This window comes from Solibacillus sp. FSL W7-1464 (assembly GCF_038004425.1).
Classification (GTDB): domain Bacteria; phylum Bacillota; class Bacilli; order Bacillales_A; family Planococcaceae; genus Solibacillus.
The window spans coordinates 3,809,537-3,924,879 of sequence record NZ_JBBORC010000001.1; the positions used below are offsets into that span (position 1 = coordinate 3,809,537).

Annotated in this window: 109 protein-coding genes, 2 pseudogenes and 1 other annotated feature (1 of these 112 cut by a window edge); of the genes and pseudogenes, 29 read left to right on the forward strand and 82 right to left on the reverse strand. The window is 38.3% G+C overall.

All coding sequences use genetic code 11. From position 1 onward, the window contains the following. The 8 genes from MKZ25_RS19065 to MKZ25_RS19100 all read right to left on the reverse strand — a co-directional run. Positions 1-230, reverse strand: partial view of an NYN domain-containing protein gene (locus tag MKZ25_RS19065; RefSeq protein WP_008407006.1) — the start only. It extends 283 nt beyond the left edge of the window; 230 of the gene's 513 nt are visible here — the first part of the coding sequence; its start codon is at positions 228-230; its stop codon lies off the left edge, out of view. A gap of 4 nt (positions 231-234) precedes the next feature. After that, on the reverse strand, positions 235-1,098 hold the full coding sequence (gene rlmB / locus MKZ25_RS19070; protein ID WP_340802843.1) for a 23S rRNA (guanosine(2251)-2'-O)-methyltransferase RlmB: 864 nt from the start codon (positions 1,096-1,098) through the stop codon (positions 235-237). Positions 1,099-1,100: 2 nt separating this feature from the next. Beyond that, complete coding sequence (locus tag MKZ25_RS19075; RefSeq protein WP_340802844.1) at positions 1,101-1,514, reverse strand: Mini-ribonuclease 3; 414 nt, start codon at positions 1,512-1,514, stop codon at positions 1,101-1,103. After that, positions 1,515-2,918 carry a cysteine--tRNA ligase gene (gene cysS, locus MKZ25_RS19080; protein ID WP_340802845.1) on the reverse strand — a complete coding sequence of 468 codons (1,404 nt, stop codon included), beginning with the start codon at positions 2,916-2,918 and terminating at the stop codon, positions 1,515-1,517. 86 nt (positions 2,919-3,004) lie between these two features. Next, positions 3,005-3,226: a binding site (T-box leader), on the reverse strand. Between the two features lie 99 nt (positions 3,227-3,325). Continuing rightward, complete coding sequence (gene gltX / locus MKZ25_RS19085) at positions 3,326-4,786, reverse strand: glutamate--tRNA ligase (RefSeq protein ID WP_340802846.1); 1,461 nt, start codon at positions 4,784-4,786, stop codon at positions 3,326-3,328. 253 nt (positions 4,787-5,039) lie between these two features. Then, positions 5,040-5,516 (reverse strand): 2-C-methyl-D-erythritol 2,4-cyclodiphosphate synthase, encoded by a 477-nt coding sequence (ispF, locus tag MKZ25_RS19090; RefSeq protein WP_251690903.1) that lies wholly within the window; start codon positions 5,514-5,516, stop codon positions 5,040-5,042. A gap of 121 nt (positions 5,517-5,637) precedes the next feature. Then, positions 5,638-6,318 carry a 2-C-methyl-D-erythritol 4-phosphate cytidylyltransferase gene (gene ispD, locus MKZ25_RS19095; protein ID WP_340802847.1) on the reverse strand — a complete coding sequence of 227 codons (681 nt, stop codon included), beginning with the start codon at positions 6,316-6,318 and terminating at the stop codon, positions 5,638-5,640. 13 nt (positions 6,319-6,331) lie between these two features. After that, positions 6,332-7,405 carry a PIN/TRAM domain-containing protein gene (locus MKZ25_RS19100; protein ID WP_340802848.1) on the reverse strand — a complete coding sequence of 358 codons (1,074 nt, stop codon included), beginning with the start codon at positions 7,403-7,405 and terminating at the stop codon, positions 6,332-6,334. Between the two features lie 284 nt (positions 7,406-7,689). On the opposite strand from MKZ25_RS19100, the gene MKZ25_RS19105 reads away from it, so the two are divergent. Next, complete coding sequence (locus MKZ25_RS19105; protein ID WP_340802849.1) at positions 7,690-8,337, forward strand: acetate uptake transporter; 648 nt, start codon at positions 7,690-7,692, stop codon at positions 8,335-8,337. Between the two features lie 69 nt (positions 8,338-8,406). Here MKZ25_RS19105 and radA read toward each other — a convergent pair whose 3' ends face one another. The 7 genes from radA to MKZ25_RS19140 form a co-directional block, all read right to left on the reverse strand. Continuing rightward, a complete protein-coding gene (radA, locus tag MKZ25_RS19110; protein WP_340802850.1) occupies positions 8,407-9,780 on the reverse strand; it encodes a DNA repair protein RadA in 1,374 nt (457 codons plus the stop codon). Positions 9,781-10,007: 227 nt separating this feature from the next. Continuing rightward, entirely contained in the window at positions 10,008-12,452 is a 2,445-nt protein-coding gene (locus MKZ25_RS19115; RefSeq protein ID WP_340802851.1) for an ATP-dependent Clp protease ATP-binding subunit, read from the reverse strand. Beyond that, positions 12,449-13,546 (reverse strand): protein arginine kinase, encoded by a 1,098-nt coding sequence (locus MKZ25_RS19120; RefSeq protein ID WP_340802852.1) that lies wholly within the window; start codon positions 13,544-13,546, stop codon positions 12,449-12,451. The genes MKZ25_RS19115 and MKZ25_RS19120 overlap by 4 nt, the downstream gene beginning before the upstream one ends. Further along, positions 13,543-14,085: a UvrB/UvrC motif-containing protein gene (locus MKZ25_RS19125; RefSeq protein WP_340802853.1), complete on the reverse strand. Its 543-nt coding sequence runs from the start codon at positions 14,083-14,085 to the stop codon at positions 13,543-13,545. Before MKZ25_RS19125 ends, MKZ25_RS19120 begins: the two co-directional genes overlap by 4 nt. Positions 14,086-14,097: 12 nt before the next feature. Next, positions 14,098-14,562, reverse strand: coding sequence for a CtsR family transcriptional regulator (locus MKZ25_RS19130; RefSeq protein WP_340802854.1), 465 nt, complete (start codon positions 14,560-14,562; stop codon positions 14,098-14,100). 202 nt (positions 14,563-14,764) lie between these two features. Next, a complete protein-coding gene (locus tag MKZ25_RS19135; protein ID WP_340802855.1) occupies positions 14,765-15,070 on the reverse strand; it encodes a DUF4870 domain-containing protein in 306 nt (101 codons plus the stop codon). Between the two features lie 121 nt (positions 15,071-15,191). Next, positions 15,192-15,422 carry an acyltransferase gene (locus tag MKZ25_RS19140; RefSeq protein ID WP_340802856.1) on the reverse strand — a complete coding sequence of 77 codons (231 nt, stop codon included), beginning with the start codon at positions 15,420-15,422 and terminating at the stop codon, positions 15,192-15,194. A gap of 146 nt (positions 15,423-15,568) precedes the next feature. On the opposite strand from MKZ25_RS19140, the gene MKZ25_RS19145 reads away from it, so the two are divergent. After that, on the forward strand, positions 15,569-16,882 hold the full coding sequence (locus MKZ25_RS19145; RefSeq protein ID WP_340802857.1) for a globin-coupled sensor protein: 1,314 nt from the start codon (positions 15,569-15,571) through the stop codon (positions 16,880-16,882). Positions 16,883-17,208: 326 nt separating this feature from the next. On the opposite strand, the gene MKZ25_RS19150 is transcribed toward MKZ25_RS19145, so the two are convergent. The 5 genes from MKZ25_RS19150 to adh all read right to left on the reverse strand — a co-directional run bounded on the left by MKZ25_RS19150 (position 17,209) and on the right by adh (position 22,216). Further along, positions 17,209-17,697 carry an acyl-CoA thioesterase gene (locus MKZ25_RS19150; RefSeq protein ID WP_008407032.1) on the reverse strand — a complete coding sequence of 163 codons (489 nt, stop codon included), beginning with the start codon at positions 17,695-17,697 and terminating at the stop codon, positions 17,209-17,211. A gap of 64 nt (positions 17,698-17,761) precedes the next feature. After that, complete coding sequence (locus tag MKZ25_RS19155) at positions 17,762-19,192, reverse strand: aldehyde dehydrogenase family protein (protein ID WP_340802858.1); 1,431 nt, start codon at positions 19,190-19,192, stop codon at positions 17,762-17,764. Positions 19,193-19,223: 31 nt separating this feature from the next. After that, the gene (locus tag MKZ25_RS19160) at positions 19,224-20,198 is read right to left on the reverse strand and encodes a DUF4003 family protein (protein WP_340802859.1); all 975 of its coding nucleotides are present in this window, start codon (positions 20,196-20,198) and stop codon (positions 19,224-19,226) included. Between the two features lie 116 nt (positions 20,199-20,314). Then, the gene (locus tag MKZ25_RS19165; protein ID WP_340802860.1) at positions 20,315-20,671 is read right to left on the reverse strand and encodes a DUF779 domain-containing protein; all 357 of its coding nucleotides are present in this window, start codon (positions 20,669-20,671) and stop codon (positions 20,315-20,317) included. Between the two features lie 18 nt (positions 20,672-20,689). Next, the gene (gene adh, locus MKZ25_RS19170) at positions 20,690-22,216 is read right to left on the reverse strand and encodes an aldehyde dehydrogenase (protein WP_340802861.1); all 1,527 of its coding nucleotides are present in this window, start codon (positions 22,214-22,216) and stop codon (positions 20,690-20,692) included. A 353-nt stretch (positions 22,217-22,569) separates the two neighbouring features. On the opposite strand from adh, the gene rluF reads away from it, so the two are divergent. Next, the gene (gene rluF / locus MKZ25_RS19175; protein ID WP_340802862.1) at positions 22,570-23,274 is read left to right on the forward strand and encodes a 23S rRNA pseudouridine(2604) synthase RluF; all 705 of its coding nucleotides are present in this window, start codon (positions 22,570-22,572) and stop codon (positions 23,272-23,274) included. A 51-nt stretch (positions 23,275-23,325) separates the two neighbouring features. After that, entirely contained in the window at positions 23,326-24,051 is a 726-nt protein-coding gene (locus MKZ25_RS19180) for a DUF6904 family protein (RefSeq protein WP_340802863.1), read from the forward strand. Between the two features lie 68 nt (positions 24,052-24,119). Here MKZ25_RS19180 and MKZ25_RS19185 read toward each other — a convergent pair whose 3' ends face one another. From MKZ25_RS19185 to MKZ25_RS19220, 8 genes are all read right to left on the reverse strand, one after another. Beyond that, positions 24,120-24,827: an ABC transporter ATP-binding protein gene (locus MKZ25_RS19185; protein ID WP_340802864.1), complete on the reverse strand. Its 708-nt coding sequence runs from the start codon at positions 24,825-24,827 to the stop codon at positions 24,120-24,122. 1 nt (position 24,828) lies between these two features. Beyond that, positions 24,829-25,605 (reverse strand): ABC transporter ATP-binding protein, encoded by a 777-nt coding sequence (locus MKZ25_RS19190; protein WP_340802865.1) that lies wholly within the window; start codon positions 25,603-25,605, stop codon positions 24,829-24,831. Beyond that, positions 25,602-26,540 carry a branched-chain amino acid ABC transporter permease gene (locus MKZ25_RS19195; protein WP_340802866.1) on the reverse strand — a complete coding sequence of 313 codons (939 nt, stop codon included), beginning with the start codon at positions 26,538-26,540 and terminating at the stop codon, positions 25,602-25,604. The genes MKZ25_RS19190 and MKZ25_RS19195 overlap by 4 nt, the downstream gene beginning before the upstream one ends. Before the next feature lie 9 nt (positions 26,541-26,549). Further along, positions 26,550-27,425 (reverse strand): branched-chain amino acid ABC transporter permease, encoded by an 876-nt coding sequence (locus MKZ25_RS19200; protein ID WP_340802867.1) that lies wholly within the window; start codon positions 27,423-27,425, stop codon positions 26,550-26,552. A 77-nt stretch (positions 27,426-27,502) separates the two neighbouring features. Then, positions 27,503-28,714 carry an ABC transporter substrate-binding protein gene (locus MKZ25_RS19205; RefSeq protein ID WP_340802868.1) on the reverse strand — a complete coding sequence of 404 codons (1,212 nt, stop codon included), beginning with the start codon at positions 28,712-28,714 and terminating at the stop codon, positions 27,503-27,505. 244 nt (positions 28,715-28,958) lie between these two features. After that, positions 28,959-29,564 (reverse strand): class I SAM-dependent methyltransferase, encoded by a 606-nt coding sequence (locus MKZ25_RS19210; protein ID WP_340802869.1) that lies wholly within the window; start codon positions 29,562-29,564, stop codon positions 28,959-28,961. A gap of 45 nt (positions 29,565-29,609) precedes the next feature. Then, positions 29,610-30,089 carry a methylated-DNA--[protein]-cysteine S-methyltransferase gene (locus MKZ25_RS19215; RefSeq protein WP_340802870.1) on the reverse strand — a complete coding sequence of 160 codons (480 nt, stop codon included), beginning with the start codon at positions 30,087-30,089 and terminating at the stop codon, positions 29,610-29,612. Positions 30,090-30,190: 101 nt separating this feature from the next. After that, a complete protein-coding gene (locus MKZ25_RS19220; RefSeq protein WP_340802871.1) occupies positions 30,191-31,675 on the reverse strand; it encodes a malate:quinone oxidoreductase in 1,485 nt (494 codons plus the stop codon). A gap of 522 nt (positions 31,676-32,197) precedes the next feature. Between MKZ25_RS19220 and MKZ25_RS19225 the strand changes: the two genes are divergently transcribed. After that, a complete protein-coding gene (locus MKZ25_RS19225) occupies positions 32,198-33,046 on the forward strand; it encodes a DegV family protein (RefSeq protein WP_340802872.1) in 849 nt (282 codons plus the stop codon). Between the two features lie 267 nt (positions 33,047-33,313). On the opposite strand, the gene MKZ25_RS19230 is transcribed toward MKZ25_RS19225, so the two are convergent. Then, positions 33,314-33,571 (reverse strand): hypothetical protein, encoded by a 258-nt coding sequence (locus MKZ25_RS19230; RefSeq protein ID WP_340802873.1) that lies wholly within the window; start codon positions 33,569-33,571, stop codon positions 33,314-33,316. 99 nt (positions 33,572-33,670) lie between these two features. Between MKZ25_RS19230 and MKZ25_RS19235 the strand changes: the two genes are divergently transcribed. Continuing rightward, the gene (locus MKZ25_RS19235; protein WP_340802874.1) at positions 33,671-34,423 is read left to right on the forward strand and encodes a DUF2268 domain-containing protein; all 753 of its coding nucleotides are present in this window, start codon (positions 33,671-33,673) and stop codon (positions 34,421-34,423) included. A 25-nt stretch (positions 34,424-34,448) separates the two neighbouring features. Here MKZ25_RS19235 and MKZ25_RS19240 read toward each other — a convergent pair whose 3' ends face one another. The 8 genes and pseudogenes from MKZ25_RS19240 to MKZ25_RS19275 all read right to left on the reverse strand — a co-directional run bounded on the left by MKZ25_RS19240 (position 34,449) and on the right by MKZ25_RS19275 (position 41,625). Then, the gene (locus MKZ25_RS19240) at positions 34,449-35,090 is read right to left on the reverse strand and encodes a peptidylprolyl isomerase (RefSeq protein WP_340802875.1); all 642 of its coding nucleotides are present in this window, start codon (positions 35,088-35,090) and stop codon (positions 34,449-34,451) included. Between the two features lie 164 nt (positions 35,091-35,254). After that, positions 35,255-36,394: a zinc-dependent alcohol dehydrogenase gene (locus MKZ25_RS19245; RefSeq protein WP_340802876.1), complete on the reverse strand. Its 1,140-nt coding sequence runs from the start codon at positions 36,392-36,394 to the stop codon at positions 35,255-35,257. Positions 36,395-36,589: 195 nt separating this feature from the next. Next, the gene (locus MKZ25_RS19250) at positions 36,590-37,132 is read right to left on the reverse strand and encodes an isoprenylcysteine carboxyl methyltransferase family protein (protein ID WP_445326888.1); all 543 of its coding nucleotides are present in this window, start codon (positions 37,130-37,132) and stop codon (positions 36,590-36,592) included. A gap of 1 nt (position 37,133) precedes the next feature. Continuing rightward, a pseudogene (locus MKZ25_RS19255) lies at positions 37,134-38,215 on the reverse strand (type III polyketide synthase). Between the two features lie 172 nt (positions 38,216-38,387). Next, on the reverse strand, positions 38,388-38,729 hold the full coding sequence (locus MKZ25_RS19260) for a CotD family spore coat protein (RefSeq protein WP_340802878.1): 342 nt from the start codon (positions 38,727-38,729) through the stop codon (positions 38,388-38,390). A gap of 170 nt (positions 38,730-38,899) precedes the next feature. Beyond that, positions 38,900-39,634, reverse strand: a complete 735-nt coding sequence (locus MKZ25_RS19265) for an HAD-IIB family hydrolase (protein ID WP_340802879.1) — start codon at positions 39,632-39,634, stop codon at positions 38,900-38,902. Continuing rightward, positions 39,600-40,808, reverse strand: coding sequence for a glycosyltransferase (locus MKZ25_RS19270; RefSeq protein WP_340802880.1), 1,209 nt, complete (start codon positions 40,806-40,808; stop codon positions 39,600-39,602). Before MKZ25_RS19270 ends, MKZ25_RS19265 begins: the two co-directional genes overlap by 35 nt. 394 nt (positions 40,809-41,202) lie before the next feature. Beyond that, positions 41,203-41,625: an organic hydroperoxide resistance protein gene (locus MKZ25_RS19275; protein ID WP_340802882.1), complete on the reverse strand. Its 423-nt coding sequence runs from the start codon at positions 41,623-41,625 to the stop codon at positions 41,203-41,205. 356 nt (positions 41,626-41,981) lie between these two features. Here MKZ25_RS19275 and MKZ25_RS19280 point away from each other — a divergent pair, with 356 nt between their 5' ends. Continuing rightward, positions 41,982-42,569, forward strand: coding sequence for a hypothetical protein (locus MKZ25_RS19280; RefSeq protein ID WP_340802884.1), 588 nt, complete (start codon positions 41,982-41,984; stop codon positions 42,567-42,569). Positions 42,570-42,713: 144 nt separating this feature from the next. On the opposite strand, the gene MKZ25_RS19285 is transcribed toward MKZ25_RS19280, so the two are convergent. Beyond that, positions 42,714-42,938: a hypothetical protein gene (locus tag MKZ25_RS19285; protein ID WP_340802886.1), complete on the reverse strand. Its 225-nt coding sequence runs from the start codon at positions 42,936-42,938 to the stop codon at positions 42,714-42,716. A 349-nt stretch (positions 42,939-43,287) separates the two neighbouring features. On the opposite strand from MKZ25_RS19285, the gene MKZ25_RS19290 reads away from it, so the two are divergent. Together MKZ25_RS19290 and MKZ25_RS19295 are read left to right on the forward strand one after the other, a co-directional pair. After that, on the forward strand, positions 43,288-47,034 hold the full coding sequence (locus tag MKZ25_RS19290) for a S8 family serine peptidase (protein ID WP_340802888.1): 3,747 nt from the start codon (positions 43,288-43,290) through the stop codon (positions 47,032-47,034). A gap of 180 nt (positions 47,035-47,214) precedes the next feature. Next, the gene (locus tag MKZ25_RS19295) at positions 47,215-48,954 is read left to right on the forward strand and encodes an N-acetylglucosaminidase (protein ID WP_340802890.1); all 1,740 of its coding nucleotides are present in this window, start codon (positions 47,215-47,217) and stop codon (positions 48,952-48,954) included. Between the two features lie 61 nt (positions 48,955-49,015). Here MKZ25_RS19295 and MKZ25_RS19300 read toward each other — a convergent pair whose 3' ends face one another. Together MKZ25_RS19300 and MKZ25_RS19305 are read right to left on the reverse strand one after the other, a co-directional pair. Continuing rightward, on the reverse strand, positions 49,016-50,284 hold the full coding sequence (locus MKZ25_RS19300; protein ID WP_340802891.1) for an OFA family MFS transporter: 1,269 nt from the start codon (positions 50,282-50,284) through the stop codon (positions 49,016-49,018). Between the two features lie 320 nt (positions 50,285-50,604). Beyond that, positions 50,605-51,348 carry a DUF4230 domain-containing protein gene (locus MKZ25_RS19305; RefSeq protein WP_340802892.1) on the reverse strand — a complete coding sequence of 248 codons (744 nt, stop codon included), beginning with the start codon at positions 51,346-51,348 and terminating at the stop codon, positions 50,605-50,607. A gap of 228 nt (positions 51,349-51,576) precedes the next feature. On the opposite strand from MKZ25_RS19305, the gene MKZ25_RS19310 reads away from it, so the two are divergent. Then, a complete protein-coding gene (locus MKZ25_RS19310; RefSeq protein WP_340802893.1) occupies positions 51,577-52,230 on the forward strand; it encodes a TVP38/TMEM64 family protein in 654 nt (217 codons plus the stop codon). Positions 52,231-52,277: 47 nt separating this feature from the next. Here MKZ25_RS19310 and MKZ25_RS19315 read toward each other — a convergent pair whose 3' ends face one another. After that, complete coding sequence (locus MKZ25_RS19315) at positions 52,278-52,868, reverse strand: TetR/AcrR family transcriptional regulator (protein ID WP_340802894.1); 591 nt, start codon at positions 52,866-52,868, stop codon at positions 52,278-52,280. A gap of 130 nt (positions 52,869-52,998) precedes the next feature. On the opposite strand from MKZ25_RS19315, the gene MKZ25_RS19320 reads away from it, so the two are divergent. Then, positions 52,999-54,147 (forward strand): YhgE/Pip domain-containing protein, encoded by a 1,149-nt coding sequence (locus MKZ25_RS19320; protein WP_340802895.1) that lies wholly within the window; start codon positions 52,999-53,001, stop codon positions 54,145-54,147. 93 nt (positions 54,148-54,240) lie between these two features. Here the strand turns inward: MKZ25_RS19320 and MKZ25_RS19325 are convergent, their stop codons facing one another. The 6 genes from MKZ25_RS19325 to MKZ25_RS19350 form a co-directional block, all read right to left on the reverse strand. Beyond that, complete coding sequence (locus tag MKZ25_RS19325) at positions 54,241-55,908, reverse strand: sodium:solute symporter family protein (protein ID WP_340802896.1); 1,668 nt, start codon at positions 55,906-55,908, stop codon at positions 54,241-54,243. A 16-nt stretch (positions 55,909-55,924) separates the two neighbouring features. Continuing rightward, positions 55,925-56,227 (reverse strand): DUF4212 domain-containing protein, encoded by a 303-nt coding sequence (locus tag MKZ25_RS19330; RefSeq protein WP_340802897.1) that lies wholly within the window; start codon positions 56,225-56,227, stop codon positions 55,925-55,927. A gap of 718 nt (positions 56,228-56,945) precedes the next feature. After that, positions 56,946-58,742, reverse strand: coding sequence for a sulfatase-like hydrolase/transferase (locus MKZ25_RS19335; protein ID WP_340802898.1), 1,797 nt, complete (start codon positions 58,740-58,742; stop codon positions 56,946-56,948). A 289-nt stretch (positions 58,743-59,031) separates the two neighbouring features. Beyond that, a complete protein-coding gene (locus MKZ25_RS19340; protein ID WP_340802899.1) occupies positions 59,032-60,444 on the reverse strand; it encodes a PD-(D/E)XK nuclease family protein in 1,413 nt (470 codons plus the stop codon). Positions 60,445-60,837: 393 nt separating this feature from the next. Further along, positions 60,838-61,989 (reverse strand): ABC transporter permease, encoded by a 1,152-nt coding sequence (locus tag MKZ25_RS19345; protein ID WP_340802900.1) that lies wholly within the window; start codon positions 61,987-61,989, stop codon positions 60,838-60,840. After that, entirely contained in the window at positions 61,982-62,731 is a 750-nt protein-coding gene (locus MKZ25_RS19350) for an ATP-binding cassette domain-containing protein (protein WP_340802901.1), read from the reverse strand. Before MKZ25_RS19350 ends, MKZ25_RS19345 begins: the two co-directional genes overlap by 8 nt. Positions 62,732-62,893: 162 nt before the next feature. Here MKZ25_RS19350 and MKZ25_RS19355 point away from each other — a divergent pair, with 162 nt between their 5' ends. The 7 genes from MKZ25_RS19355 (at position 62,894) to hepT (ending at position 69,530) form a co-directional block, all read left to right on the forward strand. Continuing rightward, positions 62,894-63,592 carry a LytR/AlgR family response regulator transcription factor gene (locus MKZ25_RS19355; protein ID WP_340802902.1) on the forward strand — a complete coding sequence of 233 codons (699 nt, stop codon included), beginning with the start codon at positions 62,894-62,896 and terminating at the stop codon, positions 63,590-63,592. Between the two features lie 9 nt (positions 63,593-63,601). Next, positions 63,602-64,537: a sensor histidine kinase gene (locus MKZ25_RS19360; RefSeq protein WP_340802903.1), complete on the forward strand. Its 936-nt coding sequence runs from the start codon at positions 63,602-63,604 to the stop codon at positions 64,535-64,537. Between the two features lie 115 nt (positions 64,538-64,652). Then, on the forward strand, positions 64,653-65,117 hold the full coding sequence (locus tag MKZ25_RS19365) for a hypothetical protein (RefSeq protein ID WP_340802904.1): 465 nt from the start codon (positions 64,653-64,655) through the stop codon (positions 65,115-65,117). A gap of 389 nt (positions 65,118-65,506) precedes the next feature. Next, positions 65,507-66,907, forward strand: a complete 1,401-nt coding sequence (locus tag MKZ25_RS19370; RefSeq protein WP_340802906.1) for a VWA domain-containing protein — start codon at positions 65,507-65,509, stop codon at positions 66,905-66,907. 194 nt (positions 66,908-67,101) lie between these two features. Beyond that, positions 67,102-68,448, forward strand: coding sequence for an MFS transporter (locus MKZ25_RS19375; protein ID WP_340802907.1), 1,347 nt, complete (start codon positions 67,102-67,104; stop codon positions 68,446-68,448). A gap of 271 nt (positions 68,449-68,719) precedes the next feature. Continuing rightward, positions 68,720-69,130, forward strand: a complete 411-nt coding sequence (gene mntA / locus MKZ25_RS19380; protein WP_340802908.1) for a type VII toxin-antitoxin system MntA family adenylyltransferase antitoxin — start codon at positions 68,720-68,722, stop codon at positions 69,128-69,130. Next, positions 69,123-69,530 carry a type VII toxin-antitoxin system HepT family RNase toxin gene (gene hepT / locus MKZ25_RS19385; RefSeq protein WP_340803051.1) on the forward strand — a complete coding sequence of 136 codons (408 nt, stop codon included), beginning with the start codon at positions 69,123-69,125 and terminating at the stop codon, positions 69,528-69,530. The genes mntA and hepT overlap by 8 nt, the downstream gene beginning before the upstream one ends. Before the next feature lie 85 nt (positions 69,531-69,615). Here the strand turns inward: hepT and MKZ25_RS19390 are convergent. From MKZ25_RS19390 to MKZ25_RS19405, 4 genes and pseudogenes are all read right to left on the reverse strand, one after another. Next, positions 69,616-69,690, reverse strand: a pseudogene (locus MKZ25_RS19390) (Fic family protein); the annotation flags it as partial. 243 nt (positions 69,691-69,933) lie between these two features. Next, positions 69,934-70,737, reverse strand: coding sequence for a lincosamide nucleotidyltransferase Lnu(B) (locus MKZ25_RS19395; RefSeq protein ID WP_340770605.1), 804 nt, complete (start codon positions 70,735-70,737; stop codon positions 69,934-69,936). An 885-nt stretch (positions 70,738-71,622) separates the two neighbouring features. Beyond that, the gene (locus MKZ25_RS19400) at positions 71,623-72,621 is read right to left on the reverse strand and encodes a hypothetical protein (protein ID WP_340802909.1); all 999 of its coding nucleotides are present in this window, start codon (positions 72,619-72,621) and stop codon (positions 71,623-71,625) included. Positions 72,622-72,974: 353 nt separating this feature from the next. After that, positions 72,975-73,403: a helix-turn-helix domain-containing protein gene (locus tag MKZ25_RS19405; RefSeq protein WP_340733562.1), complete on the reverse strand. Its 429-nt coding sequence runs from the start codon at positions 73,401-73,403 to the stop codon at positions 72,975-72,977. Positions 73,404-73,528: 125 nt separating this feature from the next. Here MKZ25_RS19405 and MKZ25_RS19410 point away from each other — a divergent pair, with 125 nt between their 5' ends. The 4 genes from MKZ25_RS19410 (at position 73,529) to MKZ25_RS19425 (ending at position 77,955) form a co-directional block, all read left to right on the forward strand. Further along, on the forward strand, positions 73,529-74,194 hold the full coding sequence (locus tag MKZ25_RS19410; protein WP_340733564.1) for a hypothetical protein: 666 nt from the start codon (positions 73,529-73,531) through the stop codon (positions 74,192-74,194). A 329-nt stretch (positions 74,195-74,523) separates the two neighbouring features. Continuing rightward, a complete protein-coding gene (locus tag MKZ25_RS19415) occupies positions 74,524-74,697 on the forward strand; it encodes a hypothetical protein (protein WP_340770616.1) in 174 nt (57 codons plus the stop codon). 5 nt (positions 74,698-74,702) lie between these two features. Continuing rightward, on the forward strand, positions 74,703-76,172 hold the full coding sequence (locus MKZ25_RS19420; RefSeq protein ID WP_340770617.1) for a recombinase family protein: 1,470 nt from the start codon (positions 74,703-74,705) through the stop codon (positions 76,170-76,172). A gap of 67 nt (positions 76,173-76,239) precedes the next feature. Further along, a complete protein-coding gene (locus MKZ25_RS19425) occupies positions 76,240-77,955 on the forward strand; it encodes a recombinase family protein (protein WP_340802910.1) in 1,716 nt (571 codons plus the stop codon). Here MKZ25_RS19425 and rlmH read toward each other — a convergent pair. From rlmH to MKZ25_RS19495, 14 genes are all read right to left on the reverse strand, one after another. Further along, on the reverse strand, positions 77,896-78,375 hold the full coding sequence (gene rlmH / locus MKZ25_RS19430; RefSeq protein ID WP_087617907.1) for a 23S rRNA (pseudouridine(1915)-N(3))-methyltransferase RlmH: 480 nt from the start codon (positions 78,373-78,375) through the stop codon (positions 77,896-77,898). The genes MKZ25_RS19425 and rlmH overlap by 60 nt on opposite strands. A gap of 90 nt (positions 78,376-78,465) precedes the next feature. After that, positions 78,466-78,630, reverse strand: coding sequence for a CxxH/CxxC protein (locus MKZ25_RS19435; RefSeq protein WP_340802911.1), 165 nt, complete (start codon positions 78,628-78,630; stop codon positions 78,466-78,468). Between the two features lie 163 nt (positions 78,631-78,793). Beyond that, complete coding sequence (locus tag MKZ25_RS19440) at positions 78,794-80,086, reverse strand: S1C family serine protease (protein WP_340802912.1); 1,293 nt, start codon at positions 80,084-80,086, stop codon at positions 78,794-78,796. A 180-nt stretch (positions 80,087-80,266) separates the two neighbouring features. Then, positions 80,267-81,055 (reverse strand): MBL fold metallo-hydrolase, encoded by a 789-nt coding sequence (locus tag MKZ25_RS19445; protein ID WP_340802913.1) that lies wholly within the window; start codon positions 81,053-81,055, stop codon positions 80,267-80,269. Between the two features lie 14 nt (positions 81,056-81,069). After that, complete coding sequence (locus MKZ25_RS19450) at positions 81,070-81,903, reverse strand: two-component system regulatory protein YycI (protein WP_340802914.1); 834 nt, start codon at positions 81,901-81,903, stop codon at positions 81,070-81,072. After that, positions 81,890-83,218, reverse strand: a complete 1,329-nt coding sequence (locus MKZ25_RS19455) for a YycH family regulatory protein (protein ID WP_340802915.1) — start codon at positions 83,216-83,218, stop codon at positions 81,890-81,892. Before MKZ25_RS19455 ends, MKZ25_RS19450 begins: the two co-directional genes overlap by 14 nt. Continuing rightward, positions 83,215-85,053 carry a cell wall metabolism sensor histidine kinase WalK gene (walK, locus tag MKZ25_RS19460; protein ID WP_340802916.1) on the reverse strand — a complete coding sequence of 613 codons (1,839 nt, stop codon included), beginning with the start codon at positions 85,051-85,053 and terminating at the stop codon, positions 83,215-83,217. The genes MKZ25_RS19455 and walK overlap by 4 nt, the downstream gene beginning before the upstream one ends. A 5-nt stretch (positions 85,054-85,058) precedes the next feature. Then, positions 85,059-85,769: a response regulator YycF gene (gene yycF / locus MKZ25_RS19465; protein WP_340802917.1), complete on the reverse strand. Its 711-nt coding sequence runs from the start codon at positions 85,767-85,769 to the stop codon at positions 85,059-85,061. A 237-nt stretch (positions 85,770-86,006) separates the two neighbouring features. Then, a complete protein-coding gene (locus MKZ25_RS19470) occupies positions 86,007-87,476 on the reverse strand; it encodes a peptidoglycan DD-metalloendopeptidase family protein (RefSeq protein WP_340802918.1) in 1,470 nt (489 codons plus the stop codon). Positions 87,477-87,767: 291 nt separating this feature from the next. Continuing rightward, positions 87,768-89,054 (reverse strand): adenylosuccinate synthase, encoded by a 1,287-nt coding sequence (locus MKZ25_RS19475; protein ID WP_340802919.1) that lies wholly within the window; start codon positions 89,052-89,054, stop codon positions 87,768-87,770. A gap of 194 nt (positions 89,055-89,248) precedes the next feature. Continuing rightward, a complete protein-coding gene (gene dnaB / locus MKZ25_RS19480; RefSeq protein WP_340802920.1) occupies positions 89,249-90,601 on the reverse strand; it encodes a replicative DNA helicase in 1,353 nt (450 codons plus the stop codon). Positions 90,602-90,613: 12 nt separating this feature from the next. Further along, entirely contained in the window at positions 90,614-91,060 is a 447-nt protein-coding gene (rplI, locus tag MKZ25_RS19485; RefSeq protein WP_340716825.1) for a 50S ribosomal protein L9, read from the reverse strand. Beyond that, the gene (locus tag MKZ25_RS19490; protein ID WP_340802921.1) at positions 91,057-93,033 is read right to left on the reverse strand and encodes a DHH family phosphoesterase; all 1,977 of its coding nucleotides are present in this window, start codon (positions 93,031-93,033) and stop codon (positions 91,057-91,059) included. The genes rplI and MKZ25_RS19490 overlap by 4 nt, the downstream gene beginning before the upstream one ends. Positions 93,034-93,046: 13 nt before the next feature. Continuing rightward, positions 93,047-93,994: a YybS family protein gene (locus MKZ25_RS19495; RefSeq protein WP_340802922.1), complete on the reverse strand. Its 948-nt coding sequence runs from the start codon at positions 93,992-93,994 to the stop codon at positions 93,047-93,049. Between the two features lie 497 nt (positions 93,995-94,491). Between MKZ25_RS19495 and MKZ25_RS19500 the strand changes: the two genes are divergently transcribed. From MKZ25_RS19500 to rbsB, 6 genes are read left to right on the forward strand one after another with little or no spacing between them, the layout of a single operon-like run. Further along, on the forward strand, positions 94,492-95,478 hold the full coding sequence (locus MKZ25_RS19500; protein WP_340802923.1) for a LacI family DNA-binding transcriptional regulator: 987 nt from the start codon (positions 94,492-94,494) through the stop codon (positions 95,476-95,478). After that, complete coding sequence (gene rbsK / locus MKZ25_RS19505) at positions 95,475-96,353, forward strand: ribokinase (protein WP_340802924.1); 879 nt, start codon at positions 95,475-95,477, stop codon at positions 96,351-96,353. The genes MKZ25_RS19500 and rbsK overlap by 4 nt, the downstream gene beginning before the upstream one ends. Further along, on the forward strand, positions 96,350-96,739 hold the full coding sequence (rbsD, locus tag MKZ25_RS19510; RefSeq protein WP_340802925.1) for a D-ribose pyranase: 390 nt from the start codon (positions 96,350-96,352) through the stop codon (positions 96,737-96,739). Before rbsK ends, rbsD begins: the two co-directional genes overlap by 4 nt. A 15-nt stretch (positions 96,740-96,754) precedes the next feature. Beyond that, the gene (locus MKZ25_RS19515) at positions 96,755-98,251 is read left to right on the forward strand and encodes a sugar ABC transporter ATP-binding protein (protein ID WP_340802926.1); all 1,497 of its coding nucleotides are present in this window, start codon (positions 96,755-96,757) and stop codon (positions 98,249-98,251) included. Then, positions 98,238-99,179, forward strand: coding sequence for a ribose ABC transporter permease (rbsC, locus tag MKZ25_RS19520; RefSeq protein WP_340802927.1), 942 nt, complete (start codon positions 98,238-98,240; stop codon positions 99,177-99,179). Before MKZ25_RS19515 ends, rbsC begins: the two co-directional genes overlap by 14 nt. Positions 99,180-99,194: 15 nt before the next feature. Then, positions 99,195-100,133 carry a ribose ABC transporter substrate-binding protein RbsB gene (rbsB, locus tag MKZ25_RS19525; RefSeq protein WP_340802928.1) on the forward strand — a complete coding sequence of 313 codons (939 nt, stop codon included), beginning with the start codon at positions 99,195-99,197 and terminating at the stop codon, positions 100,131-100,133. Between the two features lie 154 nt (positions 100,134-100,287). Here rbsB and rpsR read toward each other — a convergent pair whose 3' ends face one another. The 6 genes from rpsR to MKZ25_RS19555 all read right to left on the reverse strand — a co-directional run bounded on the left by rpsR (position 100,288) and on the right by MKZ25_RS19555 (position 104,003). Beyond that, positions 100,288-100,527 carry a 30S ribosomal protein S18 gene (gene rpsR / locus MKZ25_RS19530; RefSeq protein ID WP_191701183.1) on the reverse strand — a complete coding sequence of 80 codons (240 nt, stop codon included), beginning with the start codon at positions 100,525-100,527 and terminating at the stop codon, positions 100,288-100,290. 41 nt (positions 100,528-100,568) lie between these two features. Continuing rightward, the gene (gene ssb, locus MKZ25_RS19535; RefSeq protein ID WP_014822353.1) at positions 100,569-101,126 is read right to left on the reverse strand and encodes a single-stranded DNA-binding protein; all 558 of its coding nucleotides are present in this window, start codon (positions 101,124-101,126) and stop codon (positions 100,569-100,571) included. Positions 101,127-101,164: 38 nt separating this feature from the next. Beyond that, complete coding sequence (rpsF, locus tag MKZ25_RS19540; protein WP_340716834.1) at positions 101,165-101,455, reverse strand: 30S ribosomal protein S6; 291 nt, start codon at positions 101,453-101,455, stop codon at positions 101,165-101,167. Positions 101,456-101,664: 209 nt separating this feature from the next. Continuing rightward, entirely contained in the window at positions 101,665-102,765 is a 1,101-nt protein-coding gene (ychF, locus tag MKZ25_RS19545; RefSeq protein WP_340802929.1) for a redox-regulated ATPase YchF, read from the reverse strand. Between the two features lie 128 nt (positions 102,766-102,893). Beyond that, on the reverse strand, positions 102,894-103,094 hold the full coding sequence (locus MKZ25_RS19550; RefSeq protein ID WP_008408362.1) for a DUF951 domain-containing protein: 201 nt from the start codon (positions 103,092-103,094) through the stop codon (positions 102,894-102,896). A gap of 3 nt (positions 103,095-103,097) precedes the next feature. Then, entirely contained in the window at positions 103,098-104,003 is a 906-nt protein-coding gene (locus MKZ25_RS19555) for a mechanosensitive ion channel family protein (protein ID WP_340802930.1), read from the reverse strand. A gap of 115 nt (positions 104,004-104,118) precedes the next feature. On the opposite strand from MKZ25_RS19555, the gene yyaC reads away from it, so the two are divergent. After that, positions 104,119-104,745 (forward strand): spore protease YyaC, encoded by a 627-nt coding sequence (yyaC, locus tag MKZ25_RS19560; RefSeq protein WP_008408365.1) that lies wholly within the window; start codon positions 104,119-104,121, stop codon positions 104,743-104,745. Here yyaC and MKZ25_RS19565 read toward each other — a convergent pair. From MKZ25_RS19565 to rpmH, 11 genes are all read right to left on the reverse strand, one after another. After that, positions 104,662-105,369 (reverse strand): DUF554 domain-containing protein, encoded by a 708-nt coding sequence (locus MKZ25_RS19565; RefSeq protein WP_340802931.1) that lies wholly within the window; start codon positions 105,367-105,369, stop codon positions 104,662-104,664. The genes yyaC and MKZ25_RS19565 overlap by 84 nt on opposite strands. 109 nt (positions 105,370-105,478) lie before the next feature. Beyond that, a complete protein-coding gene (locus tag MKZ25_RS19570; protein WP_340802932.1) occupies positions 105,479-106,324 on the reverse strand; it encodes a ParB/RepB/Spo0J family partition protein in 846 nt (281 codons plus the stop codon). Beyond that, entirely contained in the window at positions 106,317-107,078 is a 762-nt protein-coding gene (locus MKZ25_RS19575; protein WP_079523590.1) for a ParA family protein, read from the reverse strand. Before MKZ25_RS19575 ends, MKZ25_RS19570 begins: the two co-directional genes overlap by 8 nt. A gap of 219 nt (positions 107,079-107,297) precedes the next feature. Further along, positions 107,298-108,182, reverse strand: coding sequence for a nucleoid occlusion protein (gene noc, locus MKZ25_RS19580; RefSeq protein WP_340802933.1), 885 nt, complete (start codon positions 108,180-108,182; stop codon positions 107,298-107,300). Positions 108,183-108,431: 249 nt separating this feature from the next. Continuing rightward, on the reverse strand, positions 108,432-109,148 hold the full coding sequence (gene rsmG, locus MKZ25_RS19585; protein ID WP_340802934.1) for a 16S rRNA (guanine(527)-N(7))-methyltransferase RsmG: 717 nt from the start codon (positions 109,146-109,148) through the stop codon (positions 108,432-108,434). A gap of 61 nt (positions 109,149-109,209) precedes the next feature. Then, entirely contained in the window at positions 109,210-111,105 is a 1,896-nt protein-coding gene (mnmG, locus tag MKZ25_RS19590) for a tRNA uridine-5-carboxymethylaminomethyl(34) synthesis enzyme MnmG (RefSeq protein WP_340802935.1), read from the reverse strand. A 27-nt stretch (positions 111,106-111,132) separates the two neighbouring features. Continuing rightward, positions 111,133-112,518 carry a tRNA uridine-5-carboxymethylaminomethyl(34) synthesis GTPase MnmE gene (gene mnmE, locus MKZ25_RS19595; protein ID WP_340802936.1) on the reverse strand — a complete coding sequence of 462 codons (1,386 nt, stop codon included), beginning with the start codon at positions 112,516-112,518 and terminating at the stop codon, positions 111,133-111,135. A 174-nt stretch (positions 112,519-112,692) separates the two neighbouring features. After that, positions 112,693-113,457: an RNA-binding cell elongation regulator Jag/EloR gene (gene jag / locus MKZ25_RS19600; protein ID WP_340802937.1), complete on the reverse strand. Its 765-nt coding sequence runs from the start codon at positions 113,455-113,457 to the stop codon at positions 112,693-112,695. After that, positions 113,458-114,240 carry a membrane protein insertase YidC gene (gene yidC / locus MKZ25_RS19605; protein WP_340802938.1) on the reverse strand — a complete coding sequence of 261 codons (783 nt, stop codon included), beginning with the start codon at positions 114,238-114,240 and terminating at the stop codon, positions 113,458-113,460. A gap of 130 nt (positions 114,241-114,370) precedes the next feature. Beyond that, positions 114,371-114,712 (reverse strand): ribonuclease P protein component, encoded by a 342-nt coding sequence (gene rnpA, locus MKZ25_RS19610; RefSeq protein ID WP_339174583.1) that lies wholly within the window; start codon positions 114,710-114,712, stop codon positions 114,371-114,373. Between the two features lie 95 nt (positions 114,713-114,807). Beyond that, the gene (rpmH, locus tag MKZ25_RS19615) at positions 114,808-114,942 is read right to left on the reverse strand and encodes a 50S ribosomal protein L34 (RefSeq protein WP_340802939.1); all 135 of its coding nucleotides are present in this window, start codon (positions 114,940-114,942) and stop codon (positions 114,808-114,810) included. Positions 114,943-115,343: the final 401 nt, after the last annotated feature.

Genomic DNA, 115,343 nt, shown 5'->3' on the forward strand with positions numbered 1-115,343 from the left:
TTACGTGTATAAAGCACTTCCACGGCATGCTGAATATACAGTTGCTCAGTACCCGGGACAAGATGGGCATCAAATACAACGATAACGCGCCAGCCTGTATGTGCTTTATACTCCGCCATTCGTTCAATTAACCGATCACGTGCATCTTCAAAGTGAGGCTCGCGTAAAGGACGAAGCTCACTCCATGCACCGATCATGTTATAGCCGTCTACTAGCAATATGTTCTGCATGACCTCATCCGTTAGCTTCTTGTCGTTTGCGGTACACTTCATACATAAGTAATGCCGCAGCTACGGAAGCGTTCAATGATGTTACATGACCGACCATTGGTAAGTGATATAAGAAGTCACATTTATCTTTTAATAGACGGCTCATTCCCTTACCTTCACTACCAATAATTAACGCAAGCGGTAATGTTGCATCCATTTTACGATAATCTGCCGACCCTTTTGCATCTGTTCCGGCAATCCATACACCACGTTCTTTCAGCTCATCCACCGTTTGGGCTAAGTTGGTCACACGCACAACAGGTACATGCTCGATGGCACCTGTGGAAGCTTTAGCAACAACTGCTGTCAGACCGACTGCGCGACGCTTTGGAATGATGATTCCATGTGCACCGATTGCATCTGCTGTACGCATAATTGATCCTAGGTTATGCGGATCTTCCAGCTCGTCCAATATTAAAAAGAACGGGTCTTCGTTTTTGGCCTTCGCCGCGTTAAATAAATCATCCAGTTCTGCATAGTCATATGCCGCGACCGATGCCACGATTCCCTGATGATTTTCTGCCAGCTTATCGACTTTTTGCTTTGGTACAAACTGCACGAGGACACCTTGCTCTTTCGCCAAGTCCATTAACTCCTGTACACCTGTTTTCTTCACGCCTTCAGCAATCCATAATTTATTGATTTCACGGCCTGCGCGAAGTGCTTCAAGTACCGGGTTTTTCCCTGCAATCATTTCTCCCGTTACTTCTTCCTGGGCAGATTGCGGTTTATCTTGTTGCTTTTTCTCATGAGTTTTAAAAGTATCCGCTTTTTTATCGCGTCCTTTAAAATCTCTTGGTTTACGATTTTGCTGTCTTTTCTCTGCCATAGTTACACTCCTTTTACCTGTTCAACAATTTCGATTGCGTAATCGATTATTTCATTTGCGCGATGATGTTCTTTGCAAAGGAATAGGAAGCCTAAAACCGCTTCAAACCCTGAGCTATTACGGTATGTGCGTACATCTGTATTTTTCGGAACAGATCCTGATTTGGCATTGCGTCCTCTACGGAAAACAGCTTGCTCTTCTTCTGTTAAATAATTTTCTTCGATCATGCGATGTACAATATTGGACTGGGACTTGGCTGAAACGTATTTCGTCGCTTCTTTATGAAGTGTGTTAGGCTTCGCACGGCCCGACAATATTAAATGTTCCCGAATTCTTTGTTCCAGCACGGCGTCGCCCATATAGGCGAGCGCCAGTGCATTTAGCTGTATGACATCATGGGGTGTTAAATTTTGCATTTACTGTCCTCGTTTCCAGCGTGTACCTTGACGAGTATCTTCAAGTACGATATCCATGCCCAGCAGCTGGTCGCGGATTTCGTCCGAACGAGCGAAATCACGATTTTTTCGGGCTTGGTTACGTTCCTCGATCAGTGCCTCGATTTCTTCATCGAGTAAGCCTGCTTCCACTTTTATATGAATACCTAGTACATTCCCAATTGTATCAAACATCGTTAAAATTGCCTGTAATACTTCTTTATCCGTATTCGCTTCTTTTAAGTACACATTGGCAATATGGGAAAGTTCAAATAGTGCCGAAACCGCATTTGCTGTATTGAAGTCATCATTCATCGCATTTTCGAAATCAATTTTAATCTGGCTGATTTTTCCAAGCCATTGCTCACTGTTCTCCCCTAAACTTGCAGAAGATGAGAGACGGTGCTCCACATTCGTATAGGATGTGCGAATGCGGTCTAAACCATTTTTCGCTGCCTCCACCAAATCCTGAGCGAAGTTGATCGGATTACGGTAATGTACAGACAGCATAAAGAAACGCAATACTTGCGGGTCGATCTGCTGGCGGATATCATTCACTAATATAAAGTTGCCCAGTGATTTCGACATTTTTTCATTATCAATATTAATATAGCCATTATGCATCCAATAACGCGCGAATGTTTTGTCATTATGCGCTTCAGATTGGGCAATTTCGTTTTCATGGTGAGGGAATGTTAAATCCTGTCCGCCTGCGTGAATATCGATTGTATCTCCTAAATGCTCACGCGCCATTACAGAACACTCAATATGCCATCCAGGTCGTCCTTCTCCCCATGGTGATGCCCACTTAATTTCTCCTGCTTTCGCTGCTTTCCATAATGCGAAATCCAACGGGTCCTCTTTTTTCTCGCCCGCTTCAATACGCGCTCCGACTTTTAAATCATCGATCGATTGATGACTTAACTTACCGTAGCCATTGAATTTACGAGTACGATAATAAACATCGCCCTGGGATTCATATGCATAGCCTTTATCGATCAGCACTTTAATAAACTCGATAATATCATCCATATGTTCTGTCACACGTGGATGGGCATCCGCTTTTTGGCATCCCAGTGCCGTAATATCTTCAAAATAAGCAGCAATAAAACGATTTGTCAGGACAGAAGTCTCTTCGCCTAGCTCATTTGCTGCTTTAATAATTTTGTCGTCCACATCGGTAAAGTTCGAAACGAATTTCACCTCATAGCCTGCATACTGTAAATAGCGGCGTACTGTATCATAGACGATTACCGGACGGGAGTTTCCAATATGAATGTAGTTGTATACAGTCGGTCCGCATACATACATTTTTACTTTGCCTTCCTCCAACGGAATAAATGGTTCTTTTTGTCTTGTCAACGAATTGAAAATTTGAATCGTCATATTGCCTCTCCTTTTACATTGTACTCTTATTCATTGGGTTAATTTGTCATTTCATTAAAAAAACGCCTCCATCACCTTAAGAAGGTGACAGAGACGCTAGATGCGCGGTTCCACTCTGGTTGAAAAAGTATCAATACTTTTTCCGCTTGAAGTCCTGTAACGCGGACAAATCGATTTAACCTACTTCAAGTTCAGTTAAATACTCAAAGGTGCATTTCAGCTTTGCCTTAACCTGGATCACTTTCAGCCGGTGGTGATCCTCTCTAATAAGGGGTGCGCAGCGTACTTCTCCTTCTCAACGTGCTATCATTTATAGAATTACATTCATTTTACATCTATTTTCAGAAAAATCAATCATTTTATCCATTCTGGAAATCAGGAAGAAAGCCCCCAATTTTTAAAATGGATTACTCTGCAAATTTTTCCACGCGGGCAATTACTTTTTCCTTGCCGATTAAAGCGATGGCATTCGGCAATTCCGGTCCATGTGTTTGACCAGTCGTCACAACACGGATTGGCATAAACAGGTTTTTACCTTTTACGCCCGTTTCTTTTTGCACAGCTTTAATTGCTGCTTTAATTGAAGCGGCATCAAAAGATTCTAAAGCTTCTAATTGAGCTTTAAATGAAGCCATAACAACCGGCACAGTTTCACCCGCTAACACTTCGTTTGCTTCTTCATCATATGCAATTTCTTCTGTGAAAAATAGGCTCGATAATTCTACGATTTCTGCCCCGAAGCTCATTTGCTCATGGTAAAGGGCGATTAAATCAGAAGCCCATGCACGTTGCTCTTCCGATAGCTCTTCCGGAAGCAGACCTGCTTTTTGCAAATGTGGCAATGCTAAAGCAACTACCTCTTCATGAGACATTTTTTTAATATATTGGTTGTTCATCCATGTTAATTTTGTTTTATCGAACATTGATGGTGATTTCGACAAACGCTTTTCATCAAACAGCTTTACAAATTCATCGTGTGAGAAGATTTCTTCTTCTCCCTCAGGTGACCAGCCAAGTAAAGCAAAGAAGTTAAACATCGCTTCAGGTAAGTAGCCAAGGTCTTTATATTGTGTAACGAACTGGATGATCGACTCATCACGTTTCGATAATTTTTTGCGCTCTTCATTTACGATTAATGTCATATGGCCATATTGCGGATATTCCCATCCGAATGCGTCAAAGATCATCATTTGTTTTGGTGTGTTTGATAAATGCTCTTCCCCACGGAATACATGTGTAATTTCCATGAAATGGTCATCCAGCACTACCGCATAATTGTAAGTTGGGATACCGTTTGCTTTTACAAGTACCCAGTCGCCGACATCTTTTGATTCGAACGATACTTCACCGCGAACTAAGTCAGTGAACCGATACGTAACATTCTCAGGAACACGCATACGAATTGTGTGCGGGATACCAGCAGCTTCTTTTTCAGCAACTTCCTCTGCTGTTAAATGACGGCACTTTCCGTCATATGCAGGTGCAGCAACACCTTGTGCTTTTTGTTTTTCGCGTGATGCTTCTAGCTCTTCTGAAGTACAGAAACATTTATACGCTTGTCCATTTTCCAGCATTTTTTCTGCATGTTCTTTATAAATATCAAGACGCTCCATTTGACGGTAAGGTGCATATGGGCCGCCGATATCAATGGACTCATCCGGCATAATGCCTAACCAGCGTAAGTTATCAAGTTGAGAAGCTTCCCCGCCCTCTACATTACGCTCGATATCTGTATCTTCAATACGTACTACAAAAGTACCGTTGTGATGTTTTGCATATAAATAATTGAATAAAGCTGTACGTGCGCCACCGATATGTAAGAATCCTGTTGGCGATGGTGCATAACGAACGCGAACTGTTTTCGTCATAATATTGCCTCCTAATTTTAGCGTCAAAACGCTCGACCTTTTTCGCATATAAAAAGTTTACTTTTATATGTATATGAACGGACATTATATTGTCCAATATCGGCACAATAGATGTCTTTTAAACTTTAACCATTCTACCACTGTAAGTTGTTAAATTAAAGTAGCGTGTGCCGATTTTTGACACACGCCCTCAATTTTATAACTAACAATCCGTAGGGGGATGGAAAAAACCCCCGCTAATAGAAGTTTCTCTTTATGCTTTAACTAACAGAATCGTTGCCATTGCTGCGATTCCCTCTTCACGGCCAACAAAACCTAACTTCTCTGTTGTTGTCGCTTTTACATTTACTTGCGAAGGTTCCGCATTCAATAATTGTGCGATTCGGTTTTGCATTTGTGAAATATATGGAGCCATTTTTGGACGCTGTGCCATAATCGTACAATCCACATTGCCTAATTTATATCCGCGCTCTTCAACCATCTTCCAAATGTATTCGAGCAGCTTCGCTGAATCGGCATCTTTCCACTCCGGGTCCGTATCAGGGAAGTGACGGCCGATATCCCCTTCACCAATTGCACCCAATGCCGCATCTGTTACTGTATGTAAAAGTACATCGGCATCCGAATGACCTACTAAGCCGCGCTCATGAGGAATTGTAATACCACCTAAAATTAATGGACGTCCTTCTGCAAATTCGTGAACGTCAAATCCTTGTCCAATTCGAAACATATTGTTGCTAGCCTACAAAGTAAACTAGCCTTCACCTTCTTTCTGCTAATCTCATTATCATTAGTATAATCAATTTGCCCGGAAAAAGCGCCGCAAACCTGTTTTCTTTTTTAGATAGCTTCTATTTTCGTTGATTTAGAATAGCTTCTCCAAAAACCAGATCTTCCTGCGTTGTCATTTTTACATTTTCATAACTGCATTCCACAATATGAATATCATGCCCTAAACGCTCCACGAGCATCGCTTCATCCGTTCCTAAAAAACCTGATTTTTCGGCTACGTCCTCAGCTTCAGCCAGTAGATCGTAACGGAACGCTTGCGGTGTTTGAACCATCCATAAAGACTCACGGTCAACCGTTTCTTTAATTAGGCCATTATGGACGATCTTCATTGTATCCTTTGCCCGAACCCCTGCAATAGCTGCCCCTTTTTCATAAGCAACTTTTGCAAGCTCGGTAATCTTCGGAATTGTAATAAAAGGACGTGCAGCGTCGTGAACAAGGACAACATCCACTGCACGCATCTCTTTTATGCATGCATGCACTGAATGTTGGCGTTCTTCACCACCTGTAGGCATACCTTTTACTTTTGCAATATTATATTTTTCGATGAGCGACTGAATAAATAGCCGTTCCCCATCTTTTACTGCAAGCCAAATTCCCGTACAGTTTTCATCTTGTTCAAAAACAAGAAGTGTATGAATTAAAATTGGTTTATCCATTAAGTTTAAAAATAATTTATTTTGTCCGGCGCCCATGCGCTTTCCGCTTCCTGCTGCCGGCAAAACGACTTCATAACGCAAAATGCTTCACATCCTAATTCTCTTTTGGCTTGGCGAAAATCATTCGCCCTGCTGATGTTTGAAGTACGCTTGTTACCGTAACTGTAATCGCCTGTCCAATATAGCTACGTCCGCCTTCTACGACAATCATTGTTCCGTCATCTAAATACGCAACACCTTGATTGTGTTCTTTTCCGTCTTTAATGACAACGACTTGCATATCTTCACCCGGAATAACGACCGGTTTCACTGCATTTGCCAAATCATTAATATTCAATACTTGTACACGGTGCAGTTCACAAACTTTATTTAAGTTGAAATCATTCGTCAATATTTGAGCACTCATGTTTTTTGCTAAGCGAACCAGCTTCAAGTCCACTTCAGATACATCTTCAAAATCAACTTCTGTAATAAGTACCTTCGAAGCACGTTCGTCCTGAAGACGTTTTAAAATATCCAGACCTCTGCGACCGCGTGTACGCTTCAATGTATCAGATGAATCCGCAATATGCTGGAGTTCTGTCAATACAAACTGGGGAACGACCAGAATCCCTTCAACAAAGCCTGTTGCAGAAATATCGGCAATACGGCCATCGATAATGACACTCGTATCAAGTAATTTATACTGCTCCTGAACTTCCTTTACAGACCCGTCACTTTGACGCTTTTTCGTGGATTTCCCGGAAAATATCTGCAACAGCTCATCCCGTTTACTGAAACCGAGCCGGAAGCCGAGATAGCCAAGAACAATGGATAAAATAGCAGGTACAACAGCAGTAATAACGGGAATGTTCATTTGATTGATTGCGACACCGACCAATGTTGCTACACACAGTCCTACGATTAGACCGATCGTACCAAACAGTAAATCCGCTGCCGGTAATTTGAATAATACCTCTTCTAACCAAGTAATCAATTTTACAAAGTAATCAGATAATGCAAAAGATAAAACGAATAACAAAGCAGCACCTATCGCAACACTGAAGTATGGATTATTAAGCCAAGGATTGGATGATAAGTTCATGAATGCATATAAGGGCGGTAAGAAAATAAGGCCTAATGCTCCACCGATAAATAAAAATGCTACTTGAATTATTTTCTTCAACATTTGTTTCACCTCCAATTAATAATTATACATCTAAAGTTTCATTCATGCGAAGCACAGGTACCAAAAGCAAGTCAAATAAATCACAATCGCCAACTACATTCCAATATTAGGATTTTACCCATTTTTTAAGCTTATTCCCTATTTTTTTTAGTTAGATTTACACAATATTAATTCAAATATGACGTACTTCAATCTAAATTCTCACTATCTATAGTTTAATCAACTTAATGTAGATATTATTCTACTATAATAGAAAATTTCAACTTAGAAGAGGAGAATACGTTTTGAATACTGTAAAAGAAGTAAAAATTTCTACTGCTGACCCGTCTGCAATTGGTTTATTCGGCTTGGCGATTGTAACATTTGTTGCTTCCACTCAAAAATTAGGCTGGACAGAAGGCTTAGGTTTGATTATTCCTTGGGCAATATTTCTAGGGGGTATTGCACAATTTTATGCATCTGTATTAGATTCCAAGCATAATAATACTTTTGGTACGACTGCATTCGGCGCATACGGTTTATTCTGGATGGGTGTAGGTATGAGCTGGTTCGTTCAAGCCGGTGTATTTGGTGAAACATTACAGGCATCCGCTGATACAACTCAGCTCGGTGTTGTGTATTTAGGTTATTTAATCTTTACCCTATTTATGACGATTGGTGCAGCTGAAACAAATAAAGTTCTATTCTCCATTTTCGTAATGATCGACTTCTTATTTATCGGTCTGGCATTAAGCTCATTTGGAATTATGGAGCACGGTATGCATTTACTAGCAGCTTACTCTGAGTTAATCATTGCTCTTTTATCATTTTACGGTGCGGGGGCCAATGTACTGAACAAGCATTTCGGCTTCAACTTCCTGCCGATTGGAAAGCCTTTTGGCATTTTTACAAGAGAAGCATTTTTAAAGAAAGAAAAAACGGTAAAAGCTTAATTATAAAGAGGCATGAAAAGTATGTTCACTTTTCATGCCTCTTTTTTACTCATTACTAAAAACGTATTTCTATAAATTCTGGAAAGATTCACGGAGTGCATCACTGATTGTTTCGACGCCAACGATTTGAATGTCCGGCGGGAATTCCCAGCCCCCAATATTGGAGGCTGGAATAAAGGCACGTTTAAATCCTAGCTTTGCCGCTTCCTGTACACGCTGTTCAATTCTTGAAACACGGCGTACTTCACCAGTTAATCCTACTTCCCCGATAAAGCAGTCTGTCGGACGTACTGTCTGATCTTTAAAGCTTGAAACGATACTTGTTAATACAGCTAAATCAATCGCCGGCTCATCCAGCTTCACGCCGCCGGCAACTTTAATATAGGCGTCCTGTGCCTGAAGCATCATACCCATACGTTTTTCCAGTACGGCCATTAATAGCTGGACACGATTTTGATCGACCCCCGTTGCCATACGCTTCGGATAATTGAAACTCGTTGGCGTAACAAGCGACTGAATTTCCACCAAGATTGGACGAGTCCCTTCCATCGATGCAACGATCGTTGAACCGGGGGCACCTTGGGAACGCTCCTGTAAAAACAGCTCGGATGGATTCAATACTTCCTTTAATCCTCCTTGGAGCATCTCAAAAATCGCAATTTCATTTGTAGAACCAAAACGGTTTTTCTGACTGCGTAAAATCCGGTGGTTATGGTGGCGTTCCCCTTCAAAGTAAAGCACCGTATCTACCATATGTTCCAAAATACGCGGACCGGCAATCTGCCCTTCTTTTGTCACGTGGCCTACAAGGAAAATAGCGATATTTTTCGTTTTTGCAATACGCATCAGTTCTGCTGTACATTCACGTACTTGCGACACGCTGCCTGGTGCGCTTGTCACTTCCGGATGGTGTACCGTTTGAATCGAATCGACAATAACAAATTTCGGCTGTACCTCATCGATTGTTTGATTTAAAAACTCCAGATTCGTTTCCGAGTAAATATAAAGTTCCGGCGTATGTACACCTAAACGCTCTGCACGCAGCTTCGTCTGACGTACAGATTCCTCACCGGAAATATATAAAACACGTTTTCCCTGATTGGAAAGCAGCGCGGATACTTGCAGTAGTAATGTTGACTTCCCGATACCCGGATCACCGCCTATCAGCACTAGTGAACCAGGTACAATACCCCCTCCAAGTACACGGTTAAACTCATTCATTTCTGTAGCAATACGCGTTTCTTCCTGTACTTCCACCTGGATAATAGGTGTTGCCTTTGTCGCAGTTGTAGAATGCTGGAACGCACCACGCGGCCCTTTAGTGATGACCTCCACTTCTTCATTCATCGTATTCCATTCACCACAGCCAGGACAGCGCCCCATCCATTTTGCCGCTTCATAGCCACAGCTGCTGCACATAAATTTAGACTTCTTTTTTGCCATTTTGCTAGCTCCTTCGAATGTTTGTTCTTATAATTGTACATGAAATAAAATCGAATACCCACTATTCCGTCCTCAATATTCTTTTTCGTACAGCCTTTCAGCCCAATTCTGCATTACTTTAAATTTGGCGCTTGTGACCGGAGCATTTAGCTTACAATTGCTCCAATCCCTTAAATGATAATCTAAAAAAAAGACGAAGCAGGAGCTATCCCGCCTCGTCTGGTTTATTAATTCGTTGCTACTTTTTCTTGTGTACGTACGACAAACTCATCATCTGCATAGTCAAGTACAACTGTTTGCGTCTTATCCAATGTACCTTTTAACAGCTCTTCGGATAAGCGGTCTTCCACATGTTTTTGTAATGCACGGCGTAGTGGACGCGCACCATATTGCGGATCATAGCCTTCTTCCGAAATTTTCACAAGCGCCGCATCGGTAAGCTGCAGTTCGATATCCTGCTCTTTTAGACGCTTCGTTAAAGAGTTCGCCATTAATGATACGATTTCTTTTAAGTGATCCTTTTCCAATGAATGGAACACGATCATTTCATCAATACGGTTTAAGAACTCTGGGCGGAACGCCTTTTTCAGTTCTTCCAGCATTGTGCTCTTCATGTCTTTCTCTTTCGATGCATTTACACCAGCACTGAATCCTACATGTTTGCGGTATTTCAAGGCATCTGCCCCGACATTCGATGTCATAATGACTACTGTATTGCGGAAATCGACCACACGGCCTTTTGAATCTGTTAAGCGGCCGTCTTCCAACACTTGTAATAAGATGTTGAATACATCCGGATGCGCTTTTTCGATTTCATCCAACAGTACAACCGAATATGGTTTACGACGGACTTTCTCTGTTAATTGGCCCCCATCTTCAAATCCAACATAACCTGGAGGTGAACCGACTAAACGAGAAGTCGAATGTTTTTCCATATACTCGGACATATCTACACGGATCATTGCATCTTCATCACCGAACATTACTTCAGCAAGTGCTCGTGCCAGTTCCGTTTTACCTACACCTGTAGGTCCAAGGAAGATAAATGAACCGATTGGTCGTTTCGGATCTTTTAAGCCTGCACGGGCACGACGGATAGCACGTGAGATTGCCTCTACCGCTTCACCCTGACCAACTACACGTTTGTGTAGTTCTTCTTCAAGGTTTAATAACTTCGCAGATTCGGCCTGTGCAATTTTCGAAACAGGAATTCCCGTCCACATCGCTACCACTTGCGCGATATCATCTACATATACTGTAGACTCTTCTTTACCTTGTTTTTCTTTCCACTCTTTTTTCAGTTGTTCAAGCTCTTGTTTCAGCTTCTGCTCTGTATCGCGCAATGCAGCAGCTTTTTCAAATTCCTGTCCAGAAACAGCGGCATTCTTTTCAGACTTGATGCCTTCCAATTTATCTTCCAACTCTTTTAAATTAGGTGGAACAGTATAAGAGCGTAAGCGCACTTTTGAACCAGCCTCATCAATTAAGTCAATTGCCTTATCGGGTAAGAAGCGATCTGAAATGTAGCGATCAGATAATTTGGCTGCCGCTTCTACCGCTTCATCCGAAATTTTCACACGGTGGTGTGCTTCATAGCGATCACGTAAACCATTAATAATTTGGATTGTTTCTTCAACAGATGGTTCATCAACTTGAATCGGTTGGAAACGACGTTCTAATGCCGCGTCTTTTTCGATATATTTGCGGTACTCATCCAATGTTGTCGCACCGATACATTGCAGTTCGCCACGTGCCAATGATGGTTTCAAGATATTCGAAGCATCAATTGCACCTTCCGCACCACCTGCACCGATTAATGTATGAAGCTCATCGATGAATAAAATAATATTGCCGGCCTGGCGAATTTCATCCATCACTTTTTTCAGACGGTCTTCAAATTCCCCACGATATTTCGTGCCTGCAACAACTGTACCCATATCAAGTGTCATTACACGTTTATCGCGCAGTGTTTCCGGTACTTCATTATTGATGATTTGCTGAGCCAAACCTTCTGCAATAGCCGTTTTACCGACACCTGGTTCCCCGATTAGTACCGGGTTATTTTTTGTCCGGCGTGACAATACTTCCACAACACGTGTAATTTCTTTTGAGCGGCCGATAACCGGGTCAAGTGAACCTTCTCGGGCTACCGCTGTTAAATCTCGGGCTAAACTATCAAGCGTTGGTGTATTGACTGTTTGCGTCATGCTTGAATTACCGCTGCTGTTTGAGTCATTGTTGCCTAATAACAGTAAAACTTGTTGGCGTGCTTTATTGATGCTTACACCTGTATTCGCCAATACGCGGGCAGCAACCCCTTCACCTTCACGAATTAAAGCTAATAAAATATGCTCTGTTCCGACATAGGCATGCCCTAATTTCCTCGATTCATCCAATGAAAGTTCGATTACCTTTTTAGCACGCGGTGTGTAATGTACGATAGGTCCTACATCTTCTGTGCCTTTTCCAACGAGTTCCTCAATGCCAGTCTCGATCATTTGAGGGCTAATATTAATTGCTTCCAAAGCTTTAGCGGCAATTCCGCCCCCTTCACGAATTAAGCCAAGTAAAATATGTTCTGTTCCAATTTCTTTATGCTTAAGACGAATGGCCTCTTCTTGAGCAAGTTGTAATACCTTCTGAGCACGTTGTGTGAATCGATTAAACATCATAGAAAATCCTCTCCTTTTTCCCCATTGTTTGTAGCTTCATCTTGCTCGTTTAACTTTTCTTGCAACAGCTTCGCACGATACATGTCGCGCTCTGCCGGTTGTAACGTAGTACCAATATATTGCTGAATGAGTCCAGGTTGCATAATAAGCATGCACTCATTTAGTTTACGCTGTGAAATTGCTTCTAATAATCCTAAACTTACCCCAAGACGCACATTTGATAAACAGCTTGCTGCTTCTTCACTCGTTAAAATTTTTGCGTACTTTAAAGTACCAAGTGAACGGCTTAAGCGATCTTCCAACACTGAGGGGGCGCGCATCAATAAATTTTTGCGTGCAAGCTCTTCCTTTTTGATTACCTGCTCCACAACTTCCTGAAGCTCCTGTAAAATTGTTTCTTCTGACTTACCTAATGTGATCTGGTTCGATATTTGATAAATATTCCCTAAATTTTCACTGCCTTCTCCATATATACCCCTCACAACCATTCCTAACCTTGTCATCATCTGAATTAACGGGTTCATCTGTTTCATCATTGTGAGTGCTGGTAAATGTAGCATGACAGATGCTCGAAGCCCTGTTCCGACATTTGTTGGGCAACTTGTCAAATAACCATAGCGGTCTTCATATGCATACGTAATTGACTTACTTAAGTAGCGGTCAATATTACGAGCCTTATCAAAAGCCTCTTTTAGATTCATCCCTTGCGTAAGACTTTGTATGCGAATATGATCCTCTTCATTTACTAATATGCTAATGGATTCATCTTTTGTTAAAAAAAATGATCCAATTTTTTTTCTTCGGGCCAAATTTGGGCTGATCAAATGCTTCTCCACTAAAATTTGGCGTTGTAAAACCGGCATATCTTTTATTTGGAAATAGGAAAACTGATACGGATTATCATACGAAGACAATAATGACTGCATCATTTTTTCTTCGATCAGTTGTGCTTCCTGTTCTGTAAAACTAATCGGAAATCGAGTATTGGCAATATTACGAGCAAGCCGAATGCGTGTGCTAATGACGATATCTGAATCGCTTTCGTGCTGCATCCAGCTGGGACTGGCATTCGTTAAAAAATGCTCGATGTTCATGCGTTCCCCTCACCTTCCTGTTTTATTTTACTTTCCAATTCCCTAATTTCATCACGTATGGAAGCTGCATCTTCAAATCGCTCTTCCGCAATTGCTTGCTGCAGGGTTGTTCGGAGCTCCTGGATTTGCTGTTCTACTTTTTCCTTTGAAGGTCCTTCTTCCATGTACCCCACATGCTGAGTACCTGCCTGAAGACGTTCAAGCAGCTGTGGTAATTGCTCGCTGAATGTTTCATAACATTGACCGCATCCGAATTTGCCCTGTTTTAAAAACTGTCGGTACGTAAAACCGCAGGAGGGACAGGATTTTGGGCTGGCTGTATTCGTTGTCGTGCTTTCTTTCTTGGCATTCACAGGTACAAAATTGAACCAATTTGAAATAAGCTGCTGAAGAGATGCAGGCTCTTCATTTACATCAAATTGAAATGGATGAAATTGAGTGGCACATACTTCACAGTAATGACGCTCGACTTTTTGACCATTGTGAACTTGAGTAACGGTTACATTAGCGTGACGCTGTTTACAATGCTCACATATCATAATAATCCACCTCTACTTTTCAAAAGAAATCGTTTGTAGCATTGCATGCATAATGCGTGCTCTCAGCTGATCACGCAACGGCAAAGCTACCTGTAATGTGACACGATCTAAAGCGGCCTTCATAATGCTTGCTTCACGTTCTGTAATGATATCCTCATCCAATAAACGGAAAATAATACGCTCAGCATTAGTTTGGGCAATGGCGTTACCTATTTGTGTTTCCATTTCGTCAAGCAAATTTTTCTTCGAGTGGATTGTTACACGCAAAATCCGAATATAACCGCCACCACCCCGCTTACTCTCTACATAATAGCCATGCTCGGTCGTGAAACGCGTATTGATAACGTAATTGATTTGGGAAGGGGCACAGGCAAATTGCTTTGCCAATTCATTTCGCTTTATTTCAATATGTCCCTGTCCCTCTAATTCAATAACTTCCTTCAAATACCCTTCAATTATGTCAGATATATTCCTCATGCTGTCTCTCACCTCTCATCAACTGACTTTGACTATCTTTGACTTAAATATACAATATTTATTTTTTGAAATGCAACTAATCACTCTTGCTTTAGGTTTCCCTATTTTTACATCAACAAATCCCTATTTATGTAAAAAAAGCGATAAGGTGTATTTAAACAAACCTTACCGCTTTTATGAATTTTGCCAAATTGAGGATAAATTATACCCAGCGACCGACAATTGGATAATTCCAGTGCTGATCTGATAATGCTTTTACAATACCGATGATCGGGGCAATCCAGAAAATAGCGAAAAATACTAACAGGAATGGTAAACCAATTAACACCACAGAAAGAACTCCTGCAATCGCTATTAAAATCCCGAATACAATCTGGAAAAGCAATGCTTGGATTGCTGTTCGCTTTACTTCATCCTCAGAACTTATTAAGAAAAACAGAATCGGTACTAGGAACGGCGCAAAGAATGCACTGGCATGAATGATAATTTTTGACCATTTTGATTCCATTTGTTATCAACCTCACTTTAGTTTATTAGCTTATTTACGGATAATATTCATAAAAGTTTCATAGAGAGAACAAAAATCCCGAATTTTTATTTCGAGATTTCTAAGTGACATCTATATTTAGTCAGTATGGGCCTCTATCTTTCGGGTTGTCCCCTTCTTGAGGAAATAAGAAATATGAAATAACAGCCGTTAAGATGGTTGCTCCAATTACTATTAAAATCCGATCACGGTCGCCTACTTCAGCGTAATTGTTTACTAGCATAATATATGATGCGATCGCCACCCCGAGTGACAAGGGTAAAACATATTTTAAACGCCCTTTATGAAATTTCATTATTACAACGCCTTTCATTATTTACTGCACCCATTTAAATTAGTTATTATATTACCTTAAATACAAATTACTGTAAATTTTTTATCTTTATAGAAATTTAATGATTTCAACCGATATAAACAGTAAAATAGTATTATTTAATAATACATGAAACGAGGAAGAACATGGGTATTCTGTTTTCAAGAGCAACAAAAGTTTCAAACAAGCCTTATTTTGATATAGCTAATTATGCACAGCAAGTAAATCTGGATGTTTCGAACTATCCTACCTTACATAAACAACTTCAACTGCTAAAATTAACGAAAGAGGATTTGGCAGTAATTAAGCAGCTTGAACCTTTTGCACAACAACTTGTTCCGGTAATGGTAGAACAGTTTTACAGTGCGATTAGTTTAAGTCCTGAGCTTGTAGACATTATAGGAAGCTCAGCTCGAATGGAGCGCCTTAAAGGCACATTAACAAAGCATATAGGAGCAATGTTCAATTGCAATATCGATTCACGTTATATTGAAGATCGTCAAACAATTGCACAAGTGCATGTAAAAATCGGTCTGCAATCAAAGTGGTATATTGCTTCATTCCAGTCGCTAACGACAACTTTCATCGACTTTATAAGTGAACTCGAAATGTCGAATAAAGAAATGGCTAAAGCAATTAATGCTTTCTCAAAACTCATTAACTTCGAGCAGCAGCTTGTAATTGAAGCATACGAAAAAGAAGAACAACGCATTCGTACTGAAAGTTCGGAAATGAAATCCAGAATTGTAGAGCGAATTCAGCACACTGCCCAAGAGTTAACGCAGATTAGTGATCAGACAAATGTATCATTAGAGGAAATTGCGGCCCAGTCGGAAGAGATTGCTTCCAATACTACTCAAGGATTAAATTTAGTAGCTGAAACAGAAAATAAATCAACGACAGGGACTACGTATTTAATTAACCAGACAGCAATCATGACAAACATTTTGGATCGTGTAGACACATTGGAGTCTTCCATGGTTAAACTGCGTCAATCGTCTAAGAAAATTGCCGAAATTGTAGGATTAGTAACAGGCATTGCTGATCAGACAAACTTGCTTGCATTAAATGCATCTATTGAAGCAGCACGTGCAGGTGAACACGGGAAAGGATTTGCAGTAGTCGCAGATGAAGTCCGAAAGCTTGCTGAAGAAACTAAAAATGCGGTACAAAACGTTTCTCATTTAATTAAAGAAACAGAACTTAGCATTTCACAAATGTCCGATTCTGTTTCAAGTGTTGATGAGCAAGTAAAAATGAGTGTCGATACGCAAAAAAGCTTGGCGGATTCCTTTACATCCATTACGGAAGCAGTGCATGGTATTAAAAAGCAATACGAAAACACGAATGAGGACATTCATGCCATTTCATCTGTTATTACCGGTTTGACACATACAACAAACAATGTGTTAACATCATCGGATTCATTGCTTCACATTGTTCAGGAACTGCATGATTAAATTTCATAAATAAAAGGAAGGATATCAACTGGCTTTTTGCCTTTGATATCCTTTTTTCTAAGCACGGCGTTTTTTGCTGAGCGTTAAAAATTAATTTCCATTCCGGGACGCTTTCCGCGGGCACGGCGTGAGGCCAACACGATGTTGGTCACAAAAGCGTTGCCACAGGACGTGGTGCTCTTAGCTTTTGTTCTTAAGTCTCAGGCGTCGTGCTATTCCCGCAGGAGTCGCCCTCCATTCCAATCAATTTTATAAAATATCCGTTTTTTAATACGGCTTTTCCTCTTATTAAAAATATTACTTCTACTACTGTCCCAAACCTATTTTTATGCACGGCGTTTTTTTGATAATGCTCGCTTTTGTTTTCGGTGTTCCTGACGAATCGGGCCTGTTTCAAATAAATGCCGCTCAAAATCGGTCTCCGGCTCTACACCCGGTACTTCTTTCGGCTTGCCGTTTTCATCAATTGCAACCATCGTTACGAAAGATTCCGTCGTTAGTTTCTTTGCACCTGTCTTAATATTTCTTGATACAACCCGTACATATACTTCCATCGAAGTACGACCTGTCCCAGATACAACAGCTTCCAACTCGATCATGTCACCTGCATAGGCAGAGGATACGAAATCCACTGAGTCAAAAGAAGCAGTAACGACTTCACCTTGGCAATGTTTCATTGCAGCAATCGCCGCAATTTCATCAATATATGCTAACACTTTTCCTCCGAATATCGATTGATGGTGATTTGTATCAGGAGGTAGTACTAATCGTGTTTGGATAGATTTTGAAAAGCTCATCGGCAGAGTATTTTTCATAATCTTCCTCCTTTCTAAACTACACTCCATGTTACTATTCAGAAGATGGAAGTGCTAGTACAAACTATTCATAATTCAACTTCATTGTAATAAATTTTAAATCGGTCATTTCTTCTACTGCATACTTAATGCCTTCTTTACCGTATCCGCTCATTTTGACGCCTCCATACGGCATATTGTCTACACGGAATGTCGGAATATCATTAATGATGACTGCGCCTGCTTCAATCTCTTCGGCAGCTTTCATCGCATCTGTTAATACATTTGTGTAAATCCCGGCATTTAACGCAAGCTCTGATTGGTTTACAAGGGCAATAGCCTCGTCCAGCGTTTCATACGGCACAATCGATACAATTGGCGCAAACGTCTCTTCACAAACAATTCTCATATCAGCTTTTACATTCGTCATGACCGTTGGAGAGCATGTGCGCTCTGTAAATTCAGCTCCTGTTGCAACCGTTGCACCTTGCTGTTTCGCCTCTTCAATCCAGTTTTTTATACGGCTAACTTCATCCGGATGAATCATGGCACTCACATCCGTTTTTTCATCATGCGGGTCCCCTACAGCCAGTTTCTTTGTCTCTTCAACAAATAATTTTGTAAATGCATCATAAATCGAAGTATGAACATAAATGCGCTGCAATGAAATACATACTTGTCCGGCAAATCCAAATGCACCGCCTACACCACGCTTCATAATTTTTTCAAGCGGTGTTGAAGGTTCTACAATAAGTGCCGCATTTGAACCAAGTTCCAGTGTAATTTTCCGCAAACCGACTTTTTCTTTAATTTTTAGGCCAACCGCACCACTACCTGTAAATGTCACTTTTTTTACAAGCGGATGTGTTACAAGTGTTTCGCTCAATTCACCGCCACTGCCCGTCACAATTTGCAATGCACCATCCGGTAAACCTGCTTCTTTGAAGATTTCCGCCATCACAAGTGCACTTAACGGGGTTTGGGATGCAGGCTTTAATACAACTGTATTCCCCACAGCAAAGGCCGGACCTAATTTATGGGCTACGAGGTTAAATGGAAAATTAAACGGTGTAATCGCAGAAACTACGCCTAATGGAACTCGCTTCGTATAGCCGATTCTGTCTTTTACACCTGGTGCTGCATCCAGCGGAATCGTTTCGCCTGTACTTTGTTTTGCCGCTTCTGCTGCGAACTGGTATGTCGCAATCGTACGGTCTATTTCGCCAATACCCGCTGAAATAGGTTTTGCCGCTTCATCCGCCAATATTTTTGCAAGCTCCTGTTTACGTTCCCGCATGATCGTCACGACTTTGTATAAAATTTCCGCACGTTCATAAGCAGTCGTTTTTTTGAATGACTGGAATGTTTGATGGGCACCTTCAATTGCACGCTCCACATCTGCTGCCGTCGCTTTTGCTACATTTGCAAGTACTTCTCCCGTATAAGGTGCTGTTAACTCAGTTGTATCATTGGTACTTTCCCATTGACCATTAATCCATAATTTTGTCTTTTTCATTTAATTCACTCCTCACTATTGTTTACCCAATTTAAAAAATTATATCGAGAATATCAATTGCCAATAGAAATGGTAAATCTCCTATATAATCGCTCATTGTAAGAGCCTGCATAAATAATAAACTATCGTTGAAATCAGATAATGTATCATTTTCAATCAAATTTTCCAGCACAAATTGTACAGCGACCATTAAAGCATACGCTTGCATCCCCATAAACATCGAAAGTTTGACGAGCATCCTTTCCATTTCTACAATTTCATCGACAACTTCTGATGTAGCGCCTGCTACAGCAAGCAACGCTAAATACGGATAAAATCTTCTCTCCACTTTCACACCACTATTTATAAATGACTGCCTCATCGCAACTACATATTCAGTCAATACAGGCTGAAATTCTTCATCATATAATGACAATAGCTGAGTCATTGCCTGCAGGGCATCACCGTTTTTAAATCCTTCGCTGTGCAGTGCATCATAGTATTTCCGCATTGTTTCGGCAAGATTAACTGGATTACTTTGCTTCTTTGTCAATAAAACCGCGTAGGGGATATCATCTTTTCCTGTCAGGAAGTAATGATGCTTTTTCATCTCATCATGTAAAATTTTCGCTTTTTTTGCATGTGCTTCGTCCGTTAAAAAAAGGGCTGCAATGCGTAAATATCCGCTGCTTTTAAACCCTGCACTCAATAATGCCTTTTCATTGGACCTTACTCGATGAAGCTCCTGTTCAGGCTGCGGATGCAAAACGAAATGTCCTAACATTTTATACGTTAAAACTGATTTATTTGATGGTGTAGAGAAAAACTCGAAAAATGATTGCTTCGACTTTTGACTATGTATACCTTTTACATTTTTCTCGAATAAAGGACCATTGAATGTTTCACGTGAAAATGTAAATTGTACAGCTAACGGTATCAGGGCATTGCTTTGAATATCTGCTCCGAAAAACAGCTCCATCCGCTCGTTATTATTTTTTAGTAATTGTATAAAGGTTGTTTGATCCATCAGTTCACACTCCTCCTTCTGATTATACGCCTAAATTTTTGAAGTGAAAAAATTTTGCTTTTCTTCTACAAAAAAGAGGAATGCTGATTGTTAACCAGCATTCCCCTCTAACAACATTATACTTGAAGCTCATCAAGCTCTTCTTTTGTGAAGGCCCGTGATCTAGATAAAAAGCGCTTTCCTTCAACGCCTTCCAACGAAAACATTCCACCACGTCCATCGACGACATCAATAATGATCTGGGTATGCTTCCAATAATCATATTGGTTTTTGTGCATATAAAATGGACTTCCACCAATATGACCAAGCAGTATATCCTGGTTGCCGATAATTAAATCGCCATCCGGATAACACATTGGAGAAGAACCATCACAGCAGCCTCCCGATTGGTGGAACATAACAGGTCCGTGGCGTTCTTTCAACTTCTCGATCAATTGCAGTGCTGCCTCGGTTGCTTTAACGCGTTCAACCAAATTTTGCACCCCCCTCTCTTAGAAGAAGCCTAAGCGGTTTTCATCATAGCTGACTAACAGGTTTTTCGTCTGTTGATAGTGGCTTAACATCATCTTATGGTTTTCACGTCCAACACCACTCATCTTATAGCCGCCGAATGCTGCATGTGCCGGATATGCATGGTAGCAGTTCGTCCACACACGGCCTGCCTGAATGCCGCGGCCAAAACGGTAAGCTGTATTCATATCACGTGTCCAAACACCCGATCCCAACCCGTATAATGTATCATTTGCGATTTCCAATGCTTCTTCTTTCGTTTTAAATGTTGTTACAGCAACAACCGGACCGAAAATTTCCTCTTGGAAAATACGCATTTTATTATGACCTTTAAATACAGTCGGCTTAATATAGTAACCGTCTGCAAAATCGCCGCCTAAATCATTTTTCTCTCCGCCGATTAAGCATTCCGCGCCTTCTTCTTTACCGATTTGTAAATAAGATTGGATTTTCTCCATTTGTTCTGATGATGCTTGAGCACCCATCATTGTATCTGTATCTAAAGGGTTACCTGTTTTAATTGCTTCAACGCGCTTTAATACTCGTTCCATAAATTTCTCGTAAATCGATTCCTGAATAAGTGCACGAGAAGGACATGTACATACTTCACCTTGGTTTAAAGCGAATAATACAAAGCCTTCCACCGCTTTATCCAAAAATGCATCATCTGCATCCATAATGTCTTCGAAGAAAATGTTCGGTGATTTACCGCCCAATTCCAAAGTAACCGGAATCAGATTTTGTGATGCATATTGCATAATAAGTCGACCTGTCGTCGTCTCACCGGTAAACGCTATTTTCCCAATGCGCGGATTTGAAGCTAACGGCTTTCCTGCTTCCAAACCGAAGCCATTCACAACATTAAGCACACCTGGAGGAAGTAAATCTTCAATCAGCTCAACAAGTACTAAAATGGATGCTGGTGTTTGCTCAGCCGGCTTTAATACGACACAGTTTCCTGCAGCTAAAGCAGGTGCCAATTTCCAGACAGCCATCAGTAACGGGAAGTTCCATGGAATAATTTGTCCAACGACACCAATCGGCTCATGGAAGTGATAGGCCACTGTATTTTCATCAATCTGGCTAAGAGACCCTTCCTGTGCGCGTAAAGCACCCGCAAAATAGCGGAAGTGATCAATGCCCAAAGGTAAATCTGCATTCAAAGTTTCGCGTACTGCCTTACCGTTATCCCAAGTTTCTGCAACGGCCAGCATTTCTAAATTTTGTTCCATACGATCTGCAATTTTCAGTAAAATATTCGAGCGTTCAGTTGCCGATGTCTTACCCCAGGCATCCTTTGCCGCATGGGCTGCATCTAAAGCAAGCTCGATATCTTCTTCCGTAGAGCGCGCAACTTGGGTAAACACTTTACCAGTTACAGGGGTAATATTGTCGAAGTACTCCCCTTTTACTGGCGGTGTCCATTTACCACCGATAAAGTTGTCGTAACGCTCCTTGAAATTTACTAATGCGCCATCCGTGTTTGGATTTTGATACACTGCTGCCATTGAAATCTCTCCCCTTTGCACAAATTATGGTGACCATACCTTCTCATAAAAAGGCCATGATGAAATCCATGCTGTAAAGCTCACTCTTCTGTGAGAGGTATCTTCATCTACTATATTGTCAGAAAAATGGAATCATTTCAAATATTAAACTACAATTTTCTGATTATTTTATTATTCTCCACTCTGTTATACTGAAAATAGAGAGAATACTATAATAAAAATGTATAAAACGGGTAAATTCCAGTAAAGATAGGTTTATTCATTCTATATTTAAGTGTCATTTCGAATGAAGTATTACAAAAGTACAGATAAACTCTGTATACTGAGGATATTCTATTAGTAGGTGAAAAATTATGAGAATCAATAAATTTTTAGCAGAAACAGGCATCGTGTCACGTCGCGGTGCAGATAAATGGGTAGAAGACGGCCGTGTAAAAATCAATGGGATTGTAGCGACAAACGGCAGCCAAGTTGAAACAGGTGATGAAGTATTAGTTGATGGTAAGCCTGTAAAACGACAGGAAGAACTAGTATATATCGTATTGAACAAACCTGTAGGGATTACAAGTACAACGGAAAAGCATATCGAAGGAAATGTGGTGGATTTTATAAACCATCCGCTGCGTATTTTCCATATCGGACGTCTCGATAAAGATTCAGAGGGATTACTGCTTCTTACAAATGACGGAGATATCGTCAACGAAATTTTACGGGCAGAAAACCACCATGAAAAGGAATATGTAGTACAGGTGGACAAGCCGATTACTGATCAATTCATCCATGATATGGGCTCGGGTGTGGAAATTTTAGATACAACGACATTACCTTGCCGCGTAGAAAAAGTTTCCTCAAAAGTGTTTAAAATTATTTTAGAGCAAGGGTTAAATCGCCAAATTCGCCGTATGTGTTCTGCACTTGGCTATTCGGTACAGCGATTACAACGCATTCGTATTATGAATATTCATATCGGCAATTTAAAAGTCGGACAGTGGCGTGACCTTACAGATAAAGAAAAAAATGAACTGTTCCAATTACTGAACTACACACCAAAACAGTAAGTACTGTTCCCATGTTTTGAACGTTCCTTTATATGCAAAGGGGGCATCATCATGCTGACAATTAAACCAACTGAAAACTTAACAGGATTAACAGTAAGTGGGGATTATTGGGATTTAGATGATGTGATTCATGCAATTTATGAAGTGATCGGGGAAGAAAAGCGATACTTTCATTACGAGGGAGTAAGGCAGCGCTTATTATCATTTTGTTTAAAAATGCGCCAGGCTTCCAAAGGCGAACACCATATTGATTTTGTGCCAAATGGGATGAATAAAGAGACAAGAAAGAAAATGAATGCGATTATTCCGGAGCGAAATATTTATTACCGGGTCAATTTTTTATTACCTGAACTTATTTTTGCAGCATTGGCATTAAATGACTTCATTTCTCTTTATAAACAGACTATAAATAATTCGGAATGGAGCATCGCTGTTACATCGGTTCGTAAATTTCAGGCACTTGTTGCTGATGCGATCGCCTCTTTCATGACAAAGGAGCATTACGTGGCGTTTTTAACGAGGCTTCATACAAAATCTCCATTGTTCCATCATTATGCACCGCAGTATGTTGATATTTTAAATTTGGAGTATTTATCATTAACTAAAGAGGAACGTGCAGCACATATTACCTCGTTCGCTCTGCGCTTTCTGACAGAGGATGAGACATATAAAGTACTCATTCAACAGCTTTCAGGAGTAACAAGCATTTCAAAGCAGTCATTCCATGAAGTGGAGCTTACATTCAAATATCCGGAAGAGGATAAGATCGTTTGGTAACCTTTCTAGGAGTCCTAATAATAAAAGGTCCGCTATTTTCAATTTGAAAGTAGCGGACTTTTATCATTTTATAATCCGCCCAAATAAGCGGCTCTTACTTCATCGCTTTCCTGCAGTTCTTTTGCTGAACCTGTCAGGACGATTTTGCCTGTTTCCAAAACATAGGCTCGGTGGGCGACGGATAATGCCATATGGGCGTTTTGCTCTACAAGAAGTACCGTCACGCCTTCTTTGTTGACCATTTCAATAATGTTGAAGATATTTTTTACCATAAGCGGGGCTAGACCCATTGATGGCTCATCCATAATGATCAGCTTCGGCTTAGCCATTAAAGCGCGGCCCATTGCAAGCATTTGCTGTTCACCGCCAGATAAAGTCCCAGAAAGCTGCTTGCGTCGCTCTAACAGGCGTGGAAATAATTCAAATACATGATTTAAATCCTTTTTTATAGCTTCACGGTCAGACCGTAAATAAGCACCAAGTTCCAAATTTTCCTCTACCGTCATATTTGAGAAAACGCGACGTCCTTCAGGTACATGGGAAAGCCCTGCCTTTACAATCGATTGTGCCGGCTTTCCGCTAATAGCCGTACCTAAATATTCAATTGAACCTCGCTTTGGCTTCAGTAAACCTGAGATGGTTTTCAGTAATGTACTTTTCCCTGCTCCATTGGCACCGATCAGTGTTACTATTTCACCTTCCTTTACTTCGAGGGAGATTCCTTTCAATGCTTGGATATTGCCATAAAATACATCGATATCATTAATTATTAGCATATTATTCTGTAACCTCCTCGCCTAAGTACGCTTCAATTACTTTCGGGTTTGAACGTATCTCTTCAGGTGTCCCATCGGCAATCAACTGTCCGTGGTCAAGCACGTAAATTCGCTCACAAATCCCCATAACTAAGTTCATATCATGTTCGATCAATAAAATCGTTAAATCAAATTCTTTACGAATAAAAGCAATAAGCTCCATTAAATCATGCGTTTCCTTTGCATTCATCCCAGCTGCCGGTTCATCCAGTAAAAGTAGCTTTGGTGCAGCAGCCAAGGCCCGGGCAATTTCCAGACGACGCTGCATTCCATACGGCAAGTTTTTTGCAAGCTCATCACGGTATACATCAAGCCCGAAAATTTTCAAAAATGCCAATGACTCCTGTTCCATTTTCTCTTCACCTTTAAAGTGACTTGGTAAACGGAAAATGCTTGAAACTAAATTATGTTTTGCCAAACCATGGTTGGCAACCTTTACATTATCCAGTACAGATAACTCTTTAAAGAGGCGGATATTTTGGAATGTCCGGCTAATTCCTTGGCGTGTCACCTTGTATGGGTCCAAGCCGCTAATTGATTTTCCATTGAATTGAATTGTGCCTTCAGTCGGTGCATATACACCTGTCAGCATATTAAATGTTGTTGTTTTCCCTGCACCATTCGGGCCGATTAAACCTATCAACTCTCCTTGATTCATATGCATTTCTACATTTTGAACGGCTTTTAAGCCACCAAACTGAATACCAAGATTCTCTACTTTTAGAAGTGTACCGCTCATACACGTGTACCTCCTTTTTTACCAAACTTGAAGTATGCTGTAATCTCTTTTGAACCTAATAAACCTGTAGGGCGGTAAAGCATAACTAATATTAAAATCAGTGAGTAAATAATCATTCGCGTCTCCGGGAAGTCCTGCAAATACGTAGATACGAATGTCAGTAATACTGCGGCGATAACAGAACCAGATAAACTGCCTAGTCCGCCCAATACAACGAATATCAAAATATCAAATGATTTTAAAAATCCGAATGCAGTCGGCTGGATAATATAATAGTTATGGGCATAGATGGCACCTGCTACTCCGGCGAAGAACGAACCGATGGCAAATGCGACAACTTTATAATACGTGGTGTTAATACCCATTGCATCAGCTGCAATTTCATCTTCCCGTATTGAAATACATGCACGGCCATGACGCGAATTCGTAAAGTTGGAGATAACGAGAATCGTAATGAATGTCGCAAAAAAAGCATATGTCCATGTAGACTGATGGGCAACTTGCAGGCCTGCTGCACCACCTACATAGTCGGTATTCACGAATACAATACGAATGATTTCAGCAAACCCGAGCGTTGCAATCGCAAGGTAGTCACCTTTTAAACGAAGTGATGGAATTCCGACAAGTAATCCGGCAAGTGCTGCAACAAGGGCCCCGATTAAAATGGCTGTAATAAATGGCATGCCAAGTTTCATTGTACAAATTGCCGATATGTAAGCTCCGACAGCCAGGAAACCTGCGTGCCCTATTGAGAACTGACCTGTAACCCCGATAATGACGTGTAAACTTACCGCCAAAATAACATTGATACACATTGCGATGAACATATTCTGATAGTAGAACTGGATAACACCGTTTGAAATCAATAATTGAACAACTGCATAAATCACAAGTGCTAGGACGGCATAACCCCAAAAGATTTTCGATTTTTTCATGCTGTTCACCTACACTTTCTCGCGCGTATTTTTACCGAAAATACCCGCTGGACGTAATATTAGAATTAAAATCAGGATGACAAATGCGGCTGCATCTCGCCATAACGAATATCCGAGCGCCGAAACCACTGTTTCAACAACCCCTAGTACAAGACCGCCTACCATTGCTCCCGGAATAATACCAATACCACCTAGAACAGCGGCAATGAAAGCTTTAATACCAGGCATAATTCCCATTAGCGGATCGATACGTGTATAGTAAATACCAAATATTACGCCCGCAGCTCCTGCCAGTGCAGAGCCAATTGCGAATGTGGCTGAAATTGTATTATCTACGTTAATGCCCATTAAGCGAGCTGCATCTGCATCATGGGATACGGCGCGCATTGCTTTACCAATTTTTGTTTTATGAACAATGAATTGTAATAAGATCATTAAGAAAATTGATACAGATAAAATAAATATCGCCAGCGTACTGATCTGTGCACCGAAAATTTCAATATTCTTCGTTGCAAATACTGTCGGATACGCCTCTGGAGAAGGACCCCTAAAGAAAATTACCGTATATTCGATTAACAGTGAGACACCGATTGCCGTAATAAGGGCTGCGATACGGGTTGCATTCCGCAGTCGTTTATAAGCGACACGCTCTATAATTACACCGATGACAGCACATAGTATCATCGCGATAATAAGGGCTAAAAAGACATTCATTTCCCAGCGTGCAATGGCATAAAAGCCGATAAAAGCACCAAGCATGAAAACGTCACCGTGGGCAAAATTGATGAGCTTAATAATTCCGTATACCATTGTATAGCCTAGTGCAATCAGAGCATAAATACTACCTAGCGAAATACCATTCACTAATTGTTGGATCCATTCCATACAGTTCACTCCTTTTTTCTCTATTAATGTATGAAAAAAAAAGGGAGGCTAGTTCCGCCCCCCTTACTCGTAAAAAATTAAGGATTAACTTTAGAGTTGAACTGTTGTTTGCCGTCTACGAATTCTAGAACTGTTGCTGATTTTACTGGGTTGTGGTTTTCGTCAACTGTGAAAGTACCTGTTACTAAGCTTAAATCTTTCGTTGCTGCAAGCTGCTTCTGAATTGCTTCACCTGTAATGTCTCCATCTACACGCTTAATTGCATCCACGATAAAGTAAATAGAATCATAACCTAGTGCATGGAAAGCGTTTGGTGATTGGCTGTACTCATCATTAAATGCTTTGACGAAATCCTGAATTTTTGAATCCGGATCTTCAGACGAGTAGTGGTTCGTAATAAACGTATTATTTAGCGCATCAGCACCTGCTAATTCAATTAATGTTGGCGAGTCCCAACCATCAGCACCCATTAACGGAACGGTAATACCTAATTCACGGGCTTGTTTTACGATAATCCCTACTTCTTCATAGTAGCCAGGAATGAAAATGAAATCAGGATTTTTCCCTTTAATGTTTGTTAATTGAGATTTAAAGTCTACGTCCTTTGCAACATATGCCTCTTCAGCAACTACTGTGCCGCCGTTAGAGGAAATTGTTTCTTTGAATGATGCCGCTAAACCTTTTGCATAATCTGAAGCATTATCCGCAAAAATGGCCACATTTTTAGCTTGTAGTTCATTTGTCGCGAAGTTTGCTGCCACCGTCCCCTGGAATGGATCGATGAAACATGTACGGAATGCATATTCATTTATTGAGCCATCATCGTTTACCGTTACATTTGGCGCAGTACCTGAACCTGTAACCATTGGAACTTTATGCTGAGCTGCAATTTGTACTGTTGCGACCGAGTTACCTGAAGTAGCCGGCGCCAACATTGCCACTACCTTTTCCTGTTCTGCCAATTTCATCGCAGCAGAAGTTGCTTCAGCAGTTTCTGATTTATTGTCGACTGGGATATACTCCAGCTGTTTGCCATCTATACCGCCTGCTGCATTAATTTCTTCAATCGCCAATTTCGCACCATCATTAATCGATGATCCGTAAGAAGCTACAGCACCGGATAATTCTAAGTTTGCGCCGATTTTAATTGTGTCGCCAGCTGCATTGCTGCTGCCGCCTGATTCAGAAGAACTAGAGGTATCATCACCGCATCCAGCCAACACCCCTGTTAATAATGCTGTTGCCATGAATAATGAACCATACTTTTTTGTCTTTTTGTGATTTGTCATCATTATTTCCCCCTTAGTCATACTACAAATGTTAGATATTTCTGATAATTATAACCAATACCCTACATTCGCACAATCTAAATTTTTAATATTCAGAATAAAGTTTGCGAGAATAATATAAACAGTTATTCCAACTTCTGTATTGTAAACGAATACCAATTATTCGTCTAGTATGATTATTCTGTAAATTTAATGTATTCAAAATTTACAGTCAAATAGTTTCAATTAACAAAAAAATCGCCGTTTATTTTTCCGGAATCCGAAAAACGACGATACGTTCATTTTCATTCTTTTCATGGCGTAATTTTATATCCAGATAACAATGAAGTGACTGCTCTTGTTGTAAAAAATCCATATATTCAGGGGATGGATAATATAAGATAATATCAACCATTCTCGGAAATAACGTGATGGAATCCATAACATGCTTCATAAACTCACGAAATACGTGGATTGAAAAGGGGTTGAAGAAGAAAAAGACATTATCATGCTTTTTAATTTCGTATGTTTCGGCAATGAGATTCAAAAATTGAATCGGTGCTTGTTTCTTCTTTGCTTTTTTTAAATATTGTTCTGCATTATGCTCCGCTTCCGCAAAAAACTTCTGATCCATTTCAATCCCTGTAACAGGAATATGGAAGCGATGATATATATAGATAGGTACTCGTCCTTTCCCGCAGCCGATATCCAGAAAGCGTGCATTGGCCGGCAGTTCATAGCATTCAAATAATTGTTCCAGCCCGCTGTAAGGTGTTGGTTCGTAGCGATGGTACTGAGCTAACTTTGGAAAACCGTATTGATAACCGGTTGTTTGGATGTTTAGCATATGATCATATTGCTGTTCGTTCATTCGTTCACCTCAAAATTCGTTAAAAATTTTTATGTCACGATAATATTAATCTAAGTCGAAGCTATATTTAAGCTCGTGTTCAAGCAGCCACTGTTTTCTCCACAAACCACCTGCATACCCTGTAAGTTTTCCGTTTTGACCAATAACCCGGTGGCATGGAACGATAATACTTATCACATTTTTGCTATTTGTCATTCCAACTGCGCGGACCGCTTTTTCATTTGCTATTTGTTGTGCAATCTCCTTATAGGAGGCCGTTTTCCCGTAAGGAACAGTTGTTAATGCTTGCCATACTGATGTTTGAAACATTGTCCCCTCTAATTTATAGAGTACCGAAAAATCTTTCCGTTGGCCTTTGAAATATTCATCCAGCTCTTTCCTGCAGTTCAACAAAAGCTGGGGAGTATCATAAGTGGGAAAGTTTAAAATTTCTTCTCGCTCTGCAAATATTACGGATGCAATAAAATGTTCACTTCCTTCAATCTCAATAATGCCTATTGGTGAAGCATAATCTAATTTATACATCGTATTTCTCCTTCCCTTCTCCAAATTTACTATAGCGTAATTTCTAAACTAAAAAAAGAACCTTTAATCCGACAATGATTAAAGGTTCTTCCTATTAACTATTATGCTTTGTTTAAGCCTAAAGCTTTTGTTGTTGTTTCATGTACTTCTTTAAGAAGTTCTGTATTTTCAACTAAGTTTTCACCGTAAGATGGAATCATTTCCTTAATCTTAGGCTCCCATGCTTTCATTTCTTGTGGGAAGCATTGGTTGATTACTTTTAACATAACAGATACAGCTGTAGAAGCACCTGGAGATGCACCTAGTAATGCTGCGATAGATCCGTCATGTGCAGTTACAACTTCAGTACCGAATTGTAATGTACCTTTACCCGCATTCGTGTCTTTAATTACTTGAACACGTTGACCTGCAACACTGATTTCCCAGTCATCTGATTTAGCAGTTGGAATGAATTGACGCAATTCTTCCATACGTGCCTCTTTTGAAAGAACTAATTGAGAAACTAAATATTTGCTCAACGACATTTCTTTCACACCACAAGCTAGTAAAGTTAATAAGTTATGTGGTTTGATTGATGCAAATAGGTCCATATTTGAACCTGTTTTTAAGAACTTCGGAGAGAAGCCTGCAAACGGTCCGAATAATAATGATTTTTTACCATCGATATAACGAGTATCTAAGTGTGGCACTGACATCGGTGGCGCACCAACCGCTGCTTTACCGTATACTTTCGCATGGTGTTGGTTAACAACTTCTTCATTGTTACAAACTAGGAATAAACCAGAAATCGGGAATCCACCGATATGTTTTGATTCAGGAATACCTGATTTTTGTAGTAACTCAAGGCTACCACCACCAGCTCCTAGGAAGACAAACTTCGCAGTGTGATATTCAACTTTATTGTTTTCTTTATTATGAACTTTTACTTCCCAAGAACCATCTTTTAAACGTTTTACATCTAAAACATTGTGGTTGTAGTTTACGTCTACATCTTGTTTTTGTAAGTTCGAGATTAGTGTACGAGTTAACGCCCCAAAGTTAACATCCGTACCAGAATCGATTTTTGTTGCAGCAATTGGTTCACTTGATTTACGTTCATTCATAATTAAAGGAATCCATTGTTTTAGTGTTTCAGGATCATCTGAGAATTCCATACCTTCAAATAATGGGTTCGCTGTCATTGCTGCATGACGCTTTTTAAGGTACTCGACATTGCCCGCACCTTGTACCATACTCATATGTGGCAGTGGCATAATGAATTCTTCCGGTTTCTCGATTTGCTTTGTGTTAACTAAATGTGTCCAAAATTGTAGTGAATCCTGGAATTGTGTGTTAACGTTAATCGCTTTAGTAATATCGATAGTTCCGTCTTTTTTCTCGCTTGTGTAGTTAAGCTCACATAAAGCAGCATGCCCAGTTCCGGCATTGTTTAATTCGTGAGAGCTTTCTTCACCAGCTTTAGCTAAGTTCTCGAATACTTTGATTTTCCAATCCGGTGCTAATTCTTTAAGCATTGTACCTAAAGTAGCACTCATAATTCCGGCACCAATTAAGATAACGTCTGATTTGATATGCTTGTTACTCATTTTTACCTTCCCTTACATATATATTAAGATTTTTAGAATAATGTAAGCGCTCTATTCTATTATCGACAACCCTATATAGGAGACGATTCCATTGATTCTATATCATTTATTACCTTATTGTAGTGTAACACACTTGTGAAAAGATTAAAATATATACAAACTGCGACTTCGCCAGCAAGTGAAAAGGTTGTCTTTTGCGAGAAAAGGCGAAACATTTGTGAGCATATTTTGTAGAAGCTTAATATCATTTATTTATGTTTTCTTTATTTTCTAACAACTTTTTTCTAACTATTTTGTCTATTTTACGTTATGCTACAATGAGAAGCCTATACTTCTCATTATATGGAATTCCTTTAAATATCAACTTGAAATATCGGTAATATTTTGTAAGAATAGTAGGCATCGCTCTTTGCATAAACTATATCATAAGTACAATTATCATAGGAAATACATGACAAATGTAAATAGTTCATCATTAAAATTAAAACTAAAATCAATCTGAGTGAGATAAGGGGGATGTTTATGAAGATTTATACGGATAGTGGTTCCGACTTACCGAAATCATTTTTTGATAACGAAGAAGTACATCTTTTTCCGTTACGCGTATTAGTGAAAGGTGTTGAGTATGATGACATTATCGGCATCACAACAGACCAGGTATATGCGGCAATTGCTGAAGGTGAGCAACTAAAAACATCACAAGTTTCTTTAGAAGTATTTATTAACGCTTTTGAAAAGTTAGCAAAATCCGGGGAAGAAGGAGTTTATATTGCCTTTTCATCTGAACTGTCCGGTACATGCCAAACAGCAATTTTGGCAAAAAATCAAGTATTGGAAAGTTATCCGGACTTGAAGTTAGAGATTATAGATACGAAATGTGCTTCTTACGGTCAAGGCTTAGTAGTAAAAGAAGCGGTACGTTTAAATAAATTTGGTATAGCGTTTAATGAAGCCGTTGAAAAATTGACAGCAATGGCCAATTCAATGGAACATCTATTTACAGTTGGCGATTTAAACCACTTGGCAAAAGGCGGCCGTGTATCAAAAGCGAGTGCATTTATGGGTGGGTTACTTAATATTAAGCCTATTTTAAATATGGATGATGGCAAACTTGTACCAATAGAAAAAACACGCGGATTCAAAAAAGCAATTAATCGTATGACTGAACTTATGAAAGAGCGTGGCGGTGACTTCACGAATAAGATTGTTGGTATTTCTCATAGTAACGATGAAGAACTAATGCATGAAGTGAAAGTGGCAATTGAAGAAAAAATTCAGCCAAAAGCAATTGAAACGACAACAATCGGCTCTGTGATCGGTGCACATGTTGGGCGCGGCACAGTTGGAATTTACTTTACAAATGATAAATAAAAAGCTGGGACATAACCTCAAAATGCTATTTTTCTCCGAGAGAAAAATAGCATTTTTTTGCTGAGCTTTAAAATTGATTTCCATTCCGGGACGCTTTCCGCGGGCGTGGCGTGGGGCCAACACGAAGTTGGTTACAAAAGCGTTGCCACAGGACGTGGCGTTCTTAGCTTTTGTTCCTCGTACCAGGCGTCAGTGCTCCTGACGCTTCGCTTTCGTCGCAAAATAAATTTCGCTATTCCCGCAGGAAGCTTTGCTTGTGACTGTCGTTTACCAGAAAAAAATCGATGCTAGTGCAATGCCTGTAATCGCGCCTAATGCAATACCATAGCCAAAACCTGGTGCCCCGTATCCTCCACCAAATCCCCAGAATCCAATTCCATATCCCGCTTTATCAGGCATAATCCATACCATACGATTGTCTACTTTCGTAATTCTCCCAACATGGACATTTCCTTTGTTATCATTTATTCTTACACGTTTACCGTGATGTTTGCAGCACAAATCATACGCCTCTTGGTGATTCATAAGTTCTCCTCCTTTCGTAAGTTTTTCTACTATATGTTCAAGCTTTTTGCACATACGAGCGCATCGTCTAGTTCATATACTGAGAAAAAGGAGAAAGTCATGCCCATTCTTGATACAAAAAGATTATTTGAAAAAACAGAGCATCGTGAACTGGCAGCCTATTCAATCATCCAATCCATTTTTCCCCGATTTCCACCTGAGGCCGTTCAATTTGAACTTTTGCAACAAGGGTTGCTTCAACATGAGGAACTTCGCTTAACATTGGATGTTTGGCAAATAACGAAAAGACTATTAGAGGAATTGATGGGTTTATGGGACGGACCTGATATACCTGTTGCCATTTTGCCGATAAAAAATGGGTTTGTGAAAAATGGTGTTGCCTATCCCTATGGCATTTGTTTGTATGTATCGCCCCGCGTTACGATAAAAGAACTTCACGCGCTGTTTACCCATGAATATCATCATATTTGCAGACGCAGATTTTTAGTAGAACCTCCTACATTACTTGATTCACTGCTTATGGAAGGACTGGCCGAGCATGCGGTGGAAAGCTTGTATGGAGCGTATGCATTAAGTTCTTGGACGAAACGCTATTCTTTGGAGGAAGTATTAAGTTATTGGGATACGCATTTCACACAAGCATTGCATGTACCGGGTTTACATGAACATCAGTCTTTTTTATTCGGGGATTCGGCATTAAATTTACCTCCTTGGATCGGATATTGTACCGGATATCGATTGGTGGAAGCCTTTTTACAAAAGAAAGGACCTTATAATGTAAAACAGCTGCTGTCCATGCCATCTCATTATTTGCTGGAAGGGGCAGGATGGAAAAAGGGAGTAACCGAATAACTAGTTCCGGTTACTCCCTTTCATATTATTTTTGAACGACTGGCTCCGGGTAATCAAAGCCTTTCGTATCCACTTCAACTGTTTTCATCTTTTGATCTTCCAACGGTCTATCATTAGCCTCGCGTTCAGCTGCAACAATCTCATCGACAGCCTCCATTCCTTCAATTACTTTGCCGAATGCTGCATAGTCACCATCCAAATGCGCTGCTTGCTCGGTCATTATAAAGAATTGAGATCCTGCCGAATCCGGATCTTGGGAACGAGCCATCGAAATTACGCCGCGCTCATGCGTTAACGCATTTTCGAATCCGTTTGAAGTAAATTCGCCTTTAATTGCATAATCAGGGCCACCCATGCCTGTACCATCCGGGTCACCACCTTGTATCATGAAACCGGGAATAACACGATGGAAAATCAGTCCATCATAAAATCCTTCTTCTACAAGGGAGATAAAATTGGCCACTGTATTAGGAGCTGTTTTTGGCTCTAGCTCCAAAACGATTTTTTTATCATTTTCCATTGTAATCGTAACAATTGGATTTTCTGCGACTTCTTCAGCATAATTTACAGTACTCCCCTGCTCTTCATTATCTGCTGATTCCTTACCGCATGCAGCTAAAATGACGATCAGCACTGTAAATAAAACAATCTGATAAAACTTCTTCACTCAAATTCATCTCCTTTTCCAACATACTTCCATCATACTACGGAAGTATAAACAAGAGCATCTACGGGAAACATCGTTTTCAATAAAAAACACCTAAAACATCCATTTCAATGTTTTAGGTGTTGTAGAGAATGTTAATATTTAAATTCCACAGGAAAAGGGAATCAAGGTTTTAAAATAAATTTAATACTTTGGTCTTCATGATCATGGAATTTCTTATATGCTTCACTCGCCTCAGATAGCGGTACTTTATGGGTAATGATTTCTGTTGGATCAATCTTCCCTTCAGCAACCATTTCATAAAGCATTTGACTGTAATGAATTGCTGGTGCTTGACCCATTTTCACGGTTACATTACGTTCGAAAATATTGCCTAATGGGAACATATTGTATAATGAACCATAAACCCCTGTCAGCTGGATTGTACCAAATTTCCGAACCGATTTTATGCCAACATCAATGGCACTCAGTGTTCCCCCCTGTAGTTTCAGCTTTTGCTGTGCCTTTTCTACAAGAGACATTTTCCCGTCCATCCCAACACAGTCAATAACTACATCGGCTCCTCCATGTGTAAGCTCATGTAGGTGATTTCCTACATCATCAAAATCATCAAAATTAAATATTTCTACATTGTTTGTGCGTTTAGCATGCTCTAAACGATAGTTTAAAGGGTCTACTACCATTACACGCTTCGCACCTTTCATCCATGCAAATTTCTGTACCATTAAGCCGATTGGTCCTGAACCTAGCACAATGACCGTATCGCCCTTTTTAACACCCGCATTTTCTACACTCCAATAGGCAGTCGGCAATACATCAGATATAAATAGTAATGCCTCATCTTCTAGTTCACAGTTGTCAGGTACTTTAAATGGTATGAAGTTCCCGTATGGTACACGTAAATACTCGGCTTGTCCGCCCGGGAAGTCACCATAGCGCTCTGTAAATCCAAAGTATGCACCCGAATCAATTGCCGGATTTTCGTTGGCATTATCGCATTGGCTTTCCAGCTGATTTTGACAATAAAAGCATTCTCCACACGCAACATTAAAAGGAATAACAACACGATCCCCTTTTTTAACTTTCGTTACGTCAGGTCCGACTTCCTCCACGATTCCCATTGGTTCATGTCCAATTACAAAATCCTCTCTTGCTGGCATTGCCCCACGATAAATATGGAGATCTGACCCGCAAATGGCCGTTGAGGTAATACGTACAATAATGTCATCTGGCTTTTCAATTTTTGCATCCGGAACTTCTTTTACTTCTACTTTTTTGGCACCTTGATACGTTACTGCTTTCAAAAAGACCCCTCCTGTTGGATAAATTATTAGAATTAAACTTCAGTAAAGTAATTCTGTAGGTTATATACCCCCCAGCAAAGAAAATATACATAAAACCAACTATTGCTTAGATGATTGACGGACATAAAAAATGCCCTCAATTGTTAGAGGTGTCTAACAATTGAGGAACAGTTTGAATTGGATTCATACTTTAATTTATGGCTGTTTAACATTATTACGTTCTAAATAAGCTGTATAGTCTGTCCCTTCTTTTAGCGCTTTCTCCTCCATCGGTATGCGAATAGACAGGATAATGAAGTTTAATATAGTGAAACAAATAGCTGTAAAATATGCCTGAAACATAAGTGGCAATACAGCAATTTCTAAACATACTACCAAATAGTTAGGATGACGAATAAAAGAATACGGCCCTTTTGCTACTACATTTGCCCCCGGTAAAATAATAATTTTCGTATTCCAAAAAGGTCCTAATGAAACTAGGCACCATACTCTTAACAACTGCAGCATTAAAAATAAAACGAGCCATATATAATGCGGTGTAAATTGTCCACTGAAATAAACTACTTCAATAAAAAGGCTTACAAAAAAGCTCGTATGCAGTAATATCATGAATGGATAATGAGAAGCACCTACTTCATATGCTCCTTTAGCAAGCATTAATTTTTCATTTCTCTTTGCTACAACCAGCTCTACTAATCTTTGAATAATTACAAAAGCTAGTACAATATAAAAAACCAGCTTACTCCCTCCATTCCAATAATACGACTTCTCCGCTAAAACCAGGCCCTAGCGCAACCAACAGACCTAAAGTATCCGCTCTTTTTTCATTTAACATAAATTGCTCCAAAACATACAGAACTGTCGGAGAGGACATATTTCCATTTTTTTCAAAATTTCACGTGAAACATCTGTATGTTCCTTTGTTAAATTCAATGTTTCCTCGTAAGCTTGCAACACTTTTTTCCCACCAGGATGTGCTACAAAATTTACAATTTGCTCAGGTGAAACATCATGCTTATTTAAAAATTCATGGATAAACGGCCCCAGCCACTTAGAAATAATGACCGGTATACTCTTTGAAAATACAACATGCAGTCCGCTATTCTTAACATCCCAGCCCATAACATCTTCAGAATCCGGCATCCACTTTGAGCCACGGCCCTTAATATATGGGATTGGTACATTTTGCTCCAGCTCAACATCATCACCGCATATAAGGGCACAAGCCGCTCCGTCAGCAAATAAAGAAGTACCTACAAGATTACTTTTAGAATAATCGTCTTTTTGGAATGTAAGACTGCATAGCTCAACACAAACGACAAGCACCTTGGCGTCCGGATGTGCTTTACAATAGTCATATGCCCTACTAATACCTGCCGCTCCCCCTGCACAGCCTAAACCCCATATCGGGATTCTGACTAGTTCATTTGAAAAAGGAAGAATATTCATAACGCGGGCATCAATGCTTGGCGTTGAAATGCCTGTACTACTAATAAAAATAATGGCATCTATATCTTCGGTAGATAGATCCTGCTGTAAAAAGGAACGATTTGTTAAACATTTTTTTATAACTTCTACACTATATTCGGTAGCCAGTTTTATATACAGTTCATTGCGTTCTTCAAATGTATGGTCTTCACGGTACCATTCAGGTGAAACACACAAATTCCGTGTCTTTATTTCGCCATTTTCAAAAACTTTTAATAATCGTTCTAACTTTGGAATTTTATTTTGGAAAAGCTCTTTCGTCAATTGCTCAATGTTCGTCTGAGCTAGTGTGAAAGGCGGTGTATGAGTACTTACTGAAGCGATTTTTGGAATAGTAATTTCTCCTTATACGAGTTATTTTCTTTCAATGTATTGATAAAAACGTAAAAATATACAGAAATAGATGGAATTTTTAAGGTCTTATCCATGAATAATAGCACTATCCATTACCTGGACGGTGCTATTAGCTTTTTATTAATTTTAGCCATTACTATCGAAGAACAACTTACCAGCCTCTTCGCTTTGAACAACCACAGCCGCCGCCATGCGGTCTATACGGTGTTCCACACATCGTATTAGTTTCGAAACACTCATTCACAACAGATTGTGTATGAGGGAAATAGTGTTGGTTGTTAATATAATGTTGGTTGACCGTTGTTAAATGTGATGGATGTACATGTGGCACCACCGTGTTTGATACATTTCTTTGAACATATTGTCTCGTTGGCGAAATTTGCGGTGATGCATACTGAGTTGGTCCTGTTTGTGTTGGCAATTGCTGTGCATTATTGTAAAACGATTGACCTCTTTCATCATTAAATGAATTAAACCAGTTTCTATTAGTCAATTTTATCCTCCTTCCTTCATCTTGATGTATCTCTACTAACTTATGAAGGGAATTCGGAATAACCTATTTACTTGCCTATTGTTAAAAAACAAATTTTAAAGAATATGCAGTTATCTATAAAAATAGTGAGTAACATCAGGAAAGTAATTGTCTAGTAAAAGTTATGGAACCTATTGTGATAGTGGAGCGTGGAGTTTTTCCCATATTTCTTTTACACCGGCTGATGCATGTCCTTCCGCATAGTGGATATGCTCATTGTCCGATAATGCCAATATGGCATCACATGCATTTCCAACTGCAATCGCAGGATAACCCAGACTGAAAAGACTGAGATCATTTTCGGAATCTCCGGCTACAACAACCTCTCCATTATATTGACACTTGTTAAGTACATATTTCAGCGCAGCACCTTTATTAATATTTGCAGGCAGAATATCAACATCTCTTTCACTGCTGAAAATAAGATCAACTGCTAAATTATGTTGCCTGATCGCTTGCTTAAGTATTTGAACTTGCCTATCACTTGCAAAATAGGCCAGTCGCCAAGGTGTATCTATCGGCTGTCTGGCAATATCAATGGATTTTGCTATCGTATTAACCTGTTCAAAGTCTTCCTGCTTTATGTTGCCTGCCCATTCCTGATCAAGCTCATATGAGGGACCAAGATAAATCGAAGCTCCAACATCACATATTAAAATGTCCGGTTTTGGCAGTTGTTCACGTTCGATTAAATCAATCGCGGACTGTCTATATCTTCCTGTAATATATATAAGAGATGTGTTTTCAAGTGCCAGCGTTTCCCACAATTCAGTATGCGGAACCGTATCACTAACAATTGTATTATCTAAATCTGTTGCTAAAACACGAGGTTTAAGGTAAGGAAATGTAAGCATTTTTTCGTTCATACAGCTCCTTTACTTTGCGGGAAATAAGAGACCAGTTAAATTCTTCTAGCGCATATTGTTTTGCATCACGACGCATTTTTAATAGTTTAGGCGAGCTATTTAAGAAGTACGCCATGCTATCGCTTATTTTTTGCATATCTCCTTTAGGTATATGAAGACCTGTTACGCCTGATTTGACGACATCTTTCAGTCCCCCTACATGGGTCGCAATTACAGGACAGCCACAAGCCTGCGCTTCTGCAGCTACCATACCAAACGATTCATAATGTGAAGGCATAATGGTTGCCAAGGCGCCAGTGTAAAGGTTCTTTAACTGTTTTTCATTTTTGGGGCCGAGGAATAGCACACGGTCTTCCATTCCTTTTATTGCTTCTTTTAGCGGTTCGCTTATCGGGCAGTAATTCTTTATATCAACCGATTCTGGACACCCGCCTGCAATAAGCAACTTTACGTTATTCGGAACTTCATGCGTTTTCAGCATATGTCTGAATCCTTTTAAAAGATCAAAAATCCCTTTTGATGTTTCTAAACGGCCGGCATAAAAGTAGTATGGAAATTTAAACTGTTCCACTTCTTCGGAGGGTGCCAGATACACTGGCGAAACTCCTACCGGTACAACTGATACAGCACTTTTTTTCTTTGTGAAAACTTCAATCTGCTGCTTTTCATTTGGAGTAGTAGCAATAACTACATCCGCTTGCTCCATAATCAGTTTCTCAAAGTGCTTACGCTTATTTTCTATAAATCCTGTACCTTGCTCTTTTGCAATTGCAAGGGAGTGATTGGTGTGGCACCAGTAAAATGAATATTCTTTCTGCAGATTATATGCTAGTACTCCTGACAGCCAGTAATGGGTGTGAACAACATCATAGCTGCTAATATCCAGTGCTTCTGTCATTTCTTCATATAATCCAGGAAGTAAAGTAAACATCTGCCGCTTATCAACAAAGCCTTTTTGACCACCTGCAAAGCGGTGAACTTTACTACGCTCACCCAACTGTTCAACAGCCGGCTTTTGCTCGTCACTCCAATGTGTAACAATATCAACACTGTAACCAAGTCCGTCAAGCTGTAGGGCTAAATGTTTTACATAGTTGTTTTGTCCACCTGCCTGTTTACTTCCAAGCGGAATTAAAGGGTCGCCATGATCAGAAATAAATAATATCTTTCTCAAATGAATCTCATCCTTTCGTTCTTAAGCAGCAAATCATAGCTGTAAAACTTTACTGCTGTCTTGCTGTTTTTAATGAAATGATGGTAATTTTTAGTAAATTACACTTCACTAGCTAGGTAGTATTTATAATTTCTTAAGCTGTCCTTTATTCACGATTGACTCAAACACCCTCACACTACCTAGCAAATAATAGAAGAGAGATTAAGGGCATTGAATTTTGCTGTCCAATAAGAATTAATAATTTTTAGCTCGATTGATACGTTCCCTAACTGGGCGTAAATTAAACAAAATATTCTAAAAAATAGCACAATTGAAACTTTACTATTATATTAAATAACTAAAATAAGTATAAAATACCTATAAAATATATTTATCTTAAGTCCGTACAGCTTATTTAAATTACTTCAAGTGCAACTTCAATATTGCCTCTTGTTGCTTTTGAATAAGGACATACTTCATGCGCTTTATGCACCAGTTCTTCCAGCTGTTCGCGCTCTATATCTGTTCCCTTTACCTGAAGAACAACTCCCAGCTTAAACCCCTGATCTTGTTCATCTTTTAATAAGCTGACATTAGCTGTTACTTCAGACGTGAATTTAACACGGGCTTTACTTGCCGTTAATTGAAGAGCACTATCAAAACAAGCAGCATACCCCGAAGCAAATAATTGTTCTGGATTTGTTGCATTTTCAATTTTTTTTGCCCGCGGTGTACCTGGCATTGCTGTTTCAAATTGAATTACCCCATCATCTGACTGTACTTTCCCTTCACGTCCTCCTGAAGCAGTTGCAATAGCAGTAAATAATTTTTCAGACATTCCACTTCCACACCTTTCAATTTTAGATACAACTTATCCTTACCCGGTTTTTCTCTTTTTCAAAAGTTTTTACGTTAATTAATTGTTAATTTTATTATTTGTGAGCAATAAATTATTCAAATCAAAAGATTTTATAGGCCGATTTATAGTTCTGAAAGATTTGTTTGGAGGCTATTGCTGTCAGACTGAAGCTATATCCTAACGGGTTTTAATAACTATTTTTATATACCGTTTTCCCCGTAACAATAGTTGGAGTTTAAGGAATCGAAGTATTGATAATAGAGCGATTGCTTATGTTTTGAATTATGGATGGGGGGTATCAACTTACAAGTATTCGTATGGGAGGGGATAGTAATATGTTTGGCATATCCGATCTCATTTCATTAATCATTTCCGCATTTATTATTTTGCCTGCTGTCGTATTTCTCAGGGAGTTGGGCTACGCAATTGTCTGCTGGCTGTTCGGAGTAATTGAACCGAGAGTGACGATTGGTTCCGGGCGTAGAATTTTTAAGTTTGGTATGTTCGATTTCCGCAGATACTATCATTTTTATAGCTGGTTTTCGTATGACAAGTTAAAGCATGAAAATAAATTTGCCTATATTAGTATTTATTCCGGCCCAATTTTAATCAATCTTGTATTCGGTCTTACGATCAATTTTCTGATTGCCAATGGGGTCATTGAAGAATATAAAACATTTTGGGATCGGTTTGTTTTTTATGCATTTTATTATGTATTATTCGATGCCGTTCCGATGACCACATTTAGTGGAAAACCAAATAACGGGATGATCATTTATAAAATGATCCGCTATGGAGAACGGATTGATTCATCAAAAGGACATATCCTCCCTTCTACAACGGATGTGGAGAATGAGTATCAGGAATACATGAAAGAGATTAAAGAAACAGAAAAGAAAATAAAGAAGAAAAATCATGACTGAACCAATAGCGGCTTAATTATTGAATCGACTATTAAATGATTTGACCGCTGTATTTGCAGTTAATAAAATACCTTTCAATTAAAAAGAACCAAGGCCTAAGCCTTAGTTCTTACTTCAATGTACTGAATAGATGTCAAATATAAATTAGTTCCAGGCAGTTCGTTCACTTACAGGCTCGTTCATGCCTGTTTTATTTCTTTTGGCGGGAACATTATTTTCTTTTGCTGGAGCTGCATTAAAAATAAAATCAAGTTCTGATACAAACTCTTCCTGCTGGGAGTTTTTACGACTTGGATTTACTTCTAGCTTATTCGCAATTTGCTTGCCTTTTGTGTTCACATTGTTGCGTTTAAAATTCATATTTGACATAGCCATCCTCCATTGATTTCTTATTTGAAAAGTATAAATCTTTTCAAATTTATACTTTCCATTAAAAAGTTTAACCACTCTTAACTCCTTTTATGAAAGATCTATACAATCTCATTTCCCTTATTAGTGAGTTAGTTCCGTCGACTTTCCATCTCTCATATGAAAGTTCTACTATTTTATGAAATTACTAGGAAGATAGATTTAACCTATTTATACCAAACTGATACTATTTATCAATCTTTTGGAAAATATAGAAATTCCGATATCCGGATAAATTCCATTGTGATAAATTGGAAATGCCGCATTAAACAGAATAGTGCGAAAATTTAATACAAAGGGGAAATGAGAATTGAAGAAGTTTAAGTTTACGAGATTCTTTAGCAGTATTCTGGCTTTCGTTATGGTGTTCTCTTTATTGGTTCCATTCTCGAATGCAAGCGCAGAAGAATCAAAATCATTCAAGCAGGATGGACAAAGTGAGAGCATCATCCAGCTAAAGGCGGCGATTGCTGAACAACTAAGCTTGTCTAAGGATGGTCCAATACTTCATGAAAGCCTGCAAAATATTTCAGGTAATCAAGAGGTTGCTGTCATCGTTCATTTATCTGAAAAACCGGTAGCATTAGAACAAGGAATGAGCCAAGTTAAAGGCAAAAAGTTTTCTAATGCCCGTGCAAATGAAGTACGTTCAAATGTAAAAGCTCAACAGGCCAAAGTAAAAAAGGAATTAACGGCCAAACAGGTGCAAATGACACAAGGCTATACTTTTGATACGGTACTAAACGGATTTGCGGCAACAATTAAAGCTAATGACATTCCAAAATTGCTATCAGTAGATGGAATCACTTTAATTGAACCGGATGCAACGGTATATGCATCAGAAGAAATTACAACAAAATCATCAGAACTTATTAAAGAAGATAAATTAGACGCTCAAATGAATACGAGCATTTCTTTCCTTGGTATTGAAAAACTTTGGAATGAAGGAATTGAAGGTCAAGGGGTAAAAGTGGCAGTACTTGATACAGGTATTGATGCGGACCACCCTGAATTTGCTGGCATTTATAAAGGCGGAAAGAACTTTATTCCTAACTCTTCAACTTATTCTAAACCACGTGCGGATGACGATGCATCCGAAACATTACCATCAGAGCGTCCAGCGGGAACACCTGAATTTAATGCAAACGGAAGCTCGTTCTATACTTCTCATGGTACGCATGTTGCCGGAACAATTGCGGCAATCGGCGCTAACGAATTCGGCATTAAAGGGATTGCTCCAAAAGTAGACCTATATGCTTACCGCGTTCTTGGAGCATACGGAAGCGGTGCGACATCGGGAATTGTTAAAGCAATTGAAACAGCTGTTCTAGAAGAAATGGATGTTATTAACCTTTCACTTGGCGGTGGAGCTAACTCTGAAACAGATGCAGGATCATTTGCAATTAATAACGCAATGATGGCTGGCACAATCGGGGTTATTGCAACAGGTAACTCAGGTCCAAATCGCGGAACGATGGGAACACCTGCAACTGCTCGCTTAGGAATTGCGGTTGGCAACACAACAAACCCGGAAACAATGTATAACGGTGAAGTTAACATTACAGTAGGCGACTACAACTTAACAAAACAACTACCTTTAATGGGAACAACTTTTGGTAAAAACTTAGCAGCACAGCTTCAAGGTGAGTTTGATCTAGTTGCGATTCCTGGCAATGGAGAAGTAAAAGATTTTGAAGGAATTGATGTTGAAGGTAAAGTAGCACTAATTTCCCGTGGTAATATTGCATTTGTTGATAAAATTGCAAATGCTAAAGCAAACGGAGCAGTAGCTACAATTATCCATAACTTTGCCGGCGGAACAAATGCACCAGACATTTCAGGCACATTCCTTGGTGACTCTTTTGAGTTCCTGCCAACATTTGATATGTCAGTAACAGACGGTAATGCAGTTCGTGCTGCATTGGGAGATGGGACAGGAAAAGTAAACTTCCGCAAGTTTGCTTCAACTACGACAACTGGAGATGATGTAAACTCTTCTAGTTCACGTGGTCCTTCTACACCGAACTTCGATATTAAACCAGACGTAACAGCGCCTGGAACAAACATTATGTCAACAATACCTATGTATAAAACAGACTTCCCCGATGCGGTTTACGATGAAGCATATGATCGTAAAACAGGAACATCAATGGCAACACCGCATATTGCAGGGATTGTCGCATTAGTAAAACAGGCAAATCCGCATTGGGATGCGTTTGATGTAAAAGTGGCACTTTCGAATACAGCAAAAGTATTGGATACAGCAAAATATGATGTATTCTCTCAAGGTGCCGGACGTGTAAATGCTTATGCGGCAGCTCACCCTGATATTCTTGCGTATGCACTTGATACAGCTGTGTTAGACGGCAATGGTGAAAATGTAGAAAACAAAAAAGGAACGGTTACTTTTGGTCCTCAATCATTGAAGGACGGAAATATTTCTGTAACGAAACAAGTGTTAGTAAAAGATATTAAAGGAAACGGCGGTAATTATAACGTATCCGTAGATGTGACTAAAGCATTTGGTGATGCAGCTGTTACAGTGGATCAGCCAACATTCAATTTAGCTGGTGAGCAGATGTTAAATATTACACTAACTGCTTCACAAGCTGTAGCACCAAACGGCTCTGAAATTTTAGGTTTCATCCATATTAACGGTGGATCTACAGAAGCTTCATTGCCATTCGCGGCTGACTTCGGCAGCGCGGCAGTAACTGAAATCAAAGACCTCAGTATTACAGAAACAGACCTGTCATTTAATAGTGACGGTATTAAAGACTCCGCTGTACTTTCATTCACATTAACTGGTGATGTGACAACGAACTATATCGAACTTTGGGATATTATGAATCCTGAAGGCGGAGAATATGGAGATGGCTACATCGGTTATCTGCACTCAGGTACCGCATTAGGTAAAGGGTCTTATACGCTGAATGTTGGCGGGCAATATAAACCTTGGGGCAGTGAACCTGCAACTACGATTCCGGATGGTCTATATACAATTGACTTTACTGGTCTTGCAGCTACAGGAGTTGTTTCGGATTATGTAGGACCGATTGTTGTAAAAACGACAAAACCGGAAATTACAGGTTCAGAGGCTGAAGGTATTGTTTCAGGACAGGTAACAGATAAGTATATTGAATACAATGAGGAACTGTATTTATACGGTTTAGACTATAATTTAAATGATAAATTAAAAGCTTCATATGTTGCGACTGTAAACGGCGAAGTTCAAGCGCCAGTTGCATTCGACTTAAATCAGGATGGCAGCTTCACATTCCCGGTAACAGCAGAAACAAATGCTGTAACAGTAGTTATTACAGATGCTGCTGGTAATGTTGGCGAAACGATTATTTTTGAAAAAGAAGTAGTAGAGCCTGTTGTAACGCTTTCTGTAAATCCAACTGAGCTGGACCTGACAGCTGGAGAAACGGCACAACTTACGGTAACGGAAACAACTACACCTGCTGAAGGTGATGCAACTGAAGAAGACGTAACTTCAAAAGCTACGTATATCATGGCAGATGAAAATGTTGCAACAGTTGTAAATGGTTCAGTAACGGCAGGAACAGAAGGCACAACAACAATTACTGTTTCACATGGCGAAAATGAAGCAACAGTAACTGTCACAGTTAAAGCTCCTGTTGCAGAAGAGCCAGTTGTAACTCTGGAAATCGACCAAGCTCAAGTTGAAACGAGAGTCGGTAAAGAAATTACAGTTAAAATTACTGAAGTTACAACTTTAAATGGTGAAACAACAGAGAAAGATGTGACAAATCTTGCAAACTACCAAGTAGAAAACGATAAGATTGCTACTGTAAATGCAGGAACTGTAAAAGGAAATAGCCAAGGTACTACTTCTGTTACAGTAACATATGGTGAACTTATCCTTACGTTTGACGTCAATGTTGTAAAGCCTGGTAATGGCAATGGCAATGGCAATGGTAATGGTAATGGTAATGGCAACAGCAATGGCAATGGTAATGGTAATGGCAATGGCAATGGCAATGGCAACGGCAACGGCAATGGTAATGGTAATGGTAAAGGTTCTAAGTAGAATACTAATGTTACCAAATATAATATTTAATTAATTTAAATGAGAGAAATTGCATGGTAACTTTGCAATTTCTCTTTTTATATTTAAATAATTACTAGTAATCAATGGTATTTTTCCCTTTATTCCTTAAAATTAGTATATTATTAATAGAATAACTTCTCAGAAAAGGAGATTAAAAGAATGAGGATTTTCAAACAACTGTGGCCTGTATTTTTCCTGGTTTTATCTTTTGTACTTGTTCCGTTAACAATCGTTAATGCAGCAGCTTTAACAGACAAAGTTACTAACGTGCCTGTTGATAAGGTATGGACAATTACATTTAATCATCCTGTTATAGAATCCAGCATTACACCAAATTCTATTTATGTAGTGAATAGTGACAATGTCAAACAACCAGTCGAAACGGTAGTTAAAGACAATATTGTCAAAATTGAACCCCCTGCTAAAGGCTACGAGTTCAATCAAACTTATACTTTAAAAATCGAAGCTGATGTATCTGGAAAAGTAGGCAACAGGGCTGAAAGATTGAATCAGACTATCGCTAAATCGTTTACTACTGTAAATGGCTATGCTGTAGTCAATATTAAGACAGATGGTGCATCTTCACCAATTGCTTACTACTCTACTTTCGAAGAAGCGAACGCCGACTTACAAGAAAGCCAGGGAATCATGCTAGGTGACAAATATATAAAAATACCGTCCGGGTTTATAGCAACAAACCTGAAGGATGTCACTATTATTTACAAACAACCGACTTTTACTTCAGCATACGAATATGCGGGTGTTAGTACGGATACTGAACTTTTATATATTGATGCAACAGCCGATTATGTAAAAGTAAATGCCGCAGGACAGGATATGTATGTAAAGCACGAAGATATCACTCTTATTCCCGCAGTTGCTGCAAAAGGGCGGTCATATTACATTGCAAATGAAAAAGGATTATGGCACCATATTTACCATCATCATAGTGGTAAATACGACAGCGCCTATTTGATCGGTAATAAACCAGACTTTTTAAATGACGGCGTAAAGTATTATAGTACGGACGGCATAAAGTTTTACAATGCAAGCGGTAAACTAATGGGAGAAAGCTATGCCTACTTCCAATATGTTACACCACGGGTACCGACTACTTACAGTGCCGAACAGTTAGATCAGTACATTGCAAGAGAACTCGAAGCAAAAGAACTATCAGGCAATGCGCGGTATATAAACGCGTCAGCAAAAAGTCCGCTCCAAGGATTAGGTGCTGCACTAAAAACAATTGAAAAAGAGCAGCGAATCAACGCTTTGTTTATTTTAGCTCTTGCTATCCATGAAAGTGATTACGGTATGAGCTGTCACGCACAAAATTACAATAATTTATTCGGGTTAAATGTGACAGACAGCAATGATGAATGTTTGACAGAAACAGATGTGAATACCGAATCTACTAAATATTTCCCAACAATCGAAAAAAATATTTCGGATTTCGTTCAACGTCTGAATACGAGTTATTTAGATCCGCTTAACATGCAAGACTTCCGTTACAATGGGCTTGCACTCGGCAATAAAATGATCGGACTCAATGTACGCTACGCTTCCGATCCATACTGGGGAGCTAAAACAGCAGGTCATATGTATCGGATAGATCAAGCATTAGGCAGTCAAGATTACAAAGAATATAAAGTAGGAATTACGGCAAGTTCACAAGTGAGTGTTCGATATGAACCTATTGTTAAAACAGGTGATGAAGATAACAGAGCTTATCAGTATAAACTTCCCTGGACGATTAAACGTCTTGATATGATGCCAATAACGCTATCAAATATGCCCTTAGAAAATAGTGACTGGTTACAAGTCATATCCGAGATGCCGTCTTACGGACAAGATTTATACACAGTACGTGAGAATGTCCGTATTATCACAACACATTAATAAATAAATTAAGCTAAGTTTCATACTCCATCCTTGATGGAATATGAACTTAGCTTATTTTTTATCCGATTACTATTTCTTTTTTCTTATGAAACTCTTCATTTTCCAAGTTCACTTTTTCAGGTTTCACAACGAATATACTAATTAAAGTCGCAATCGTGAACAACGCGGCAATGACGTATAATACCATGTCGTAAGATTGTGTTTTTTCAAGAATAATTGCACTTAGCTGATTGCCCGTCAAACCTGCAAATGCCCATGCAGATAAAGCTAAACCATGTACAGTTGAAATACTTTCGATACCAAATCGGTCTGATAATAGCGGCGGTAAAGATGAGAATCCTCCACCGTAACCTGCATTCACAATACAAAGTAAGGCAATGATAAGAATTACCATAGAGTTATTGATCCCATCAAATACAACAGTACATAAAATGATGCTAATAGAAGAAATAAAAATAATTTTGTAAATAGAGTTACGATCTTTTAAACGATCTCCCCATGCTGAAAATGCAATTCGTCCACCTGCATTGAAAATGGCTGTGAGCGAACTAACTAAACCAATCGCTCCAAATCCAATGAAAGCTAAAATACCTTTTTCTTGTGAGATTAACGCTAAGCCACATGTAATATTAATGTAGAACATGAGCCAAATACCGATAAACGTCTTATTCGTCAAAACTTTTCTATAACTAAAGCTATGCATTTCCATATTTTCTTCTTCATATCCAGCCGGTTTCTTTAAAATTAAGTGTCCAACAAACATCATTACTAAATAGATCGCTGCTAAAATATAAAACATTGTATAGATATTTGTAGGGTCTGCTAAAACCCCTTCACTATTTCGATTACCGAGTAACTTTTCCATTAGTGGACTAGCAATAACTTTCGCTAAGCCGAAGCCTGCAACAGCAAGGCCCGTTGCCAATCCCTTTTGTTCTTTAAACCAAAGCATCAGTGTTTTTACAGGCGTTAAATAGCCGATTCCAAGTCCAATCCCCATAACTACTCCATAAGAGATATAAATACCGAACAATGATTTTTGATAAATAAAGAAACCTGTTGCTGCCATCCCTGCAACAAAAAATATTGCCGCAAGCAAGGATGACTTATGTATATCCTTTTCAACAAATTTTCCGCCAAAAGCCGCAGCCATACCAAGAACAAAAATAGCTATACTGAATGCCCATTCCACTTCACTGACAGGTTTTCCGATATAAGAGGCAATGTCCCCCTTAAACAACGACCAGCAATAAACAGTACCAATACTGCAGTGAATCAATAAGGCCGGGATGACCGCACGAATCCACTTGTTTTCAAAATTCCCCACTTTAAAACTCCTCATTATTCATTTAACCTAAAATGCGAACTATATTTGAGTATTCTTATAAATAGTTCGTATATTAACTATATCATTAATAATAATAAGTAAATTATAGATTAAATATTTTATTTTCACGAACATTAACAAAGTGATTATATAATAATATTCATAATAAATGAATACTAATTTTTAAAATTACAGAAACAATTCGCGGATTATTCGAATTATTCTGTACTCAATTACATAAAAAAACAGCCTAAGTATAGTAATTAGACTGTTTGATGCAGAAAAATTTACCTTTTCTTATATTTGCGGTAAATTCAAATTTATTTAAATGTTACCTTCACAGTATACCCAAGATTTCGGAAAAACCCTGCGAGAACTTTCTCGGCACTTTTTTCTGCCGATTCCAATAAACCTATTTCAATGGCCTCATCTTTAATTTTTTTCTGTGCTTCCGCTGCCAGATCAAATCCTTCATCCCATTTCACTTCCCCACGGAATAGTCCTTCATCTGAAAAAGTTTTGACATCTTCCATCTGAATAGCGGGATCCTGTATAAGTGTTGCTCGGGGCAGGGCGATTTCTAACTCTTTGTCATCTTCATTGATTTTAATATCATTCGATGTTACTTCTTTAAGATTGACGCCTGCAATGACTGTGGCAGGGACTATTAATAGTAACTCTCTTTTGGTACCTGGGAAATTAACCGAAATATCGTTTCCAAAAAGTTTATTATCCTCTTGCTCAATAATTACTTTCATATGGGCTTCAGCCGTTGCAAGTGTTGCCAATTCCTGGACCTGTTCTACAAATACTGTACTTTCTTTTTTAAATGTATTACCGAATAATAACCAAGTACCCGCGAATGTGAAAAGAATAAGAAGCAATGCAATTAATAAAATTTTAAATCCCCAAAATTTAAATATAACCTTAAATATTGCTCCGGAAATATTGGCGTTTCCACTGCGCTGTCCTATTACCGCAGTGGCAGCACTTTCTGCCTCACTCTTTTTCAATTCCTGCAATACTTGTTCAATTTGTGTTAATGCTTCATCTTTTTTATTCATGATGTCGCCCCCTCCCTTTATGTTGTTGAGGAAAATTAAATTATAATTACCATATTTATACTTGAATATCATATCAAATTATATACCTTTGTTAGTATTAAAAAGGTGATTACAAGATAAATCGGGGAACGTGTCATCCTTTTTCATATTTTTCAAATCTTGTTAATAGCAATTTTTATTAAATACATTTAAACTATCGAATGGAATTATATTAAGAGAGGTTACAAAATGAAAAAACAATCGTTGTTTATACGAGGGTCTCTATTTGCAGCAACTTTAACAGGTTTATTCTTTGCAATTTACAAAAGCGGTATTTCTGTATCCGACCTGTCACCCCAGCTTATTTTAGAGCTTGCCCATAACAATCTAACTATCGTTATTTTAGTAATGATGTTATTAATGTTCCTGCAAAACTTATTTACATTTATCCCGTTAATTTTAGTCATCACGATTAATATTGCTTTGTTTGGATTTTGGCGCGGTTATTTATTTAGTACATTCAGCAGTGTTATTGGTAGTACATCAATTTTCCTTTCCATCCGCTTTTTTTTCGCAAATTTATTCACTTCAGATAAACTAAAAAAATATGAGCAGCAAATTAATCAAAACGGCTTTCTATTTGTTCTTTCAGGGCGTATTTTGCCATTCCTTCCTACGAATTTAATTAACATCGTATCCGGTTTAAGCAAAATGAAAATATCGTATTTTATCTCAGCTACTACAATTGGCAACATGATTTACGGACTTGTATTAGCCTCTGTTTCATATGGAATTTTCTCTGTCTCCCAGCAATATAGACAACTGTTTTATGTGCTTATTGCAATTGCCGCCATTATCATTGCGGTCCGATTCATTAAAAAGCAGCGTACAAGCAGTATTTAAAAAAAGAAGGTATTGCACCTTCTTTTTTGTGTTAATGAGGCAACAGCCTAAGTATTCTTCCTTTGAATAAAGGAGATAATATTAATATATAATGCCGTCATTTCTTCAGGAGTCTTGTCTAAATTATTTTGAACCCATTGTTCAATTAATCCTAAAAAAGCAGATGTGATAAAGGCTAAAAAGTATTCCATCGGGACATTTAAATTTGCGGTGAAGCGTTCATTCCCCTCCAGATTTACACGCACCTTTTCTGAAAAGGCTGCTCTAAACCGTAGATGAAAACCCGCTCTACCATGTTCACTTAAAAAGATTTTTAAAAGTGGTGCCTGCATTTTTATCGAATTAAATAATGAGGATGCTAATTGTTCCTGTCCTTTTTCAAACGTATGTGTAGATGAATAGTTCGATTGCAATTCATCAATATGATTCCCTAACTCTTCAAATAATTGTAATTCAATCTGATCCAGCAAATCAAACTTATCGATAAAGTGTAAATAAAACGTTCCCCGATTAATCTTGGCTGTTTTCGCAATATCTCCTACTGTAATTGAATCGAAAGTTTTCTTTTCCAGCATCTCCATAAATGATTTTTGAATAAGCTCTTTTGTACGTCGATTTTTTTCGGTATAAACGCTCAAAAAAACACCCTCTTCCATCAAAATTGAACAATCTGTTTATTTTGTTGATTGCTTTGATTTCTCCTTAAATTATAAAATAAAAGCGTAATAATAAACAACATGTTGAAATTTGAGAAAGGATGAAATTCAGATGAGATTATTTAAACAAAAATTAGCATGGGCTGCTCCTATTGCTGTTATATTGATTATTGCACTATTTTCGGTAAACTTATTCGCACAAGGAAATCCGCAAGTGAGAAATCTGCCGGTTGCTCTTATTGTTAATGATGAGGGCCAACACGTTGAGGCTGTTCTCGAAGCTGTTGAGCAAATGAGTGGAGGGGTAGACGGTGCGGAACCGGTTATGTCATTTACAAATGAGAAAGAAGAAAATATTGAGTCGCTTTTTGCAGATAAAAAGTATTACGCAGCACTTGTCATTCCTGAAGGCTACAATGACACATTACAAAATGCACTTACAAATAATGAAGCTGCCAAACTGCAAATATTTATTAACCAAGGCTTTAATATGACAGGCGCAAACTTTGCAAAAACTGCTTTAAACAGCTTTGTTTCTGGAGTGAATGACCAATATTCGGCAAACTTTTTAGCACAGCTTGGTACGGAACAAATTGATGCAACGCAAGCCGCTGTTTTAGTAAATCCAATTGTTGCTGAAGAAAAAATATACAATCCTATTACAGCTTCTACTGCAAACGGCAGTGCCCCAACTTTATTGGCAGTACCGGCATGGGTAGGTGCACTAATTGGTGGTTTTATCGTATTTTTAGCATCATCGAGCATCTTTAAGAAAGAGCTGTTAACACGTAAACAAACATTAGGCCTAATTGGCGGGCAAGTTTTATTCGGTATTATTATTGCCCTATTTTCAGGTTTCACTGTTGCAACACTTGCACAAATCGCAGGGATTAATATGCCAAACTACTTCCTGGTTGCTTTCTTTGTATCATTTGCGGCATTCTGTTTCTATTTATTAGTATCAGCTATTACAGCATGGATTGGCAAACCAGCTATTACATTATTCATGGTTGTCATGCTTTTAGGTATGGGTGTTCTTATGACACCACAGGAAATGCTTCCAAGTTTCTTCGTAAACTTCATTCGTCCTTGGGTACCAATTCGCTTTGCCTCTGAAGGTTTACGGGAAATTTTCTACTTCGGCAGCGGATTCTACACAGGTGCTTCCTTCAACACAATTTTAGGAATTGGTATTGCAGGTTCAGTTATTTTCTTACTGTCTATTTTCAAACCGGTAAAAGTTAAAGAACAACAAAACTAGCATACTAAAAAACGTTATTTTGCATTCTGTGCAAAATAACGTTTTTTATTTATTAACTAATTTCTTTAAACATTAAACTGTACTCTCAATTTTTTATTCTTTCGATGATCCGTCATTTAAATAAACTTCACCGTCTTTATAAACCATTTGTTCCGGATAACGCAGGTTAATAACTGCATCTTGAAGTTCTTGTGAAGGAGCCCGTGTTGAAAGCGAAACAATAATATTAGTAGCGAAGGCAGCAATTGCTCCGAAAATACCAGCACCAGTATCAATAATGCCTAATATCGTAAAGCCACCATACTTCGCGCTAAAGATATAAATAAGTGTTACCGCTAAACCGACAAGCATTCCCGCTATTGTTCCTTTTGCATTCGCACGTTTCCACCATACACCTAAAACGAGTGCCGGGAAGAAGGTACCTGTTGCAAGCGCAAATGCCCATGCAACAATTTGAGTAATGGCACCAGGTGGGTTTAATGCAATAATTCCAGCTAATAGTGTTGCAACAACAATTGAAATACGACCTATTAACAGGCGTTTTTGTTCAGATGCTTGTGGATTGATGATGCGATAATAAATATCGTGTGCAAATGATGAGGAAATAGAAATCATTAAACCACCAGCTGTAGATAAGGCAGCTGCCATTGCGCCTGCTGCCACAAGTCCAATAACAAATACACCCAGGTTTGCGATTTCAGGTGTAGCCATTACGACAATATCGTTGGCAATCTGCAGTTCAAGCCATTGAAGAATACCGTCACCATTCGTATCGGCTATCCCTAATTTCCCTGTATCAATCCATGATTGCGTCCAAGCCGGTAGTTCAGCAATTTTATTACCAGCAACTTCCGTCATTAAAATAAAGCGCGCAAAAGCTGCATAAGCTGGTGCACTAAAATATAATAGCCCGATAAACACTAATGCCCATGCACCTGACCAACGAGCCGCCTTCATTGTACCTACTGTATAAAAACGTACAATTACATGCGGAAGTCCAGCTGTACCACACATGAGTGTAAACATAAGAGCTAAAAACTGCCACTTAGTTCCGTTGGTGAAAGGTGCAAAATACTCCGAAATACCGAGCTCCCGGTCGAGTTCACCCATTTTCGTTAAAATTTCACCATAGGAAATCCATGGTAACGGATTACTAGTCAAATGGAAGGACATAAAAATAACAGGTACTAAATAGGCGATAATTAAAATGATGTATTGTGCTACTTGAGTCCAAGTAATACCTTTCATACCACCAAATGCGGCATAAAATGCAATAAGCACAACGCCGATCATTGTTCCTATTTTCGCATCAATTTCAAAGAGACGTCCGATTACTACACCAGAACCCGATAGCTGACCGATTGAATACGTGAAGCTTATAATAATTGTACATAGAGCTGCTATTATTAGTGCTGCTTTACTATTAAAACGGTCTCCTATAAATTCAGGCACGGTATAGCGGCCAAATTTACGTAACTGAGGCGCAAGTAATATCGTTAAAAATAAATAACCGCCAGTCCATCCCATAATATAAGCCAACCCGTCATAGCCAAGTAACATGATCGTACCAGCCATCCCGATAAAGGATGCTGCACTCATCCAGTCTGCCCCAATGGCCATACCATTAAATATCGGTGGCACACCACGACCGGCAACATAGAAGTCCGATGTTTGTTTAGCAGTATTATAAACGGCAATCCAAATATATAAAGCAAATGTAGCCAGTATAATTAACATTGAAACTATAAATTGAGTATCCATGAATTACCTCCCTCCATTAGTGATTAATCATATTGTTTGCGCCTATTTCTTCATTTCGTGCTTCACTAATCCCATACTTTTTATCAATTTTGTCCCCAACAATTGCATTTACAAAGAGTAATATAATGAAAGTAAGCAAGGCTCCAATTGCCCCCATAAAATAGTGGAACGGGAATCCCAAAAACTGAACATCGGTTAATGAGTCTGCAAGCGCTACCATAACGTAAGACACTAAAAACCAGATAGCAAAATAAACGGCCATGTACGTATTTTTCTCACGGAAATAGGCATCAGCAACTTTTTTGTCGATTTTTTTCATCCAGACCTTCTTTCTTCAAATTTTTATCGTAAATCAAAAATAAAAAGAATTGTTTCCTTTAAAGGAAGTGGTACTAAAATCACCTTAACAACCATTAAAATAATAAGTCCTATTACAGGAAAGGTGAGAGCGATGAAACGTTTTTTAATTAGTCCATAAGCAAGACAGCAAATGGAGAAAAGAATGATGAACGGTAGCAACTAATTCCCCCTATGTCTCCAAGTTTTTTTTTTAATGTATGTTAAAAATGTCCAGGATAAAACGACTACAGAATAAAAAAATCATTTGAGTAGGGATAACTAAAACAGACAAGCATTAAAATTAAAAACACCTAGTACGATGGTAAATCAACGTTCTAGGTGGGATTTATTAATACTATCGCGACTAAACACAGAATACATAATTATTAAAGGTTTCACACATTACTGTGTTATATTGGAATAGTAGTAAATGACCAAATAATTTTGACACCGAAAATGTTAATTTAAGATCGTTAAGTCAGCATTATTGGGTGCCAAACCCATTAGAGTTCTTCAGGAACAAAGAATTCTACCGCAGCATCTCCTAGTGAGATGCTGCCTTTTTTTGTTGCAGAAACAATTTTACAGTTGGTAGCAAACCAATTTAAAACTAAAAAGCTTAGAAGAAATTAATAGCTAATCTCCTCCAAGCTTTTTCATGTCATTTTTTTCAAACCAATAAATAACGGGACTTTTTATTAATCCTCGCTATTTTCCATACATGAAGCAGTACCGTTCGTTGGTGTAAGCCTTTTTTGTTTACGTTGTTCTTCCAGGAGATTCATCATTAATGATTGGATCAATTTTGTTACAATATTTGCGTGTATAGGATTTGCAAGATTTTTTCTTTCAAGAGGATCCTTAGTAAGGTTATACAGCTCATATTGTTCGGGCACAGGAACTGTTTTGGTTACTATTTTTGACATAGAAACAGTCACTTCTTCATTAATTGGCGTTTGACTCTGGATTTCCGTTACTTGATCTTCTACTCCGGGGTTACTCCAAAATTGCGGATTATCAAAGTATCTGGAAAATTTCCAGCGCTCCCTTTCCCTATTTTGGCCAGTTGGAAGATAAGCAATGACTGATTCAATATGATTTGGCTGGGTAACAGAATTATACGGCTGACCAGTAATACTAACCTGAGATAGTCCTCTCGTTACATCATCATCTGTCATAAAATAAATCGGTTCATTTACCCTTAGGAAAGCCGCTTCCCCATGTAGAAGCGGCGTTAAATCTCTTCCTACAGGTTGATGCACTTCAGTATGATTTCCTCTTAACTCCTGCTGAATTTTCTTTGCATCAATTTTAGCCAATCCTAACAGAGTTGGCAGGATATCTACATGACTAGTCAGCATATCCGTAGTTTGCCTATTTGAAAACAATTTTGGACTATGAACAATAAATGGCACATGCGTCGCTTCTTCGTATGCGTTATACCACTTTTGAAATAATCCGCCGTGAGCACCTAATAAATCTCCATGGTCTGAAGTAAAAATAATAATTGTATTATCGTAAAATTTGCTGGATTTTAATTTATTGTATACTTTCTCCATTTCTTGATCGACTTTTTTATGAAGGGAGAAATAAAGCTGACGATAAAAAAGACTGTCTCTTGTTGGCTGGAAGGCTTTATGATAGGTCTCTTTGTAGCTTTGTTGTGCAGTTGGCTTTGTGTGCAATAATTCATCCGATGTAGGCGCAGGTGGAATAAAAGGTACAGAAGGGTCTACTTCAAAGTTGAATAACGGATGGTATTCAGTTGTCTCCCCGAACAACGTAATATCATGTGGATTTAAAAATGAAGATACTATCAGCCAAGGCTGACTTTGATTAACACGATCCGCTTCAAGTGAATGAAGTAAATCTACTACTTCTCTTGAATATACTTCATCACGCCCACTTGTTCCAATTGCAGCAGATGAAGCAGAATTACGGGGATTTGATCCATGAGGTTCTGGACCAAGCCAGCCGGAAAAGCCAAATTCGTTTAGACGATCAGATTCCAAGTAAAAGTTTTCAAGTTTTCGGTCAGGAATACCTGTATTTGAGTCGTAACTAGGCAATGCATTTTGGGTTCCAGGAATTAAAATATCCTGAGGGCTCACATGCCATTTTCCCTTCCAAAATGTACGGTAGCCTGCCGCACGAAAATAGTCCCCAAAAGTTGGAACTGTATTGGGATCTAGCCAAAATACATCCGGTTCAAATGAAGAAGCAGCAGCTCCTGTTGTTTTAGTTAGTCCATGTAATGATGGATATTGTCCCGTATACAGTGTTGCTCTACTCGGTGAACAAGCTGTGCTTCCGACATAATGGTTTAAAAACTCCATTCCATTTTCTCGTAATAATTCCTGTGTCTTTAAGTTTTCTTTACGCCATTTTTTCAGTTCCTTATTTTCGTAAACTGTCGGAAACCTTTGTTCATCCACTATAAAGATTAGGATATTTGGTTTTGTTTCCTGTATATTCTCCTCTTTCTGCAATTCCAAATGTTCTCCCCCTTGCAAACATTAATAATTAAAACATCTTATGTTCACAGGTCAAAAATTACGATTTACATTAGGATTAGAACTTGAAATTTTATAATCAATCTTAGAAAAAAAGAACAGATAAGTCATCTGATCATGACCTATCTGTTCCATCTTAAAAAAAGAGAAATTCTATTTGAATGCGGCCTACCTCACTTTTCCTATCCTACTTTATTGTAAACACCAACCTCAATGCTTTCAGAACTGCAAACTTAAGAGGTGAAACAACTTCAAAGTTACTATACTAATATTATTTATAATTATCATCATTAATAGTTCTATTAATTATTGTATTGTCCTCTATCGCATTGTTCTCTAAGAGCGGTGTTTTAGCCTCGATATTGAGCTTTTTCAATAATTTAGCAATGGTTTGCATAGCACTTTTAGAGTTAATTTTTGCTTCTATGTAATAGATTTCACCAGTTAAAGTCGATTGGTACTCACGAATGGTAGTAAATCTTCTTCTATCCAAATGCACTGGCTGCATTGCTATTGCATAACGTTTTCCCCTATCACCGCTTCCAAGAATAACACCTTCATCAACGAGTTCTCTTAATGGAAGACCTTGTTCCTCAATCCATTGTAATGTCTTGATCCACATTTGCGGTACATTTTCACCTGTTATGACTTTTTCATTTCCTTCATGATTAATGATAATGGTTAACTCATTCCATCTTTTGTAGATAGTTCTTTGGAATAGTGGAGAGAAGTTCCATAACTCATCTACATCATTTTCTTCATCCAGGACCCAGCGTATGGTTCTGAACACATCACCGTATGTTTCTGTTACAACCATCTTTACATAATCTCTTTCTTCACTATCATCTTCGTTTGATATATTTGTAATTGCTTTAATAACATCTTCAAATCGGTCGTATATTGAACGAACCAAAATTCTCTCTTCTTCTATAGTAGCGAGTTTTTCGCGTTTATTTTTATATGGCATCCGCAACGCGTCCACATATTGTTGAATAATAGGTTTGGCATATATATTGAGGTCCGGATTAGACAAACAAGGCATTAGAACGAAGTCCACCAGTTGCTGGTAATCGATTCCGATCCATTTGGAACTGCCAAAAGTTGCTTCATTTGATTCTTTCATTTGGCTTTTCGGGATTAGTGCAACAAGTAAAAATTTATCATCTTTAAAAGTTTCCTCAAATTTCCTTAAGTATTTATTACATTGATTTACATCCACTCTTGCATATACCTTTTGTTCTACAGCAAGGATTAATTTTTGCTCATTCGTTTTCTCTTTTTCATCAATATAATTTACTTTGAAAAAGACATCCAGCCTTCCTTTTTCATCATTTCTCTCCAATTCTTCCTCTACTTCATATATATTTAGTTTATTTATATCCTTTTCCGGGATTACCTCAGGATTTCGGAATTGATTTACATTTAGCATAGCAATATCAGTAATATCATCAATATTTTCATCCGCCGACTCTGCCACAATCATTAAAAATCTCTGAAAAGGATAATAGCCTAACATATGTCTCTCTGTCGGATTTAAAAGCCACGATAAAAATCTTGAATGCCATGTTTCAAGATGAGTTGCCCCTGCAACATGGAAAACATTTGGCCGATCAATTAAAATTTTTAACGCAACAAAATCTTTATCCATTGTTAGTTCATAAAGCATCCGTTTAAGGGATTTCATCACATATTTCCTCCTGCTAATTTTGAAGTTAATAGAAAATATACCTATAAAAAAAGCTCTTTTCTAATGAAATGAAGTTACTACATACAATTCGAAAAAGGGACTTCACTATGGAGTAAGTTTACTATATCTACTGCTAGTGTACTAACCAAATATATAAATAAAAAAGTTAACATTACATTCTTGAAATTTAAGTAACCCTGTGATGGATAATTAATGTTCTAGGTGATTCTTTTTAAAAAAGCACTTACTTATGAGACGGTTCTTCGTAATATGGCTAAGTGCGGTTTAATCTTCAATCGAATCATCTAAAACAAAAAGTAGAATAGCTGTAATAAATAAAAAATAAATCCCTTGCATGTAACCACAAGGGATTTGCTATTATTTATTTTATTACAACACCCATTTATCTTTTGCAAATAAAATACGTCCTACTGCCAGGATTACTAATGCTAACACTATGTTAACTCCAAGTGTAAGAAACACGTGCTCGATATCTATGATTCCAACAAATAATTCTTTAAAAGCTGCAAACACATTTAAAATTGGTACTAAAAAATGTGTAGTAGTTAGTTCATTTAGCCCGACGCTTGTGATGAATAAAGCTGGTAAAATTCCAACCATAATAATGGGTGTTCCGTAGCTTTGTGCTTCTTTTACCGTCTTACCAAAAATACTTGTCAGCAATAACGCTGAAGCCATTAATGCAGCGAAACTAATAATAATTAAAAGAGCGACCGTACCAATTAACCAGACGTTTCCTTCCATTGTTAAGCCCGCTTTTAACTGTTCTGTAAAGAAGTAGATTTCAATAAATACAATTCCTAACGTTAAAATACCTGTAACAGTAGCAAGAATTACAAGTGTTAACCATTTGCCTAATAAAAATGAACTGCGATTAACAGGAGTCATTAATAAAGCTTCCATCGTACGGCGTTCTTTCTCCCCTGCTATAAAATCTGCTGATGAAGATGAAATACCTATACCTACTGCAATAACAAGCATCATTGGGATAAGGAAGCTCATCATTTGTACGGATTGATCACCTTCAATCACTTGTATTTTATTCACTGAAAAAGGTGTTAAAATAGCCGTTTCTATATTTTGTTGTCCTAAACGTTCTGAAACAATTGCCTGACTGTATTGTGTTAATGCCATTTCGATTGCTGACATGGCAATATAGCTGTTTTCACTATATTCATCGCCTAAAATTTGAACTACCGGCGCATTTCCAGCAGCGATTTGCTGTTCAAAGTCTCCCGTAAGAACAAGCCCAGCCACTGCTTCACCTTCTTGAATAGTAGCTTCTACATCATCAACAGCACGAAGCTCTAAATTCTCTTTTCCATCCAGTAAACCTTCTACAAATTCTAGCTGCTCATTTTCTGTTACGACATGAAGCTGGAGATCCTCGTCCGGTGACATCAGTTTTTCATAGAAAAATACTAATGCTGACATTAAAACTAATGGTAAAAGCACAGTTAAAAGTAGTGTGCGTTGATCTCGAAATGTATCCTTTAACTCTTTTTTGAATATATTAAGCATCTTCATTCCCTCCACGTACTAATTTACTCATGAAAATATAGTTTAAATCGCTTGAGCCCTCTTCAGCATAAAGCTGTTCAAGTGTGCCATCATAGACAAGTTCGCCTTTATGAATCATTGCTACTCGGTCACATAGCATCGTTACTTCCTCTACAATATGACTGGAGAAAATAATGGTTTTCCCTTCACGTTTCAATTGGTGCACAAGCTGACGGAAAGTATTAGATGATGTAATATCTAGCCCTGTCGTTGGTTCATCAAAGAGTACAATATCTGGATCATGCAATAATGTTCTTGCAATAGCCACTTTTTGACGCATCCCTTTTGAAAACCCGCCAATTTTACGATCTAAATAGTCTCGCATGCCAAACATTTTCGCTAATTTTTCAATACGTACTTTTGTTTCATGCTTTCCTAAGCCATAAAGTGAACCAAAATATTCTAAGTTTTCACGTGTTGTCAGTCGCTCATAAAGTCCTGTCTCACTACCAAACAGTACGCCGATTCGTTTTTTCACTTCATCAGATTGCTTTACGGTATGAAAACCTGCTACTTCAACGCTACCTGAAGACGGTTCAATTAGAGTAGCGATTGTTCGTAGCAAGGTTGTTTTCCCAGCACCGTTTTCACCTAGGAGCCCAAGTACCTCACCCTCATGAACTTGTAAGGAGACTTGCTTTAAGGCCGTTATATATTGTTTCTTATTTTGAAATTGTTTTGTTACTGCTGTAATTTCAATCATTTCCGTCACCTCGTTTATTTGATGTGTTTATCGTACAAATAAATACAAGAGGTGTCTGCGATGTTGTCGCAAAAATGCCTTATTATGTCGTGAAAAGGGAGAATGAATTGCAGAACTGTCAAAATATTACGTATAGTGTATATTTATTACGAGGTGTATAACATGAGAGTAGGATTAGTAGATGACCGAGCGATTGATTTAGATAAACTAAAAGCAATTATAGAGCCAATCGAAGAAATAAATATTGTTTTTGCTACTACAAGTGCTCAGCAAGCCTATGAGGAAATAAAAAAGCAATCGATTGATTTACTTATTGCGGATATAGAAATGCCCGAATTATCGGGTTACGAATTAGCTGATATTATTCATACACATGCCCTACAAATTATGGTTATCTTTGTAACAGGCAATAGTGGGTACGCTGTTCATGCTTTTGAATTGAACGTACATGATTACATAATGAAGCCCTATACGAAAGAAAGACTTGTATCTTCTGTTGAAAGACTGTTAGCGAAGCAACAAAAAGCCGAGTTATCGGGCCGGATTTTTATTAAGCAAAAATCTGATATTCATATCGTACAAAAAAAGGACATCATATTTATTGAACGTTCAGGACGTGCTACAACGATTTTCACAAAAAATGGTCCTGTAAAAACGTATCAAACTTTAAATGAATTAGAGGGAGAGCTAAGGGACCGTTTGTTTATAAGAGCTCATCGCTCATTTATTATCAATATTCAATACATATTAAATTTTTCGTTATACGCGAAAAATTCCTATTTGGTATCCTTTGAAGGAATTGAAGAAAAAGCAGTTATTACAAAAGAAAACTTAGATACTATACAGAAAAATTACTTTTGAGGTGGCAATATGAAGCATAATCTATATTTTTCCATCATTTGTTGTACCCATTTTGCCCTTGCAACAGTAGGCTATCTTTCCTTCTACATAAGCATTCCCATCAGCATCATTTTAGCCGTAGCAGCAATGAAAAGATTTACGTTAAAGCTTGATTGGAGTGTAATAATTCATTTATGTATGTATGGGGTCTATGTATTAAATGGAAAGAGTGTACAAAATCTGCTCTTGCTTTTTGGCGCATTGCTTGTCGTTATTTATAGTTCACAAAAGCAGAAAGCTCTATTTAAGACTTCCACAGTACAGTTAGAAGTAAATGAAAAGCTAGCAGAATTTAATCGTACATTTCAAGAGGTACGTAAAGAACGTCACGATTACTTAAAGCATGTATCAGCAATTGCTTATTTACTGGAAAAAGATCAAGTTGAGGAAGCGAAAACCTATATGCATGGGTTAGTAAAGCGATATGAACAGACGAACTTGTCGATAAAGGGAGAGCAGGGGGCAGTAGCAGCAGTATTATATACAAATTACGAAAAGGCACGAAGCCATAATATTGCTATTAATTATTTGCTTGAAATACCTGTATCAAACTTATCACTACCATCAGATGAAATCGTTCGGCTAATAGGCAATATATTAGAAAATGCGATGGATGCAAGCATTGAATGGCAAACGAAGTATAACAAACAGGCTTTTATTGAATTAAGCCTTCGCAAAAAAAGCGGTCTCTATATATTAACTTGTTCAAACAATACGATCCCCTTACCGAAGGAAATTGCTGACCAATTGTTTGCCAAAACTGGTGTTACAACAAAGCCGAATCATAATGGTTTAGGTACTTCAATTATTCGGCAAATTGTAGAACAGCATGGCGGATATTTAGAATTTATAGCAGAGAAACAAACTTTTACAATTACGTGTAAAATCCCTAATGTCGTTTCATAAAAGACTTTAATAAGCTACATCTTAAAACTGGCTCACGAGATGCAGATTATTATAGCTACAGTGTATACCCGTAATTAAATGGCGAGGAACAATAGTAACGGAAGGAACAAGGAATATGAAAAAAAGAATTTGGTTTATTTTACTTTCTCTGATTATCATCGCAATCGGTTTTTACATAACATTGGCACCAAAACCATTAGCACGGGATGTGGATATTTCGTTGCTGGGGCCAAGTGATATGACCGGGCTGCTCGTTATGGACTACCAACAGGACAATATGTACAGGACAGCAGATAGAGAGCAAATGAATGAGATATATAAACAATTAATGTTGATTAACGTCACACGGGGGCAAGATGTTGAATTAAATGAGCCCGTTTTTCGTGACGACGAGATACTAAAAATCCGCTTATATAATAGCGAAAAAAGCTCTTCCATTAACTTTACATTTTATGAGGATGGCTATCTTATTATGGAAGAGCAGGCATTCTTCAATAAAATAACATTAGGCCGCCAAGTGTCAGAAAAGGAATTTGCGCAGTTTTATGACTTTATACATAATGGTAGATCATTTGAGTGAAGGCTCCCATTGCCAGGCTCTTTTGAAAAAATAAAGAAACGAAGAACCACTATAAAACATGAACTAAACCCAATTAGAGATGCAGTTCAGCCTTGCTTTAGTAGTTCTTATAGTAAACGTCTTATCAATGATATCTATTTATAATATTATCATTCGGCTTCTGATTTACAATTCCATTTTTGTTTGCTAGGCAATGATCACCGCTCATGTTGTTGATGAAACATAATTAAAGCAAAGCTAACCTTTCAATTCTTGTCCATTTCATTTAGAAGTTTTTTCATAACACAATCTCCCTATACTAATAAAAAAATGAAACCATTTACTTCGGATACCGTATAATTTAAATATCATCAGAAACTTTCAACATACTCACGAAGGGAGAGAGCAACATGAAAATAAGATTAGGACCCTTGGCCATGGCCATCGCAGCAACTATTTTCCTTACTGGCTGTCAGGAGGACGAAGAAACAAAGACAGAGACAAGCCCTTCTACAGAAAACGTAGTAACTGAGGATGAGGAAACGCCAGAAACGCTGGAAGTGGCAAGTGAAGACGAAAGTATCCTTGCTGAACTGGAAGAGATGGATCTTCCAGAGATTCCTATAGTACCGCAAGATTATGTTCAACAAGGTGCGGGACTCTTAAACAACGAAACTATAGGGAATTCGGAAGAAGCCCATGCAAACTTCCTAAAATTATTTGGGGATGTATCCCCACTACCGGAGAACGCTACTCAGGAAGAACTGGAACTCTACTACCGCTATATTTATAATATAACGAGAATCAGCCTCCCTGACCCATCCAGTGTATTGGATGCGGCACAGTTTGATATGGAAGGGATGCCTGTAGCAGACCCCCGTTATAAATTCAAAGAGAATTATAATCTCGAAATCATTTTGGATGCCAGTGGTTCCATGCGCGCGGATGCAGGTGGTGAGACACGGATGGCTCAAGCGAAGCGAGAGATTCAGAACTTCCTTGCTTCTGCTCCGGAAGAGGCCAATGTTTCACTTCGAGTTTACGGACATAAAGGAACAGGTAATAGCTCTGATAAGGCGATGTCGTGTGGTGCCATTGAAGAAGTCTATGAGCGAGGCCCATATGATGAAGCTGCTTTCCAACAAGCAATGAATCAGTTTGAGCCTGCTGGCTGGACACCTATTGCCGGTGCACTCGAATCTGCAGCAAAAAGTTTTGAAGGCTTAGATGGGGAGACTAACACCAACCTCATCTACCTAGTGAGTGATGGCATTGAAACATGTGATGGAGATCCTGTCTCAGCAGCGAAAAGCTTTGCCGGAAGCAACATCTCCCCCATCATTAATGTCATTGGCTTTAATGCAGACTCCAAGGCACAGCAACAGCTAAAGGAAGTCGCAAAAGAAGCGAATGGAACGTACACTAACGTTCAAAACGCAGAAGGTCTTCGAAACGAATTCGAACGTACCGAAGAAATTCTTCAAAAATGGAAGCAGTGGAGCGTTGGAGCGATAAATGATAAAAACTGGAGAGACGTTCATGCTACAAATGACATTAATGAATTCAGCGTCGACTGGATGAATAACGTAAGAGCTCAAGTGACTTCTGAATATGTTGCAATCGATATACTTTTTGACGAAGAAATGATTACCTATGACCAATTGAGAGCCCTAAAGGATCTGGCTACTGCCAACTTTAAGCAAGGTCAGGAAGCCGGCAAGAATTTTTATGAGGAACTCAAGCAGATCAAAGAAGAAGGAATTGAAGGCATGGACCAGCTGATTGAAGAATCCCGTCCAGACGGGGAATAAGTTTACAATGAGTGTTAGGCATTCAAATATGCATTACTGTTAATTTATACAAAAAGCCATCCAATTAGGTATTTTCTGTTTGGATGGCTTTTCTACTTTTATTCAGATTCTATAATAGATGTTGGGATCGCTACGAAATAACCGTACTTACTTATGATACGGTCCACCATGGCTTTCCTAAGTGCGCTTTTTTAATGGTCTTTGCTAACTCTTCATCCTTATCAATTTGGAAATCCATTATCCTCTACTTGACTAAGATAGGGTTTTTCAGGAAAACATATTCTTGGTATGATGTTAAGGTTGTGAATTACTATGTCACACATTTACATTCATCTAAGAAAGAGGTATTTATGCACTCCACAAAATTATCAAAGCAACATTGGTTGCTAATTTTAACACTTTCTTTATTAACATTTGTTCTTGGGACAAGTGAATTTGTTATTGTCGGAATCTTAACAGATATTTCTTCAAGTCTTAATATGACTAATGCAAAAACCGGTACACTCGTTTCTGCGTTTGCAATTACGTTTGCCATCGCTACACCACTGGTAATGTCAGTCACAAGTCATTTACCAAAGCGTAAATGGATGTTGTTTTTAATGGCATCTTTCATCATTCTAAATGCTTTGTGCATAATTTCGACGGGCTATATCATGCTCCTTACACTACGGATTATGACAGCGATTGTAACAGGAGTTTTAATCTCTCTAGCCATGATTGTAGCAAGTGAAACCATCCCGATTAATAAACGCGGACTTGCTATTTCATTCGTTTTCGGTGGTTTCACACTTGCAAATGTCGTTGGAGTGCCAATTGGTATTGTTATTGCCGAAGATTATGGCTGGAATGCCACTTTCATGTTAACCACTTTCCTAGGAGGATTGGCGTTTTTGGCATCCTTTTTTGTCTTACCTCATAAACTCAGCCAAGTACGCAGTTCGATACGTGATCAGTTTTCTTTATTGACCAATCCTCGTATATTGATGGCTTTTTTCATTCCTGCACTCGGGTTTGGCGCAACATATGCAGTCTTTACATACCTTGTACCAATCTTGAAAGAAATGGGAGCACCAAATAAGTCAATTAGTATAATCTTATTTAGTTATGGATTTATTTCGATTTTCAGCAACATCCTCGCTGGTAAAATTGCTAGCCAAAATGCAATCGGTCGCCTTCGGTTTGTTTTTCTCGTGCAAGCAGTTGTTCTGACGAGTTTATTTTGGACTACCAATCATTTTGTTTTAGGATTAATAAATATTGGATTAATGTCGTTAATGGCTATCCTTTTAACAACATCTACTCAGCTATATTTAATTGACCTTGCAGGAATTTATCAGCCAAAAGCAACAGGACTCGCAGCTTCATTAATGCCAGTGGCAAGCAACGTGGGCATCGCTTTTGGTTCTGCCTTAGGTGGAATTGTGTACCATCAAGGAAATTTAATGAATGTAGCTTGGGTCGGTGGGATAATTGCCGTCTGTGCAAGTCTGCTAACTTTCTTTAGTCATCAATTAGACCAAAAACAAAATACATCAGAATAGAAATGATTAATTAAACAAAAGTTATATTAATTCTACATCAATCATTGCTCCCGGTTTATATTTTTCGGCAAATAGAGATAAATTTTTTGAAACAGTTGTCAATTAAAGTACTTACTTAGTTACGACCATTTTAGTAGAAAAACAGGCACAATCGCATGAAGCGAATGTGCCTGTTTCAAAAACCGCACTTACTTATGATACGGTTCACCGTAATAAGTATAAGTGCGGTTTTTTTCACCAACGTTTATAATAAAGATAAGGCGGTGATAACATGCTTGAAAAAAATATTGAAAAGCAGCTAATCGAAACAATTCAAACCAAAATAAATGTGGATTTTATCTTATTATTTGGCTCATTCTCTAAAGGTACAAATCGAGTTGATAGCGACATTGATTTAGCTTTTTTTAGCAAAGAGCAGTTATCATCTTATGAACGTTTTTTACTAGCTAACGAATTAGCTGAAATTGCTGGACGAGAAGTAGATTTAGTCGATCTTAAACAAATTGACACTGTCTTTACAATGCAAATTTTCTCGCAAGGCATGCCTATTTATATCCAAGACGAAAATGAATTAACACGACAAAAAATGCGGGCCTATAGCATGTATGCGACACTAAGTGAGCAACGTTCTAGTTTGATTGAAAGTATTAAAGAAAGAGGAAGTGTTTTTGGAGATGAATGATGTAATCTTAAATAAAACTACTACAATTGAACGCTGTGTAAATCGAATTCATGAAGTGTACGAGGGCAATCCTGAAAATTTAAAAGACTTTACTAAACAAGATAGCATTATTTTAAATATTCAACGTGCCTGTGAAGCAAGTATTGATTTAGCAATGCACATTGTAAGCGAACGTAAACTAGGTGTTCCTAAAGCTAGTCGGGAAGGCTTTAAGCTGTTAGAGGAAGCTGATGTAATTGATTCATCATTAGCTAAAACATTAATGAACATGGTTGGTTTTAGAAATATTGCGGTACATGACTATCAAGCGTTAGACATTGAGATTTTAGAAGCCATTTTAGAAAAGCATATTGGTGATTTTAAAACTTTCACTAAAATTATTCTACAAATTGAAGCATAAACATAATTCCACCCTACGAAAGTAGAAATTTCTACTTTTATTAGGTGGGGGTTTTTGTAATATATAGATTTTAGATTCCACTTAAATCTTCTAACACAAATTTTGTTTCGTTAATTGTTAGTGTATTACCTTCAATAGCATTTGAGTTGTATGTCCATTCTCATCTAAATAAAAATCCCTAGTACTGACGCTATTTGCTTTAATCACATATCCATATAAAATAAGCCATAGAAACTTAAAATTATCTGTTTCTATGACTTAATTAATAATCGCATTCATTTATGATACGGTTCACCGTGACAATTTAAGAGGCAAAACACAAACTAAACGAGCTTGCAACCACAAGCTCGTTGTTTGTTTTCTTCTATATAAAGAATCACTGTTAGTACAATAAGGACTTTTTCTATTCATTCATATAATGTAACAGTTTTTCGAAAAAATCATTGCTAACAGTTAGTTGATATCGTCTTTCAAGAAGTTTATACAGTTCTATAATGAAGAGTAAGGAATTTTTGTACGCTTCGTGTAGTTCTGATTTCTCTAATCGAGCAGTAGTCTTTCTAAACTTTTCATAGCTTTCAGAACTAATTTCCTTTTCAAGATTTTTAGTCATATTGAGCCAGTTATCAGCGTTTTCTTCCACTATTCGAATGAGTTGCAGAATGCTTTTTTGGAATTGTGATAGAAGTTCCAACGAACGAGCGTATTCTCCTCTTTTGAGAACATTAATCCCCATCAACCATAGGTTAGAAAAATTATTCAATAAAAAATTAACGTTTTCTTCTGTCAGTCTTTTTGGCCCTGAACCGCCTAATCCTGATAAATACTGCTCTAATTGTCCTGTTTCATCATAAATGAACATAGATTTTGTATCAGGAAAGAAACCCGTTTCTTTGAACGAAGGAATGATATTCATTTCCCTTTCAGAAAGGAAATGAAATTCACCACGTATTAGATTTTCAAAAATCACTACTTCCGTACCGTACTCATTTTGGTAGAGTAATGAGTATGGAGCGACTTCATATAGCCATTTTGCTGAATCAAAAGTGGAAACCGTGTCATCTTTTAGGAAAACATAAAATTCTATATCAGAGTATTGATCGCCCTCTCCTTTTGTAAAAGAGCCATACATCATACAAGCAGATATGTTTTTATCTAACTCGACCAGTTTCTTAACCCTTGCTATTAGTTCTTTTTGTTTTAACAATTTAATCTCCTCTTTCTTAATTTAGTTTAGGGAGAATAAAAAATCCTCCCAAATGATTTTGGAAGGATTAGTCAAATAGCATTTTTACCATACTCAAATAAAGCCATTTAGCTATTTAGCATTAAAGTAATATAGTATATAGAAAAATGGGCAGACTAATCCTAAATTTTTTAATCTGAAATATGCTATTTCAAATTCTGAAAAATTAGGTTAGTTCTTCATTGTCCACCCATCATTCCTTTCATTTATAGTATAACAATTTTAACATCTCTAAATTAAGAATTCAAGTTATAGTAGCTAACAATCAAAACTACAAACTGTGAAGAAATATACTTAAACTCTATTGCCCCTATAGTTTAAGTGGGTTCCTCTTTAACTTATTTTAATCGATTTTTCTTTATGAATTCATCGAAGTCGCTATCAACATTCTTTACTAACCGATTTTGATTAAACTTCTCATTATATTGTTCCTTTCAATTTCTATACTGTTGCCTTCTAAACGAATTTCAATTCTCACACAATTTGTTCAACTAATATTTTTTTTACTTCTCACAGTTTGTGAATACAAATATATGCAAATGTCTAATCGAATAACAATTATAATCACTAATCTAATTTGAAATAGATGCGCAAACATATTGCGATTATGAATACAATTGCAATACAACTCACTGGCAAATATATTCATGAATAACTTTACGATTATATTCAAACAGTAATTGCTTATCTAATTACAGTTCTATTCGCACATCTACTTTAAATCAATACATAAATATATTATTACGAATAATACAGTCACAATATAATTCGCATACAAGTTTAACCGCGAATAGATTTCCGATTTCATTTGGAACAGAATCGCATATTTCAACCAAATAGCAGTTGTTATTTAAACTTCGTGTATAAGTCATTCAATGGGTTTTTAAAGTGACGTGGAGCTTGAGGATAGTTCTTTGGAATCGTGATAGGGTTTATATTTAAGTCGCCTAAATAATTTAGCATTTTATTATAAACGTATTTTGAGTAGGAACGTTTTGCTGTCGATAAACTTTTATAGGCGGACTTTTTAAGGAATTCTTTAAGAAGCGCTTTATCAGTAGCTTTTAGTGGCGCGTAGCCGATCCACTTTTCGGCATATGCATATTTATAATAATCTCCTTGAGGATAAATACTTAAAAGATAGGATTTCAAGTAAGAATAGTAAACACTTTCTTTGAAGTAGCTTTCCAATTTCATTGGAATAGGGGTTTTACATCTCTTACTTGCCTTATAGTATAAGTGATTATAAAGAAGCCTTACTTCAAAACGTATTACGTCTTTTTCATAAGGTTGAAGTTTACAGCGCTTTGCAAACCTTTCAGCTTCTTTATCATACGCAGTTGTTACTACCGATTGCGAATTATGATAAACCGTCGTATTAAAGTCTTCGAATTCACCTGAAGCATTTTTCTTACCTGTACACTTTATTTGATGACGGTATTTTTCAACATGTTTCTTAATTAAATGGAAATATAACTTGCGCAATTGTTTATTTTCAATTGTTACATCGAATCGGTAGTCTAATCTCGCGAGTATGTGAGAATCGTAATGCGTTGCGTGATTAAACAACAGTATTAAGCACTCAAGTATATTTAACTTGATCTCCCTGTAATCCGTTTCAGTTATGTCAGATTTTTGTAACAGCGCCACCGCATCAACAAACAATGATAAATACCATCTCCCATGTCCTTTTGTGATTTGAGGGACTAACGCAAAATTAAAGTATTCACCGTATACCTTTTGGAAATATTGATTTAAATGTTTGTAATCCGTTCCAAATTTAATTTGCGCTACGTTTACATCTTCATCAGTAATTGGAAACTTCATTAAAAAAGTATGAATCATATGTGATCACTCCTAATCTATTAGTATGTAATTAGGTTTATCTAACTCTGTGATTTCATAGTATTTAGGAGTTTATTTTTTTCCCAATTCAAATATATTTATTCTTCACGAGAACGTGCGCACGAGGACACAAAGCACCGCTAATAATGAAGCTTGTCGCGCCAAATCAATATGCCATTTTCAACGAACAAATATATATGAGAATAAAAATGAAAGGGATAAATTATGATTGTGGGAATTTAGAGGTTTTCAAAAGACATTATACATACAATTTATTATTTGAAAAGCCCTTCTAATGTCGGACACTGTTCAATACAAAAAAGACCGAGAACATACCGTCCTCGGCATAGAAGTCATTTTAAATTCTTCAACTTATTAATTGCATTACCTAACTCAGAAAGTTCATGCCACTGCGATTCTCTGCTCCATTCAAATTCAACTATCCTTTCTATCATGTTCAATACCATCATTGTTTCTTCTCTCGTCAAAATCTTATCTGCCACTCGTAACGGCGACTTAAACATTAATGAGTAAAGATCCAAGACTCCCTCCTGCTCAGCTAACCCTTCTGCCAAGGTCATTAAATCTACCTTGAGCGCGCGCGACAGCTCCATCAAAATTGGAAAAGACGGACACTGCTTTTCGCTGCGCTCCAAGCGTGAAATATACGAGGGGCTAATTCCTGTCGCCGCGCTCAATTGTTGCAACGTCATGCCACGTGCTTTACGCAAACGTTTCAATTTCTCCGCAAATGCTTCATCAAATACTTTTACCGCTTTCATATCTTTGATTCCCCCTAACATATACCGATCTGGTATTCCAATATTTGTGTTTTTATATTTTAATTAGATTAAAGTTTTTTATAACTTCTAAATAGAAATGAAACATATAAATTAGGAGATGTTTTATGTATATTCATGCTATTATCAAATTCGGAAATCGAAAGTGGATGGATGAATTTCAAAAAGGAAAAATACATTTTAAGCAACTTAAACAGTTTCAAGACTTTGAAAAAAAACATGATAATGCAAAGCGCGGAGATAAATATGAGGGCGCTCATATGGTTCTTTCGCCAGCACAAAACAAAATAGTTATTGGAAATTATGAGTTAGATAGCAATGACTTAGTGGGACCAATACGTACTTATAAAAATTCATCTTCCAAGAATCCTATTTTTTGCTTATATGCGCTTACAGAAGAAATTGTAGAATCATTTTTAACATCCAATAGAACATTTTTAATCGATCCTAAAGTTCAAACTTTTGGTGACACCGCTGTATATATAACGGATTTTAAAGAATTTCTTAATAGATTTGAATCTGCTCTCAACAAGCAATTAGGTATAGGTTATAGCCGAGGTCTTGTTGAATATGTCGATGTTAATGAGGTTAATGGCGAATGGGGAGCTTTTCGTAAACCAAGAGAGTATGATTTTCAATCTGAATATAGACTTTTAATAAACTCACCTATTAATGACCCGAGTATTGACCTGGATATTGGTGATATAAGTGACATAACCATCTCTATGCCTATCGAAAGCATTCAAAGTATAGAACTCCAGACTAAACTTTAATTCTAATGCATAGACATTTCTCGGACAGTTTTTCTATTGACAAATGAAAAAATTTTTTTAAAATTACAATTATAAAATTGCATATAGACATTTAACATATGATTTTTTTATGGTTTTTGTATATTTTAACTGGTTTATTTAGATACATGTTTTTACTTAAAATGCTTGATAGCTCACTGGGATTTTTGCGCCCATTTTTGGCTAACTGCGCATTTTAATACATGTGTTTCTAAATAAGCCAGTTTTTTGTGCCTTCCCCCTTACATAGGCTATTGAAGCTTTTTCTTCGTTAGCCTTCCTCAATAAATTCCACGAAAGGATGACCTCTTATGAAACAATCCCCTTCTCTAAACTTCCACGAAGAAATCGAAAAACAATTACTAATTGGTACCGATCTTGAAAAGTACCATGCTCGCCATTTTTTAAATACCCTCTCAGAAATGATCCTTAAATATGAAAAAAACCTTTGCGAACAACATAAACAAGATCAATTAGGAGCGTGATATATATGCGTGCAGTAGGTTATGTTCGAGTAAGTACAGATAAACAATTAGATAACACTTCTATCGCAAAGCAAACCGAAGAAATTAAAAGATACTGTGACTCTAATGACATTACACTCGTTCATATCTTTGACGAAGGTGCTAAATCCGCGAAATCCTTTAGAAATCGCGATGCATTTAAGGAATTATATTCGTTCATTATGGACAAGAAAAATAAAATTGATTGTGTCGTTGTATATGACTCAGACCGTATTTCGCGCGACAATTTAGAGGCTCTTTACATTTATAAGCGCCTCAACGAAGAAGAAATACGACTCATTTGTATTGCTGATAACATCGATACAAGCGACCCGCGTTCAAAGATTCTCTATCAAATCATGTCGTTAGTGGCTGAGCTGGAAAGAGATATGATTATTTTCAGGACGAGTTCAGGCATGGAAAAGAGAGCTTCGGAAGGACATTTTAATGGCGGTATCATTTACGGCTACACATCCTCAAATAAAAAGTTAAAGATTGTCCCTGAAGAAGCAAAAGTTGTAAGCTTTATTTTCGATAAATACGCAAACGAACAATGGGGTTATAAAAAGATTGCATCTGCATTAAATACGTTAGGGATTCGTACAAAGAAAGATAATTATTGGACCATTTTTGCTGTAAAGACCATTCTTAGTAATCCTATATATATCGGGAATATGAAATGGCGCGGTGAATTAAGGAAGGGCAAACACGCTCCTATTATAGATGTGACATTATGGGAAAAAGCTCAGAGTATCATGAAATTAAATAGTCATCTTCATGAAAAGATTCACCCTGGTAGCTTTCCGCTGTCTGGTTTATTAAGATGCCCCCAATGTGGCGCGCCAATGGTTCAAGGAAACAGCAGTCCGAAGTATAAATATTATCAATGCTCTCGCAACAAAAATAGCGGTTCCTCTGCCTGCTTAGCAAACCTTATCTCAAAGGAATACGCTGAAAAAGCTGTATATGAGCAAGTTTTCACTACCCTTCAAAAGCATAATCTAATAGAGCCATTAATTAATACACTCCATTCCTATTCCATAAATGAAGTTATGCCTTTGCAACAGCAAATAAAGAAACAGGAAGCAGACTTGGTAGATTTAAAGCGAAAAAGAAAAGAACTCATAAATTGGCGCATGCGGGACATTATCACAGAAGAAATCTTTGAAGAGGAGATGCACGATTTACAGCAAGAAGAGCAAGCACTTGTAAAGCAAATAGAAAGCTTGAATCAACAGATAAAACTTAGTGATAAACAATTCTTAACAACTATTGTTGCGAATTCATTGAAGGACTTCTTACAATTTTTCAGCATGATAAAAGATGATGATAAGAAAATTCTTTTACAATCTTTAATTAAAAAAATCCACGTTAATCCAGGTGACAAACCCAAGAACCGAACAATTAAGGACATCATTTATAAATTTGATTTAACGTATTTAAATCAGGTTATTTAGAGAAAGGTGCGCATCCTTTCTCTTTTTTTCGTTTCATATTAAAATGGCGGTGAAAGGAGGATTTATCATGAATGAAATTAGACAAGTAGCGATTTATTGTCGGGTGTCGACTGAGGAACAAGCAACAGAAGGTTATAGTATTTCCGCGCAACTACAAACATTACGACAATATGCACAGCTATACGGTTGGGAAATTGCTGGTGAATATGTCGATGAAGGGATAAGTGGTAAAAACATTACACGTCGCCCTGCAATTCAAAAACTTATTGCTGATGTCGAGAACAATAAGTTCCAAGCTGTGCTCGTTTGGAAAATCTCACGTCTATCGCGCAACATGTTAGATACACTTACGTTATTAGACTTGTTTGAAGCGAACGATGTAAAATTCATTTCTTACTCTGAAAACTTTGATACAGGTACCCCAATTGGACGTTTAGTTGTTCAGCTTATGGCTTCGATTGCTGAAATGGAACGTAATACGCTATCAGAAAACGTAAAGCTCGGCATGAAGCAACGCGCATATGAAGGTTATTGGAATGGGGGCATCGTATTCGGCTATGACGTCGTCGATAAAGCGTTAGTCATTAACGAAAAGGAAGCATTTATTGTTAAATTAGCCTTTGAACTATACGCGGAAGGCAAAGGGTTAAAAGCAGTTGCTAATCACTTGAACAAGGCAGGTTATCGAACGAAGCGCGGACATCATTTTTCGGTTAATGGTGTTGCACAGATTTTGGACAACATTATATACAACGGTAAAGTAAGTTGGGCAAAAGTTGAGAATTGGGATAGCAAGCGCAGAAAAGGCAAAAACCCTAATCCAATCATTGTTGAAGGTAAACATGAGGCAATTATTCCAGACGACCTTTGGAATATCGTGCAAGCACGACGAAATAGTAGGTCCTTTAAACAGCGCCAATCAAACGAACCTTTTTTACTTAGTAGTCTGCTACGCTGTCCTACTTGCAATCAAGGTATGGTGCCAGCCATTACTACGTGGAAATCAAAAGACGGCACTAAAAAGAAATACCGTTATTACGTCTGCTCTGACTTTCATAACAAAGGATCATCTGCCTGTCATGCGAACTCAACGAAAGCATATGAAGCAGAAGCGCAACTCATTGAGCGAATTGAACAATTTGCCCATAGCGAACAACAGCTTTTCTCAAAACTACAAGCTCTTAACACGACATCTATTGAATTGCTCCATTCCTTATCTACCGAGCTTGAGGACATAAAAAAACGACTGCTCGAAATACAGTCGCTTCAAAACCAATATTTAGATGCCTTTGAACAAAAGACGCTTCCCGTTACAATACTACAAGAGCGCCTTCAAAAACTAACAGCTGAAAAGACGGATTTAGAGCAAAGACAAAACGAAATCACCGCGCAACTAAGCTCTAACGATTCAAAAGTAATACAGCCTGACTTGATTCAAACGTTGCTATTACGTTTTTTAGATGCTTATAAATGCGCGCCACGAGAACATCAGAAACGGTTACTACAATTACTAATTGGACAGATTACGGTAAAACAGCCAACTGGCAAACCGCGCTCCATCGACACCATTGAACTCGACTTCGATTTTTCAGAAGTAAACGTTTCGAAGACATTTACCCTTCTTCACCTTTTGTATCGTGAAGCAAATATGGAAGATGAATTTTCATCCCCAAAATTCGCTTACGATCACAAAATGCCACCTTATTTACAACTTTTTTTGCCTCTATTTATGATACGGTTCACCCTTAATAATTCTGAAACTGCGGTAAATCTGCTCTACTAGCACAAGTTTCATCAGCTGGTGAGGTAGGGTCATTTTTCCGAAGCACAGTTTTTCATCTGCGCGCTTTAGTACATCTGTATGCAATCCTAATGATCCGCCTATAACAAACGCCACTTTGCTTTTCCCGTAAGTCATCAGCGCTTCTAAATCTGCGGCCATTTCTTCGCTCGTTTTCATTTTCCCGTCCAGTGCCAGTGCAATGACATATGTACCATCATTGATTTTCGCAAGGATACGGTCTCCCTCTTTACGTTTGACGATTTCCATATCGGCATCACTTAACTGTTCAGGTGCTTTCTCATCCGGTACTTCTACTAAATCGATTTTTGCATAGCCCCCTAATCGCTTCACATACTCCTCAATACCCATTTTTAAATATTTTTCTTTCAGCTTACCAACCGAGATGATAGTAATATTCACAACTTATCCACCTTTACATTCCATTTACAAACAAGTTATCCACAAAAGTTATGCACATATCCACAAATAAAAACTATATATTGTGTAAAGTTATTTACTTGATACAATATATGTTGCTGACTGTTCACAGTAGGAACAAGTTGTTGATAACTTTTCCTCTTCCGATAATAAATTCATCATCGGGAATTGTTCAGTTTCTGCCACGTGCATATCTAACGCATGATCTATATGGGTTTCACAGCTGTATGTCTTCATTTTTAAACCTTCTTTCTTTTCTGAAATTTCCACAAACTTATTCACAATTTCTGAAATGTTATCCACAACCTATTGTAACAGACAAAAAACGAGTAGAAAAGACAAGCCTTTTTCTTCTCTACCCGTTGTGTACAATTTCATTCTTTAATTAAGTTATCCACATTTACAATTGTGCATTTTCCACTAACTCTAAATTAGCTTCTACTATTTTACCGTTACGATATACTTTAATTTTTAATGTATCGCCTATCGATTTTTCGTTGTATAAATGTTTGCGGAGCTCGATTGCGTTTTCAATTTTTTCGCCATCCATTTCTACAATTACATCGTATTGCTGTAATCCTGCTTTATCCGCCGCTGAACCTCTTACAACTTGGGAAATGACAACACCATTTGTGACTTCTTCCGGCAATTTCAATGTTTGCTGTTGATAATATGCAGGTACTTCCGTTAGGTCGACTAAGGAAATTCCCATTGTCGGGCGTTGAACTTCCCCGTGCTTTTCCAACTGTTCAATAATCGGAATTGCTGAATTGATCGGAATCGCAAATCCTAAGCCTTCAACTGAAGACTGGGCAATTTTCATCGAATTTATACCAATTAATTCGCCGGCAATATTTACTAAAGCCCCACCAGAGTTCCCTGAATTGATTGCCGCATCCGTCTGTAATACTTCTGTTGACCAGTCCTCTGCACCATCTTCATTTAAGTCGACTGGTACTGAACGATCTTTCCCTGAAATTACACCTGTTGTTACAGATCCATAAAAATCTAAGCCAAGTGGATTTCCGATGGCAATTACTGTTTCACCTTGTTTTAATACATCCGAATCTCCGAAGTTGGCTACTGTATCAATTCCCTCACTTGGTATTGAAAGTATTGCTAAGTCTGTCCAAATATCAGAACCAATAAGCTCTGCTTTTACTTTTTCCCCATCGTCTAGAGTTACTTCAATTTGTTCTGCTCCATCCACAACATGGTGGTTCGTGACGATAAAGGCAAAGTTCCCTTCTTTTTTATAGACAACGCCCGAACCGCTACCTACCGCTTGCGCTTCTCCAGTACTTTGATTCCAAAAGTTCGGTGCTACATTTTGAATATTTGTAATTCCAACAACGGCACTCGATACTTTTTCAACCGCATCTGTTACATCTGTTGTCACTTCAGTTGCAGTTTGACTGATCGTTGAGTTTGGGGAATCGTTTGTAACCGAATTTACTTCATTCCCACCTGGTAACTGATTTGCCAATGAAGGAAGCAGGAGCCATAACAATAAAGCACCAACGACTACACCGCTTAAGCCAGATAAAAAATACCCGCCTTTACTGCCGCCTTTTTTTCCTTTTCTATTTTGCCGCTGTTGTTTTTCTTCTTCTTCTCTTTTTAAACGAGCCTCAAGCTCTGCAATACGATCATTTTGAGTTTCTTTCTTCTCGTCTTCAGGATAGTAACCCATATCGCTCATCCTTTCATTTTTTTCTTACTGATAGCATACACATTTAACATTAAAATTAGATGAAAATCACATAAAACCTAATTAAAAATTGCAGTTAAAATAAAAAAGGTATGCTAAAAGTAGAAACTTTTAACACACCTATCTTTTACCCATATTTACTTCAATTATGCCTTGCTGAAATTACACTGTCACCAGCTTTGTCGGTTCATTTGCATCGGTATCATGCAGATGCAGGTATTCCCCTGCAATAATGCCGCAAGACTGCAATGTCTGCTCTACGCTCATCCGCGCCAGATCTTTCATATTGTTGTCTTTACTTAAATGCGCCAAATAAATTTGCGTCGGTTTTTCAGCAACAACATCAGCCATTGCCACTGCAGCATCCTCATTCGAAACATGCCCTACATCCGATAATATACGACGTTTAATACTCCAAGGATATTTACCCATTTGGAGCATGCTCACATCATGGTTACTTTCGAAAACATAGGCATCTGCTGCTGCGATATATCCTTTCATCCGGTCACTTACATAGCCTGTATCAGTAATGACAACAAGCTTTCGTCCATTCTCATAGAATGTATAGAACATCGGTTCAGCAGCATCATGAGACACCGCAAATGATTGAATATCCAGCCCGCCAAATGTCTTTACTGTTTCCATATCAAAATCAAAACATAAATCTGTTGGAATCGTACCAACTAGCCCGTCCATCGCTGTCCATGTTTTTGCGTTTGCAAACACAGGAATATTGTATTTACGTGCAATGACACCAAGCCCTTTTATATGGTCACTATGTTCATGTGTTACTAAAATTCCTGATAAATTTTTCATATCACGATCTATATTAGCAAACAGTTGCTCCATTTTCTTTCCGCTTAATCCTGCATCAATTAAAAATGAGTGTTCATCATTTTCTACGTAGACTGCGTTTCCTGTACTGCCACTTGCTAAAACGCTAAATCGCATTGTTTAAAAACTCCCTACTCTTCCAAATCCTCTGTCTGCTCGACAATTTCGGATAAATCGTTTTGGATCTCTACAATTCGTCCTTGTACCGCATTCACAAAATGTATTTCAACTGTGTCATCAGCCAGCTTGACCCGTACTTCCCATGTCGGTGCAAATACCTGAGTTTGCGTTAATTGAACAATTGTAGAATAGCCTAGATTCATTTCCGTAATCTGAGAATCCGGTTTTAATAAATTCTTTCCATATAAAATCTGCAATACTTGTCTTGCAGTTAATAGATTTTGCTGTTTATCCAGCTTTTCATGCTTTTCCAGCATTGTCTGTTCATAGGAAATGATACGGTTGTCATCATCCCAATAAAGTTTTATATATCCACGTACATTATAATACAATGTCACGTCGTTTACCTTCTGGAAAAATGTCGCTTCTTTTTTCTCTTCATCGATATCCCAAAGCACATAGGAATCACCTTCATATACATTGTTATGGACAAATTCCGTATACGCATCTCGAGTATCACTTTTCTGAAGCTTTACAGGCTTTTCCATCGCCACAATCAGTTTGTTGTTATTTTCAATCTTTGCACTTTGGTTCGGGAAAAACGGAACTTCAGATGGGGAAAAGTTTTTAATTTCTCCTGAATAGTATGCTGCACTTTCCTTATTGTTTGGAAGAGCAATATACGTAATATTATCTTCCTTCAATCTTGCTTCCACTTCCATTGTTTCCCCTAAAACTTCTATTTCCTGGCCTTCATTATAACTCTCCAGATATTGCGTATACAAAAAGAGATTCAATACTAGAAAAACCCATATAAAAATAGTCTTCGTTCTACTCCAATCCAACTTCAACACCCCCTATTTCCTTGGGTGTAAGTGGTTTCCATACATTGTTTGTAATGGCGAACCAACTTGGATTTAAAACAATAACATCCGCATTCTGCGTCAATTGATACCCAACAACAATTTCATCTGATTCTTTAAATAATTCATTATTCTCTGTACGTAGAGATTCTATTATTTGCTCTCCTGAATCCAGCTCTCTCTGAGTGCTTTTCACAAAAGATCCAATCGAATAATAAGGGCGGCGATAACGGAAAATACGATTTTCACCCCAAGTCGTCGCAAGTCGTGTTGTTGTAACTTCGCTATGAACCGGATACCCTTGGACGAACAACTGATATTCTGTAATATGCTTACCAATATTCATATAAGACAAGCGGAAATCCTGTGTAAAACCACCATGATCATTTACAAAATTAAAACTGTCTATTAGCAATTTCGAGGAAGATATTGGCGCAATACTTTCTGCAGGCGGATGCACATAATTTATAATACGATTTTGGTTATCTACCGTCATCAATGATGTCCCGTCAGTAAACCTTTCAGATTGAGGACCTTCGTTATTCGGCTTTACAATTTTTAAATCGGTAAACAAAATCTTTTTAAATGAACTAACAGAAGTTTCAACAGACACCGGGTCCACTAAATACGTATAGGTCGATGATTGAATAGGATCTTTGGCCACATACAAAGAACGCAAATTATCCCGCTCAACTTCAACATATTGGCTAAAACCATTGGCCGGTTCTATTACCTTCTTCATAAAATATTCCTTATCCGGTAAGCCTGCATATGCACTATATAACAGTCGCTTTTCTGTGTTTAGGAAGAGTATCTGTAATTGACCATTTTTCTCTATATTTGACCAGTCTACAATAAGACGTGTAAAGCTTGCCTCCGGTATTTCATTATCATTAAAGGATAAAAGACTGGAAAAAACCTGCAATGGCATTTCTTCATTAAAAAACATCGTTACTCGATTATCCTTACGCAGCATATCGTTCATTTTAATGTTAGATAGTTCAGTATCAACTAAATCCAAATCGTAAATTTCCCACGTACGTAATTGGCTGTAGAACTCATTTATAGTAGCGGTAGCAACCGTGCCGGAAAACTGTTCATTTTGGCGATACAGCAATCTGTATGGTTTTAGTACTTCCTGCAATTCCTTGGACTGCCCAACAAGCTCTTCTTCGACCTGTGTCTCTTTTATCGTTTCATATTCTGGTTTGTAATTCCAAATAAGAAGTGTAAATACAACGCTGAGTGTAACGAGGAATGTTAATAAAAGAGACTTGATCTGTTCAATATATTTCATTCCCAATCCCCCGCTTCATCCAATTCATATGGCAATGTGAAGAATATCGTTGTACCTTGTCCTTCCTCACTTTCTGCCCAAATCTTCCCTCCATGTGCTTCAATCATTTCACGGGCAATTGCAAGGCCTAGGCCTGTTCCACCCATCGACCTTGCTCTTGCGCGATCTACGCGATAGAATCGATCGAAAATTCTTGATACATTTTCTTTCGGAATCCCCATGCCATCATCTGAAACCATAACGCGCAGCATATTATCATGAACTGTAAAGCCAAAACGAATATTGCCGCCATCCGGAGAATATTTCAACGCATTTGAAATAATATTGTCGATTACTTGTGTCAGCTTATCAGTATCAATATCAACAAAATAACTTTTTTCCGGAAGCAACCGGATAAACTCCACATTTTGTGACTTCGACATTTCAAAACGGTCAATAATTTGCGTGAAAAACTTATTGAATTCAACAAACTCCAGGTTCAGTTCATATTCTTGACTGTCCATTTTTGATAGCTGCAGTAAATCATTTACAAGGCGAATCATACGCTCTGTTTCGGTTTGCGTGACGTTTAAAAATGTCGGCGCAATATTTTCATCTTTCCATGCACCTTCTGCAAGTGCTTCTAAGTAACTCCGCATCGTTGTTAACGGCGTTCGCAATTCATGGGAAACGTTCGCAACAAATTCCCGACGTTCCATATCAATTTTTTCCTGTTCAGTAATATCGTGCAATACCGTAATCAGACCATTCACAAAACCGGTTTCCTTTTGAATTACAGAAAAGTTTGCGCGTAACATATACGGTGTATCATTCATACTAAAATCAAGATTCACAGGATCTTTCATATGAATCAAGTCTTCAAAACTATATTCTTGGTCTAAACCCAATACCGATGCAATCGGGCGGTTTAAAGTTGTTTCACGTGAATCATGAAGCAATTCCAATGCCGGATCATTAATCAATATAATTTTCCCTTTACGGTCTGTTGCGATTACACCATCCGTCATATTACTAAGTACACTTGCCAATTTTCGGCGTTCTGCTTCAGTTGTGGATTGTGCTTCCTGCAGGCGATTGGTCAAATGATTGAAAGCAATGGCTAACTGACCAATTTCATCTGTCCCGTATACACGCACTTTCCTTGCATAGTTCCCTTTTGACATCGCTTGTGCCTGTTTTCGCATATCCGAAATTGGGCGAGTAATGGTCCGTGCTACGAGAATTCCCAAAATAATTGTAATAGCAAGTGACACTGCAATACCTGCTGCGAAAATCCGGTTAACTTCATTTAATTGCTCATATACCTTTTCGATATTCGACTGAACGTAAATGACGCCTTTCAATTCACCGGCCGGTCCCACATTATCCATTACCGGGACTGCCAGTATCCATACACGCAGACCTGTATCGCGATCCAATGAAACGGTATCCCATATTGTTTCCGAAGACATCGCCTGTCGTATAATTTTTTCGTTTATTCGCTGACCTACAAGTGCCTGGTCATTCGTATCAGAAGTGGCTATAATTCTGTTTCGGTTATCCACTACATTGATTTTATTAATATCTTCTGTAGCGATCCCCTGCAAAATCATTTTTAAACTAACCTCAAGTGAAGGTGAGCTCGTTTCATCGCGCGATTTTAGCATTTCTTCACGAACACTATAATGCACAAGCTCAATTCTTTGGCGAATCGAATCTTGGAAATTCGTTTTTAAATTCGTCTCAAGCTGCTTTGAAAAATAAATGCCTATAATTTGAAGCGCAATTATAATTAATAGGACATAGATCAGTACAAGCTTTACATGGATGGACTTAAAAAAACTCACTTTTTGCATGTATTTTACTCCTGTTCAGGATTTCGTAGGTAGTAGCCGACTCCTCGTCTCGTAACAATCCATAAAGGATGACTCGGATTGTCTTCGATCTTTTCACGTAAACGACGAATTGTTACATCCACTGTTCGTACATCACCGAAATAGTCATAACCCCATACTGTTTGCAGCAAATGCTCACGTGTCATCACCTGACCAATATGTTTTGCTAAATAATGCAGCAATTCAAATTCGCGGTGTGTTAATTCAATTGATTCGTCACGCTTTAATACTAAATAGGCATCTGGCTGAATTGTTAAAGAACCAACGACTATATCATTCGTTTCCGCAGGTGCTTCTTCTATTTGGGCAGGTACGTTTAACCTACGCATATTTGCTTTCACACGGGCAATTAATTCACGTGTACTGAACGGTTTTGTTACATAATCGTCAGCACCCATCTCCAGTCCTAATACTTTATCGATTTCCGACCCTTTTGCCGTCAGCATAATAATTGGAAAATCATATTTTTTACGCACTTCACGACATACTTCCATGCCGTCACGTTTAGGTAACATAATATCCAGCAACATTAAATCAGGTTGTTCTTCTTCAACTTTTTGAAGTGCCTCGTCTCCATCGTATGCACAAATGACGCGATAACCTTCTTTAATTAAATTAAATTGCAGAATATCTGCAATCGGTTTTTCATCGTCTACAACTAATATCGTTTTATCCATCATCTAATTCCTCTTTTCTCATAAATTCTATCTATAATATGAAAGGTTATCTTTATTTTTACTATAACTACTCTATCATGCTTTGCTATTTGGTGCATTATACAGCTATATCGCTATGATTATTTTCCGGGAAATATTCCATCCATTTAAGAATAGTTTTTGAATTTTAACCAATCTGATAACGTAGCGACCATATTATAGAAAAAGCAGTCCAAATCACGCTTGGACTGCTAAAAATTAATCTAAATATGATAACGGATTTACTTCTTTACCGTTCTTATGAATTTCAAAATGTAAATGTGTACCTGTTGAACGTCCTGTTGAACCCATTTGTCCTAAAGCAGAACCTTGTTCAACTACTTGTCCAACTTTTACATCAATCCGAGATAAATGAGCATATAACGATTCAAAACCGTTTTTATGGTTTATCACTACATAATTTCCGTATGTTGAATGCTTGCCTGCAGTTTTGACAACACCATTATCTGACGCTTTTATCGTATAGTTTGATGGACGGGCAATATCAATCCCGTAGTGGTAACGTCCCCAGCGCTCTCCCATATTACTTGAGATATAGCCGCCAACTGCCGGCCAAGCAAAAGTACCTGTTCCGACCGAGGGAATCACTTTAGTTCCGATCACGACAATACGGTCTTCAGGCTCAGCTAAAACATTCGCCTCTGATTGTATTCTTTCAGTTCGGACACCATTCTCTTCAGTGATTAAGTAGGAAACTTCCTTTTTGCCTTTTTCGCCTTCCTGCTTAACAACTTTTTTACCTTTTAGCATCGTTGCATCTTCTTTAACAATTTTTGTAAAATCGATGCCCTCAACAGTTTTCTTTTCGTAAACCGCCTTTACTGTAACCAATGGCTTTTGAACAGTTACATTAACTTGTTCACCAATTTGCAGGACAGTGTCTAATTTAAGTGCAGGGTTCATTTTTAATAATTCAGCAGTTGTTAAATCATGCCCTTTTGCAATTGAACCTAACACATCACCAGCTTTTACAGTGTATGCTTCTTGCTCTGCTGCACCTGTTTGTAAAATTTGTACCGCTTTTTGTGCTGATACAACATTTGCTGGTTCAGCTAGCACTTCATCCCCTGTAATCGGAGAAGATAATGTTAGGTCGACAAGACGTGTTTCATTTTTTTGTAATTCGGGTATAGCATCTTTAGCAGTATTATTTTGCAACTCGTTTAAATCGTTCTGTGTCACGAATTGAAGCTTTAATCCGTCAATTACAGCTTCAAACGCTTCTCTATCTTTCACTGATGCAACAACTGTTTCCCCAACTTTTAATGAGTAGGCTTTTGCCTGAACAGTTATTGCTTCCTGAAGGTTTTTTAATGTTTGTTCTTCATTAGCATCGGCTGTAAATACTTGCTCTGGGATAAGTGAAATATCAGCCCCAGCGTCTAGTGTTAAATCTTTATATTGTTCGCTTGCCTCTTGCTCTTTTTGCGTGACAACCTCATTTACAGTTGCTTCATCTGCAACTGAACCTACGTATGTATCAGCTACATAAACGTGGAAAACTTTAGCGAATTTTTCTTTATCTGTTTCATTCGCGAAACCTATATTGAATGTCACTGTAGAAACAAGCAGTGCAAATAATGCAGCCATTTTAAGTTTTCTATTATGACGATTCATTAGACTTAGTTTTGATTTTTTTAAGTCTAACTTGTTTCCTTTTGAACTCATGATAAAGCTCCTCTCGACTAGATCTATTCTATAAAACATGCTGTATTTTTTTTAGGAAATCCTCTATAGTCAAAAACACACTTTGCTAATGTACCATATTTCTCATTTCAAATGAACCGTTCCAGTCTTTTTGTAACGTAAATGTATTATTTTCTAAAAAAATGTTACATTTTCATTAGGCAAAATAGTATCCCTTCCTCTTTTATATCCATTCCCATTATTTCCTGTAAATGACAAAAAAGCGTATTAAAAGCCTGTTAGACCTTTAATACACTTCTCTATGTCAATCAATTATTTCCAGATTTCATTTACGATATTTGTTTGCTCACGTGAAGGGCCAACAGAGAAAGTCATCAATGAAATACCTGTAAGCTCTACAATGCGCTGTACATATTTTTTTGCATTATCAGGCAGCTCGTCAAATGTCCGAACGTTCGTCACATCTTCTGACCAACCTGGCAGTTCCTCATAGACAGGTTTACACTGTTCAATGATTTCCAGGTTTGCCGGGTATTCTGTAATCTGTTCTCCGTTATATTCATACGCTGTACAAATTTTAACCGTTTCAAGCCCTGATAACACATCAATAGAATTTAAAGCCAAATCCGTTATCCCCGAAACTCGGCGTGAATGACGAACTACAACCGTGTCAAACCATCCAACACGACGCGGGCGACCTGTTGTTGTACCATATTCACGGCCTACTTCCCGAATTTGCTGACCAATTTCATCATGAAGTTCAGAAGGAAATGGACCATCTCCAACACGGGATGTATATGCCTTACAAACACCAACAACGCGTTCTACTGCTGTTGGACCAACACCTGATCCAATTGCGATACCGCCTGCCACTGGATTTGAAGATGTTACATATGGATAAGTTCCTTGATCGACATCAAGCATAATCCCTTGTGCCCCTTCAAACAGCACTTTACCGCCTTCATCAATAACATCATTCAGCACTTTCGATGTATCCGTTACATAATGGGCGATTTCTTGACCGTATGCGTAGTATTCCTCGAATATATCATCGAATTGTAAGCCTTCTACTTCATAAAACTTCGTAAATAAACGATTTTTTAATGTTAAATTTGCACGTAATTTTTTCTCAAATGTTTCTTTATCTAAAAGATCTGCTACACGAATCCCGATTCGGGCAACTTTATCTTGGTAGCATGGACCAATTCCTTTTGCTGTCGTTCCTATTTTTTCATCACCACGTGCTTCTTCCTCTGCAATATCCTGATGAATATGATAAGGCAAAATAACATGTGCACGATTGGAAATTCTTAAGTTCGATGTATCAATTCCTCTAGCTTGCAGTCCTTTTAATTCCGTTACAATTGACTTTGGATTAAGCACAACACCATTCCCTATAACCGAAAGTTTATCCGGATAAAAAATTCCTGAAGGGATTAAATGCAATTTATATGTCTCTCCACCGATTTTAATTGTGTGACCCGCGTTATCTCCACCAGCATAACGTGCGATTGCATCTGCTCTTTTTGAAAGGAAATCTGTAATTTTGCCTTTCCCTTCATCTCCCCATTGCGTACCTACTACAACTACAGCTGTCATCTATGTGCACCTCCGACGAATGAATTACCTAACGACTAAAATTATGTATTAAGTATTTCATTCTTATTCATAAGAATTTACCTTTTAATTCCTTAATGATGAAACATGAACATTTTAACAATTCCGAATCATAAATGTCAACAAAAAACACGAACATATACATTTAACTAATGTATATTGTTCGTGTTTAAGTATTATTCTTCTCGTGGAGGAGGGGTAAATTCTAAATTAAGAAACTTATTGTATTCTTTTCGGAATGCCAAGCTTACCGTGCCTGTTGGACCGTTACGCTGTTTTGCAATAATGATTTCGATAATATCTTTACTTTCCGATTCTTTATCGTAGTAATCATCACGGTATAAGAAGGCTACGATATCGGCATCCTGCTCAATCGAACCAGATTCACGCAAGTCACTCATCATCGGACGTTTATCTTGACGCTGCTCTACACCGCGAGACAGCTGTGATAAGGCTATAACGGGTACTTTTAGTTCACGCGCTAAACCTTTTAAAGAACGTGAAATTTCCGATACTTCCTGCTGACGGTTTTCCCCTGGTTTACCGCTACCTAAAATAAGCTGCAAGTAATCAATTAAAATCATCCCTAAGCCGTTTTCCTTAGCTAAACGTCGGCATTTAGCACGTATATCTGTCATACGCACACCCGGAGAGTCATCGATATAAATACCGGAATTCGATAAACTTCCCATAGCCATCGTCAGCTTGCTCCAGTCCTCTGTCTCCAAAGCGCCTGTACGCAAGCGTTGTGCATCAATATTCCCTTCTGCACATAACATACGCATGACAAGCTGGTCTGCTCCCATCTCAAGAGAAAAAATCGCAACATTTTCACGGGCCTTTACAGCAACACTTTGGGCTACGTTTAAGGCGAATGCTGTTTTACCAACTGACGGACGGGCCGCTACAATAATTAAATCGTTGCGTTGGAAACCCGCAGTCATCTTGTCCAAATCACGGAAACCGGTAGGAATACCCGTCACATCTCCGTCACGTGACTGAAGCTGTTCAATGTTATCAAATGTTTGAACGAGTACATCTTTAACGTGCTTAAAATCACCCGCATTTTTACGGTTCGAAACTTCAAGCATTTTCTTTTCAGCTTCTGCTAAAAGTACTTCTACCTCATCCTCACGCGTATATCCGTCATCCGCAATTTTAGATGCAACGCGAATAAGGCGACGTAAAATCGCCTTTTCCTCTACTATCTTTGCGTAGTGTGCGATATTGGCAGCTGTCGGGACAGCATTCGCCAATTCCGTAATATAACTTAACCCGCCGATATCCTCGAGCTCTTTTTTTGCTGATAATTCTTCCGTTACAGTGACAAGATCAATTGCTTTTCCCTGATCGCTCAAGTTCAGCATCGTCTGGAAAATCTTTTGATGGGCAATATGATAAAAATCATCTGCTATAACAATTTCGGATGCTGTTATTAGAGCTTGTGGTTCAAGGAAAACGGCTCCAATGACCGATTGCTCCGCCTCACTATTATGCGGGGGAACACGGTCCATCATGGATTCGTTCATTGTTGTCGCTCCTTATTCTTCAATTACATGTACCTTTAAAGTAGCCTTTACATCTTGATGTAACTTCACTGGAACATTGGCAAAACCTAATGAACGAAGTCCGTCATTACAATCCATTTTACGTTTATCTACTTTAAAACCATGTTTCTTTTGTAATGCATCCGCAATTTGCTTTGTGGATACTGAACCAAATAGGCGACCGCCTTCACCTGATTTTGCTTTTACTTCTACTGTAATTGCTTCCAATTGCTCTTTTAAATCTTTCGCTGCCTGCAATTCTGCTGCAGCATTTTTTTCTTCTAATCGCTTTTGACCTTGCAGTTCACTAATTGCCTGGTTATTAGCTTCTTTTGCATACCCGTTTTTAATTAAAAAGTTACGTGCATAACCTTCTGCCACTTCTTTAATTTCACCTTTTTTACCTTTACCTTTTACGTCTTTTAAAAATACTACTTTCATGATTCTTTGCTCCCTTCGACTACTTCATTAATTGCTTCATACAAATACTTTTTCACTTCATCAATGGATTGTGCCTGCATTTGTGTAGCGGCATTTGTTAAATGGCCTCCACCGCCAAGCCTTTCCATGACAAGCTGGACATTTACTTCTCCCAATGAACGTGCACTAATGCCGATTTGTCCATCATTGCGATGGGCGATGACAAACGAGGCACCGACATCTTTCATTGTAAGTAAAATATCTGCCGTTTGTGCGATCAATACGGAATCGTATATTTTTGAATCTTCACCATTTGCAACCGCAATTCCTGCAAACGGAAATTCTACAGTTTGAATAATTTTTGAACGGGCAACATATGTTTCTACATCTTCTTTTAACAGACGTTGAATCAGTACAGTATCAGCACCAAATGTACGTAAATACGAAGCGGCTTCAAATGTACGCGCACCTGTTCTTAATGTAAAGCTTTTTGTATCCACTATAATACCAGACAATAATGCTGTCGCTTCAAGCGGCAATAACTTTTCATTTTGAGGCTGGTATTCCAGCAGCTCTGTAACAAGTTCTGCTGTAGAAGATGCATATGGCTCCATATATACTAATGTCGGATTATTGATAAATTCTTCCCCGCGACGGTGATGGTCAATAACAACGACCTTATCTGTCCTGCTTAATATCCGACTATCAATTACCATGCTCGGTTTATGGGTATCGACAATGACTACAAGTGATTTCGGAGTAATTTTGGATAAAGCCTCATCCGGTGTAATAAAGCGATCGTAAAAATCGGTTTTTTGCTCCAACTCGGTCATTAGCCGGTCCACACTTCCGCGCACTTCTTCAAAATTGACTACAACAAATCCTTCAATTCCGTTCATTGCAACCATTTTACGTACACCGACAGATGCTCCTATTGAGTCCATGTCCGGGTTCTTATGGCCCATTACGAAAACGCGGTCACTATCTTGAATCAAATCACTCAATGCATGCGATATTACACGGGCACGTACTCTTGTGCGCTTTTCAACAGGGTTTGTTTTGCCCCCATAAAAGCGAATCTTACCATTGGACTGCTTAATGGCTACTTGGTCACCACCACGGCCCAGAACCAAATCAAGACCCGACTGCGCTAATTGTCCAAGCTCTACAAGGGATTGAGAGCCTGCTCCAATACCGATACTTAACGTTAATGATAAATTTTTCTGAATCAATGTTCGTTCACGGATTACATCTAAAATTGAAAAACGCTTCTGCTCAAGCTCAGATAAAATCGATTCATTTAACACAGCCATGTAACGATCCGATGCGATTCTTTTAACAAAAATATCATAATGTGCTGCCCATTCATTTATAATCGATGTCATCATCGTATTGGTTACGCTTCGTGCCTGGTCATCCATGCCCGATGTGAGCTCATCATAGTTATCGATAAATAGAATGGCAAGTACTGTACGGTCCGCCATATACTGCTTTTCAATCTGTACTTGCTTTGTAATATCAAAGAAATAGAAAAGTTTCTCTTCTTCTTTATAATAAATATGGTATTTTCGATCATTGATAGCAATGACCGTTTCATTTTTTTGATCCTCTTTAACAAGTATAGGCAGCTCTTCTGAAATCATTTCCAGTTCATATCCGACCAGCGATTCGTGCTGCAGGACGCGAAGCATAAACGGGTTGGCCCATTCCACCGTCATTTCATCATTCATTAACAGGATTCCGAATGGCATTTCCAGAAATGCCTCTTTTCCGACATCCTCCATTCGGTAAGAAAGTGCTTGAATATGCTTTTCGGTTTCTACATATGTTAATAATTCAACTTTTACCGTGTAGTAAGCTGCTGCTGAATAAATAGCTATAAAGGCTATTCCCACCCATACATTCCACATCATAATAAGGATAGCTGCTACTGCACCAAGTAAAAACAATACTAATAGTGGATATCGAATTGGTCTTTTACGAAAAATCCCCATTCCCATCAGCTCCTCATTTCTGACTCTTTTCTCGAATGTAATTACGTGCATTAAAGCCTAAATCAACAATACCTACTAAAATAACAAACGAATAGAGAGGTATCGCTAAAATTGTACTTAAAACTTTTATAAACTTCGGATAGCCAAACGCATCAATGACAAAATGTATAAATGAGATACCTTGTATTGTTAATAATACCCATAATACCATTGAAATATTTAGCATGATAATAGCCAATGAAGAATCGGCTTCTGGACGAACGAATAAATTCACCGATAAAACGATTAAGTAATACCATAATACCGATCGTGGTAAACGCAATTCACTAAACTTCGCAAACTTTGGTACATCTACTTTTAAACGTTTTAAAATAGGTAAATTAACGGTAATAATAATAAATGTTAAAAATAACATGGCAAATGTAACGGACGCCGGAATTGTCATTTCCAATGTATTTAACATAGTATTCGCCATATCCATTGTTTCTTTGGGCACAGGTTGTCCAGTCAGATTTTCCGTCATTTTAATCGATTCCATATAACTCGTCTTCATAAGCGCAAGAGAATCCCGAATAAAATCCACTTCAAACAAACGCAATGAAATTAAATACTGAATCGCAAATGTGATGAGCAGGACAATACTCGTGGAGATAAACATAAATACTTTACTTTTTTTATAATAAATAGCATCTCCTATCGCTACACCTGCTGCTGCAAAGATTAATGAAGCGGGTAGTAAAAGCAGTCCACCGATAAAAAAAGTAATAAATACAGCAATCACTGCGACTAAAAGCGATGACTTTCGATTATAGTTTGCGCTATACCAGATCATCGGTAACGGAGCAATAATCGCCGCGATAATATTCGCCAATGGAATATAAAATACGATTGCCATCAGCACAGTGAAAAGCGCAATCATCATTGCACCATGTGCCAGCTTTCTTGTTTGATTATTTTGCATGGAGAACCTTCCTTATCTGTTGTTCGCTAGACTATAATGCAACGATTATTCAAACTTTGCTGCTATAATTGGTCGGCTTTCGACCGGTCTACTTTCAACTTTTCTCACATTTCTATTGTACCATTTTTGCATGATCAAACAAAATAACCGTTACGACAAGAAGAATGAATTAAACGTATATATTCCGATATTCCCTTTAACTTCTCTTTTACTTAACAACTCTGCATATCCCATTGCTGTACAAAATCATGTAATTACTTACATATCAGATATAAATAGGATGAAAATCCATTGCATAGAGTTTAAAAGAAATGATTAGTATGTCATTATAATTTTTTTAGTATAACTTAATATGGAGTAATTTTTGTTTGAATAACTAGTTTCTACGTATTAAAAGCTTTTTTTCTGTTCTTTATGTCCTTTATTTCGTTGACAATTTGTATTGTATAGCATATATTATGTAACCGGTAACACATTTTGTTGAGGGGGGCGTGCAGATGGTTAACATTAAAGATGTGGCAAAGGTTGCAAATCTTTCTGTAGCAACAGTATCACGCTACTTAAATCAAAATGGTTATGTCAGTAAAAAGTCATCAGAACGTATTGAACGAGCAATTTGTGAGCTGGATTATAAGCCTAGCAGTGTTGCACGTTCATTAAGTAAAAAACAATCCAATATTATTGGTCTAATTGTGCCTGATATAAAAAATCCGTATTTTCCAGAGTTGGCACGTGCAGTGGAGGACATGGCCTTATCTTATGGCTATACCGTTGTTCTTTGTAATTCAGACGACCAAATGGAAAAAGAGTTGTTATATTTAGAGCGCCTATCACAAACTTATGTTGCGGGCTTAATTGTGGCAACAAGCTTAATGGATCCTTCTGTTTATATGTCCATCAATACACCAATCGTTGCACTAGACCGAATAATCGATGCAACTGTCCCGACTGTGGCAACCGATAACAGAAAAGGTGCCAGACTTGGGGCGGAGTACTTACTCACAAACGGTGCAGAAAATTTATTATGTATACGTGGTCCACAAGGGTTAAAAACTGCTGATGACCGTCTTACAGGATTTCTGGACGCAACAGATAAACAAAGACCAGATCCAATTGTTATAACAACATCTTTTGATTTTAAAGTTGCTGCTGAAGCAATTGAACAAACTTTAACAAGTAACCCGCAAATTGATGGAGTTTTCGCAAGCAGCGATACATTAGCCATCGCTGCTCTTCATATTGCGCATAAGCTTGGCAAGCGTGTACCGGAAGAACTGCAGATTGTAGGCTTCGATGGTATTGCGCTCGGTGAGATGGTATCACCGCCATTAACAACGGTCGGCCAGGACTTATACAAAATGGGTGCTGCAGCCGCAACAATGTTAATTGAGCAGATTGAAGGCAAAGAAATGAAACAAACGATATTAAATATAGATCCGCAATTAATTGTGCGTGGGACGACAAGAAAGGAAGCTGCAATATGATTACGGTAATAGGAAGTATCAATATGGACTTAGTCGTTCAAATGGATGTTTTCCCTAAGAAGGGTGAGACCGTTTTAGGAAGCTTATTCACAACAGTGCCAGGAGGTAAAGGGGCAAACCAGGCAGTTGCTGCTGCACGCTTAGGCAGCCAAGTTAAAATGTTAGGTGCTGTCGGTTCGGACAGCTTCGGTACAGAGCTTCGTGCGAATCTGAACGAAGAAAATATAAATACAAGCTTAGTTATGAATACAAATGGCGCTACAGGCATTGCGAATATTTTGCTCCACGAATCGGACAACCGTATTGTCGTTGTACCGGGCGCCAACTCGAAAGTAACACCAGAAGTAGTTGCTTCAGCAAAAACTGTTATCGGAAACAGCCAGTTAGTTGTCATGCAGCTTGAAATACCAGTTGAAACAATTGAGTACAGCTTAAAGTTATGTAAAGAGCTTCAAATACCAGTACTGTTTAACCCTGCCCCGGCAGCAAACTTTGACATTGAATGGATGCCTTATATTGAGTATTTAACACCGAACGAAACCGAATGTGCCTTACTATTTGGTGATGATGTTGAAGCAGCATTGGAAAAGTATCCAAATCAGTTAATTGTGACATTAGGTGAAGATGGCGCGCGCTACTTCGATGGTACAAAACATGTTCATGTAAAGGGATACAAAACGACAGCTATTGATACAACAGGTGCCGGGGATACCTTTAACGGTGCATTCGCCCATGCAATTACAAACGGCCAGTCGATTGAAGAAGCAGTATTTTTTGCGAATATAGCGGCATCATTATCCGTTGAAAAATTCGGAGCCCAAGGTGGTATGCCCAATTTAGAAAACGTGATAGCTCGAAAGGACGGCGCAAAATGAAAAAACAGGGCATATTAAATCGAGAGTTGGCAGGTATATTTGCACGTTTAGGTCATACAGATAAAATTGTTATTGCCGATTGCGGCTTACCGATTCCAGAAGGTGTTACATGTATTGATTTATCATACAAATTGGGAGAGCCAGGATTTATTACAATTTTGGAAGTCGTTCTGGAAGATTTAGAAGTAGAACAGAGTTACTTGGCAGAAGAAATAAAAGCTGCTAACGAAGCTGTTCATTCATCTATTTTGAAAATTGTGGAACCGGTTACATATATTTCACACGAGCAATTCAAAAAAATGTCGAGCGAAGCAAAGGTCATTATTCGTACAGGTGAAATGACACCATACGCCAATATCATGCTACAAAGCGGCGTAATTTTCTAAGGTAGGTGACGGAACATGATTGAAATGAAAGGCATAAGAAAAGCATTCAATGACAACGTCGTATTAAATAATGTTGAGTTCACCCTGTTAGACGGGGAAATCCACGCCTTAATGGGTGAAAATGGCGCCGGTAAGTCAACGATGATGAAAATTTTGGCCGGCATCTACTCACGTGATAACGGAGATGTGCTAGTTGACGGTCAGTCGTATACATTTACTTCAGCAAAAGATGCAGAAAACTTGGGCATTCACGTAATTCACCAAGAATTAAATATTCTGCCGCATCTATCTGTAGCGGAAAACCTGTTTTTAGGAAAAGAAAAAACAATCGGTCGTACGGGATTCCTGCGAACGCGTGAAATGAATAAAGAAGCAAAGACACTATTGGCAAAACTCGGTTTGCACATTGATGTACGTCAGCCTGCCGGTTCGCTATCAGTCGGAAAACAACAGCTGATTGAAATTGCCAAAGCGATTAATTCAGATGCAAAATATATCGTAATGGATGAACCGACAGCTGCCCTTACAGATCGTGAAATTGAAACTCTTTTTGAAACGATCAGGGAACTGAAGGCAAAAGGTATTTCGTTTGTTTATATTTCGCACCGTATGGAAGAGATTTTTGCCATTTGTGACCGTATTACGATTTTACGTGACGGTGAATATGTTGGGGTCCGTGAAATTCCAAAAACAACTTTTGATGAAATCGTTAAAATGATGGTCGGACGTGAGCTTGGTGAACGTTATCCTAGCCGTGATGCAAAAATCGGGGATGTTGCTTTAGAAGTAAAAGGGCTAACTTGTCCTGCTGTCTGCAAAGATATTAACTTCCAGATTCGTAAAGGGGAAATCTTAGCATTCGCCGGATTAATGGGGGCAGGCCGTACAGAAGTGGCACAAGCCATATTCGGTAACCTTAAAAAGTCCAAAGGGGATATTTTCATCCACGGTAAAAAAGCGACGATCAAAAATCCGATTCAAGCAATGAAACACGGAATTGGATTTGTGACAGAAGACCGTAAAACAGAAGGACTTGTACTGGATTTTTCAATTAAGGAAAATATGTTTTTAACAAATTTGAAAACGATCGCAAAAAGTGGTTTTATTCAACCGCAACAAGAGCAATTGCATGCTGCGGAATATATTGAGCAGCTAAATATACGCTGTAGTGATGCGACACAGGCTGTCGGTTCATTAAGCGGCGGTAATCAGCAAAAAGTAGTTATTGCGAAGTGGTTAAGTACAAAGCCTGATATTTTAATCCTGGACGAACCTACTCGCGGTGTTGATATTGGGGCAAAAAAGGAAATCTACTCGATTATGAATAAGTTGGCGGAGGAAGGTGTAGCCATTTTAATGATCTCCTCAGAGCTAACGGAAGTGTTAGGTATGGCAGACCGTGTAATGATCATGCATGAAGGACGTCAAACAGCTATTTTAGACAATGTTGACTTAACACAAGAAACTATTATGCATTATGCAACAGGAGGAGAAGAAGTTGTTAAAAACTAGCTCAAAAGAAATGTTAGGAAAGCTAGGTCCTCTTTTAGGATTATTTTTAATTGTAATTGTCATTACGATTTTAAATCCAAGCTTTATGACAACAGATAATGTTTTGAATATATTACGTCAAGTATCGATTAGCGCGCTCATTGCATTTGGTATGACTTTTGTTATTTTAACCGGCGGTATCGATTTATCAGTCGGTTCGACATTAGCCCTTACAGGTGCAGTAGCTGCCACAATGCTCGCTTCAGGAATAGATCCAGTATTAACGATTCTCGCAGCCTTATTGTTAGGGGCCATTCTAGGTGCTGTAAATGGTATCATCATCGCAAAAGGAAAAGTTGCACCATTCATCGCAACATTGGCAACAATGACAATTTATCGCGGATTAACGTTAGTGTATACGGATGGCCGTCCTGTTTCAGACTTAGGAAATGAAATTACATTCCAAATGTTAGGTAAAGGGTATTTCTTCGGTATTCCAGTTCCGGTATGTACAATGATTCTAGCTTTCATTGTGTTATATGTAATTATGCATAAAACAACATTCGGTCGCCGTGTTTATGCAGTAGGCGGAAATGAAGCAGCTTCTAAATTATCAGGAATCAATGTCGATCGTGTAAAAATTGCAGTGTACTCGTTAACAGGTATGTTGGCTGCTTTATCCGCTCTAATTTTAACTTCTCGTTTAAATTCTGCACAGCCAACAGCTGGAACATCTTATGAGTTGGATGCAATCGCAGCAGTCGTTTTAGGTGGGACAAGTTTAACAGGCGGTAAAGGCTGGATTTTCGGTACATTGGTAGGTGCCTTGATTATCGGAGTGTTGAACAACGGATTGAACTTAATTGGCGTTTCTTCATTCTTCCAGCAAGTGGTAAAAGGGATTGTTATTTTAATCGCGGTATTAATTGACCGTAAAAAAACAGCGTAGAAGGAGGTCATTAGCGTGAAAAAACAATTAATATTATTAATGGCACTTTTGGCCACTGTAATGCTTTCGGCTTGTACGGTAAAACCAGGCTTCTCCTTGGAGCCTTCTTTCGGAACATCGGCTAAATCATCAGAAAGCAGTAATGATACTTTGACAATCGGTTTATCCATTTCTACTTTAAACAATCCTTTCTTCGTAACGCTAAGTGAAAATGCAGAAGCAAAGGCAAAAGAACTCGGTGTGAAAACAACGATTGTAGATGCCCAGGATAATGCATCTAAACAAGCTTCCGATATTGAAGATTTAATCCAGCAAAACGTTGATTTAATTATTATTAACCCGGTTGATTCAGTTGCTGTTGCAACTGCCGTTGAATCTGCCAATGCTTTAAATATTCCTGTCATCACGGTAGACCGGTCGTCTGAAGGTGGCGAAGTCGTATCGCATATCGCCTCTGATAACGTAGCAGGCGGAAAGCTGGCTGGAGACTATATTACTGAGTTAGTTGGTGAAGGTGCCAAAGTTGTAGAACTGGAAGGTGTCGCAGGATCATCTGCTGCACGTGATCGCGGACAAGGATTCAATGAAGCTGTCACAGGTATATTAGACGTCGTTGCAAAGCAAACAGCGAACTTTAACCGTTCAGAAGGCTTAACAGTAATGGAGAATATTCTGCAGTCCAATCCGGATATTACAGCTGTATTTGCACACAATGATGAAATGGCATTAGGTGCGCAAGAAGCAATCTCAGCTTCAGGTAAGAAGATTGTAGTGGTCGGCTTTGATGCGACTGATGATGCGGTAGCTGCTGTTAAAGCAGGAAGTCTGGCTGCAACAGTTGCGCAAAAACCTGATGAAATCGGAAAAATCGCAATGGAAACAGCGATTGCTTATTTAAACGGTGAAACGGTTGAAGAAGTGATCCCGGTTAATCTTGAATTAATTAAAAAATAATAATGCAACAGCCTTCAAATAGGCTATTGCTCCTCTCAGGCTGTCACAAGTGATTTTGTGGCGGCCTTTGTTTTATGGACTGATAAAAATACTTCGTACAATAAAAAAAGTACAGCAGAGGCCGAATAAGCCAATACTGTACTTTTTAGAAAAATTATTTTTCTTCAGCTACGAATGGTAATAATGCCATAATACGTGAAACTTTGATTGCGTTTGTAAGTTTACGTTGGTATTTAGCAGAAGTACCAGTTACGCGACGTGGTAAAATTTTACCGCGCTCAGAGATGAATTTCTTTAAAAGATCTACATCTTTGTAGTCGATGTGCGTAATGTTATTTGAAGTGAAGTAGCAAACTTTACGGCGTTTGCGGCCTCCGCGACGTGGTGCCATTATCGTGTTCCTCCTTTTAATTTTTAATTATAGATGTGAAGTTCTTAGAACGGTAAATCGTCTTCAGAAACTTCAATCGGTCCTTTACTGTTAGCAAATGGATCCTCATCTACACGTGTATAATTTTGCTGATTTTGAGCTGGCTGTTGATAAGAACCGTAAGAATCCTGTGATTGTGCGCCCCCAAATTGTTGGTTAGGCTGATTATAAGATGGCTGACCACCATAATTTTGCCCACCGCTATATTGTTGGCTTGGTGCACCTTGTGATGCATTAGCTCCTCCACGTGGTTCCAGGAACTGCACTGAATCAGCAACGACATCTGTAGTATACACACGCTTTCCATCTTGTCCTTCAAAGCTACCTGTTTGAATACGACCCTCTACACCAATCAAACTTCCTTTTCTCATGAAGTTTGCCAAGTTTTCGGCTTGTTTTCTCCAGGCAATACAGCCTATGAAATCTGCTTCGCGTTCACCCGACTGGCTCGAAAATGTACGGTTTACGGCAATCGTAAAACGTGCCATTGGAACTCCACTCGGTGTGTAACGAAGCTCTGGATCCTTTGTAAGCCTTCCGACTAGTACGACACGGTTAATCATCAATGCGCCCTCCTTTTTTCAGCATTTAAGTTTAAAAATTATTTTTCTTCTTCGCGTACTGCGATGTGACGGATGATGTCTTCGCTGATGTTAGCTAGACGAGTGTATTCGTTGATAGCTTCAGTACCAGCGTTAACTTTCACGATTTGGTAGAAACCTTCGCGGAAGTCATTGATTTCGTAAGCTAAACGACGCTTACCCCAATCTTTTGCTTCTGTGATTTCTGCACCATTTGAAGTTAAGATTTCTTGGAAACGCTCTACTAAAGCTTTCTTCGCTTCTTCTTCAATGTTTGGGCGGATGATGTACATTAATTCGTACTTTCTCATTTGTGTTTGCACCTCCTTATGGACTTGGGCTCTCCTACAAAATAGGGAGCAAGGAGTAAGTAACTTCTATTACTCACATCAATGAATTGTATCATAGTTGTTATTTCTATGCAACTGTATACGTCTTTAATATTAATGAAAAAATAGATTATTTCATATAGAAATAAACGCTTTGCGAGTATTATTTCTACTCACAAAGCGTCTACTAATTATACGTTAAATAGGAATTCCAATACATCGCCGTCTTGTACCACATATTCTTTACCTTCAGCGCGTACACGGCCCGCTTCTTTTGCAGCAGGTTTTGAACCGTATTCCACTAAGTCCGTAAATGCAACCGTTTCAGCACGGATAAAGCCACGTTCAAAATCAGTATGAATAATACCGGCACATTGTGGTGCTTTCATGCCTTTGCGGAATGTCCATGCACGAACTTCCTGTACACCAGCTGTGAAGTAAGTAGCTAAACCTAATAGACTGTATGAAGCTTTAATCAATTGGTCTAAACCTGATTCAGCAATTCCCAATTCAGCTAAAAATTCTTTTTTCTCATCGTCTTCCAGCTCAGAAATTTCTTCTTCAATTTTTGCACAAACAGTAATTACTTGTGCGCCTTCAGCTGCTGCATATTCTTGTACCATTTTTACATACTTGTTTTCAGACGGATCCGCTACCTCATCCTCAGAAACGTTTGCAACATAAAGCATTGGTTTAATCGTTAATAGGTGTAAACCTTTAATTACTTTTTTCTCGTCATCAGAAAGGTCTGCCGCACGAGCAGGTTTTTCAGCTTCCAGTACTTCTTTCAGCTTTTGAAGAATCGGCTCTTCTGTCATTGCTTCTTTATCTTTTTGCTTCGCCATTTTTGCTACACGGGCAATACGTTTATCCACTGATTCCATATCCGCTAAAATTAACTCTAAATTAATAACTTCAATATCATCAATCGGGTTTACTGTACCCGAAACGTGCGTAATATTTTCATCTTCAAAACAACGAACAACTTGGCAAATTGCGTCTACTTCACGAATGTGAGCAAGGAATTTGTTTCCTAAACCTTCACCAGTTGAAGCACCTTTTACGATACCTGCGATGTCTGTGAATTCAAAAGTTGTCGGAACTGTTTTCTTTGGTACTACTAATTCTGTTAATTTGTCTAAACGCTCATCTGGAACAGTTACACTACCTACGTTCGGTTCGATTGTTGCGAACGGATAGTTTGCCGCAAGAGCGCCTGCTTTGGTAATTGCGTTGAATAAAGTCGATTTTCCTACGTTAGGTAAACCAACAATACCAGCTGTTAATGCCATATTGACACAACCTTTCTATGTTCAGTTCATTTAAATTTATTATTAATTCTTTTATGGATTTTTCTGTCCATTAAATTTTACAACCTTGTCTATTATATTGATTGCGGGCTTAAAAGTCTATTTTGCTTTTAGACTTCTTCTGCCTGGCGTAAAATTTTCTTCATTTTTTTCTCAAACTCGCGGCGTGGAATCATAACGCTATGTCCGCAACCCTCACATTTTATGCGAATATCAGCACCTAATCGGATTACTTTCCATTCGTTCGTTCCGCAAGGATGTTGTTTTTTCATTTCCACAACGTCATTAAGACTGTACTGCTTTGCTTCCATCTATTATTCTCCTCCCTGATTTCGCTCATAAAACATCATTTTCGGTACAGCAAGAGGGATACCGTTGCGTGTTAAGATGTCGATTACATCTTTCCTTATAATACGTGATATTGAATATTGCTGTAATGGTAATGTTTCTATTGTAATAGCAATTGTCGCTTCTGTGCTTGTCGTATTTGTGACACCTAAAAAGACAGGTGCGGTGACAAGTTCCTCATATTTTCCCGGTAATGTATCTAAATAGTTTTGTATGACCATTTGCACTTTTTCAATATTCGCATCGAGCGAAATTTGCATATTTATCGTAGCTTTTGAGTTATTGATGGAATAGTTGATGACATCTACAATACTGCCGTTTGGAATAATAAATTGTTCTCCTGTTACTCCCTTTACTTTCGTTGTACGAAGACCAATCTCCATCACGGTACCTTCTGCCGTATTGATTTTAACAAAATCCCCTACACCGAACTGGTCTTCTAAAATAATGAAGAATCCTGTAATGACATCCTTCACCAAGTTTTGTGCACCAAAGGCGATGGCCACTGAAGCAATCCCGGCCCCTGCAAGTAATCCGGCAACTTGGATATTCATAGCCGATAAAATCCCCATAATGGCGGAGAAGTACACTAAATAGCTCAGAACGCTTTGCAACAGCTTTACAATTGTAAGATGCCGACGTTCATTCGTTCTTACACGCAGCATAAACACTCGGTGGATTATCTTTTTGCCGATAAAAACGACAAGATAAGAAATAACGATAATCGCCAGGATCTTCGCGCTGGCTATAATAATAGCATCCCAAAACTCAGCACTTGTGACATAATCCCAAAGCCTTTTCGTATAGTGTGCGAGTCCTTTTAAATCAGTTTCAGAAAATTCTTCCAAATCTAATTTCAAATCTTCTTCCAAATTTACCACCTCTTGTATAACAAACTTTAAAATTGAATATACTGCATAAATATATCGTATTTCAGCTTATTTCTCGAGTAATCTACTTAAATCAAAAATTTAAAGGAGTGATAATATGACACAAGCCTGTCCTCAAAATTATAGCGTCCATTATGAACAGACGAGCGCTGTTTGGGAGCTTAGCGAAATCTTTTTAAAAACGATTCCGTTTGACCATGAAGAACTTATTTTTTGCTGTATCGGTACAGACCGATCTACAGGTGATGCACTAGGCCCGATTATCGGCAGCCAGCTGCACCAAACTTTTTCATTTCCGTTTCCGGTCGTTGGAACATTGCAGGCACCGCTGCATGCACTCAATATTGTAGAGCGCTACGAACAGCTTATTAATGAAAAAGAACAACCATTTATTATTGCAATTGATGCATGTTTAGGTGAATCAAATGCGATTGGTTCTATTCTAATCCAACAGGGTCCTCTTTATCCCGGAAAAGCCGTGAAAAAGGAGTTGCCCCCTATCGGTAACATTTCTGTTAAGGGAATTGTTAACGTAGGAGGCTTTATGGAAGCTAAAGTATTACAAAATACGAGACTGCACGTTACGTATTCTATGAGTGATAAAATCGTTCGGGCACTTGTTTTAGCATGGCAGCGCCATTTACTGAAACGGAAAAATAATCGCAACGAGTATCCCGACCATCAAAATCGCTGGCAGCAGATTGGCTATACGGATTTTCGTTAATCCCGCAATATTCAAACCGATTGCCATGATCATAATACCGCCTGTAGCCGTCATTTCTGTGATGAATAGATCCAGTGCTTCACTGGGAATATATGTACTAATGACACCTGCAAATAACGCAATTGAGCCTTGATATAAAAACACTGGAATGGCCGATAGTAGGACACCGATCCCTAAAGTTGAACTTAATATAATCGACATAAATCCATCGATAATTCCTTTAGTGATGAGGATATTGTGATCATTGCGCAAGCCGCTATCGAGAGCACCGAGAATGCCCATTGAGCCAATAACAAAAATGAGCGTTGCAGTAACGAACCCCTCCGCAATCGTTCCTTTTTGTGCACGCTTTCCAAAAAGTGACTCGATCCATTGACCGAAACGATTAAACTTCCCTTCAAGATCGAGCCATTCACCGATGACCGTACCTATGATTAAACTGATGATAAGGAGAATAAAATTTGTACTCTCCAATCCCATTTGGATTCCTAGTAGCGCAACTACTAAACCAATAATAGATAATACTGTCTGCTGCATGGATTCCGGAATATTTTTAAAGATACGGCCGACCAATGCACCGATAATGATAAATAATGCATTTAATAGAGAACCTAGTAATACCATGAAATTTCCTCTTTCTATTTGCTGTCTGACAAATTCAACTTTATGTATTATTCTTTTTATATTATAACTGTTCATAAAAAAAGTGCTGGAACTTTTCGCTCAGCACTTTTTATTGTTGTTCCATATTTAATATTTCCAAAATACGATGCAAATCATCATCTGAATAAAACTCAATTTCGATTTTACCTTTATTCTTGGCTTTTCTGATTTGTACTTGTGTACCAAAATAATCACGTAATTGGGACTCGGTTGCCTGCGTATGGATATCTTTTTTTGTCGGTTTTGTTTCACGTGAAACAGCTTCATTTAAATCTTGAATATACTTTTCCAACTGACGAACATTAAGATGATCTTTTATTACCTTATTTGCCACTTCAGGTATGCGTCGCTTATTTTTCAGTCCAAGCAATGCCCGTCCATGCCCCATTGTGAGCTTTCCTTCATTGACAAGGTCCCGAATGTCTTCCGGCAGTTGCAACAGACGGATTAAATTCGCAATATGCGGACGGCTTTTTCCTAATCGTTTTGCTAAATCATCTTGTGTGAAATTCAGTTTCACAATTAAACTGTTGTATGCCTCTGCTTCTTCAATTGGCGTTAAATCTTCGCGTTGCAAGTTTTCCAAAATAGCAACTTCCATCATTTGCTGCTCATTGAAGTCTTTCACAATGACAGGTACATCCGTTAAACCAGCACTAATCGCTGCACGATAACGGCGTTCTCCTGCTACAATTTCATATTTCCTTCCATTTTTACGGACAACAATCGGTTGAATGATACCATGTTCCCGAATAGAGCTGGCTAACTCTTCAATTGCAGTTTCATCAAAGATTTTACGTGGCTGAAATGGATTTGCTAAAATTTTACCGACTGTAATTTGCTGTACCTGGTCCTCTTTATGTACGGCCTCTTCACGAAAAAGCGCATCAATCCCTTTTCCTAAACCTTTAACCATTTTTAATCACTTCCCTTGCAAACTCTAAGTAAATTTCTGCTCCGCGTGATTTTGAATCATATAAAATTACCGGTTTCCCATGACTCGGTGCCTCACTTAACCTTACATTACGCGGAATAATTGAGCGATATACTTTATCTTGGAAATAGCGTTTTACTTCGTCGATTACTTGAAGACCTAAATTCGTACGGGCATCCAGCATTGTGAGTAACACGCCATCAATCATTAACTCCTTGTTCAAATGTTTTTGGACAAGGCGGACTGTCGATAGCAATTGGCTTAGCCCCTCCAATGCGTAATATTCACATTGTACAGGAATAATCAGGGCATCAGAGGCAGTCAGCGCATTAATTGTTAATAAGCCAAGTGATGGTGGACAATCAATAATAATGAAATCAAAATTATTTTTAATCTCCTGCAATGATTTTTTTAGTCGAACTTCGCGGGAAATTGTGGATACCAGCTCGATTTCAGCACCTGCCAATGATATTGTAGCAGGAACAATATATAAATTTTCTACATCTGTTTGTTGAATGACGCCTTTAATATCTTCATCATTAATTAATACGTCGTATACACAACTTTCCAAATCACCTTTTCGTACACCTAATCCGCTTGATGCGTTACCCTGTGGGTCGATATCGATTATTAATACTTTCTTTCCTAAAAAAGCTAAACATGCACTTAAGTTAACAGAGGTTGTCGTTTTTCCAACGCCACCTTTTTGATTGGCTATCGCAATAATACGTCCCAATATCCGCACCTGCTTTCATCACTTCAATTTAGGTATCTTTTTAAAGTCTAAAAATCTCGGCTTACTAAATCTTCCTTTTATAATACTATTTATTTTATCTTAACAAAAAATGTTAGAAAACGATGCTATGAAACTAAATTTATTTTAAAAAAACTTACTTCTACTAATCTACTAAAAAAACTGCCTAGAAAGTCGTGATCTTTCGGGCAGTTCAATAATTTATTTTTTCTTCGGAATTTTAACAGTGATTTGGTAGTAATCATCTGTATCCTCTTCCTCCGTTTTTACATTGATTCCACTTTTCGTCACCATTGATAACGACTGCTTGATCGTATTAAGAGCAATACGCACATCTTTGCTAATCGCTTTTCTGCTTGGTTTACGTTTTTTTATCTCTGGTTCATCTGGATTTAGAATTTTTTGAATTTGCTCTTCAAGCTGTCTTACATTCCAATCAAACTCTTTCGTCGCTGCAATGAGCTGCATTTGTAATTGCTCATCTTTGATTACAATTAGAGCCCGGGCATGACGTTCCGATATTTCACGATTTAAAATAGCATCCTGAACAAATTGAGGTAACTTTAATAAACGCAATTTATTAGCTACTGTTGATTGTCCTTTACCAAGACGTTGTGCAAGCGCTTCTTGTGTCAGCTGATGTAACCCTAATAATTGCTGATAAGCAAGCGCTTCTTCAATTGCTGTTAATTCCTCGCGTTGAAGGTTTTCAATCAAGGCAATAGACGCCGTTTCCCGATCATTTAAATTCCTTACAATAGCAGGCACTTCTGTCCACTGTAGGGATTTCATCGCTCGATAACGTCGCTCACCGGCAATTATTTCATATTTATCTGCGTCATTATCTATTGGACGAATCACAATTGGTTGAATGACGCCATGTGTATGAATTGTTCTAGCTAATTCTTCAATCTTCTCATCATCAAAAACTGTACGTGGCTGATAACGGTTCGGAATGATTTTGTCTATTGGAATTTTAACTACTTCTTCTGAAGCCATCGAGATATTCTCTATTACTTCTACTTCACTTTTTACTTCTGGCTCTTTGCTCCCGCCTCCGAAAAAACGTGAAAAAGTACTTTTCATCCGTGTGGCACCACCTTTAGGAAACTGTCTACCTCATATACAATATTATTTCTGATTCATTCAAAAATGTACAGTGTTCAATGAATAGTAATTTACGAGAAAGACAGAATTCGTCTGAAAAAGGACAAAATAGTGTCTTTACCCATTTTTATTTCATTATAAACTTATATTTTTCTATCCACTAAAAAAACATAAATATAAATATATATGCAGCAAAAGACGGATATATTTCAAATTTGGTTAACTTATTTATTTAATTGGTGTTTTATTGGGAACACCAGGTTTACGCGGGTATTTTTTTGGTGTAGATTTCACTTTATCAAATACATATAGTGATCGTTCACTTTCCTCTACAGGTAAATGGAAGGCAAACTCCTCTATTAATTTTCCACCTAACGTAGAGATGGCTTTTGTCGCATCTTTTAATTCTTCTGCACCTGCCGCAGCTTTTAATGCAACAAAGTAACCGCCTTCTTTAGCTAAAGGAATACATAGCTCTGACAATACAGAAAGACGTGCCACCGCGCGGGCCGTTACAACATCAAACTTTTCACGGTATGCTGCATTTTGACCAAACTCTTCAGCACGTGCATGAACAAATGTCATATGATCCAAGTTTAACTCATTTGTTAAGTGATTTAAAAATGTAATTCGTTTATTAAGCGAGTCGACAATCGTAATTTGCAAATGCGGGAAGCAAATTTTAATCGGAATGCTTGGGAAGCCTGCACCTGCACCAACATCACAAACCGTTGTCACTTTTGTAAAATCAAAATAAAATGACGCACTGATCGAATCATAGAAGTGCTTCAAATAAACGCCTTCCAAATCCGTAATCGCCGTTAAATTCATCTTTTCATTCCACTCAACCAAAAGCTCATAATATTTTTTAAACTGCGCAATCTGGTGTTCTGAAAGCTCAATACCCTTTTCCTTCAATGCTTCGATAAACTGCTTTTCGTTCATAAAATGACTCCTCCATATTAAAGAATGAGCGCCTTTTTTTGGATAAAGACGCTCACATCATTCAGTTCGTAGTTACTTTTGCAATTTTACCTTGCTCAATATAAACAAGTAAAATTGAAACATCTGCAGGGTTTACACCTGAAATACGCGATGCTTGAGCAATCGAGAGCGGCTGAACACTTTTCAGCTTCATACGCGCTTCTGTCGCCAAGCTTGGAATAGCATCATAATCGATATTTTCAGGGATTTTCTTATCCTCTAGCTTCTTCATTTTCTCTACTTGCTGAAGTGCTTTTTGAATATACCCTTCATATTTTAATTGAATTTCAATTTGCTCTTTTACATCATCCGAAAGTTCCACTTCTGATGGAGTTAGGGAAGCAACTAAATCATACGTCATTTCTGTACGTTTTAAAAGGTCTGCTCCGCGGATACCATCTTTTAGCTCTGCGCCGCCAGCATTGCGGATGACCTCTTGGGTCGTCGCATTCGGCTTAATAATAATTTGACGCAGACGGGCGATTTCCTGTTCAACCTGTGCTTTTTTATGTTGGAAATTCGCATAACGCTCTTCCGTAATCATCCCTGCTTTATAACCGATTTCCGTTAGACGTAAATCTGCATTGTCATGACGTAACAGTAGACGGTACTCCGCACGAGACGTTAATAAACGGTAAGGCTCATTCGTACCTTTTGTTACTAGGTCATCAATTAATACACCGATATAAGCATCTGAACGGTCTAAAATAATTTCTTCTCGGCCTAAAACCTTTGCCGCAGCATTCATTCCGGCCATTAAGCCTTGTCCCGCTGCTTCTTCATAGCCTGAAGTACCGTTAATTTGACCTGCTGTATAAAGACCTTGAATTTTTTTCGTTTCTAATGTTGGCCATAATTGTGTAGGAATAACTGAATCATATTCAATCGCATAGCCGGCACGCATCATTTCGGCATTTTCCAAACCAGGAATCGATGCAATCAGTTTCTTCTGAACATGTTCAGGTAAGCTTGTCGATAACCCCTGGACATATACTTCACGTGTATTGCGTCCTTCAGGCTCCAGGAAAATCTGGTGACGCGGTTTGTCGTTGAAGCGTGTTACTTTATCTTCAATTGATGGGCAATAACGGGGACCTGTCCCTTTAATCATCCCTGAAAACATTGGAGACAAATGCAGATTTTCCTCAATTGTACGATGTGTTTCTTCAGTTGTATAAGTTAACCAGCAAGGGAGCTGATCCATAATATATTCTGTTGTTTCAAAACTGAATGCACGGGGTACATCGTCACCAGGCTGAATTTCCGTTTTTGAGTAATCAATTGTACGGTTGTTTACACGTGGTGGTGTCCCTGTTTTAAAACGAATTAAGTCAAACCCTAATTCTTTTAAGTTATCCGCTAATTTAATCGATGGCTGCTGGTTGTTTGGACCTGAAGAATATTTAAGATTTCCTAAAATAATTTCCCCGCGTAAAAACGTCCCTGTTGTAATAATGACAGATGGTGCACGGTAAATCGCACCAACTTGTGTGATGACACCTTTTACTGCGCCATCCTCTACAATTAGTTCATCGACCATTGCCTGATGAATTTGAAGGTTCTCTTCTTCTTCCAAAACCCGTTTCATTTCATGCTGATATTGGAATTTATCCGCTTGTGCCCGTAAAGCGCGTACTGCCGGACCTTTCCCGGTATTTAACATACGCATTTGAATATGTGTTTTATCGATAATGCGTCCCATTAAACCGCCAAGTGCATCAATTTCACGAACAACGATTCCTTTTGCAGGTCCGCCGACCGAAGGATTACATGGCATAAATGCAATCATATCTAAGTTAATTGTAAGCATGAGTGTTTTAGCACCCATTTTCGCAGCTGCATATGCAGATTCCACACCTGCATGTCCTGCACCAACAACGATTACGTCAAAATTACCTGCTTCGTATTGTATTGACATGTTGTTCTTCCTCTCTTTTATTCCGATTTATTTCCCTAAACAGAACTGCGAGAATAGCTGATTAATTAAGCTTTCCTGTACAGTATCTCCAATAATTTCACCAAGAATCTCCCATGTACGTGTCACATCGATTTGAATCATATCGACAGGTACACCGACTTGCGCTGCAGCAAGCGCATCTTCAATTACCTGTTGTGCTTGGTGCAATAGCGCAATATGTCGCGCATTTGATACATATGTTAAATCATTCGCTTCCACTTGCCCTTCAAAGAACAATGCTGCAATCGCTTCTTCCAGTTCGATTACACCTTCTTCTTTCAATAACGAAGTCGTTACTACACGATGTTTTCCAGCCAATTCATGAACACGGTTTAAATCGATTTTACGTTCGATATCTGTCTTGTTGACAACGACAATATAATCCATCGCAGAAATCGTTTCAAAAAGGCGCTCATCTTCTTCTGTAAGCTCTTCTCCGTAATTTAATACAAGCAATATTAGATCAGCATCTTTTAAAGCCTCTCTTGAACGCTCAACACCAATTCGTTCGACGATATCTTCTGTTTCACGTATACCTGCCGTATCAACTAAACGTAAAGGAACTCCACGTACGTTTACGTATTCTTCAATAATATCACGAGTCGTGCCTGCAATGTCGGTTACAATCGCTTTATTTTCTTGAACTAAACTATTTAAAAGAGATGATTTACCTACGTTTGGACGTCCTAAAATAACGGTAGATAAACCTTCACGCAAAATTTTACCTTGAGATGACGTTTGAAGTAATTTAATAATTTCCTCCCGTACCCAACCGCATTTTTCAAGAAGTACAGGAATCGTCATTTCTTCTACATCGTCATATTCCGGATAATCAATATTTACTTCCACTTGTGCCAACGTCTCTAATAATGCCTGGCGCAAAGTTGTAATAAGACGGGAAAGCTTTCCATCCATCTGACCGAGCGCAACGTTCATCGCACGATCGGTTTTCGCACGAATTAAATCCATTACCGCTTCTGCCTGTGACAAGTCAATACGGCCATTTAAAAATGCACGTTTCGTAAATTCCCCAGGCTCTGCTAAGCGTGCACCGTAGCGTAATACAAGCTGCAGTACTCGGTTCACAGACACAATACCGCCATGACAATTGATCTCGACAACATCTTCACGCGTAAACGTTTTAGGTCCGCGCATCAGGCTCAACATAACTTCCTCTACCACTTCATCAGTTTTCGGGTCGATCAAATGTCCGTAATGGATCGTATGTGTCGCAACTTCCGTCAGACGTTTATGATTTGGTGATTTAAATATTTTATCTGCAATCGCTACCGCCTCATCGCCGCTCAGACGAACAATCGCAATAGCTCCTTCTCCCATTGGAGTGGAAATCGCAGCAATCGTATCGAATTCCATTTATATCCTCCTATTTCAGTGTTATCCACATGTGGATAAATCACATCCGTGCTATACTAACTAACAATTTAGACTAACATATTTTTATTAAAATCTAAAGTAATGTAGATTTGGTTGCATCTTTCATTAAAAAAACGACCTATCCAAAAGAATAGGTCGAAATCTGTCTGTATATTATTTTACTGGCTCAATGACTAAATATCGATTTGGTTCGACACCTTCCGAGTGCGTTTCGATATCTATTCGATTCGCCAAAGCATTATGAATAATTTTCCGTTCATAAGAGGCCATTGGTTCAAAGGATACGGATTTTCGTGTTCGAATTGCCTTGTCCGCCATGCGTAATGCCAGCTGTTCAAGTGCTGCTTGACGTCGCTCACGATAATCCTCCACATCCATTTGTAAAATCATAAACGATTTGGCTGTTTTATTAAGAATGAGCTGAGTTAAATGTTGTAGCGAGTTTAATGTAAGACCACGCTTTCCAATTAATAACGCTGCTTTCTCGCTCGATAACTTAAATGAAACATGTTTACCATCTGTTTCATGGTCAATTGTTAAATCTGTAATTCCCATTCCCAAAGCAATATTCGTTAAATACTGTTTTGCTTCTTCAATGGGATCCACTTGTTGTTGTTCATGGTGAATGTGTTGATCTTCATTAGCTGAAACCGGCTCATTCTCGATTGTTTTTTCGACAATTGTCAGTTCTTCCACATCAGATGCAGAATCTGAAGTCTTCTCTTGATCCACTTGCTGCTGAACAATTTCCTTTACAGTGACACGAACTTCAGCATTTCGTGCCCCAAAACCTAAAAATCCTTTTTTACCCTCTTGTAAAACTTCCACATCAACTTGTTCACGAGTATGGCCAAGCTTTTGTAACGCTAATGAGATCGCTTCTTCTACTGTTGCGCCTATTTGCGTAGTTTGTTTCACTTATTTCGCCCCTTTAGCATCGGTAGCATCCGGTTTATTTTTATTCCAAGGTTTGTAAATAACAAGGTTTTGTAATACAGATACAAAGTTTCCGACTACCCAATATAATGATAACGCGGCTGGTAAAATAATACCGAAACCAACAATCATTAATGGCATGATGTACATCATGATTTTCATTTGCGGGTTATCTACGGCTGGTCCAGTCATTAATACAACATACTGGATAAGACCTGCGATAACAGCAAATACAATACTTGGCTCCGCTAATGGAACCGATAAAAATGTCCCTAATTCAAATGCATCCGGTGTTGCATTCATACGGCTAATCGCATGATAGAAACCGATTAAGATCGGCATCTGGATAAGAATCGGTAAACATCCAGCTAATGGGTTAACACCTGAAGTCTGCATTAACTGCATCATTTCCTGCTGGTATTTTTGTTGAGTTGCCGCGTCTTTTGAGCTGTATTTTGCTTGGAGCTCTTTCAACTTCGGTTGCATTTCCTGCATTTTCTTAGAACTTTTTACTTGTTTGATAGTTAAAGGCAGAATGATTAGACGAATAATAACAGTTACGATAATAATTGCAAATGCATAATTCGCAGCATTACCTTCAAACATATCAGCAAAAAGCTTGATAAATGATACTAATGGCCAAACAATATACTCATTCCAAAAGCCATCACTTTCAGATGAAATTGGTTGGTCAAATTCTGTACAGCCTGATAGCAGTAATACTACTGATACAAGTGACAGCATTATCCATAAATTTTTCTTCAACCTTCTTCCTCCTAAAGCAAACCTATTCAATTTTATGACAATATTTTACCATTACGGACGTTGGTACACTACTAATTGTTCTGTAAATTCAAAGTTTTGGGCATTAAATGATAAACAATTAATTGTGTAACTATCCTTTATATACTCTTGCAACCTTTAAAACATGCTGCAAGCTCTTTTTAGTTTCGTGAAAATCCAGTGTGGCCGCCTGCGTTCTGGCGATAATAACATAATCCATATCTTGTCTTACTTCATCTTTTAATTCCAGAAAAGCTTGGCGAATATAGCGTTTCACTTGAACCCGAGTGACCGCATTTCCTACTTTTTTGCTCACCGATAAGCCAATACGAAACGCCTGTTGTTCTTCCTTTTTCAAGCAATATACAACAAATTGGCGATTCGCAAACGACTTACCTTTTTTAAACACCTTTTGAAAATCTTCATTTTTCTTTATACGTTGGCGTTTATTCATGATCCATTCACCTGCTCCATCTAATCATTGGTACTTTTTTTGCTCATTCAACAACGATAAAAGAAAAAAAAGACCACTGATGTGGCTCAGTGGACTTATGCTGATAATACTTTTCTTCCTTTTTTACGACGGCGAGCTAATACGTTACGGCCGTTTTTAGAGCTCATACGAGCGCGGAAACCGTGAACTTTAGAGTGCTTACGTTTTTTAGGTTGGTACGTGCGTTTCATTTATATACACCTCCTGAATTCGAGCGTTACTATATCTATCTCTACATACAGACCATGATATTATATAAAGAATAAAACCTATTTGTCAATGCTTCAATTTTATTTTTCTCTTTTCCCCTTTAAACCTTATATAATCCCTCCGGCTGTTCTATCCCCCTACTTATCCACAATTCATAAAAATAATTTAAGTTTAGGCTGTGAATAGTATTTTTGCTCTTAAAAATTATCCACAACGTTTATCTACAGGTTTTTCACATATAACAAACCTGTGGACAACTATTATGTATATAACATATGATTATGTGGATAAGATCGTTTAAGTATTGAAATACCTAACTTTATTTGATACGATAACTGTGTTTTACTTTGTGGAATTCTTTTCTGGGAAATATATTATCCAC

Bases quoted from the DNA above. Each gene is read 5' to 3' on its own strand.
- rlmB (WP_340802843.1), bottom strand. From the start codon at position 1,098: ATGGCAGAGAAAAGACAGCAAAATCGTAAACCAAGAGATTTTAAAGGA.
- MKZ25_RS19075 (WP_340802844.1), bottom strand. From the start codon at position 1,514: ATGCAAAATTTAACACCCCATGATGTCATACAGCTAAATGCACTGGCG.
- cysS (WP_340802845.1), bottom strand. From the start codon at position 2,918: ATGACGATTCAAATTTTCAATTCGTTGACAAGACAAAAAGAACCATTT.
- gltX (WP_340802846.1), bottom strand. From the start codon at position 4,786: ATGACGAAAACAGTTCGCGTTCGTTATGCACCATCGCCAACAGGATTC.
- ispF (WP_251690903.1), bottom strand. From the start codon at position 5,516: ATGTTTCGAATTGGACAAGGATTTGACGTTCACGAATTTGCAGAAGGA.
- MKZ25_RS19100 (WP_340802848.1), bottom strand. From the start codon at position 7,405: ATGTTGAAGAAAATAATTCAAGTAGCATTTTTATTTATCGGTGGAGCA.
- radA (WP_340802850.1), bottom strand. From the start codon at position 9,780: ATGGCAAAAAAGAAGTCTAAATTTATGTGCAGCAGCTGTGGCTATGAA.
- MKZ25_RS19115 (WP_340802851.1), bottom strand. From the start codon at position 12,452: ATGATGTTTAATCGATTCACACAACGTGCTCAGAAGGTATTACAACTT.
- MKZ25_RS19120 (WP_340802852.1), bottom strand. From the start codon at position 13,546: ATGAACATCGAGCATTTTTTAACGAATGCCAGTCCCAGCTGGATGCAG.
- MKZ25_RS19125 (WP_340802853.1), bottom strand. From the start codon at position 14,085: ATGATATGTGAGCATTGTAAACAGCGTCACGCTAATGTAACCGTTACT.
- MKZ25_RS19130 (WP_340802854.1), bottom strand. From the start codon at position 14,562: ATGAGGAATATATCTGACATAATTGAAGGGTATTTGAAGGAAGTTATT.
- MKZ25_RS19135 (WP_340802855.1), bottom strand. From the start codon at position 15,070: ATGGAATCAAAATGGTCAAAAATTATCATTCATGCCAGTGCATTCTTT.
- MKZ25_RS19140 (WP_340802856.1), bottom strand. From the start codon at position 15,422: ATGAAAGGCGTTGTAATAATGAAATTTCATAAAGGGCGTTTAAAATAT.
- MKZ25_RS19145 (WP_340802857.1), top strand. From the start codon at position 15,569: ATGGGTATTCTGTTTTCAAGAGCAACAAAAGTTTCAAACAAGCCTTAT.
- MKZ25_RS19150 (WP_008407032.1), bottom strand. From the start codon at position 17,697: ATGAAAAATACTCTGCCGATGAGCTTTTCAAAATCTATCCAAACACGA.
- MKZ25_RS19155 (WP_340802858.1), bottom strand. From the start codon at position 19,192: ATGAAAAAGACAAAATTATGGATTAATGGTCAATGGGAAAGTACCAAT.
- MKZ25_RS19160 (WP_340802859.1), bottom strand. From the start codon at position 20,198: ATGGATCAAACAACCTTTATACAATTACTAAAAAATAATAACGAGCGG.
- adh (WP_340802861.1), bottom strand. From the start codon at position 22,216: ATGGCAGCAGTGTATCAAAATCCAAACACGGATGGCGCATTAGTAAAT.
- rluF (WP_340802862.1), top strand. From the start codon at position 22,570: ATGAGAATCAATAAATTTTTAGCAGAAACAGGCATCGTGTCACGTCGC.
- MKZ25_RS19180 (WP_340802863.1), top strand. From the start codon at position 23,326: ATGCTGACAATTAAACCAACTGAAAACTTAACAGGATTAACAGTAAGT.
- MKZ25_RS19185 (WP_340802864.1), bottom strand. From the start codon at position 24,827: ATGCTAATAATTAATGATATCGATGTATTTTATGGCAATATCCAAGCA.
- MKZ25_RS19190 (WP_340802865.1), bottom strand. From the start codon at position 25,605: ATGAGCGGTACACTTCTAAAAGTAGAGAATCTTGGTATTCAGTTTGGT.
- MKZ25_RS19195 (WP_340802866.1), bottom strand. From the start codon at position 26,540: ATGAAAAAATCGAAAATCTTTTGGGGTTATGCCGTCCTAGCACTTGTG.
- MKZ25_RS19200 (WP_340802867.1), bottom strand. From the start codon at position 27,425: ATGGAATGGATCCAACAATTAGTGAATGGTATTTCGCTAGGTAGTATT.
- MKZ25_RS19205 (WP_340802868.1), bottom strand. From the start codon at position 28,714: ATGACAAATCACAAAAAGACAAAAAAGTATGGTTCATTATTCATGGCA.
- MKZ25_RS19210 (WP_340802869.1), bottom strand. From the start codon at position 29,564: ATGAACGAACAGCAATATGATCATATGCTAAACATCCAAACAACCGGT.
- MKZ25_RS19215 (WP_340802870.1), bottom strand. From the start codon at position 30,089: ATGTATAAATTAGATTATGCTTCACCAATAGGCATTATTGAGATTGAA.
- MKZ25_RS19220 (WP_340802871.1), bottom strand. From the start codon at position 31,675: ATGAGTAACAAGCATATCAAATCAGACGTTATCTTAATTGGTGCCGGA.
- MKZ25_RS19225 (WP_340802872.1), top strand. From the start codon at position 32,198: ATGAAGATTTATACGGATAGTGGTTCCGACTTACCGAAATCATTTTTT.
- MKZ25_RS19230 (WP_340802873.1), bottom strand. From the start codon at position 33,571: ATGAATCACCAAGAGGCGTATGATTTGTGCTGCAAACATCACGGTAAA.
- MKZ25_RS19235 (WP_340802874.1), top strand. From the start codon at position 33,671: ATGCCCATTCTTGATACAAAAAGATTATTTGAAAAAACAGAGCATCGT.
- MKZ25_RS19265 (WP_340802879.1), bottom strand. From the start codon at position 39,634: ATGAACGAAAAAATGCTTACATTTCCTTACCTTAAACCTCGTGTTTTA.
- MKZ25_RS19275 (WP_340802882.1), bottom strand. From the start codon at position 41,625: ATGTCTGAAAAATTATTTACTGCTATTGCAACTGCTTCAGGAGGACGT.
- MKZ25_RS19280 (WP_340802884.1), top strand. From the start codon at position 41,982: ATGTTTGGCATATCCGATCTCATTTCATTAATCATTTCCGCATTTATT.
- MKZ25_RS19285 (WP_340802886.1), bottom strand. From the start codon at position 42,938: ATGTCAAATATGAATTTTAAACGCAACAATGTGAACACAAAAGGCAAG.
- MKZ25_RS19295 (WP_340802890.1), top strand. From the start codon at position 47,215: ATGAGGATTTTCAAACAACTGTGGCCTGTATTTTTCCTGGTTTTATCT.
- MKZ25_RS19305 (WP_340802892.1), bottom strand. From the start codon at position 51,348: ATGAATAAAAAAGATGAAGCATTAACACAAATTGAACAAGTATTGCAG.
- MKZ25_RS19310 (WP_340802893.1), top strand. From the start codon at position 51,577: ATGAAAAAACAATCGTTGTTTATACGAGGGTCTCTATTTGCAGCAACT.
- MKZ25_RS19320 (WP_340802895.1), top strand. From the start codon at position 52,999: ATGAGATTATTTAAACAAAAATTAGCATGGGCTGCTCCTATTGCTGTT.
- MKZ25_RS19325 (WP_340802896.1), bottom strand. From the start codon at position 55,908: ATGGATACTCAATTTATAGTTTCAATGTTAATTATACTGGCTACATTT.
- MKZ25_RS19330 (WP_340802897.1), bottom strand. From the start codon at position 56,227: ATGAAAAAAATCGACAAAAAAGTTGCTGATGCCTATTTCCGTGAGAAA.
- MKZ25_RS19340 (WP_340802899.1), bottom strand. From the start codon at position 60,444: ATGAAATCCCTTAAACGGATGCTTTATGAACTAACAATGGATAAAGAT.
- MKZ25_RS19345 (WP_340802900.1), bottom strand. From the start codon at position 61,989: ATGCTTAATATATTCAAAAAAGAGTTAAAGGATACATTTCGAGATCAA.
- MKZ25_RS19350 (WP_340802901.1), bottom strand. From the start codon at position 62,731: ATGATTGAAATTACAGCAGTAACAAAACAATTTCAAAATAAGAAACAA.
- MKZ25_RS19355 (WP_340802902.1), top strand. From the start codon at position 62,894: ATGAGAGTAGGATTAGTAGATGACCGAGCGATTGATTTAGATAAACTA.
- MKZ25_RS19360 (WP_340802903.1), top strand. From the start codon at position 63,602: ATGAAGCATAATCTATATTTTTCCATCATTTGTTGTACCCATTTTGCC.
- MKZ25_RS19365 (WP_340802904.1), top strand. From the start codon at position 64,653: ATGAAAAAAAGAATTTGGTTTATTTTACTTTCTCTGATTATCATCGCA.
- MKZ25_RS19370 (WP_340802906.1), top strand. From the start codon at position 65,507: ATGAAAATAAGATTAGGACCCTTGGCCATGGCCATCGCAGCAACTATT.
- MKZ25_RS19375 (WP_340802907.1), top strand. From the start codon at position 67,102: ATGGTCTTTGCTAACTCTTCATCCTTATCAATTTGGAAATCCATTATC.
- mntA (WP_340802908.1), top strand. From the start codon at position 68,720: ATGCTTGAAAAAAATATTGAAAAGCAGCTAATCGAAACAATTCAAACC.
- hepT (WP_340803051.1), top strand. From the start codon at position 69,123: ATGAATGATGTAATCTTAAATAAAACTACTACAATTGAACGCTGTGTA.
- MKZ25_RS19400 (WP_340802909.1), bottom strand. From the start codon at position 72,621: ATGATTCATACTTTTTTAATGAAGTTTCCAATTACTGATGAAGATGTA.
- MKZ25_RS19405 (WP_340733562.1), bottom strand. From the start codon at position 73,403: ATGAAAGCGGTAAAAGTATTTGATGAAGCATTTGCGGAGAAATTGAAA.
- MKZ25_RS19410 (WP_340733564.1), top strand. From the start codon at position 73,529: ATGTATATTCATGCTATTATCAAATTCGGAAATCGAAAGTGGATGGAT.
- MKZ25_RS19415 (WP_340770616.1), top strand. From the start codon at position 74,524: ATGAAACAATCCCCTTCTCTAAACTTCCACGAAGAAATCGAAAAACAA.
- MKZ25_RS19420 (WP_340770617.1), top strand. From the start codon at position 74,703: ATGCGTGCAGTAGGTTATGTTCGAGTAAGTACAGATAAACAATTAGAT.
- MKZ25_RS19425 (WP_340802910.1), top strand. From the start codon at position 76,240: ATGAATGAAATTAGACAAGTAGCGATTTATTGTCGGGTGTCGACTGAG.
- MKZ25_RS19435 (WP_340802911.1), bottom strand. From the start codon at position 78,630: ATGAAGACATACAGCTGTGAAACCCATATAGATCATGCGTTAGATATG.
- MKZ25_RS19440 (WP_340802912.1), bottom strand. From the start codon at position 80,086: ATGGGTTACTATCCTGAAGACGAGAAGAAAGAAACTCAAAATGATCGT.
- MKZ25_RS19445 (WP_340802913.1), bottom strand. From the start codon at position 81,055: ATGCGATTTAGCGTTTTAGCAAGTGGCAGTACAGGAAACGCAGTCTAC.
- MKZ25_RS19455 (WP_340802915.1), bottom strand. From the start codon at position 83,218: ATGAAATATATTGAACAGATCAAGTCTCTTTTATTAACATTCCTCGTT.
- walK (WP_340802916.1), bottom strand. From the start codon at position 85,053: ATGCAAAAAGTGAGTTTTTTTAAGTCCATCCATGTAAAGCTTGTACTG.
- yycF (WP_340802917.1), bottom strand. From the start codon at position 85,769: ATGGATAAAACGATATTAGTTGTAGACGATGAAAAACCGATTGCAGAT.
- MKZ25_RS19470 (WP_340802918.1), bottom strand. From the start codon at position 87,476: ATGAGTTCAAAAGGAAACAAGTTAGACTTAAAAAAATCAAAACTAAGT.
- MKZ25_RS19475 (WP_340802919.1), bottom strand. From the start codon at position 89,054: ATGACAGCTGTAGTTGTAGTAGGTACGCAATGGGGAGATGAAGGGAAA.
- dnaB (WP_340802920.1), bottom strand. From the start codon at position 90,601: ATGAACGAATCCATGATGGACCGTGTTCCCCCGCATAATAGTGAGGCG.
- rplI (WP_340716825.1), bottom strand. From the start codon at position 91,060: ATGAAAGTAGTATTTTTAAAAGACGTAAAAGGTAAAGGTAAAAAAGGT.
- MKZ25_RS19490 (WP_340802921.1), bottom strand. From the start codon at position 93,033: ATGGGGATTTTTCGTAAAAGACCAATTCGATATCCACTATTAGTATTG.
- MKZ25_RS19495 (WP_340802922.1), bottom strand. From the start codon at position 93,994: ATGCAAAATAATCAAACAAGAAAGCTGGCACATGGTGCAATGATGATT.
- MKZ25_RS19500 (WP_340802923.1), top strand. From the start codon at position 94,492: ATGGTTAACATTAAAGATGTGGCAAAGGTTGCAAATCTTTCTGTAGCA.
- rbsK (WP_340802924.1), top strand. From the start codon at position 95,475: ATGATTACGGTAATAGGAAGTATCAATATGGACTTAGTCGTTCAAATG.
- rbsD (WP_340802925.1), top strand. From the start codon at position 96,350: ATGAAAAAACAGGGCATATTAAATCGAGAGTTGGCAGGTATATTTGCA.
- MKZ25_RS19515 (WP_340802926.1), top strand. From the start codon at position 96,755: ATGATTGAAATGAAAGGCATAAGAAAAGCATTCAATGACAACGTCGTA.
- ssb (WP_014822353.1), bottom strand. From the start codon at position 101,126: ATGATTAACCGTGTCGTACTAGTCGGAAGGCTTACAAAGGATCCAGAG.
- rpsF (WP_340716834.1), bottom strand. From the start codon at position 101,455: ATGAGAAAGTACGAATTAATGTACATCATCCGCCCAAACATTGAAGAA.
- ychF (WP_340802929.1), bottom strand. From the start codon at position 102,765: ATGGCATTAACAGCTGGTATTGTTGGTTTACCTAACGTAGGAAAATCG.
- MKZ25_RS19550 (WP_008408362.1), bottom strand. From the start codon at position 103,094: ATGGAAGCAAAGCAGTACAGTCTTAATGACGTTGTGGAAATGAAAAAA.
- yyaC (WP_008408365.1), top strand. From the start codon at position 104,119: ATGACACAAGCCTGTCCTCAAAATTATAGCGTCCATTATGAACAGACG.
- MKZ25_RS19565 (WP_340802931.1), bottom strand. From the start codon at position 105,369: ATGGTATTACTAGGTTCTCTATTAAATGCATTATTTATCATTATCGGT.
- MKZ25_RS19570 (WP_340802932.1), bottom strand. From the start codon at position 106,324: ATGGTTAAAGGTTTAGGAAAAGGGATTGATGCGCTTTTTCGTGAAGAG.
- noc (WP_340802933.1), bottom strand. From the start codon at position 108,182: ATGAAAAGTACTTTTTCACGTTTTTTCGGAGGCGGGAGCAAAGAGCCA.
- rsmG (WP_340802934.1), bottom strand. From the start codon at position 109,148: ATGAACGAAAAGCAGTTTATCGAAGCATTGAAGGAAAAGGGTATTGAG.
- mnmG (WP_340802935.1), bottom strand. From the start codon at position 111,105: ATGTCAATACAATACGAAGCAGGTAATTTTGACGTAATCGTTGTTGGT.
- mnmE (WP_340802936.1), bottom strand. From the start codon at position 112,518: ATGGAATTCGATACGATTGCTGCGATTTCCACTCCAATGGGAGAAGGA.
- rnpA (WP_339174583.1), bottom strand. From the start codon at position 114,712: ATGAATAAACGCCAACGTATAAAGAAAAATGAAGATTTTCAAAAGGTG.
- rpmH (WP_340802939.1), bottom strand. From the start codon at position 114,942: ATGAAACGCACGTACCAACCTAAAAAACGTAAGCACTCTAAAGTTCAC.